This is a genomic window from Paenibacillus sp. MAEPY2 (assembly GCF_000499205.1).
GTDB lineage: Bacteria > Bacillota > Bacilli > Paenibacillales > Paenibacillaceae > Paenibacillus > Paenibacillus vandeheii.
In genome coordinates this window covers 1-115,343 of sequence record NZ_AWUK01000027.1, presented here as the reverse complement: position 1 = coordinate 115,343, position 115,343 = coordinate 1, and the positions used below count along the sequence as shown (strand labels likewise).

At 47.5% G+C, this 115,343-nt stretch carries 94 protein-coding genes (1 of these 94 running past the window's edge); 31 read left to right on the top strand and 63 right to left on the bottom strand.

Annotated elements, in window-relative coordinates; translation table 11 throughout:
• The 3 genes from P364_RS0120210 to P364_RS0120200 form a co-directional block, all read left to right on the top strand.
• Positions 1-284, top strand: partial view of a fatty acid desaturase gene (locus tag P364_RS0120210; RefSeq protein ID WP_024631893.1) — the end only. 775 nt of this gene lie to the left of the window's left edge; 284 of the gene's 1,059 nt are visible here — the last part of the coding sequence; the start codon falls outside the window, past its left edge; it ends in the stop codon at positions 282-284.
• A 93-nt stretch (positions 285-377) separates the two neighbouring features.
• Complete coding sequence (locus tag P364_RS0120205) at positions 378-1,526, top strand: sensor histidine kinase (RefSeq protein ID WP_024631892.1); 1,149 nt, start codon at positions 378-380, stop codon at positions 1,524-1,526.
• Entirely contained in the window at positions 1,523-2,122 is a 600-nt protein-coding gene (locus tag P364_RS0120200; protein WP_024631891.1) for a response regulator transcription factor, read from the top strand. The genes P364_RS0120205 and P364_RS0120200 overlap by 4 nt, the downstream gene beginning before the upstream one ends.
• A gap of 145 nt (positions 2,123-2,267) precedes the next feature.
• Here the strand turns inward: P364_RS0120200 and P364_RS36290 are convergent, their stop codons facing one another.
• From P364_RS36290 to P364_RS0120185, 3 genes are all read right to left on the bottom strand, one after another.
• Positions 2,268-3,182, bottom strand: a complete 915-nt coding sequence (locus P364_RS36290) for a hypothetical protein (protein WP_024631890.1) — start codon at positions 3,180-3,182, stop codon at positions 2,268-2,270.
• 60 nt (positions 3,183-3,242) lie between these two features.
• The gene (locus tag P364_RS0120190) at positions 3,243-3,983 is read right to left on the bottom strand and encodes a polysaccharide deacetylase family protein (RefSeq protein WP_024631889.1); all 741 of its coding nucleotides are present in this window, start codon (positions 3,981-3,983) and stop codon (positions 3,243-3,245) included.
• A 399-nt stretch (positions 3,984-4,382) separates the two neighbouring features.
• Positions 4,383-4,886, bottom strand: a complete 504-nt coding sequence (locus tag P364_RS0120185) for a ferritin (protein WP_024631888.1) — start codon at positions 4,884-4,886, stop codon at positions 4,383-4,385.
• 174 nt (positions 4,887-5,060) lie between these two features.
• Between P364_RS0120185 and P364_RS0120180 the strand changes: the two genes are divergently transcribed.
• The gene (locus P364_RS0120180) at positions 5,061-6,320 is read left to right on the top strand and encodes an amino acid permease (protein WP_029881143.1); all 1,260 of its coding nucleotides are present in this window, start codon (positions 5,061-5,063) and stop codon (positions 6,318-6,320) included.
• A gap of 53 nt (positions 6,321-6,373) precedes the next feature.
• Here P364_RS0120180 and P364_RS0120175 read toward each other — a convergent pair whose 3' ends face one another.
• The 4 genes from P364_RS0120175 to P364_RS35505 form a co-directional block, all read right to left on the bottom strand.
• Positions 6,374-6,493: a hypothetical protein gene (locus tag P364_RS0120175; protein WP_024631887.1), complete on the bottom strand. Its 120-nt coding sequence runs from the start codon at positions 6,491-6,493 to the stop codon at positions 6,374-6,376.
• A 99-nt stretch (positions 6,494-6,592) separates the two neighbouring features.
• Positions 6,593-6,850 (bottom strand): YolD-like family protein, encoded by a 258-nt coding sequence (locus P364_RS0120170; protein ID WP_024631886.1) that lies wholly within the window; start codon positions 6,848-6,850, stop codon positions 6,593-6,595.
• Positions 6,851-7,024: 174 nt separating this feature from the next.
• Entirely contained in the window at positions 7,025-8,719 is a 1,695-nt protein-coding gene (locus tag P364_RS36285) for a DUF11 domain-containing protein (RefSeq protein WP_024631885.1), read from the bottom strand.
• The gene (locus tag P364_RS35505) at positions 8,716-15,426 is read right to left on the bottom strand and encodes a DUF7507 domain-containing protein (protein WP_152532728.1); all 6,711 of its coding nucleotides are present in this window, start codon (positions 15,424-15,426) and stop codon (positions 8,716-8,718) included. Before P364_RS35505 ends, P364_RS36285 begins: the two co-directional genes overlap by 4 nt.
• A gap of 230 nt (positions 15,427-15,656) precedes the next feature.
• Here P364_RS35505 and P364_RS0120155 point away from each other — a divergent pair, with 230 nt between their 5' ends.
• Positions 15,657-16,784 carry a GGDEF domain-containing protein gene (locus P364_RS0120155; protein WP_024631883.1) on the top strand — a complete coding sequence of 376 codons (1,128 nt, stop codon included), beginning with the start codon at positions 15,657-15,659 and terminating at the stop codon, positions 16,782-16,784.
• Between the two features lie 87 nt (positions 16,785-16,871).
• Here P364_RS0120155 and P364_RS0120150 read toward each other — a convergent pair whose 3' ends face one another.
• Both P364_RS0120150 and P364_RS0120145 read right to left on the bottom strand, forming a co-directional pair.
• Positions 16,872-17,393: a hypothetical protein gene (locus P364_RS0120150; protein ID WP_024631882.1), complete on the bottom strand. Its 522-nt coding sequence runs from the start codon at positions 17,391-17,393 to the stop codon at positions 16,872-16,874.
• Positions 17,394-17,445: 52 nt separating this feature from the next.
• Positions 17,446-19,092, bottom strand: coding sequence for a sensor domain-containing diguanylate cyclase (locus tag P364_RS0120145; protein WP_024631881.1), 1,647 nt, complete (start codon positions 19,090-19,092; stop codon positions 17,446-17,448).
• A 303-nt stretch (positions 19,093-19,395) separates the two neighbouring features.
• Here P364_RS0120145 and P364_RS0120140 point away from each other — a divergent pair, with 303 nt between their 5' ends.
• The 6 genes from P364_RS0120140 to mnhG are packed head-to-tail and all read left to right on the top strand — an operon-like array spanning position 19,396 to position 25,304.
• Positions 19,396-22,350 (top strand): Na+/H+ antiporter subunit A, encoded by a 2,955-nt coding sequence (locus P364_RS0120140; protein WP_024631880.1) that lies wholly within the window; start codon positions 19,396-19,398, stop codon positions 22,348-22,350.
• Between the two features lies 1 nt (position 22,351).
• Positions 22,352-22,690: a Na(+)/H(+) antiporter subunit C gene (locus P364_RS0120135; protein WP_024631879.1), complete on the top strand. Its 339-nt coding sequence runs from the start codon at positions 22,352-22,354 to the stop codon at positions 22,688-22,690.
• Positions 22,683-24,161 (top strand): Na+/H+ antiporter subunit D, encoded by a 1,479-nt coding sequence (locus tag P364_RS0120130; protein ID WP_024631878.1) that lies wholly within the window; start codon positions 22,683-22,685, stop codon positions 24,159-24,161. Before P364_RS0120135 ends, P364_RS0120130 begins: the two co-directional genes overlap by 8 nt.
• 6 nt (positions 24,162-24,167) lie before the next feature.
• Positions 24,168-24,644, top strand: coding sequence for a Na+/H+ antiporter subunit E (locus tag P364_RS0120125; RefSeq protein ID WP_024631877.1), 477 nt, complete (start codon positions 24,168-24,170; stop codon positions 24,642-24,644).
• A complete protein-coding gene (locus tag P364_RS0120120; RefSeq protein ID WP_024631876.1) occupies positions 24,644-24,928 on the top strand; it encodes a Na(+)/H(+) antiporter subunit F1 in 285 nt (94 codons plus the stop codon). The genes P364_RS0120125 and P364_RS0120120 overlap by 1 nt, the downstream gene beginning before the upstream one ends.
• The gene (mnhG, locus tag P364_RS0120115; RefSeq protein ID WP_024631875.1) at positions 24,912-25,304 is read left to right on the top strand and encodes a monovalent cation/H(+) antiporter subunit G; all 393 of its coding nucleotides are present in this window, start codon (positions 24,912-24,914) and stop codon (positions 25,302-25,304) included. The genes P364_RS0120120 and mnhG overlap by 17 nt, the downstream gene beginning before the upstream one ends.
• A gap of 141 nt (positions 25,305-25,445) precedes the next feature.
• On the opposite strand, the gene P364_RS0120110 is transcribed toward mnhG, so the two are convergent.
• From P364_RS0120110 to P364_RS0120085, 6 genes are all read right to left on the bottom strand, one after another.
• Positions 25,446-26,618 (bottom strand): rhamnogalacturonan acetylesterase, encoded by a 1,173-nt coding sequence (locus tag P364_RS0120110; RefSeq protein ID WP_024631874.1) that lies wholly within the window; start codon positions 26,616-26,618, stop codon positions 25,446-25,448.
• A gap of 42 nt (positions 26,619-26,660) precedes the next feature.
• Positions 26,661-27,680: an alpha/beta hydrolase family protein gene (locus P364_RS0120105; protein ID WP_024631873.1), complete on the bottom strand. Its 1,020-nt coding sequence runs from the start codon at positions 27,678-27,680 to the stop codon at positions 26,661-26,663.
• 285 nt (positions 27,681-27,965) lie between these two features.
• Positions 27,966-30,215, bottom strand: coding sequence for an MMPL family transporter (locus P364_RS0120100; protein ID WP_024631872.1), 2,250 nt, complete (start codon positions 30,213-30,215; stop codon positions 27,966-27,968).
• Between the two features lie 42 nt (positions 30,216-30,257).
• Positions 30,258-31,412 carry a type III polyketide synthase gene (locus tag P364_RS0120095; RefSeq protein WP_024631871.1) on the bottom strand — a complete coding sequence of 385 codons (1,155 nt, stop codon included), beginning with the start codon at positions 31,410-31,412 and terminating at the stop codon, positions 30,258-30,260.
• 205 nt (positions 31,413-31,617) lie between these two features.
• The gene (locus P364_RS0120090; protein ID WP_024631870.1) at positions 31,618-32,238 is read right to left on the bottom strand and encodes a flavin reductase family protein; all 621 of its coding nucleotides are present in this window, start codon (positions 32,236-32,238) and stop codon (positions 31,618-31,620) included.
• A 156-nt stretch (positions 32,239-32,394) separates the two neighbouring features.
• Positions 32,395-33,369 (bottom strand): iron-hydroxamate ABC transporter substrate-binding protein, encoded by a 975-nt coding sequence (locus P364_RS0120085; RefSeq protein WP_024631869.1) that lies wholly within the window; start codon positions 33,367-33,369, stop codon positions 32,395-32,397.
• 260 nt (positions 33,370-33,629) lie between these two features.
• Between P364_RS0120085 and P364_RS36280 the strand changes: the two genes are divergently transcribed.
• Positions 33,630-34,223, top strand: coding sequence for a hypothetical protein (locus P364_RS36280; RefSeq protein ID WP_024631868.1), 594 nt, complete (start codon positions 33,630-33,632; stop codon positions 34,221-34,223).
• 90 nt (positions 34,224-34,313) lie between these two features.
• Here the strand turns inward: P364_RS36280 and P364_RS0120075 are convergent, their stop codons facing one another.
• Positions 34,314-35,549, bottom strand: a complete 1,236-nt coding sequence (locus P364_RS0120075; RefSeq protein ID WP_024631867.1) for a multidrug effflux MFS transporter — start codon at positions 35,547-35,549, stop codon at positions 34,314-34,316.
• 41 nt (positions 35,550-35,590) lie between these two features.
• Positions 35,591-36,337, bottom strand: coding sequence for a GTP pyrophosphokinase (locus tag P364_RS0120070; RefSeq protein ID WP_024631866.1), 747 nt, complete (start codon positions 36,335-36,337; stop codon positions 35,591-35,593).
• Between the two features lie 381 nt (positions 36,338-36,718).
• Between P364_RS0120070 and P364_RS0120065 the strand changes: the two genes are divergently transcribed.
• Both P364_RS0120065 and P364_RS0120055 read left to right on the top strand, forming a co-directional pair.
• Positions 36,719-37,450, top strand: a complete 732-nt coding sequence (locus P364_RS0120065) for an alpha/beta hydrolase family protein (protein WP_236642184.1) — start codon at positions 36,719-36,721, stop codon at positions 37,448-37,450.
• 134 nt (positions 37,451-37,584) lie between these two features.
• Positions 37,585-38,313, top strand: coding sequence for a YoaK family protein (locus P364_RS0120055; protein WP_024631864.1), 729 nt, complete (start codon positions 37,585-37,587; stop codon positions 38,311-38,313).
• Positions 38,314-38,340: 27 nt separating this feature from the next.
• Here the strand turns inward: P364_RS0120055 and P364_RS0120050 are convergent, their stop codons facing one another.
• Positions 38,341-39,234 (bottom strand): LysR family transcriptional regulator, encoded by an 894-nt coding sequence (locus P364_RS0120050; protein WP_024631863.1) that lies wholly within the window; start codon positions 39,232-39,234, stop codon positions 38,341-38,343.
• Positions 39,235-39,372: 138 nt separating this feature from the next.
• Between P364_RS0120050 and P364_RS0120045 the strand changes: the two genes are divergently transcribed.
• The 3 genes from P364_RS0120045 (at position 39,373) to P364_RS0120035 (ending at position 42,764) form a co-directional block, all read left to right on the top strand.
• Entirely contained in the window at positions 39,373-40,077 is a 705-nt protein-coding gene (locus tag P364_RS0120045; RefSeq protein WP_029881137.1) for a class I SAM-dependent methyltransferase, read from the top strand.
• A 77-nt stretch (positions 40,078-40,154) separates the two neighbouring features.
• On the top strand, positions 40,155-41,486 hold the full coding sequence (locus P364_RS0120040; RefSeq protein ID WP_024631861.1) for an MFS transporter: 1,332 nt from the start codon (positions 40,155-40,157) through the stop codon (positions 41,484-41,486).
• Positions 41,487-41,636: 150 nt separating this feature from the next.
• Positions 41,637-42,764 (top strand): AbrB family transcriptional regulator, encoded by a 1,128-nt coding sequence (locus tag P364_RS0120035; protein ID WP_236642183.1) that lies wholly within the window; start codon positions 41,637-41,639, stop codon positions 42,762-42,764.
• Between the two features lie 75 nt (positions 42,765-42,839).
• On the opposite strand, the gene P364_RS0120030 is transcribed toward P364_RS0120035, so the two are convergent.
• The 9 genes from P364_RS0120030 to P364_RS0119985 all read right to left on the bottom strand — a co-directional run bounded on the left by P364_RS0120030 (position 42,840) and on the right by P364_RS0119985 (position 53,264).
• Positions 42,840-43,043 (bottom strand): hypothetical protein, encoded by a 204-nt coding sequence (locus P364_RS0120030; RefSeq protein WP_024631859.1) that lies wholly within the window; start codon positions 43,041-43,043, stop codon positions 42,840-42,842.
• 74 nt (positions 43,044-43,117) lie between these two features.
• The gene (locus P364_RS0120025) at positions 43,118-43,381 is read right to left on the bottom strand and encodes a YkgJ family cysteine cluster protein (RefSeq protein ID WP_024631858.1); all 264 of its coding nucleotides are present in this window, start codon (positions 43,379-43,381) and stop codon (positions 43,118-43,120) included.
• Positions 43,382-43,410: 29 nt separating this feature from the next.
• Complete coding sequence (locus tag P364_RS0120020; protein WP_024631857.1) at positions 43,411-44,265, bottom strand: hypothetical protein; 855 nt, start codon at positions 44,263-44,265, stop codon at positions 43,411-43,413.
• A 253-nt stretch (positions 44,266-44,518) separates the two neighbouring features.
• Positions 44,519-46,531, bottom strand: a complete 2,013-nt coding sequence (gene treP / locus P364_RS0120015) for a PTS system trehalose-specific EIIBC component (protein WP_024631856.1) — start codon at positions 46,529-46,531, stop codon at positions 44,519-44,521.
• A gap of 29 nt (positions 46,532-46,560) precedes the next feature.
• Positions 46,561-48,282: an alpha,alpha-phosphotrehalase gene (gene treC, locus P364_RS0120010; protein ID WP_024631855.1), complete on the bottom strand. Its 1,722-nt coding sequence runs from the start codon at positions 48,280-48,282 to the stop codon at positions 46,561-46,563.
• A 314-nt stretch (positions 48,283-48,596) separates the two neighbouring features.
• Entirely contained in the window at positions 48,597-49,949 is a 1,353-nt protein-coding gene (dctA, locus tag P364_RS0120000; protein WP_024631854.1) for a C4-dicarboxylate transporter DctA, read from the bottom strand.
• A gap of 242 nt (positions 49,950-50,191) precedes the next feature.
• Positions 50,192-50,884, bottom strand: coding sequence for a metal-dependent hydrolase (locus P364_RS0119995; protein WP_024631853.1), 693 nt, complete (start codon positions 50,882-50,884; stop codon positions 50,192-50,194).
• Between the two features lie 88 nt (positions 50,885-50,972).
• A complete protein-coding gene (locus tag P364_RS0119990) occupies positions 50,973-52,664 on the bottom strand; it encodes a glycoside hydrolase family 13 protein (RefSeq protein WP_024631852.1) in 1,692 nt (563 codons plus the stop codon).
• A 141-nt stretch (positions 52,665-52,805) separates the two neighbouring features.
• Positions 52,806-53,264, bottom strand: a complete 459-nt coding sequence (locus tag P364_RS0119985; protein ID WP_024631851.1) for a VanZ family protein — start codon at positions 53,262-53,264, stop codon at positions 52,806-52,808.
• A 426-nt stretch (positions 53,265-53,690) separates the two neighbouring features.
• Here P364_RS0119985 and P364_RS0119980 point away from each other — a divergent pair, with 426 nt between their 5' ends.
• Positions 53,691-54,500, top strand: a complete 810-nt coding sequence (locus P364_RS0119980) for a CPBP family intramembrane glutamic endopeptidase (RefSeq protein WP_024631850.1) — start codon at positions 53,691-53,693, stop codon at positions 54,498-54,500.
• 112 nt (positions 54,501-54,612) lie between these two features.
• On the opposite strand, the gene P364_RS0119975 is transcribed toward P364_RS0119980, so the two are convergent.
• The 8 genes from P364_RS0119975 to P364_RS0119940 form a co-directional block, all read right to left on the bottom strand.
• Complete coding sequence (locus tag P364_RS0119975) at positions 54,613-57,045, bottom strand: glycogen/starch/alpha-glucan phosphorylase (RefSeq protein ID WP_024631849.1); 2,433 nt, start codon at positions 57,043-57,045, stop codon at positions 54,613-54,615.
• 95 nt (positions 57,046-57,140) lie between these two features.
• A complete protein-coding gene (locus P364_RS38500; protein WP_256984621.1) occupies positions 57,141-57,272 on the bottom strand; it encodes a hypothetical protein in 132 nt (43 codons plus the stop codon).
• A gap of 71 nt (positions 57,273-57,343) precedes the next feature.
• On the bottom strand, positions 57,344-58,447 hold the full coding sequence (gene glgD, locus P364_RS0119965; protein ID WP_024631848.1) for a glucose-1-phosphate adenylyltransferase subunit GlgD: 1,104 nt from the start codon (positions 58,445-58,447) through the stop codon (positions 57,344-57,346).
• Between the two features lie 27 nt (positions 58,448-58,474).
• On the bottom strand, positions 58,475-59,644 hold the full coding sequence (locus P364_RS0119960; RefSeq protein WP_024631847.1) for a glucose-1-phosphate adenylyltransferase: 1,170 nt from the start codon (positions 59,642-59,644) through the stop codon (positions 58,475-58,477).
• A gap of 565 nt (positions 59,645-60,209) precedes the next feature.
• Positions 60,210-61,361, bottom strand: a complete 1,152-nt coding sequence (locus P364_RS0119955) for an iron-containing alcohol dehydrogenase (RefSeq protein ID WP_024631846.1) — start codon at positions 61,359-61,361, stop codon at positions 60,210-60,212.
• 318 nt (positions 61,362-61,679) lie between these two features.
• Complete coding sequence (locus tag P364_RS0119950) at positions 61,680-62,540, bottom strand: GNAT family N-acetyltransferase (RefSeq protein ID WP_024631845.1); 861 nt, start codon at positions 62,538-62,540, stop codon at positions 61,680-61,682.
• Positions 62,541-62,706: 166 nt separating this feature from the next.
• Positions 62,707-64,401 carry a M3 family oligoendopeptidase gene (locus P364_RS0119945; protein ID WP_024631844.1) on the bottom strand — a complete coding sequence of 565 codons (1,695 nt, stop codon included), beginning with the start codon at positions 64,399-64,401 and terminating at the stop codon, positions 62,707-62,709.
• A 263-nt stretch (positions 64,402-64,664) separates the two neighbouring features.
• Positions 64,665-65,471, bottom strand: a complete 807-nt coding sequence (locus P364_RS0119940) for a glycoside hydrolase (RefSeq protein ID WP_024631843.1) — start codon at positions 65,469-65,471, stop codon at positions 64,665-64,667.
• A gap of 580 nt (positions 65,472-66,051) precedes the next feature.
• Here P364_RS0119940 and P364_RS0119930 point away from each other — a divergent pair.
• A complete protein-coding gene (locus P364_RS0119930) occupies positions 66,052-66,792 on the top strand; it encodes a hypothetical protein (protein ID WP_024631842.1) in 741 nt (246 codons plus the stop codon).
• A gap of 138 nt (positions 66,793-66,930) precedes the next feature.
• Positions 66,931-67,143 (top strand): hypothetical protein, encoded by a 213-nt coding sequence (locus P364_RS0119925; protein WP_029881135.1) that lies wholly within the window; start codon positions 66,931-66,933, stop codon positions 67,141-67,143.
• 107 nt (positions 67,144-67,250) lie between these two features.
• On the opposite strand, the gene P364_RS0119920 is transcribed toward P364_RS0119925, so the two are convergent.
• Positions 67,251-69,998, bottom strand: a complete 2,748-nt coding sequence (locus P364_RS0119920) for a PAS domain S-box protein (RefSeq protein ID WP_024631841.1) — start codon at positions 69,996-69,998, stop codon at positions 67,251-67,253.
• Positions 69,999-70,273: 275 nt separating this feature from the next.
• Here P364_RS0119920 and P364_RS0119915 point away from each other — a divergent pair, with 275 nt between their 5' ends.
• Positions 70,274-71,104, top strand: coding sequence for a protein-glutamine gamma-glutamyltransferase (locus tag P364_RS0119915; RefSeq protein WP_079344188.1), 831 nt, complete (start codon positions 70,274-70,276; stop codon positions 71,102-71,104).
• Between the two features lie 188 nt (positions 71,105-71,292).
• On the opposite strand, the gene infC is transcribed toward P364_RS0119915, so the two are convergent.
• The 6 genes from infC to P364_RS0119885 all read right to left on the bottom strand — a co-directional run bounded on the left by infC (position 71,293) and on the right by P364_RS0119885 (position 79,583).
• Positions 71,293-71,784, bottom strand: a complete 492-nt coding sequence (infC, locus tag P364_RS0119910) for a translation initiation factor IF-3 (RefSeq protein ID WP_024631839.1) — start codon at positions 71,782-71,784, stop codon at positions 71,293-71,295.
• A 135-nt stretch (positions 71,785-71,919) separates the two neighbouring features.
• Positions 71,920-72,852, bottom strand: a complete 933-nt coding sequence (locus tag P364_RS0119905) for a manganese-dependent inorganic pyrophosphatase (protein WP_024631838.1) — start codon at positions 72,850-72,852, stop codon at positions 71,920-71,922.
• A 382-nt stretch (positions 72,853-73,234) separates the two neighbouring features.
• Positions 73,235-73,966: a metallophosphoesterase family protein gene (locus P364_RS0119900; RefSeq protein WP_328285966.1), complete on the bottom strand. Its 732-nt coding sequence runs from the start codon at positions 73,964-73,966 to the stop codon at positions 73,235-73,237.
• 113 nt (positions 73,967-74,079) lie between these two features.
• On the bottom strand, positions 74,080-75,087 hold the full coding sequence (locus tag P364_RS0119895; RefSeq protein ID WP_024631836.1) for an LLM class flavin-dependent oxidoreductase: 1,008 nt from the start codon (positions 75,085-75,087) through the stop codon (positions 74,080-74,082).
• Positions 75,088-75,270: 183 nt separating this feature from the next.
• Positions 75,271-77,208, bottom strand: a complete 1,938-nt coding sequence (locus P364_RS0119890) for an LTA synthase family protein (RefSeq protein ID WP_024631835.1) — start codon at positions 77,206-77,208, stop codon at positions 75,271-75,273.
• Positions 77,209-77,312: 104 nt separating this feature from the next.
• The gene (locus P364_RS0119885; protein WP_024631834.1) at positions 77,313-79,583 is read right to left on the bottom strand and encodes a putative PEP-binding protein; all 2,271 of its coding nucleotides are present in this window, start codon (positions 79,581-79,583) and stop codon (positions 77,313-77,315) included.
• Positions 79,584-79,814: 231 nt separating this feature from the next.
• On the opposite strand from P364_RS0119885, the gene P364_RS0119880 reads away from it, so the two are divergent.
• Both P364_RS0119880 and P364_RS0119875 read left to right on the top strand, forming a co-directional pair.
• On the top strand, positions 79,815-80,192 hold the full coding sequence (locus tag P364_RS0119880) for a VOC family protein (RefSeq protein WP_024631833.1): 378 nt from the start codon (positions 79,815-79,817) through the stop codon (positions 80,190-80,192).
• A 240-nt stretch (positions 80,193-80,432) separates the two neighbouring features.
• Positions 80,433-81,101: an SOS response-associated peptidase gene (locus tag P364_RS0119875; protein WP_024631832.1), complete on the top strand. Its 669-nt coding sequence runs from the start codon at positions 80,433-80,435 to the stop codon at positions 81,099-81,101.
• A gap of 30 nt (positions 81,102-81,131) precedes the next feature.
• Here P364_RS0119875 and P364_RS35495 read toward each other — a convergent pair whose 3' ends face one another.
• The 11 genes from P364_RS35495 to P364_RS0119820 form a co-directional block, all read right to left on the bottom strand.
• Positions 81,132-82,610, bottom strand: a complete 1,479-nt coding sequence (locus P364_RS35495) for an AraC family transcriptional regulator (protein WP_236642182.1) — start codon at positions 82,608-82,610, stop codon at positions 81,132-81,134.
• Positions 82,611-82,896: 286 nt separating this feature from the next.
• A complete protein-coding gene (locus P364_RS0119865; RefSeq protein ID WP_024631830.1) occupies positions 82,897-83,898 on the bottom strand; it encodes an ABC transporter substrate-binding protein in 1,002 nt (333 codons plus the stop codon).
• 182 nt (positions 83,899-84,080) lie between these two features.
• Positions 84,081-84,455, bottom strand: coding sequence for a hypothetical protein (locus tag P364_RS35490; RefSeq protein WP_024631829.1), 375 nt, complete (start codon positions 84,453-84,455; stop codon positions 84,081-84,083).
• On the bottom strand, positions 84,452-84,760 hold the full coding sequence (locus P364_RS0119855) for an exonuclease domain-containing protein (RefSeq protein ID WP_024631828.1): 309 nt from the start codon (positions 84,758-84,760) through the stop codon (positions 84,452-84,454). The genes P364_RS35490 and P364_RS0119855 overlap by 4 nt, the downstream gene beginning before the upstream one ends.
• Before the next feature lie 24 nt (positions 84,761-84,784).
• On the bottom strand, positions 84,785-85,591 hold the full coding sequence (locus P364_RS0119850; RefSeq protein WP_052016691.1) for a class I SAM-dependent methyltransferase: 807 nt from the start codon (positions 85,589-85,591) through the stop codon (positions 84,785-84,787).
• Between the two features lie 184 nt (positions 85,592-85,775).
• Positions 85,776-86,363 (bottom strand): histidine phosphatase family protein, encoded by a 588-nt coding sequence (locus tag P364_RS0119845; protein WP_024631826.1) that lies wholly within the window; start codon positions 86,361-86,363, stop codon positions 85,776-85,778.
• Positions 86,360-88,657, bottom strand: a complete 2,298-nt coding sequence (locus P364_RS0119840; RefSeq protein ID WP_024631825.1) for a class I SAM-dependent methyltransferase — start codon at positions 88,655-88,657, stop codon at positions 86,360-86,362. The genes P364_RS0119845 and P364_RS0119840 overlap by 4 nt, the downstream gene beginning before the upstream one ends.
• Positions 88,658-88,700: 43 nt before the next feature.
• The gene (locus P364_RS0119835) at positions 88,701-89,513 is read right to left on the bottom strand and encodes a phosphotransferase family protein (RefSeq protein ID WP_024631824.1); all 813 of its coding nucleotides are present in this window, start codon (positions 89,511-89,513) and stop codon (positions 88,701-88,703) included.
• Between the two features lie 196 nt (positions 89,514-89,709).
• Positions 89,710-90,300, bottom strand: coding sequence for a GNAT family N-acetyltransferase (locus tag P364_RS0119830; protein WP_024631823.1), 591 nt, complete (start codon positions 90,298-90,300; stop codon positions 89,710-89,712).
• A 5-nt stretch (positions 90,301-90,305) separates the two neighbouring features.
• The gene (locus P364_RS0119825; RefSeq protein WP_029881131.1) at positions 90,306-90,752 is read right to left on the bottom strand and encodes a RidA family protein; all 447 of its coding nucleotides are present in this window, start codon (positions 90,750-90,752) and stop codon (positions 90,306-90,308) included.
• A gap of 133 nt (positions 90,753-90,885) precedes the next feature.
• Positions 90,886-91,770, bottom strand: coding sequence for an AraC family transcriptional regulator (locus P364_RS0119820; RefSeq protein WP_024631821.1), 885 nt, complete (start codon positions 91,768-91,770; stop codon positions 90,886-90,888).
• Between the two features lie 125 nt (positions 91,771-91,895).
• Here P364_RS0119820 and P364_RS0119815 point away from each other — a divergent pair, with 125 nt between their 5' ends.
• The 7 genes from P364_RS0119815 (at position 91,896) to P364_RS0119785 (ending at position 101,626) form a co-directional block, all read left to right on the top strand.
• A complete protein-coding gene (locus tag P364_RS0119815) occupies positions 91,896-93,185 on the top strand; it encodes a Gfo/Idh/MocA family oxidoreductase (RefSeq protein ID WP_024631820.1) in 1,290 nt (429 codons plus the stop codon).
• Positions 93,186-93,293: 108 nt separating this feature from the next.
• Complete coding sequence (locus P364_RS0119810; protein ID WP_024631819.1) at positions 93,294-95,111, top strand: cache domain-containing sensor histidine kinase; 1,818 nt, start codon at positions 93,294-93,296, stop codon at positions 95,109-95,111.
• The gene (locus P364_RS0119805; RefSeq protein WP_236642181.1) at positions 95,083-96,684 is read left to right on the top strand and encodes a response regulator; all 1,602 of its coding nucleotides are present in this window, start codon (positions 95,083-95,085) and stop codon (positions 96,682-96,684) included. Before P364_RS0119810 ends, P364_RS0119805 begins: the two co-directional genes overlap by 29 nt.
• A gap of 121 nt (positions 96,685-96,805) precedes the next feature.
• The gene (locus tag P364_RS0119800) at positions 96,806-97,720 is read left to right on the top strand and encodes a carbohydrate ABC transporter permease (protein WP_024631817.1); all 915 of its coding nucleotides are present in this window, start codon (positions 96,806-96,808) and stop codon (positions 97,718-97,720) included.
• Between the two features lie 5 nt (positions 97,721-97,725).
• Entirely contained in the window at positions 97,726-98,565 is an 840-nt protein-coding gene (locus P364_RS0119795; protein WP_024631816.1) for a carbohydrate ABC transporter permease, read from the top strand.
• An 80-nt stretch (positions 98,566-98,645) separates the two neighbouring features.
• On the top strand, positions 98,646-99,956 hold the full coding sequence (locus P364_RS0119790) for an ABC transporter substrate-binding protein (RefSeq protein ID WP_024631815.1): 1,311 nt from the start codon (positions 98,646-98,648) through the stop codon (positions 99,954-99,956).
• 23 nt (positions 99,957-99,979) lie between these two features.
• A complete protein-coding gene (locus tag P364_RS0119785; RefSeq protein ID WP_024631814.1) occupies positions 99,980-101,626 on the top strand; it encodes an MGH1-like glycoside hydrolase domain-containing protein in 1,647 nt (548 codons plus the stop codon).
• 208 nt (positions 101,627-101,834) lie between these two features.
• Here P364_RS0119785 and P364_RS0119780 read toward each other — a convergent pair whose 3' ends face one another.
• The gene (locus tag P364_RS0119780) at positions 101,835-102,179 is read right to left on the bottom strand and encodes a hypothetical protein (protein ID WP_024631813.1); all 345 of its coding nucleotides are present in this window, start codon (positions 102,177-102,179) and stop codon (positions 101,835-101,837) included.
• A 125-nt stretch (positions 102,180-102,304) separates the two neighbouring features.
• Between P364_RS0119780 and P364_RS0119775 the strand changes: the two genes are divergently transcribed.
• Positions 102,305-102,703 carry a hypothetical protein gene (locus P364_RS0119775; RefSeq protein ID WP_024631812.1) on the top strand — a complete coding sequence of 133 codons (399 nt, stop codon included), beginning with the start codon at positions 102,305-102,307 and terminating at the stop codon, positions 102,701-102,703.
• 233 nt (positions 102,704-102,936) lie between these two features.
• Here the strand turns inward: P364_RS0119775 and P364_RS0119770 are convergent, their stop codons facing one another.
• The 9 genes from P364_RS0119770 to pepF all read right to left on the bottom strand — a co-directional run bounded on the left by P364_RS0119770 (position 102,937) and on the right by pepF (position 115,196).
• Positions 102,937-106,110 (bottom strand): bifunctional cytochrome P450/NADPH--P450 reductase, encoded by a 3,174-nt coding sequence (locus tag P364_RS0119770; protein WP_024631811.1) that lies wholly within the window; start codon positions 106,108-106,110, stop codon positions 102,937-102,939.
• A gap of 370 nt (positions 106,111-106,480) precedes the next feature.
• A complete protein-coding gene (locus tag P364_RS0119765) occupies positions 106,481-107,035 on the bottom strand; it encodes a glutathione peroxidase (RefSeq protein ID WP_024631810.1) in 555 nt (184 codons plus the stop codon).
• A 219-nt stretch (positions 107,036-107,254) separates the two neighbouring features.
• Positions 107,255-107,980, bottom strand: a complete 726-nt coding sequence (locus P364_RS0119760; RefSeq protein WP_024631809.1) for a LutC/YkgG family protein — start codon at positions 107,978-107,980, stop codon at positions 107,255-107,257.
• On the bottom strand, positions 107,970-109,484 hold the full coding sequence (locus tag P364_RS0119755) for a LutB/LldF family L-lactate oxidation iron-sulfur protein (RefSeq protein WP_024631808.1): 1,515 nt from the start codon (positions 109,482-109,484) through the stop codon (positions 107,970-107,972). Before P364_RS0119755 ends, P364_RS0119760 begins: the two co-directional genes overlap by 11 nt.
• Positions 109,481-110,209 carry a (Fe-S)-binding protein gene (locus P364_RS0119750; RefSeq protein WP_024631807.1) on the bottom strand — a complete coding sequence of 243 codons (729 nt, stop codon included), beginning with the start codon at positions 110,207-110,209 and terminating at the stop codon, positions 109,481-109,483. Before P364_RS0119750 ends, P364_RS0119755 begins: the two co-directional genes overlap by 4 nt.
• 67 nt (positions 110,210-110,276) lie before the next feature.
• Complete coding sequence (locus P364_RS0119745) at positions 110,277-111,035, bottom strand: DeoR/GlpR family DNA-binding transcription regulator (protein ID WP_024631806.1); 759 nt, start codon at positions 111,033-111,035, stop codon at positions 110,277-110,279.
• A gap of 1 nt (position 111,036) precedes the next feature.
• A complete protein-coding gene (locus P364_RS0119740) occupies positions 111,037-112,530 on the bottom strand; it encodes a rhamnulokinase (protein WP_024631805.1) in 1,494 nt (497 codons plus the stop codon).
• Positions 112,531-112,769: 239 nt separating this feature from the next.
• Complete coding sequence (locus tag P364_RS0119735) at positions 112,770-113,285, bottom strand: DUF2500 domain-containing protein (protein WP_024631804.1); 516 nt, start codon at positions 113,283-113,285, stop codon at positions 112,770-112,772.
• Positions 113,286-113,393: 108 nt separating this feature from the next.
• Positions 113,394-115,196 carry an oligoendopeptidase F gene (gene pepF, locus P364_RS0119730; RefSeq protein ID WP_024631803.1) on the bottom strand — a complete coding sequence of 601 codons (1,803 nt, stop codon included), beginning with the start codon at positions 115,194-115,196 and terminating at the stop codon, positions 113,394-113,396.
• Positions 115,197-115,343 lie beyond the last annotated feature (147 nt).

Here is a 115,343-nt window from a genome sequence, read left to right as displayed (position 1 = left end):
TGTTGCAGTGGATTAGCGGCAATATCGGGTTCCACCATGTGCATCACTTGAGCCCACGTGTACCCAACTATTATTTGGAAGAAGCACATAACGCAACACCGCCATTGCAGAATGCTACAACGATTACGCTTCGTTCCAGTCTGGCTGCCCTTCGCTTCCGTCTGTGGGACGAAGAATCCAAGCAATTTATCAGCTTTGGTGAGATCAAAACCTTATCCCGCAAGCCTTATGTTCAACCGCCTATCCGAGTAAACAACCAAGCGGGTCTGACAGAGAAGCCTTAACTCTGTCGGATTCGTTTTCTTGTATTCAGGCTAAAGTCATGCTACAGTCAGGCTAAGTTTGAGTACACTGCAAGTCCGAGGAGGAGAATTTTCATTCAAAAGTGGATGCAGCTCTTTTATAAAAATACAGGTTTAAATCCATATGTATGGCTAGTCTTTTTCATCCTGCCCTTCTATTATATTTCGCAATATTCCAAATTGTGGCCCATGGTGGCGGGAATTTTCATCATCCTGTTCTTCTTCGTCTGTTATCTGCTTGCCTTCATCACGAAGGGCTGGCAGGTGTATATGTGGATTGGACTGCTGATCGCCATATCGATTACGATGACCATCGCATATGATTATGCTTACTTCTCGTTGTTTCTTGCTTTTTTTATTGGGAATATTAAAAATAAAGCCGGTTTCTTCACCCTCTATTCAGTGAATTTGGCGGCCAGTTTTCTAACCATTAACTATAGTTTCATCAAGCAGAGCACCCTGTTGCTCAGTCAGTTTCCGTTTGTATTCATCAGTCTTATGGCATCCATTCTGCTCCCGATCAGCACGTATAACAAAAACAAACGGGAACAGCTGGAAGGCCAACTGGAGAATGCCAACAAACGGCTGGATGATCTGGTGAAAATGGAAGAACGGCAACGCATCGCACGAGATCTGCACGATACACTTGGACAGAAGCTCTCCCTTATCGGTCTAAAAACCGATTTGGCGAGGCGTCTGCTTCGCAACAATCCCGATCAGGCCGAGATCGAATTGAATGACCTGAGACAAACAGCGAGCACGGCCCTGAAGGAAGTTCGAGAGATGGTAACCACCATGCGTGGTACACAATTAGTAGATGAGCTATTCCGTGCCGAACAGATTTTGAAGGCGGCCTCGATTGAATATGTACTGGAAGGCAATCCGAAATTGCAGGATACGTCCCAGCTGAATGAAAATGTGCTCGGCATGTGTCTGAAAGAAGCTGTCACGAATGTTGTCAAACACAGTCAGGCAGCTGTATGCACCATCCGTATTGAGGAAACACCGTCCGATAATGTGCTGACGGTTCAGGATAATGGCGTCGGAATCGAACGTACCCGCAAACAAGAACGGCGTGGTACTGGAATCTTGGGTATGAAAGAACGACTTGAATTTGTTAATGGATGTCTGGATATTCGCTCCGGAGCAGGCTTGGAAGGTACAAGCATTGTCATCCATGTTCCCAAGCTAGTCCGCAAACCAATTAAGGAGGTTGAAGAATGATCAGGATCGTAATCGCCGAAGACCAGCGTATGATGCTGGGGGCCTTGTCTTCCCTGCTCAACCTGGAAGAGGATATGGAGGTGGTTGGGCGTGCAAGCAACGGACAGGAAGCCCTTGCTCTTGTCCGTGAGCATATGCCCGACATCTGTCTGATGGACATTGAAATGCCCGTCAAAAGTGGCCTGGAGGCCGCTGAGGAACTTAAGGGTATGAACTGTAAAGTCATTATTTTGACAACCTTTGCCCGGACTGGCTATTTCGAACGCGCTTTGAAAGGCGGTGTACGCGGTTATCTGTTAAAGGATAGCCCCATCGAAGAACTTGCTGAAGCGATCCGTCAGGTCATGAATGGAAGACGTATTTTCGCTCCCGACCTGGTGGATGAGGCTTATGTACAAGAAAATCCGCTGACCGAACGTGAAAATGCCGTTCTCGGCCTGATGGCCGACGGCAAAAATACAAAGGAAATTGCCGGACATCTATTTATTACAACCGGCACGGTGCGGAATTACATCTCTATTATCCTCAATAAGTTAAATGCGAGTAACCGTATTGAAGCCATTACCCGCTCAAAAGAAAAAGGGTGGTTTAAATGAAAGTACCGCTTTAACCCACTGAAACATAAATAAATAAGGTACGACGATGGTACGATGTACCTTGCTAATACAAATAGGCTGGTCTGGAGCACTCACTCCGGGCCAGCCTATTTCCTTTTGAAGCTTCATTTTAAAGCCATACGATTTATTTTACAGAAACCACCATGCCCAAAGCTTCCAGAGGCACCTGCTCGGTCTGGAGCTGATGAATCTGCTTGCCCTCTTGCCAGGAGATCGTTACATTGACGCTTTTACCACCGCTTGGGTACTCCCCATTGACGAATCCTTTTTCCTTTGGTACAGGCAGTGTATGGGACTCCAAATATTCCACCATTCTCTTCGCAATCCCCGGATTGTTCATGTTATCCTGGGAAACAGATCGAATCTGAAGCGTCCATCTTCCCTCTGTCCAAGTGAGATACTGACTGCCCGCCGCGCCTTCAGTCATGCCCTTGATGCCATGTCCCAGATCCACTGTCATATCCTTCGGCACGTCATTCAAGTCTGTATCAGGGAAAATATCCGTACTGTTCGGATCCTTATACGTCTTCACTTCATAGGATGCCAGAACAGGCACCTTGCTGCCAGAGGCCGTCAACGAAGCATCATTCACCGCAACAGGCTGGTCAGTAGAATAAAAATTAATATGGAACGCATCTGAGGTGTTCGATGTAATCGATGCAGTCAGATGTTTTCCTTTTTCCAAGGAAAATGAAGTAGGGAACGAAGCGTTTTTCATCTTCAGCTGACTGCGGATGTCCTGAATGATGTCTTTTGAGCTTTGCTGGGCTTGACCGTTACTGGCCGTTTCCGGATTCGATGTTGATGTCCCGCTGCCTACCGAACCTTCCGTGCCCGTTGTTCCTGTTGTATCTGTTCCGCTATCTTTCGTTCCACCGGAGAAATCCGCTCCTCCACTTCCTGACTGAGTCTGTTCGCCAACCGCAGGGGATGTGTTATCCGCTGTTGATGTTTTGGTATCCTGACCACCACACCCTGCAAGAGCAAGCAGCACTGCTGTTGTCACAGGAATCGTCATCCATAATTTAGGTTTACTCATGTTGTTGTCCTCCTTGAAGCCGTTATTGAGATTAACTTACATTGTTGTCCAGCCAGTATATTAACGTTTGTCATTCCAGAAATTCACGGGCTGTACTTTCTTCGTCAGCACTTCAAAATGGTATCCTTCTGCTTTCAGTGTTTTTAACACTTGCGGAAGTACTTTTAATGTCGCTTCCTGATCGTGCATCAATACCACAGGGGTGGTTCCGCTTTTTTGCACATTATGGATCTGCTTCATCACGCTGTTGTACACTTTCTGATGATCCTTCTTGTATTTCCAATCTTCGGAATCCACATTCCAATCCCACAGATGGAATCCACCCTGACCTAATAGAACATTGCGGTATGCGGGTTTGAGATACGGTTTGCTACCGTACGGAGTGCGAACGAGACTCGTTTTGACGCCTGCCACTTTGTTCAGACTTTCATTTGCCTGCTGCATTTCTTTCAAACCACTGTATGCGGATTTATAAAATTTGCTTGGAACATGCGTTACACCGTGCAAGCCCAGTCCATGTCCGTCTGCAACGATACGCTTGGTGGCCTTCTGAAATTTCTCCATCTGAGGTCCGAGCATGAAGAAGGTCGCTTTGGCATTGTACTGATCCAGAATATCCAGCAATTGTCCCGTGTGGGCGGTCGGCCCATCATCGAAAGTTAGATATATGATCTTGGAGCTCGCTTTATTTCCAGCATTCTTGGATGTGGATGATGTAGCTGAAGCCGATTGCGGCAGTAACAATGGAATGATGAATAGAATAGCAAGTGCAGTGATGAACGTTTTACGAATATGTAGCATAATAAAAGTCTCCCTTATGTCTTGTATTTCCCCGGGTGTCGATGTTTCTCTCAATGCAGCCCTTGGCGATAATCCTAATACTATCAAAAAGAGTGCGTCCCATTCTCGTTTCAAATGCTACGTTCGAGTTACACTTTTGTCAGATTAACCAAAAAAATAAAACGAATTTGATAGATTTGCTCGAAAAAGAACATCCGACGGGATAGATCAATGTTGACATATAATCTATTAACCCAGATTGTGGCTTCTGATAGATTTATCACTGGAATTTATATGAAACAAGCGAGGCAATCTTAAAATGATATAACAAAAAAGCCTGCCCGAGAGCAGACCTTTCATATGTAGATCGATTTTCTTTTCGTTCAGATTAATCCTGATTACAATTGCTAACGTCCATCATTACTCTGCTGGAGCAGTAAACGAACGTTTGCCAAATTCGGCGTCCAGCATGTAGAAAGCATTGCTGTCTTTTTCGATGCGGCGTAACTTCTGAATGATATTGTCAAACAGAGCTTCCTCTTCGACTTGCTCATCAATGAACCATTTCAGGAAATACATTGTGGCATGTTCACGCTCATTCAGGGCAATATCAGCCAGATTGTAGAATTTCTTCGTATTTTGCTGCTCATGTGCATATCCGTGTTCAAACACATCCAGCATCGAGGAATACTCATTTTTTGGTTCAGGCAATGCAGCGAGGGTTGCACGCTGGCCGCGATCATTCAGAAATTTGTATATTTTCATCCCGTGGAACCGCTCTTCCTCCGCCTGCACGATGAAGAAATTCGCAAATCCATCCAGGCTTTTGCTCGAACAGTAGGCAGCCATCGCAAGATATACATGCGCTGAATAAAACTCGAAGTTCATCTGTTCATTTAGAGATTCTGTCAACTCTTTACTCATCAGGAATACACCTCATTCTTTCTCTAGGGATGGTCCTATTCTACCATAACGACAACTGGACTTACATTGATTTTTCTACAAAATTCGCCAATGACTGATTACCTCTCTTCCTATATAATTACATAGTTCTCGCTCTAAAATCATTTTATTCTGGAAGGCAGGCCTTTTTATTTCATGAACACATCTACGCAGCTCAAAAAAAACATAGGCATGCCGCAAGCTGTTGCGCTTTATATAAGTGCAGTTCTTGGTTCAGGTGTCCTCATTGTACCCGGACTTGCTGCCGAACTGGCAGGCCCGGCTTCACTCCTCGCCTGGGGAGGCATGGTTCTGCTGATTCTCCCGCTTGCCCTATCCATGGGACTACTCTCGGCACGCTACCCCAACGCAGGAGGCGTGTCCCATTTCGTTACTCTCGCTTTCGGACAACGGGCAGGAGCCTTAGTTGGCTGGTTCTTTCTGATGTCCGTTCCCATCGGTGCTCCCGTGGCTGCCCTTACAGGTGCAGGTTATATGACAGCAGCACTTGGACTTGGGGACGGATATCGAACAGCGATCGCAGCAACCATGCTCGCGGCTGGACTGATCATTAACATCGTGGGCATGCAGGTCGCCGGAAAGGTACAGATCGGCGTCGTGCTGGCGATTATTATCGTGCTCGTCATGGCGTTTGTGTTCGCTATTCCAAATATGGAATCCATACATTACACACCATTCATGCCGAACGGTTGGGTAAGTGTCGGTCAGGCTGGCGCCATTCTGTTCTGGTGTTTTATTGGTTGGGAGGCTGTATCTCACCTGTCTGAAGAATTCACTGATCCACGCAAGGCAGCTATTAAAGGCGTAACGATTGCAGCTATCATTGTAGGCGTGCTCTATTTTCTGACTGCTCTGGCGACAGTCGGAACGCAAAGCTATCTTCATGGCGGAGCAGATGTCTCCCTTGTATGGATTATTAGTCAGGCTCTCGGTTCCTGGGGCGGATTAATTGCCGGGCTGACTGGCATATTTATTTGCACCGCTACGGTCATTGCATACGCTGGTGCCGCTTCACGTGTCGCTTATGCCCTGGCAAGACAAGGGTCTGCCCCGCAATGGATGTCCCGTTTATCCAGTCGGTACCATACTCCAATTGCTGGAATCGGCTTCCTCGCCATCTGCTTCACTCTCGTATTGGGTATCTATGGATCTGGTCTGGTGTCGCTAACCACGCTCATTCAGTTGCCCAATGCAACGTTTATTCTCACCTATCTTGGCGGATGCGCAGCAGGAATCCGATTACTCAAGGGCAGTCGTACTGGGGTAACAATCAGCTGGATTTCCTTTGTGGCCACAGCTATCGTGTTCCCTTTTGCCGGGTGGGCCGTTCTCTACCCTGTGGTGATCGTCGTTCTCTTCGGACTATTCAACCGAAAACGACATAACGGCATATAAAAAAAAGCTCTGCCGCTATGGCAGAGCTTCCTTTATTCATCTGGAATAATTAATTATACCAAGAACGCTTTGGAGATGATAACCAACAGGATGAACAGAACCAGAATGGCACCTACAGAAGTAAAACCTCCGTATCCGTAGCCTCTTGCTTCTCCACCTAATACTTCGCTCATTGACGTACCTCCTCTGCAACAGGTATGCGTTATCTTATGCAGGGAGAACGGATTTGACAGGGCGGAAGCCCTGTTTCAGATATTGTTTATAATCTCCGCTCAGTACCGTGGAGAATCAATCCGCATAATGTCCAGGAACGGCACTTTGGCTGTCAATTCTTCCTCTGTATACTCTACATGCACAAGCCGGGTTCGTGAATCCAGCTTCACAATGACCCCATGAACCTGATCTTCCTTGCCCCAAACAGTCAGCAACACTTCCGAACGTTCATGAAACGCTTCAACCAGTTGGTTCCCCAGCTCTTCCAGTTCAAACTCATCCCGGGTAGGTCTTTTTGCAACTTTTGCTTTTGCCAATGTAGCGGCCTCCTCTATAGCTAATCCGACGACCCGAATCCACGGGTTATTTGCCGAGGTCATATTTAATTAGTATACCATTCATTCACCTTCGTGTAATGTCAGGACTCCTTAACCACGCAAAAACCCCTTACATTTACAGTCAGAATACAAGTCAGAAGCTGTTGTCTCCCATTATTCGTCACTATCTTCAACAATAATAGTATATACATTCGAAGTGGATTGTCCTGAATGCCTTTGACCGTTCCACTCGTAAGTATACATTGCAGTTAAGGACCCCTGCTGGATTCCCAATTGTTCGGCTGAGGATATCTGTGCAACGTAAGTGACCCTTTTCTCTGCTCCAGGTTCCATCTCACCCAAATGTAAATATTTTGGTGAAGAATACTCTGATATGGTCGCTCGATCCCGTACTTCTGCTTCCCCAATCCACTTGGCTCCTGAAGGAAGGACATCAGTGAGCTGCACCCGCGCAGTCCAGGACCCTGTATTGGTCACATGTACATGAAAGGTTACATTTCCTCCCCTTTCAATCAGATCAGGCTTCACTTCCACATGGACCGAGATGATAGGATACTTTAACTGAATAAATGTCGAATTAGAGGAAATGATTCGTTGCACAGAACGGGAATCGGGCAAGCGAAATGTATAGATCAGGCGAGCCTGATTCATTAGCTCGAAGATTGCAGGTGCATCCTGCTCCTGCTCTGTAAGGATCACTTCAAATTGGATATTAACCGCAGATCGTGCAGTCAGCGTTCCCAGATTGATACCTTTGACTAGACTTGTTCCAGGCCGTTTTACACCATTCCACCCGAGACTTCCTTCGACATAACGCATGCCTGGCGGAAGAAAATCCGTCACGACAGCATCCACTGCAAATGAACCTTCATTGTGTACTGTTATCTGATACTGAACGGTATCCCCAGGAATAGCAAGGGGAGGATTTACACTTTTTGCAATCGAAATTCGGGGCTGAACGACTTGTAAAGTTGCTACGTTTGAGTATACAGTCTCCAAATTTTCACCTGAAACATACTCTAACACTGCCTGGATTGTTAAGGCCTCGGCTACGCTGCCTCCTGTTATCTGTACTCGAAATTGAATTGGCACCGTTCTTCCCGGCAATACCTCACCAATCCAAATTCCGGAATCAGGCGTCGTCTCTGGAACAAAAATCTCATTCACTATGACACTTCCCGGTAGAAATTCAATGCCTTTGGGCAATGGGATCATTACACTTGCATCGTTTCCTATGATAAAACCCGGATTGCTCACCAAAAGCTTATAAGTGACGATATCCCCGACAAAGGTCTGAACACGATCTGCATTCAAAACCAACGACAGACTTGACGAGACCAGGTTTACTTCTACCACGTTAGATTTCTCTTCTCCCTTAACTGTTCGCCCTTCCGGCGTCAAAAACTCATAATGTACCTTCGCTTGATTCACCAGCTTCAGGGCCGGCGGGAGACCGACGATGATCACCTGAAAATGAATTCGCAACGTCATTCCGGGTGCGACTTCCTGTGCCGGAACTCCTATCTCAGGTGATACTCCCGGTAGCGGAGTCCCATCCCGAAGCACACTATTGGGAAGAAGTGAAGTTTCCGATGAAAGCGAATCCAGCAAATGGACCATGGCAGGACAATTACCGGAATTCATAATTTCGATCAGGTAGGTTAGCGTCTGCCCCAGAGCAGCTTCAGCAACGTTGCAAAACTTGTGAACTTGCAGCCTGGGGCCGATCCATGGTGTAACTACCGTATTGGAATAAGCCACCTGTTCCAGTTCAGTCGCACCCGAGCTGAATCGAACCAGTGACTGATTCTTTAGCGTGTGGGACAACGGACCGGAAGATTGGCTCATATCACCACAACCTCTACTCGGAATGTAATGGTAATTGAAGCACCGGCAGCAATCGATCCGAGCGTTATTCCTGTATTCGGATTTCCGGTAGGCCTTGCCACGCCATCCACCGTAACACTTCCAGATACAAATACGGTGCCTGTTGGTACAGGGTCTACCATGACCACGTTATTGACCGCTTCGATGCCAGTATTGGTTACCACAACCGTATAGGTGATCACATCGCCGACAACAGCATCAACTGCACTTGTGCTTTTGACAACGACAACATTTGGTGCAGAGACAGGAATCACCAGAACGTTGGAGGATACCGTACCGGTCAACTGACGGCCATCCGGCGGACTAAATGTATAATTGGCCACAGCCTGATTGACCAGCTGCTGATTCTGCGGCAAAGAATCCACAGTAACTTCAAGGGTGACTGTCACATTAACGGAACCTCCTGGAGATATCGTTCCAACCACAATTCCTGATTCCGGATTCGCACCTGGCTGTGGAACACCATCAATCAGGACGCTATTGGGAAGGAGTACTGCTCCATCCGGAATGTTGTCCGTCAGTGTCAAATTCGCTGCCAGATTGCCACTGTTCGAGATGGAAAAAGAGTAGACGATGGTGTCACCGATTGTCGCATTGGACGTACTTGCTGTTTTGGTTACGGCAATAATCGGTTGATAAATTGGCGTAACCACCGTATTCGAATAGGCTGCTCCCGAGAAGATACCTGATGTGAAACTTACCGATGACTGACTGCTCACTTGCGGCGGTGAAGGCAGCGCATTGACCCGAACCGCATACGATACCGCTACAGATGCCCCAAGTGCCAAGGAACCCAGCGCTATGCCGAGTGCAGGGTTTGCCGAGAGACGCGGAACACCGTCTACCAGGACACTTCCAGTAACAAAGGTAACAGCCGAACTGATTGGATCAGTTAACACAATGTTATTAACAGGATCAATTCCGTTATTGGTCACAACCATCTCATATACAATCGTATCTCCTACCACTGCATCCACTGCAGCTGTCGTCTTCACTACACGTACATCCGGCGCAGATACCTGAATATTGAGTGTATTGGACGATATACTGCCCCCCAGAGTTCTTCCGTCAGGCAATGTATAAGAATATGTCGCAGATGCCTGATTCGAAATGGACTGGCTCAACGGAAGGGTAACAATAACGACCGAGAACATGACCAAGGTCGTTGTAGAAACGACGCCAAGCGGAATGCCTGAAGCAGGATCGGCACCCGGTGCAGATGCCCCGTTAATAATGACGCTATTCGGCACGAGCTCTGTTCCTGCAGGGATCGTATCGGTTAACGTGACTGATGCCCCATAGTTTCCTGCATTGGAGATCGCGATGCTGTAAACGACGGTATCCCCTACCGTAGCTATAGCCTGGTCGCCCGTTTTGACTGCGGACAGAATCGGCTGATAGACCGGTGTTGTAACCGTATTGGAAAATGTAGTTGCCGAAAACGCACCTGATGTAAAACTTACCGTGGACTGGTTATTCAGAACTGCACTTGCCGGGAGCGCTGTAATCTGCACACTGAAAACAACGGTCACGGTAACACCAGGTGCGATGGAACCAAGCGTTATTCCGGTAGATGGGTTAGCACCTGGTCGAAGAACACCATCAATAAACACGCTGTTTGCTGTAAGAACAGTACTTGTCGGCACTGCATCCGTGAAGACCACATTGCTGACCGTCGCAATTCCGTTATTGGTTACTGCAATGCTGTACGTTACGACATCCCCAACAGATACAGCCGTAGATGTCGTCGATTTCACCACATCAACATCTGGAGCCGACACTGAAATGGTAAGTACATTAGACAAAACTGAACCCGTGATGCTGCGTCCATCAGGCAGCGTAAAGGAAAGAGCGACCGAAGCCTGATTCACCAGTTGTTGCGGGGTCGGCAATGTATCAATAACTACGGAAAAGGTAATCGTTGTTGTAGCCCCGGCAGCGACTGTGCCTGCCGGAATGCCTGCTGCGGGATTGGCTGCAGGTAATGGCTGACCATTCACAATGACACTGTTCGGAACAAGAATGGTTCCCGCAGGGATATTGTCCGTCAGGTTAATCTGGGCTCCATAGTTCCCCTGATTGGTCACGGTAACCGTATAACTAACGGTGTCCCCAACGGTAGCGTTTTGTGTACTGGCCGTTTTTTGTGCTGTGAGTATAGGCTGGAAGACGGGTGTAACCACAGTATTGGAGAACGTTGTGTTGGAGAAAGCCCCCGAGGTAAAACTGACTGTGGATCGATTGCTTAATTGGCCGCTTGTTGGGATTGCGTTGACATTGATACTAAAAGTGACGGTAGCGGACGCTCCCGGAGCTAACGTACCGAGCGATATCCCCCCTGCCGGATTGGAGCCGGGCTGCACCACCCCATTCACCGTGACACTGCCTGCAACAAAGGAGGCTCCAGGAGGGATCGGATCTGAGAACTGAATATTGTTGACCGGCTCTATTCCGCTGTTCGTTACCAGAATGGAGTAAGTGACTGTATCACCTACGGCAGCCGCAGTCGAAACTGTACTTTTAACTACGGCTACGTTTGGTGATGAGACTGGAAATGTCAGCGTATTTGAAGTAGCTGTTCCTGTTAACGTGCGCCCGTCAGGAGGTGTAAATGTAAAAGAAGATGTAGCAAAATTGCTAAGTTGCTGCGGAGATGGAAGGGAATCCACTATAACCGCGAACGTGACGACAGCTGTCGCTCCTGCAGCTACATTTCCTACTGGTATGCCCGCTCCAGGTGTCGCTCCCGGCTGTGGTATTCCTGAAACCACAACGCTGTTGGATACAAATGTAGTCGCAGCAGGGATGGTATCCGTCACTGTGACATTTGCCGCCAGGTTGCCTGTATTGCTGACAGACACTGTGTATACAACCGTATCACCTACGGTCGCATTCACTGTATTCGCTGTTTTGACGAGTGAAATTTGCGGTTGAATGACCGGAGTCTGTGTTGTATTGGAAGATGATGACCCCGAAAATGAACCGGATGTGAAGCTGACCGTCGACTGATTGTTAATCTGTGAAGGAATCGGCATAGTAATCGTCACCTCAAAAGTTACGGTTACTTCGGCTCCTGGAGCCAAAGTACCGATTGGAATGCCGGCGGTCGGATTGGAGAGCGGGAAAGAACTCCCGTTCACAATGACACTTCCGGGTACAAAGGGGGTATTCGAAGAAAGAGGGTTGATGTAAACCACATTATTCACTGCTACTGTTCCATTGTTGCGAATAACAGATCTGTATCGAATGACATCCCCGACTACGCCATAATCCACATTGTCACTGTTTACAATCGTTACATTGGGCAGGGATACGGGAATGGTAATCGTGTTCGATGATGAGAACCCGGAGACCGTTCTCCCACTTGGAAGAGTGTAGGCGAATGATGCAACTGCCTGGTTAGTCAACTGCCTTGGATCCGGCAAACTTGTGACCGTTGCAACAAACGTGACTGTTGCGCTTGATCCTGCAGCAATCGATCCCAAATTAATTCCTGTTGCCGGGCTAACGCCTGGTGTAGGTATCCCATTTATAATGACGCTGTTCGTACTGAATACAGCTCCCGCAGGAATCGGATCGGTTATGGTAACCGTTGCGGCAATATTGCCTGAATTGTTGACTTGGATGGAGTAATTAAAGGAATCCCCAACCGTCAAATTTGATGTGCTAGCTGTTTTCACTACTTGGATTACCGGTTGGAATATGGGTGTATTCACCGTGACGGACGAAGAAACGCCATTAAAACTGCCTGACGTAAATGCTGCACTTGCCCGGTTGCTGACTGAACCTGTGGACGGGACGGATGTTACTCTTGTTTGATAGGTCACTGTTACGCTGCTCGAGCTATTCAATGTACCGACAGCAATGCCCGAAATTGGACTTGCGTTTCTTGCAGCAGTTCCATTAATCGTGACACTGCCTGACACAAATTCCGAACCGGTTGGTATATCCGAGATCACCAGATTCTGTACCGCACTGCTCCCTGCATTTGTTGCAATGACCGTGTAGGTAAGTACATCTCCTACAGTGGCGTCTGGCGTATTTACTGTTTTGCTAATGGATAGATTGGGGCTTGATGCAGGTATGCGAACAACATTGGATACACTGCTTCCCGAGAGATTACGTCCACTCGGAAGCTGGTACGTATAATTAGCAGTCCCCTGATTCTCCAACGCTGGCGGAGAAGGGAGTGTAGTGAGTGTAGTTCGGAACACAACCGTTGCTGTTCCTCCTGACTGGAGACTGCCCAGCGTAATTCCGGTTAATGGGCTGCTCCCAGGACGCGCAGTACCATTCACTGATACTGAATCCGGGACAAACGTCAGACCTGCCGGAATCGTATCGGTTACATTCACTTGAGTTGCTATGTTCCCGCTGTTCGTTACCACAAGTGTGTATGCCAGTTGATCTCCCAGTGTCGCATTCGTCTCACTCGCCGACTTGATGATGCCTATAATCGCCTGATATACAGGGGTTGTGAGGGTATTGGAGCTCGATATCCCCGTGAACGAACCAGAGCTATACGACACTGCGGCTCGGTTGACTAACGAACCTGAAGCAGGCATGGACTGCACATTAACCTGAAATGTCACCGACGCAGAACTCCCGGCTGCCAGCGTTCCCAGTGAAACTCCACTGTTCGGATTGGCCGATGGTACCACAGTTCCTCTGACGGTCACACTGCCGGGTACGAATGTAGTACCAACTGGGAGAGAATCCGTGAGTATCACATTGTTAATCACCTGGATGCCGCTGTTGGTCGTATCGATGGTATACGTAAATGTCTCCCCAACTGCCACATCAGTGACTGATGCCGATTTTACGGTTGTTACATTAGGCAAGGTAACGGGAATCGTCAGACTGTTCGAGGCTACTGTGCCATTAATAGTCCGACCGTCAGGCGAGCTGAAGGAATAGGAGGCCATGGCCTGATCCACTAGGGTCGGAGGCGTGGGCAGACTTGTTACAAGTACCTGGAAGGTTACGGTATTGGTACTTCCTGCCGCGAGGCTGCCCAAATTGACACCAGTTGCAGGGTTGGCGCCTGCAGCCACATTCCCATTCAGTCGGAAGCTGCCTGCCACATACGAGCTTCCATTAGGGATGTTATCCGTAAATGTAACGTTGGCAGCAACATTTCCCCCGTTGTTCACCTGAAGCGTATACGTAACCTGGTCACCTACTGTGGCGTTGGTTGTACTCGCCGACTTCAAAATGGACAGATTGGGTGAATAAACAGTAAGTGTAGAGTTATTGGATGGAATAACTCCCGTAATCACTGCCCCTCCTGCCACACTTTGAAAGGTAAACGCGGCATTCGCTGAATTCACCAGCTGCAATATGTTTGCATCCTGGCCAATGAGCCCACGATAGGTTACAACAATACTGTTGGATAGGTTTAATGAACCAAGCGGAACGCCGGTGGTCACATCGAGTGTTGGCCGAGATACACCAGCGACCGTTACACTCCCGGGAATAAAGGTAAGCCCTGCAGGCATCGAATCGGATAACACAACGCTCGCCGCACTGGCTGTACCTGCATTGCTGACGGTAACGGTATAGAGAATGCTATCTCCCGCTACCGCACCTGAGGCAACGGATGCCTTCGCCACTGTAATTTTGGGGGCATTGATATCAACCTGAATCGCATTGGCGTTGACAATATAGGCGTCCCCGGAAGTCGTTAACGTTAATACAGCAGAAGACTGATTGTTGATCAGTCTGGCTGACACATCAACGTTGGTAATATCCCAGCCTTGACGTCCACCGATAATATTGGTGCCTGGGGCGCCATTCGTCTGGTTTCGTGTACCAAAAGTCCCTGTTGTATTAAGTGCTCCGGTATCTCCGTTGATTTGAGAAGCAAAAAAGTTCGCAGCCAGATTGTTTGGTCCGGACAAGGCAACTGAAGCTGCCGAGGTCGGCCCGAATAGCGCCTGATCACCGGTCCGGTTTGCGTCCCCCTCCTGCGCACTGAACAATGCCCTCCCACCTAATGCACCCGAAAGCGGAGTGGCAAATCCAGTGAGTGTGGTAACAACTGGCGCCGAGGTGGATTGGACGAGTACACCGCCTGCACGCAAGGACATATTGCGAAAAGGCAGGCTGGGGTTCTGGTAAATGACGCCGAGCGTCCAGCCCGCATGATTGGCAGTGGAATCATTAGTAATGACAATAGTCCCTACCACTGCTCCGGTTATGTACGAACCTGCCCCACCATTCTGAACCAATGTCGTTACATTGGCCGAACGAACATATCCAGCTGCATTATTCCCCAGATCGAATTGATTGGAGGTAAGTGGATCAGGGGTAACACTGAAAGTTCCTGCGGGTGTAATGAACGTAACCGGATTGTTGATTGCAGTACTTAAATTGACTGTTCCATTGATGTAACTTCCACCCCAGATCAACTCTGCATACAAGACGGTGCTGCCAACAGGAAGAACGAGTATAGCCGCTGAACTGTTGCTCTGATAAAGGCTCGTGGTTCCCAGAGGATAGGTACCGTACTGGACGGTGGCGTTGGTTGTCGTAAAAGCTCCTATACTGTCCTGTGTTCCAGGAGCCCCCGCTACTTCCGATCGACTTAGTCCAAGCGTATTGCCTGTAAATGTAATTGCTCCCGTAGCATTAACGGTTGAACGAACGACAAGAGGAATGAATCTCACCTCCCCTTCATCAAAATTGCAATCATAAATTGGAGCTTTCATACACAGTCTATGAGCCTAATGTGGACTTTTGTTTGTCCCATAAAAGAACTTTATGTACTTTGCACTTATGTAAGCTTTGTTTTCATATAACAAATTAAATAATTTGCGTTTCGTGCAATGTGTTTTATAATTAAAAAATACGAGAGCAGCGTCTGTCGTATCATTATGATGCAGTCAGCGGTGATATATTGAAGAGTTTCCATACGCATAACAGCCATATCCCAACAGAGTACGAATTCAAGCATTCCAAATGGATTAAAAAAATGCTTCGTGCTTACTGGATCGTCGTTCTAACGCATGTTGTCATTCAAATCGGCTGCTTTCTGTTTCTGGATTATGATCGAACTCCGGAAGATTTCATAATCCATGTTTTAGTTTGGCCTACATCAGCCAGCGCTTTAGCCATTCTGGTCGCCAGTTGGGTGGAACGCCGGTTCAGTTCGTTTTCCTTCTACTCCATGTCCATGGCGAGCACAGTGATTGCCTGGACCACCATTCATGTCAATTACGATATTCGCATTATACTGGCCATATGTCTTTTGCCAATCTTTGCTTCGGTTCTGTTCTTCAACAAAAAAAGGGTATGGGCGGTATGCCTCATGCAGATGATTGGCTATGTCATCGTACTCTTCGACCCGGCCTATCGGCTGTACTTGTCTTCGTTTGATATGGTTTCCATTCCGGCTTTCCTCATTGTAGGTACATATGTTGCGCAACTCATTGTTATTAGCGGGGTCGAGGTACTGGATGATCTTCAGGCCAGTATGCTTGCCAAGCAGGATCTGATTGTACGAAACGCAATTATGAGCAAGCAGTCCAAGACAGACGGGTTAACCAATCTGTATAATCAAAGCTCCTTTAAGGACTACTATGAAAAAGCGTTTGAGTATGCCAAGAATGGCATGAGTCTTCATTTGGCATTGATTGATATTGACAATTTCAAGTCCATTAATGATACATATGGTCATCGGGTTGGAGACGTCATTCTGGAGAGAGTATCTCTGGTCATTCAGGAGAACGTCACATCAAGCGATATTGCTGCGCGTTATGGCGGCGAGGAATTCGCACTGCTGATGTTCGAACAGTCTTTTGAGCAGGCATATGCATTGGTGGAGCAGATCCGTAAGAAAATCGCCCGTCTTGTTCATCCGGAGCTGGAAGGAGCTTATATTACGGTAAGTGTCGGACTCCAAAGCTATAGCCCTAATCTGTCCAAGGACAAATTGTTTGAAGAAGTGGACGCGTGCCTGTACACCGCCAAACGGACAGGGAAAAATAAAACGATAACATCCCTCGAATCGTCTATAATCGTTTAAGAAAAAAATTAAAAAAGTTGTGCTGCTCACCGAACGCCGGTGTAACAGCACAACTTTTCTTTATTAGTCTTTATAAAGCCTTTAGGTTTACTCTACCCATTCCCAGCGATGTGTATTTTGCTCCAGCTTCGGGTGGAGCTTAGCGGGCTCTCCATCAATAATCAGACGTACTTCCTTAATCCAATCTTTGAACGAGTCAAAGGATGCGAACTGATTTGCCATCTCCACCGTGAGATACAGGAAATGAGGAGCGGGGTATTCTTCTGCCATATGGCGCAGAGCTGCTTCGATCGGCGTATACTTCTTACGCTTGCCTTCCCAGCCCTCGACCCGTACGCGGGAGGATGCATGCTCCCTTCTCCAGTCATGAAGGCGGTCTTCCCTTTTGTAAAAGGGCTGCACTCCCTCCTTGCTCATTCGCTTCATCGTATTCTCATGCAGGGGATAAAGCACAAGTTGCACAAAAGCACGTGTGTCCGCAATAGCAGCGGCCCGTTCAAGCTGTTCATCCGTTACGTGCTCAAATGAATCATAAAAAATCAGGGTGCCTTTCCGGGCAGCTGGGGGCGGTTCATAGCCATAGGGTACATTGGTATATTTTCCGGACATCTCATCGCTCCTTGCCTGTCTACTGATCAGTTACCTTATACTCTATAGTATATTATCCGTTAGGTGTGTTCTTCAATTCAGGATAGAATGTCATTCTATTTTTGCCCGCACGCTTGGATTCATACAGCGCCTCATCTGCCATGCGAATAATTTCACTCGGATTGCCACTGTTTGCAGGATATTCGGCGCCTCCAATGCTGCATCCAATATGAATCCGCTCATATTCGATAATAAAAGGCTTATTCAGGTTCTGTATGATATCTTCAGCATAGATGCGTGCTTCTTCTCTTGGATTAACTCCCACAGTGCGGAGAACAATAAGGAACTCATCTCCGCCGAGCCTTACCGTGATCCCCTTGTCCTGGCTAAGACTGGCTAAACGCTGAGCCACTTTTTGCAGCAGAATGTCCCCGGTCTGATGTCCAAGGGTATCATTCACGCTCTTGAATCCATCCAGATCCAGATAAAGGAACGTTAACGTGTGATGTTCACTTTCCATCTCCAATGATTTTTCCAAATAGAGTTCGAGTGCTGTCCGGTTCGGCAGTCCGGTCAATTGGTCATAATGCGCCAGATTCTGCATGATAACCAGTTCCGAATCTTTATTCGTTAGCGAAGTCAGCATATCTCCCAACGAACGCGTCAACACTTCGATCTCCCTAAAGCCTCGATTTTCCGGAATCTGTACTTGCTCTCCAGCACCCAGTCGATTCGCTACTTGAGTCAGCCGTGCAATGGGAGCCGAGATCTGGCGGGAGATCAGCCAGCCAATCAGTGCAAACAGCACCGTAACCAAGAGTCCTGCCCACACATTAAACCAGAGCATGTCGGTCACGGAAGAAAACGCCGTTGACTTGAGCTGACGAATAACCACCGTCCATCCAAGGCCGGGATAGTCCAGATGCCCCTGACTGGTCGCAAACCCTGTAACATATTCTTTCCCATCCGGCCACTGTTCTATGGACCAGATGCTTTTATTCAGTCTCGCCCCTTCAATACCCGATAGCTTCAAAGGACGACCAATCCATTCTTTTGGACCCAGCAGCACCGTATTTTCCTTTTGACTCACGATAAACATCTCGATGTCCTTTTCCTCATGTTTCAGCGGTTCCAGGACACTAACCTCCATCTCCTTCGCCCAGGCCCAGCTCAAATGTGCGGCAAGTACGCCAGCAATCTCTCCGTTCTTATATTTCACCGGAAAGCTGATATCGACAAATTGCAACGGTTCACCGGTTGGGTTGGGAAGCAGCTTCGCCAGAAGGACGGCATCATGGACATCTCCAATAAACTTACCCTTGATTCCCTCCTGATACACGGGCCGTTCCGATAAATTGTCCCCGCGCAATATGCCGTCTGTGGATGCCAGCACATTTCCTTTCGGATTCATGAATCCAACCCATGAGAATGTGGGAAAGCTATCTTGAAGCTGATTGAGCAGCAGCTGCACTTCGGCAGGCTGGAAACGGTCTTCGAGGGCAATCATTCGGCCCAGAAGATCCAGCTCGCCTGAACGCGACCACATGAAGCGATCCAGCTTGTCTGAAGTCTGAGAAGCCGTGCTGGTTAGGGAATGACCAATTTCCGTCTCAATAGCAATGGATGATTTTTGACTGAGAATATAACCGATCGTGAGTGTAACCAGCAAGGATAACACAGCGAAGGTCATCGTGAGAACCGTTTTAAGCTTGAATGACATAACTTCCTCCAATAAACGGTGAATACATCTTGCTTTTTCAACATTAGCCATGCTGTAAAGAACAACCGGATGTCACCTATACGTTTTCATCTTTATCGGAAATCACGTCTTTTTTTATTATACATGTCCATACAATGTTGGATGGATATTCGCACCGTGATTCTTCCATTCAAAGAATAGTCACGATTCTGTATATACATACTTGGGTTATGAATATAGAGAGCAAGCATGCTCGTATGAGCCAAGCGAGCACTGTTTGTCACAACGAAGAGCATTCGAAATTCAGTCATTGGGGGTGTAATGTTGAGCCTGCTTCATGTTGCTGTAATTCTGCCTTTTGCCGCTGGTGTTGTACTTGCCATGCTGCATCGTTTCTTCCGTAAAATACATATGGGATGGCTGGTTTTACTTGTCCCGGCCCTATTATTTGTTTATTTTGCGAGTCTCTTACCCGCCGTGTCCCAGCGAAATATGGTATCCGGGTATATACCCTGGATTCCGTCACTGGACATTGGATTCAATCTATATCTGGATGGTCTAAGTTTGCTGCTGACACTGTTAATCACCGGAATAGGAACTCTGGTGGTCCTGTATTCTATCTTCTACATGGACACTAAAGAAGCCTTGAACCGCTTCTATCTGTACCTGCTGATGTTTATGGGAGCCATGCTTGGTGTGGTGCTGTCAGATAATATGATTGTGTTGTACGGATTCTGGGAGTTGACCAGTATTACGTCCTTTCTCCTGATCGCATTTCATTACAAACGCGAAGCATCCACCTCAGGTGCACAAAAATCGTTCCTTATTACCGTATTTGGCGGATTCGCCATGCTCGCCGGTTTCATGTTGATGTATCTCATGACTGGCACGTTCAGCATCCGGGCAACCATTACAGAGTGGGGGCAGATACAGGATAGTTCACTATTCTTGCCAGCTCTTGTGCTGATTCTGGTCGGGGCGTTTACGAAATCCGCACAATTCCCGTTCCACATCTGGCTGCCAGACGCCATGGAAGCTCCAACTCCCGTCAGCGCCTATCTGCATTCGGCTACGATGGTTAAGGCGGGACTGTATGTTGTCGCCCGGTTTACACCGATTTTCGGTGGACAGGGGTTGTGGTTCTGGCTTGTCACCGGCGTTGGACTGCTCACCCTGTGTTATGGATCTTTCCTCGCCGTGAAAAAAAATGATCTCAAAGCGATTCTGGCCTATTCTACAATTTCACAGCTTGGTCTGATCATGTCCCTGCTCGGCGTTGGCTCAGCGGCCATCTATTTCGGATATGGCGAATCCTCCGCGATGTACACGGTTGCCATTACGGCAGCCTTGCTTCATCTGTTCAACCACGCTACCTTCAAGGCGGCACTGTTCATGGTCGTTGGGATTGTGGATCATGAAACAGGTACCCGGGATATAAGGAAACTCGGCGGTCTTGCTTCGTTTATGCCAGTGACCTTTACGGTAGCGCTCGTCGGAGCACTCGCCATGGCCGGAATTCCGCCGTTCAACGGATTTCTGAGCAAGGAGCTGTTCTTCCAGGCCATGGTGGAAGTGACACACCTCCGCATCTTTGGACTCGGTTCATGGAGCGTACTCTTGCCTGTGTTCGCCTGGCTCGCAAGTGTGTTCACTTTGATCTATGCGCTTATTATTGTATTCAAAACGTTCCTTGGACGAACTCGCAGCGAGATTCCTGCTGAGAAGCAGCATGAAGCTCCTGTCGGCATGCTGATTCCTCCAGTTATTCTTGGAATACTCGTTATCACCTTTGGTCTATTCCCGAATCTGCTGGCTGAATCATTGATTGAACCGGCGATGGCCGCAGTACTTCCATCTCTGCTGAACGGAAAAGAGCACTTTGATGTTCATTTCTCCCTATGGCATGGCATTACTCCTGAATTGATTATGACTATCGGTGTAATTGCCCTCGGCATAACCATGTACAAACTGCTGCCCCGCTGGAGAACGATTTATGAGCACTATCCGCAAGGCTTAACGATAAACAATATGTACCATGTCGTGCTCGATAATCTTCAGCATTATGCACGCAAATGGACGGAAGCCTATATGAACGGCTCGGTTCGTAATTATTTGGTATACATTTTCTCGTTCACCGTTGCATTGCTGGTTTATGCCTTTTTCCGCTCAGGGGAAAATATCAGCTGGAACTTCAAGGGCAATGCCCCCTTCTCTTTCTATGAGGCAGTACTGCTGCTGGCATTAATTGCTGCTGCGGTTTCAATCCCGTTTGCCAAGAACAGACTATCCGCAGTCATTATGACAGGCGCGGTTGGTTACCTCGTCACTTTGCTGTTCGTGCTGTTCCGAGCACCGGATCTCGCATTGACCCAGATGATTGTAGAGACGGTATCCGTTGCACTATTTCTGCTTTGTTTCTACCATCTGCCTGAGCTACAACGGGGCAAATCAAGCCGACGTTATCTTAGTGTGAATATGATCGTTGCGATTGCTGTTGGGATCGTCATGACCTTTGTTGCCTTGGCAGCGAGCGGAACTGCGTCACTGGAAAGCATTTCAGACTTTTTCATTCAGGAGAGCTACAATCTGGCTGGCGGCAAAAATGTCGTCAATGTGCTGCTGGTGGACTTCCGAGGATTCGATACCTTACTGGAGATTATGGTGCTTGGGGTAGCTTCATTGTCCATCTATTCCATGATTAATCTCAATCTCGAAGCGAGGGACCTTGGCGCAAGACTGAAATTCCGCAAGAAAGAACAAACTGAAGAAACCGATAATGAGACGGGTGACGAAGCAGACAATACGAAAAAGTATGGCAATCGTGAACGCAGCTCATCAACATGGGATACCGTACCCCTTCAAAGCAACGATGTATTGCTGCAAACGACGACCAAGGTAGTTGTCTTTATCATTCTGACCTTCGCGCTCCATCTGTTCTTCGCCGGACATCATAACCCGGGTGGTGGCTTCATTGGCGGCCTGGTGACGGCTGCTGCGCTGGTATTACTAGCGCTGGCATTTAGTACGGATACCGTACGCAAAGCTTTACCTATCGATTTCCGCACCTTGACGGCCATTGGCTTGGGCATTGCGTTATTGACTGGAGCTGGCTCGTTTTTGTTCGGCGTACCCTTCCTGAGTCAGACCTTTGGTTATTTCGATCTTCCAATACTGGGAGAAACGGAACTTGCAACCGCCATGCTGTTTGACCTCGGCGTGTATCTCGCCGTCCTGGGAGTCACCATGAATATCATTCTACAGATCGGGGAGGATCGCTGATATGGAAATATTGATGTGTGTGGCCGTTGGCATTCTGTTCGCAGTCGCCGTCTTTTTAATCTTATCGCGGAGCCTGCTCCGTATCGTGCTCGGCATGTCCATACTAACCCATGGGGTGCATCTGCTGCTGATTACGATGTCACGTCTCAAAACAGGTGCACCACCGCTGCTCGGGGAGCAGGCTGAACGATACGTCGATCCACTCCCCCAGGCTCTGATTTTAACATCCATCGTCATTAATTTCGGACTAACCGCCTTTTTCTTTGTACTCTCCTATCGCTCCTATTTGAAGCTAAAGACAGACGATATGGAAGAAGTAAGGGGGCGTCCTTATGAATAATCTCGTGGTTCTGCCCATTCTGCTGCCACTGATTACCGGGGTTATTGCCCTTCTGTTCTTCCGACGGACAAATATCCAGCGGGTTGTAAGTGTTATTGGCCTTTTGATGACGGCAGCCGCTTCAACCGTGCTCATTACCCAAGTGGCACAGTCCGGGATACAAACCCTGAATATGGGAGGCTGGGAACCACCCTACGGTATCGTACTTGTTGCCGATATGGTATCAGCCTTGCTCGTCGTTGCCGCTTCAATCATTGGGTTCGCATGTCTGCTCTATGCCTTCCGCAGCGTGAATAAGGAACGGGAAGAACATCATTTTTACCCGTTCTTTCATTTTCTGATAGCAGGCGTGAACGGTTCATTCCTAACGGGAGACCTGTTTAACCTGTTTGTATGCTTTGAACTAATGCTCATCTCTTCATATGCACTGATTGTATTGGGAGGTACGGAGAGACAATTACGGGAAACAATCAAGTATGTATTGATTAATATTGTCTCTTCTGCGTTATTTGTAGCTTCTATTGGCTTTCTCTACTCTGTTACCGGCACACTAAACATGGCCGACTTGTCCAATCGGATCGCCGGGGTCGGACAGAGTGGAGTCATCACGCTGATTGCCGTCCTCTTCCTGATCGTATTCAGTATTAAGGCTGGATTGTTCCTTTTCTTCTGGTTATCCGGCTCTTATGCAGCCCCTCCGGCAGTCGTCACCGCCCTATTCGCCGGATTGCTGACCAAAGTTGGCCTGTACGCTATTGTGCGAACATTCACACTCATTTTCTATCATGATCCGGATTTCTTCCATGCACTTATCGGCTGGATGGCGGGAGCGACCATGGTACTTGGGGTAATCGGGGCTATGTCCTATCGTGACGTCAATAAGATTCTGATCTACAATGTTATCGCAGGTGTGGGATTTGTGGCCTTCGGCATGGCGGCAGCGAGTCGTCCGTCACTGGAAGGTCTTCTCTTCTACATGCTGCATGACATGCTGATCAAAACACTGCTCTTCCTGCTCGGGGGTGCTCTGATCGCGGTCGCAGGAACTTCCAAGCTCGACAATATGGGCGGTCTGATCCATCGCTATCCACTGCTTGGCTGGATGTTCTTCATCAGTGCACTTGCCTTGGCTGGCATTCCGCCTTTCAGTGGATTTCCTGGGAAATTGCTACTGTTCGAAGGCGGGTTACAGGCGGGCTTGTACGGTCTGACAGGCATTGCCGTCCTTTCCAGCCTGCTGATGTTATACTCGGTACTGCGTATCTTCATCCAGGCGTTCTGGGGTGAACCGCCAGCAGGTGCAGTGAGAAGACCTTATGCCGTGAACGGCCTGCTCATCCCTGCCGGAATTCTGTTTGTGTTCATCATCGCGATGGGTGTGGGGGCTGAGGGCATGTTCCAGCTGACCTCCCGCGCAGGCGACATTCTGCTGCATCCCAATATTTATATTGATGCAGTATTGAAGGAGTAGATGCGTATGGCCTTTCAGATTGTGCTGAATCTGATCATTGCTTTTGTATGGATGTTTCTGAATAATGCGTGGAATGGCGTTGGCTTTCTCACGGGTTATCTGCTGGGTCTGCTGTTGATTGGGGGTATGCGGCGGTTCTTTCCGCAACGCTTCTACATCGTTCATGTCTGGGCAATCATCAAGCTGATTGCCTTGCTGCTCAAGGAGCTGGTACGGGCCAGTATTGAAGTTATTCGCCAGATTGTGAAGCCGAAGCTTGATATTCGTCCAGGCATATTTACCTATCAGACACAGCTATCCTCCGATTGGGAAGTTACACTCCTGTGCCTGCTCATTTCACTAACGCCAGGTTCCCTTCCACTTGAAATTTCGGGCAATCAACGTAAATTATATATTCACGCGCTGGATATTAAAGATCAACAGAAAATGAGTGATGATATCAAAAATACGTTTGAAAAAGCCATTATGGAGGTGACACGTTAATGTTATCCTCAATTTTGTTCATATCCTTGCTTATTCTATCCCTGGCAATCCTGGGTTGTCTGTACCGGGTGCTGCGAGGACCCTCCATGGCCGACCGGATTACGGCACTGGATACCATCGGTATTAATGTCATTGCCATTGTTGCGGTATTATCCATGATGCTTCATACCCAAGCTTATCTGGATATTATTCTGTTAATTGGCATTCTCGCTTTTCTAAGCACAGTTGCATTTGCACGATACATTGAACGGGGGGCGGTGTTCAAAAATGAAGGCGATCGTTGATGGAACCGCCGGAATTGTCATTGGGCTCATTGTCCTGCTGGGCGCCCTACTAAGCGCATTTAGCGCGTTCGGACTGATCCGACTGCCAGATGTATATCTACGGGCGCATGCCGCCACCAAAAGCACTACACTTGGCGTACTTTGTGTACTGAGCGGAACGTTTCTTTTCTTCTGGTATTTTGACAACTATATTAGTGCCCGGGTATTGCTTGGCATTGTGTTTGTCTTTATCACAGCACCGGTAGCCGGACATCTGAACGCACGGGCTGCCTATCGAACGGATGTCCCCCTATGGGAACAGAGTGTGCAGGATGAACTTGAACCGCTCTTGAAGGGTAAAAAGGTCAACCATGAAGCCAAGGACATGATGGAATAGTCGCTTGGTCTATAATCAAATACCCCCGGGACATGCCACACATGATGTGGCCGTCCCGGGGGTATTTGGGGTCTATGAGACTAGCTTAGTCCAGTCCAACCTATTTTCGTGGCAGCGGAAGTAAACTATATTTTAACCGAATCAAAATCCATCAAGTCCCTGTTTTCTCAGATCAGCAGCAACGATTCGTGCAAGCTGGGCAGCACCATCCCGATTCGGATGCAGCGTGTCTCCTGGCATGTACAAGGCCAGTGTTGCAGCCGGTCCAATGGAAGTGAAATAGGCCGAACTAAGTTTGTTCAGATCTACAAGTGCCACACCCTCTTCCTGAGCCAGTGTACGTGTAGATGCATTGTACCAGCGATTCTCCGCAGTATGCACATTGGCTGAATTGAAATCAGTTGCCCGACCCTGAGGCGTTGATAGAATTACGGTGGCTCCTTTATTTTTGGCCTGACGAACCATATCACGCATGATCTCCTTGAACTCCGCTTCCGTTGTATTATTCTTTGCATTCGTATCATTAATCCCTAATTGCAAAATAAAGTAATCTCCTGGCTTAATATACTTCAGAATCGCTTCCATCTGTCCATCATCGCGGAAGCCTCTTGCAAATTGACCGCTTGAGGCCATATTCCGAACCTGAAATGTACTGGTATTCACGTAGGAAGGAAACAGCTGTCCCCAGCCACCCTGCACACTGCTGTTAAGCGGATAGTAATTGCAGACCGTCGAATCGCCTCCAATATAGATCGTACGGTTCGTCACCGTCTGACTCGATATTTTCCGGATTTCAAGTGCGCTGAGTGTAAATGCCGTGCCTTCCTTACCTTCTGTTACCAACAGATTTAACTGTCCGTCCGTCACCGGAATTTGAAATTGATCGGTCGCCCCGTTACCCGTCATATTGATGATCTGATATACACCTTCTGCCGCCACACTCGATCTGGCTGTATTGCCCAGAACCACTTTGACCTCGTAAAGGCCATTGGACAGATCCACATTAAACGTATTCGTACTCTTCGTGCCAAAGGTAACAAACTGTACGGCATCGCTTGCAGCGCCCGTTCCGGAGGCAGTTACATTTCGCATACTGGCAGGTGTATTGAATCCATAGCCTTTCGCTGAAGTGTAGGCATCCGTTGCCAATACACCTGTATAACCGTTCTCAACTGCACCGGCACCAAAATCAAATTTGTACTCATTCGCTGCAGCTTCGGCGATCTGTCCGCCATTAGCTGCCAGAGCACCCCCAATCAGACTAGCAAACAGGGTAAGACAGAGCAAATACCGCACGGATTTTGACCATTTCATGACTAACAACACTCCTCTCAGGGTACTATTTGTATAATTTCCTTATAGAACGTAATCAAGCCAATCATAGGCTTTCGCTCCGCTAATTTCATGTCCACCTGTAAAAAAGTCTGCATCCAGCCATTTCTGTGCGCCCGCCTGCTCATAGATTTTGGTCAATCGGGCATAAGCTTCTTTTGCTGTTGGCAGCGGAAATACCTGATCTTCACTTCCGGCTTCAATAAACAGCGGCCTAGGTGCAATCAGACCGATGATATCCGGCAGCTCTGCTTCCCTCAAAATTCCTGGGATATAATTATCGAGGCAATGATTTCTGTCCAGTATGCTGCCCTGAAATGTATTGGCGTAACCGCTCACAACAGCCGCACGACACCGTTCATCCAACGCAGCAGTGAATGCCGTAACGAGTCCACCACCCGAGATGCCCATACTGCCGATACGCCCTGAGGAAGCTTCAGGACGGGTGGTTATGTAATCAAGCACACGCATCGTCTCATAGATTCGATGTCCGGCCAGGGTCTGCCCTGTCATGAGCAGATGGGCCGCAATTTTGGTACAGGAGCTTGCCCCTGGTGGTGCATCCCGATCCTCCTCCAGCCTTCGGTCACCAAATCCAAGCAATTCAGGAGCGGCAACCACATATCCACGCTGTACAAGAGCGACGGCGAAGTCTTTATGCAGGCCGGGCTCTCCTCTACGCGGTGAACCGTCGGGTTCCATGCCGGAGATCTCCCGGCTGCCATATCCGTGTCCATGACAAGCTATAAGAGCTGGACGCGGCTCTTTGGTAGCGCTTACCACATTCGGTATCAACATGTAGATGGGCATGCGTAACCCCGCATAGGTTGTAATCTCAACCCGCTCCCGGATATAGCCGTCACATGCCGTGCGTTCCAGGAGTACGGGATTCAGCTCCGCAGCCACGGTTGGGAAACCGCCCAGCCGCTCTTTAATCCGTGTGCGCAACTGACTGCGCCATGGGTCAAGGGCCTGACCTGCCTGATAAGCGGACCGTCCGCGCGGGCTTGTTTGTTTTTGCAAATAGGATTCAATATCCGACATACCGTTCATCCCTCCTGTCCATTCAAATAGTATATAAATTATTTAGCTCAACTTCTTCAGGTTATTTCTGTCCTCTCCGTTCTCGAGTAAATGTTTTGTTCAATTTAAATAGATGTATTTAAAAATTTATGGTGGACTTGTCCAGTCTATTATAAATCACCGTACAGCCCGCGAATTGAACATTATTGCCTGTTTTGGGCTTGATTCACACTATTTTGATGAAAAAAAGATATCCTCGCATACCTGAACTTCAGGCTCCGAGAACATCCTTCTTGATCTGGCCTTTTATTCCCTGAACCCAGGTAGCCACCAGTTCCATCTGCCCATCAGTTTCATGAGCGCAGGTACCAGTACCAAACGGATAAGGGTAACATCAATGAATACCGCTGCCGTAATTCCGATCCCGAGCTGTTTTACACCCGCCACGTCAGCAAAGGCAAACGGCACGGTCACTGCTAGCAGAATCGCCGCCGCCGATGTAATCAGACGTCCGGTTGAAGCGAGTCCTTGCTGTACAGCCAGATCACTATCCCCTGTTCGTCTGTATACCTCCTGGATGCGGGACAGCATGAATACGCCATAGTCCATTGAGATACCAAATACGAGCCCAGCAATGAAAACGGGAATCATGATCGCAATGGCAGACGGCTCCATGCCCAAATGTCCCTGATTGAAGACCAGTACAAGGACTCCGAATGAAGCAGCCAGGCTGAGCAGGTTCATCAGAATGGCTTTGATGGGAATGAGTAATGACCGGAATGCTGCGAGCAATACGAGATAATTCGTTACTATAACAAACACCAGCACTTTGGGCAGTTGGCCTGAAACTTCTTGCATGATTTCACGCTGCTTGACTGCCTCTCCGCCATAACGCAGCGGTATTGAGGAAATGGAGTTAGCGGCGTCCTTGTCCCTCATCTGATCGAGCCAGGAAGCAGCCTCATCTGAGCCGGATGCTCCGTGTATGGTAGCTACCATACGAATGGAATGGTCAGACACATATAAACGCAGCCATGAAGGCTGCTGAGATCGGGTTTCGTTCAGCGCTTCAGGCAGAGATGACGATAAAATGTTCATTGTTAATTGGGTTTGGGAGGTGAACTTGTCCGGCAGCATGATTCCCCATGCGGATTCAACACTCATCACATTCGAATCCTGCTGAAGCTCTTGCATTTTATTCAACGCAACCCGCCAGTGGGAAGCACTCAACGGCTCTGCCGTTCCACCAATCACAATTTCTACAGCAGAGACGTTCTTTTGTTCAAAAATGCGCTGTAACTGCTCCGTCGTCTGACGAGACTCCATCCTGGCAGGCAGGGATGAAGCATCTGGAATAGCCAGCTCTAGCCGGGTAACCGGTAAAACAAAAAGAAGCAGTGCACCCGTTCCAAGCAGTGCCATGCGAACTGGGCGTTTCATAATCATGCCTGACCAGACTGCCCAGATTGAAAGTGACTCCATCGTTTTTTGGTGCTTAACCTGCTTTGAAAAAATGGAATACCCGAACCTTTGTCTAAAGATGTGCACTGAATTAAGGGATAGAATCGCTGGCAGTAGTGTTATATTCAGCAGGACCGATATAACGAGCACAATTATGGCTCCCAGGGATACACTCAGGAACATCGGCAGCCTAATCCATAAGAGACCGAGCAGTCCCAACAGCACACATGCCGCAGAAAAGAATACCGCTCTTCCCGCTGTACGCAGCGTTCTCTGCAGTACTTTCTCTTCCCCTGCACCCGCTTCTCCACTATTCTGACCTTGCTGAAGTTCCTCCCTATATCTGCTGAGAATAATCAGGGCAAAGTCGATGCTGAGGGCCATTCCCACCATTGGAATCACGTTGATCACAAAATTGGAGAGCGCCAGATGGTAGCCCATGAGGGAAGTGACCCCCATTGCCGTTATGACACCGGATACCCCCATAATGACAGCAAGGAGAGCCGCATAAAGCCCTCTGAACGCAAAACACAAAATGACGAGAGCAAGCGGCAGACCCACAACCTCTGCCCGTTCCAAATCGCGGAAACTGAGACGGTTTACATCCTGCTGTACAACGGATTTCCCTGTTATTCGGATCATTCCCAAATCGTCTGTTGTAAGTATGGATTGCAGCTGTTCCAGGGGTTGACCCATCTTGTGAGAGGGTACATCAAACCCTAGCAAGGCGTAGGCTACATCCCCCCGCAGCATCTGGCTTCCAGGTGCTTCAAGCGGAGAAATTATGGACGTTACACCTGAAAGTGTGCGAACCTGTTGCAGTCGATCTTGAATCCAGCCTCGGAATTCGGCAAGGGTAGTGCCTGTCTTTTTTTCAAAAAGAAGAATAACCGGATCAGCAGGAACATGGAACTCTTTCTCAAGAACAAGCTCTACAGCATGAGCATCTCCCTGGTTGAAGTTCAATCCATGATCCTGAACATTACCGGGCAATCTCCACGCCCAGACGGCTGACATCCCGATGACAAACACCCAGCAGAGAATGATGAATCGCGGATATCGGCTAATGAGGACAGCAAGGCTGCGATAACCCATACCCAAGCTCCTCTGATATCAGATTGGTAATTCAGTTTCTTTTCAGATCACGCTTTGATTCACGGGCTCTCTTACTTCAACGGATGCAGGAACATAAGTAAAAGGAAGCAATTCCGCTGTGAGTCCCGGTCCAAAAGCAAGCGCAATTCCGCTGGAAGCCTCTTCCCTTATGCTATAATCCTCTCGGATAGCTTGTAATACAAATAGAATCGTCACGGAGGATAGATTTCCATAATCCCGTAGAATGCTTCGGCTGTATTCGACCTGTTCATCCGAGAGCTGGTAAAGCTTCTGCACCGCATCCACGATGCCTCTGCCTCCGGGGTGAATCGCCCAGATTTCAGGTAGATCACTGCCGTTCAGCAAATGTTCAACTTCTGGACCAAGATGCAAGCCGAGCAGCTTCGGAATCTGTGGCGAGAGATACAGATCGAAGCCGGTATTGCCCACTTCCCAGATCATCTCTTCCGAACAGTCTGGCAGCAAAACGGATTGTCCGTCCCCCAGTCGGAACAGTTCCTTGCGCCCTGTTCCGGACAGGCCGACAACACAGGCCGAAGCCCCATCCCCAAAGAAGGACGCTGCGAACAGGTCATCCCGCTTGGCAGAGGGCTGAAAATGAAGGGTGCACAGCTCCACACATACAATAAGAACCGTTGCGTCTTTTTCACTCGTCACAATCGAATTCGCCAATTGTATAGCTTTCAGACCGGCGGCACATCCCTGAAATACAAGCGGAATCCGGTTTACACGCGGCGATAGTTCAAGCTGCTGAATCAGCCGAACATCAAGACCGGGCAGAAACTGTCCGGTACAACTGACGGTAATGAGATGTGTAATCTCCGAAGTTAAAACGACGGCATCCTCAAGTGCCTGACGTGCTGCCTTGAAACCAAGAGGAACGGCAGCCGTCTTATATTTAGTCATACGTTCGGCTGTAGTCGGAACGTTCTCCGCCTGGGTAAAGGGCAGATAACGACAAGACTCTACAGGCTCCAGCAGGTTCGGTTCACATGTATAACGCGTCTCGACACCGCACTGGTTGAATATTCGCTTAGCCCATCGTCTGGAATCCGGCTCATGCTCCAGCGCTTGTGCGAGCCGGGCAGACACATCCTTTTGCTCAATGCGGTGACTAGGCAATGCCGTTCCTATTCCCATGATACTTGCTGCTACTGTTCCATCAAGTTGGTTCATCGGCTCCAACCCCCTTATATATAAAATAGGTTCATGTCACATGTGCAGGATATAGTACAAGTCTATTCAGAGCTTGCCCCCTTTATGTTCATGAAACAAGCAAAGACGGACAACATATGCGAATTACACATAAGTTGTCCGCCTTATTAGACGAAGATTATTATATAGACCTATCCATCTACAGGCTGTTCAGCCTGAACCGATGCTACTCCGGGCGGACCACTGTAAATCTCTCGCCAAGTTTGGCATAGTCATTTCCTGCCAGTCTGCTGATTGGTTTCAGCTGGTCCATTAATATATATTTGGTGGCAGGATCATACACGTTCTCACTGAAATGATACTGTACAATGCGAACCAGAAGCAGATCACTCACGGGTTTCCCCTCATCGTTCGATATCGGAATATGCTGATAGAGTGTGCACTCCATCCGAACAAGCGCTTCCTGTATCCCCGGTACGGACACTACGTTACTTGGCACAGTCGTCAGATTGGTCCGTTCCAGCTCACTTTCGTGGGGCTCCAGCATGGCTGCTGTCTCGTTCATATCCAGAGCGATTGCTTCATCGCAAATATGTACAACCAGTTCTTGCATGGCAAGCACATTGCGTGCCGTATCTTTCATAACCCCTTCCTTGCGAGCAATGGAAATGGATAATAGCGGCGGGTCAGAGCTGACTACATTAAAGAAACTGAAGGGCGCTGCATTAATGACGCTGCCATCTTGAGAAAGTGTTGTCACAAATGCGATTGGGCGTGGTACCACCGAACCGCTCATCAATTTATAGTTTTCTCTTCCGGTTAATTCGCGTGGATCTAGTGTAAACATTCAGAATGTCCCCTTCCTTGTCATGAAGCGATACTCATCTCTCAAGAGCTTCTCTTCATTAATATTATATATCTTAAAATGTTGAAATCACAAAAAAACTCCCTGGTGCTCATCGCACCAAGGAGTATAAACATTCGACTTCGTATTTGATATCTGTTATTTTACGATACTGTTTTGGATGTCTTCCATAATTTGAAGGTTTGCTTGAACTCCGCTATACAACCAGCTACTCGAACGGGTAAATTCGAACAAGTTACCATTTTTCACCGCAGGGATGCTCTGCCAAACCGGATCTTTGAGTGCTTCTGCGCCAGTACCTTCATCACTGTTCACAAAGAAGAGGTAGTCAACATCCATTTCCGCCAATTTTTCAAGCGAGATGGAAGACCAGTTACCCGTCGCATTGGCAGAGATTTCTTTCACCACTTCAGGCTCTGCAAGCCCAAGGTCCTTGTACATTACTTCTCCACTCGATACGTTGTCACTTACGATGAAGAACTTGCCACTCACCAGCCAAATGGCTGCAGCAGATTTCGTTCCACCTGTAACTGTGTTCAGTTTTTCTTTGATTTCTTTGGCTTTGACTTCGTAATCATCCAGCGCTTTTTGTGCTTCATCACCTTTATTCAAAATCTCACCGATTTTCAGCAACGCTTTACGCCAGTCGTTATTGATCTCATCACCAAGTACATACGTAGGTGCAATTTTGCTGTATTGCGCGTATTTTTCACCTTCAACCACACTTTCCGAACCGATAATAATCAGATCCGGGTTGAAACTTACTACCGCTTCAAAAGGAAGATCGAAGGCAATGGTAGGAATACCGTCCAGATCCTTTTGCAAATACTCCTGAATTCCGTTGGCTACAGACCATTGGGCAACTGGCTTAACGCCAAGTGTAACCAAGTTGTCTTCCAGATAGGAAGCGATAATACGCTCGGGATTCGCCGGAATTTTCACTTCGTGGCCCATTGCATCTGTCAGAGTACGTTCTGCTGGAGCTTCTGTCTGTGTCTCTGTCTCCGCTGCAGTATTGTTCTCTGCTGGCTTCGATCCGCATGCTGCCAGCCAAATAGACATGACCATTACCGTGATCAGAAGCATGATCATTTTTTTATTTTGTTTAAACACGTGACTATCCCCTTTCGAAATGAACACCTCAATGGATTGAGTTGTTACGACAGACTTAGACGTTTATACATTATTCATGCATATTATACTTGTATGTACTATTGTCCAATTCCATTGACAATGATAATTGTTATCAACGTAGTTGTCAATGCAGTTTTTGTCCGATAAGGCCGAATGCGCATTCATTTGAACGATTCACATTTGGGCGAATGCCGCCATATGCTAATTCCAGAATACGACGACAGGAAGGATGTTCGTACATGGATTACGTATATAACACATATTCAGGTTATGGAGAAGATCGCTCTTATCAGCTCCCACCTTTGTTTCCAGGTGGCGTTCCAGGTGGTCAGCCCGTGCCAGGTATTCCGGGAGGACCGGGTTCTTACCCCCCTTACACTCCAGGCGGAGGCACAGGCGGTCAACCTCCCTACTTTCCTGGAGGCGTACCTGGGACGACGCCGGGTGTTCCTGCTCAGCTGTCACAGGGCAATCTGCCCACCTTGCTTAGCGCCTATCCTCGCCCTGTAGGTCAGCCCCCTTCAGAGATGGTCTTTCTATATAACCTGATCAAAAGCAGTCCCGGCCTTCTACCGCTATTCATCCAGCAACAACCACAGAATCTGACCCAGGCCGTGCAGTTTGCCCAAACCGGAGTAGCAACGCCTCGTGATCCCGAGCATCGTGTACTGCAAAATTTCTGTTACAACCGCTGGTCTCTTGTATTTACGTACAATGATGTTTACTTAATGTGGCCTTCCACTAATCTGTTCGGTTTTGTCATCGGTTACTTCTATCCGTTTCTGACTCCAGGTATCCTGCTCAATACACAAATTTTGTTTGCTCTTTGCTAAACCCGTTCAGACATAGAAGAAGCGCCCCAGCTGAAGGACAAAACCTTCCACTTGGAGCGCTTTTTTGCCAAAGCAACAACGCAATACTTTTTACACCAGTCGCTGTTTATCCTGACGTCTGCCGCTCTTGCCTACCATTACAACGTAAATTAGCAACGCGCCAAGATCCGCACAAGCGATAACAATGCCCATCGGCACAGCTGTGCCTTCTCCTCCCAGACCTACGAGCGGAGCGACAATGCCGCCGAAGAGAAACGTCATTACCCCAATAAGAGCAGAGGCACTGCCTGCCGATTTCTCCTGATTAGCCATCGCCAGGGCGAAGGAAGCTGTATTAACCAACCCCACACTGGATACCACGAGGAATAAAGGAATCAGGACTGCAATCAGATTGCCTCCAGACAGAATGGCAATGAGCAAAGATGTTCCTCCCAGCGCAGCAGTGAGCAGCCCTGCGATCAACAGACGGGTTTCGGATACTTTACCTGCAAGTCTTCCGGCGATCTGACTTGCCAATATAATGCCCAGACCGTTAATGGCGAAGCAGACACTGAACATCTGCGGGGAGATGCCATATATTTTCTGAAGTACGAATGGCGAACCGGATATGTAGGCAAACATGCCAGCAGCTACGAACCCTTGGGTTAAAGCATATCCCATGAACTGGCGATCTCCCGCAATTTTGCGGAATGTAACCAGGGTCTGCTTCAGCCCTCCGCTGGATCTGCGTTCTGGAGGAAGGGTCTCTCCAAGACCAACCACCACAGCAATTAAAGTCAAAATACCGATGATACTCAGCAAAATAAATACGCCGCGCCACGATGTATACGCGAGCAATTGTCCACCGATAATCGGTGCAGCTATCGGTGCGACACCATTAATCAGCATTAAGAGCGAGAAGAAACGTGTCAGCTCCGGTCCGGAATACACGTCCCTTACCACCGCACGCGAGATGACAATTCCCGCCGCTCCCGCTGCCCCCTGAATGAACCGAAGCACAACAAAAGAACCCATGGTCGGGCTGACCAGGCAGAGTATGGAAGCGATTGTATAGAGAATAAGACCCGCAATAAGCGGCATACGACGACCACGCACATCACTTAGAGGCCCAGCCAACAGCTGTCCTGCCGCCAGCCCGACCATACATGCCGTAAGACTGAGCTGGGCATAAGAAGTGGAGGACTGAAATTCATCGGCCAGTGTGGGCAGTGCCGGCAAATACATATCCAGGGACAGCGGGCCAAAGGCCGACAGTGTCCCCAGAATCAGTGCCATACGTACCCTGGATGTAGAATGGGTGCTTAATGAGGCTGGTGTACTTTTCATATGAATAACATATTCCTTTCCCTGCGGTAGTTCTCTTTTCCTTAGTGTTCTCCGTCTCCCAGCAGCTTGAGCAGGTTGGAAGGCAGTGTGAACTGTTGATTGTTAATGATAATACGACGCAGCTCTTCTTCATCCCGATCGTTCTCGGCATCCTTGATTTCCTGAATCTCCCGGTGCAGCCTCTCCATTTGCTGGTCCAGTGCGTTCGCAGAGTCCGCTGCACTTTTCAGTTCTTTGGTCAAACGCTCGGGAACATCCTTATTGTATTTATAAAAGATTTTATGCTCCAGGCTCGCCCAGAAATCCATCGCAATCGTCCGAATCTGAATTTCCACACACGCCCGTTCTTCTCCATTAGACATGTAAACAGGCACCTCCACCAGAAGATGAAGGCTTTGGTAGCCGTTTGGCTTCGGATTCTGGATATAATCTTTTACCTCCAGCACACGCAGATCACTTTGGTTGCACAACATATCCTTAATGCGATAAATGTCTGAAATAAAGGAACAGGTAATGCGTACGCCAGCGATATCCTTAATATTATTCTTGATACTTTCAAAGGTTAACTCATGATTTTTGCGGAACATCTTGTTCATAATGCTCTCAGGTGACTTCAATCTGGATTTCGTATGTTCTATCGGGCTGTAATCATGCAGGGACTGGAATTCTTCCTTCAGCACCTCAATTTTGGTCTCCATTTGATCCAAAGCAAATTTATAGATCATCATAAATCTCGTAATTTCGTATTTGAATTTCTTGAATTGATCAATCGGATGTGGAGCGTTCATCATGGTTTTCTTCCTTTCTTCGTGCACACTAAAGTTAGTTTTATGAATAAGAGGACATCGGTCAATCCACATGTCTCCTGAACCATTATAAATCATATGGAGCCAATAAACGAATTTCTCGCAACGAACCCTCGTTGCTGACTGGAAGGTATGGGAACCTCGTTTAGGCGCATCCTAAAGAAGGAACATTTTCCATTGGCATCCCATTTCAGATGAAAGAGGTTGATCTCCCTGCTCTATCATGTGACATATTCGTCCGATGCGCTCCGGGTAAAAGGCTATTTAGGCCTGCCGGACGGTTGCCCCCTCCCCGCCTTTTCAGCATATGAAAAAGCATATACCAGCTCTGCCCTTTCAGGCTTCGCCTTATCACAACAATCCATGCAAGTACAACAGCTCACAAGCCGCTATCCTCCTGCAAAACAACACACTTTGGACGGGAATGGTGCACGTTGGCCGGTTCTGATCTATTGCCGCGGCGGGCTGGGCAACTATGGTGGGGTAAATACTGCTTGGCTGGAGCAATTTGTACATAAAGGTTATATCGTCTTTGCTCCATCCTATCGTGGCAACGAGGGTGGCGAAGGGCATGACGAGTATGGCGGTCGAGATACCGAAGACGTGCATGCCGCTTACCGGCTCGTTCAGGAGTGGCCCTTTGCCAATACAGAACGAATTTCAATGATGGGATTTTCTCGTGGAGCCATTAATGCCGTACATACTGCAACGACCTACAATGAAGGGCCTGGGCAGATACATAAACTGGTGCTTTGGAGCGGTGTCGCCGATGTGGAACGCACCTATCATGAACGAACCGACTTGAGACGTACATTGAAAAGAGTGCTTGGCGGTTCGCCACGTTCCGTTCCGGAAGCTTACCTCGCCCGTTCTCCCTTGTCGAAGGCACACAAACTTCACTGTCCTGTGCTGATTATGCATGGCACGTCGGATACACAGGTGAATTACAGTCATGGAACCCGGATGTATCATTGGCTGAAACGCAGAGGCGTGAGCGTTACGTTTCACGCTTATGGGGGACAGGATCATCGTTTTCAGGAGAAGGTGCATGAGGCGGCGGTGAACAATATGTTTGACTGGCTTGCCGCACCTTAGCTTTAAGCTAGAGACGATTTAAACATGTTTGCTGATATGAGAAGTTTGAATTGCATCATGAACTTCATTTTGAAGGATCATGCGTTGTGGATGTATACTGGAGGGGTTACGTTTTTTGGAAAGGACGGATAATTATGAATCAAAATACCCTCCAAAAGTACGCGATGCTGCTGCTATGCCTGTCTGCCGGAATGGTCGATGTGATCGGATACTTGGGACTGGGGCATGTGCTTACAGCCAATATGACGGGCAATATTGTGCTGCTGGGGATTGCGATTGCCCGTGCTCAGGAATTTGTTGTGCTGCGCGCACTGCTTGCCCTCATTGGTTTTATTGCCGGAAATGCCATAGCGGCACATATGATCGGACGTGTGCAGACGAAAAATGGCTGGTCTTCCCGGGTTACAACGGTGTTCACTGTAGAAAGTATATTGCTTCTGCTCTTTGCCATCGCGATGATCAGTCCTTATTCGGAACAATTGTCCTATATGCTCATTGCCATCCTCGCCGCGGCTATGGGGATGCAAACGACTGCTGCGCGCCGCATTGGGATTGCCGGTATCTCAACGACCGTGCTCACTAATAATCTGGCCGCCGTGGTTGAGGATGCAGTAAGCATTCTTCAGCGGCTGAGACATGCCAATATTCGCTCACTGGTCAGAGCACTGTCAGCAGATGCGTACCTTCGCGCAGGCGCCGTGGTGATCTATTTGGGCGGCGTTATTCTAGCTGCGATTCTATTCCACCACGTACCTATGACGGCAGTCTGGATCCCTGTTCTCATCGTTGGTGGTGTCACCCTATACGCCCGTTTATACTCCAGGAGAACAGCCAAAACAGCGACGGATGACATGCAAAGCTAGCTCTTATAAGATTATTCTACTATTTTATTACATTAATGATGCTTCCTGTCTGATAAGTTCAACCAGATGCTGTGCGGCAGGAGATAACACTTCCCCAGCTCGTGTACATACGGCTACCGTGTTTTTCAACTGCACACCTCGAACGAATACACGTGCCAGCTTGCCTTCTTGGACATCTTCCTTTACAACAAGAGAAGAAATAAAGTTGGCTCCATACCCTGCTTTTACCGCACTGATCGTTTCGTTCAATCCATTAAACTGAAGCGCAATGCGGGGAGCAGCCAGGTTGTTTGTTGTGCAAAGAGAAACCAGACGCTCCCGTGTAGCACTGCCCTCTTCGCGCATGATGAAGGGCTCCGCTACCATCTCCTGAAGCTCAATTTCTTTCCCCGCGTAAGGATGATCAGGATGGACGACAAACCACATTTCATCTTCAAACAATTCGTCCCAATGGATACCTGAATGTGTAATGCCACTTCCACCATACACCGCAATCTCGGCCTCATAACGCAGCAGTTGGTCAAAAGCCATCCGGGTATTGGTTGTGCTCACTACCAGCTCCACATCCTCGTGCATCTGCTTAAAACGGGCAATCCAGCCCGGCAGCAGAAAATTCGATGGCAAATAGGTTGCGGTAAGACGAATCAGCCCTTTTTTGCCCGCCCGAAAATCCTCTACAAAGTTCTCGACATCCTGTTCCAGCATGAACAGACGTTCCGCATAGCCTGTTAATTGTGTTCCTGCATCGGTAAGGACCAGTCTTCTCCCCTCCGAAGCGAATAATTGAATGCCCAGTTCCCGCTCAAATTTCTTCACCTGGGAGGATACCGCTGGCTGGCTAATGTTGAGTTCTTCCGCCGCACGCGTAACTCCGCCAAATCTCACGATGGCATGAAACAATCGTAATCCGTGCAAATTCAAGCCTTACACCTCCTTCACTTGAAATATATAATCTAAAGTTATATTAACATACATAATATATATTTTATTTATATATCTGTTCACTTTATAGTTGAAGTATGAAATCCAATACATGCAATCGGAAAGGAACAGATGACGATGAACAATCTGAATGTTTCTGCTCAACAGCAAACCTGGGGTCAAGTCGACGACTATTTGAACGCCTTATTAATTCCCTCAGATTCCCTTCTGGAGCAGGCTCTAAGTACAAATACAGAAGCCGGCTTGCCCGCCCATGATGTAACGCCCAATCAAGGGAAACTCCTTCAGCTCCTGCTTCAAATACAAGGCGCAGCACGTGTGCTCGAAATCGGGACACTTGGCGGATACAGTACGATCTGGATGGCAAGGGCCCTTCCCGAACACGGAAGCATCGTTACACTGGAGGCTGAGCCACACCATGCAGATATGGCACGAACCAATCTTACGCGTGCAGGACTTATGCACAAGGTTGATCTTCGAGTAGGTCCGGCTCTGACTACTCTTCCCGACGTTCAGGAAGAATACAGGGAGCCCTTTGATTTTATCTTCATTGATGCTGACAAACCAAGTAATCCTGATTATCTGAGATGGGCACTGCGTCTGGCTCGCCCGGGAAGTCTGATCATTGGTGACAACATCGTCAGGGACGGTGAAGTTATCAATGCAGACAGTACGGACCGCAGAGTTTTGGGCGTTCAATCTTTCCTGAAATTAATTGCGGATAACCCGCGTCTTGAAGCGACAGCACTTCAGACTGTAGGCAGTAAAGGTTATGATGGATTCGTAATTGCCCGTGTGCTGGAGTCTCCTATGACAAAATAAACAATGGTCAATTCTTCCGCAAATCCCCTATTCCTGTTAAACTGAAATTACTGCACAGGCAGACTGGGGGAAACCACTTGAGACTTTTACAACAGATTCATGCTGAAATTCGGGGCTGGTCCCGCAATATTCAATTGTTTTTTCTGGCAAGTATCTTGTATCAGATCGGAAATGGCATGTTCTCTGTCTTGTACAATCTGTACATTCAGGGTCTCGGCTATAATGATACAATGAACGGCCAGATTGTAAGTATTCAATCACTTGCAACAGCGATTATGTTTGTTCCCATTGGACTCTGCGGCGATTTTTTCAGCCGCAAACGGCTCCTGATTACCGGCGCTTTGTTCAGCGGAATCTTCCTGATTGGCCGCTCCTTCGATTATTCTGCCAGCGGACTGATCTGGTTTGCTGTATTTTCGGGACTTTTTGCTGGCGTATTTCAGGTACTGGCCATTCCTTTCCTCGCTGAGAATGTGAAGAAGAGTCAACGACTGAAGATGTTCAGCTATTATTCCTCCCTCGTGCTTGCTTCTCAGGTCCTTGGCAGCTTGGGTGGCGGCGTGTTTGCAGACCTGCTTCATACGGCAGGACTTGCCAAAGTCACGGGTCTGCAAACGGTATTGTTTGTGGGTGGGGCAGCCACGCTGGTTGCGTTTATCCCGATGTTATTTGTATCCGAGGATAAGAAGGCACCGCAAGCGGATACTCCGGTACAACCTGTCACTGAATCTGCAACATCTGCAAGTGATGGTAAACAGGGTGTCGTTCATTCTGCAGAACAAGACAGCAAGAACGATACCCTTAGCCAAAAGAAAGATTCCCGTTTGATTGGACAATTTGTCATCACCCAATTATTGATCGGATTTGGTTCCGGACTGGTTGTGCCTTATCTCAATCTGTATTTTACCAACCGTTTTTCGGTGTCTTTAAGTGCCATGAGTCTGCTAATTTCATTGGGTCAGATCATGACCATTGTATCGATGCTGATTGGACCCACACTTGCGGCTAAGGTGGGAAGTGTTCGGGCTGTCGTCATCTTCCAGGTCATGTCGCTGCCCTTCCTGCTGTTAACCGGCTTCACGAATCTGCTGCTCATCGCTTCGGTGAGTTTCTTGTTCAGACAAGCACTGATGAATGCGGCCAATCCGATTCAATCCGCCATTCTGGTGGACAGAGTATCGGATAAACGCCGTGGAATCGCCAATTCTCTGATGCAGACTGCCTTTATGATTGGATGGGCGACCATGGGACCTGTTCAATCCTATCTTGTGACCACTTATGGCACATATTGGGGTTATGCAATCACGTTCAGCATTACAGGCAGTTTATACGTGATTTCATCGCTAATGTACTATATGATGTTCAAAGAACCGAAGCCTTCTGCCCGTGTAATTACGGCGAACAGATAAATGACAGCAATTCAGCAGGATAGCGGGATCGACCTGCTCTCCTGTTCTGCTTCGTAATAAGCCAATCACCGTTCAAGGATCAATCATTGTATCTTATCATCAGGAGTGATCTTACATGTACTTCAATCTACCCCATGCAGCCGAAAGACGATGCAGATGGAACTGATGCACAAGCTCGGTTCCCACGTTGTCTTTCGGTTTTTTTTGAGTTTGGGTGTCTCTGTCCTTGGTGGGTTCATATTTACAGCGATCCATACCCCCATCCCTTGGCTTCTTGGACCAATGATTTTTATGCTGGTTGGTTCACAGATTGCCAAGCTGCCGCTCTTGTGGCCCACTTCCATTCGGGACTATGGCATTCTAATCGTCGGTTACTCCATCGGATTAACACTGACGGGAGAAGCGCTTCAAGGCATTTTGCACCAGCTTCCCATGATGCTGCTCATGACCTTACTCTTAATCGGATTATGTACCTTGACCGCCTATGTTGCTTCTAAACTGACAGACTTTGACTTTTCCTCCCTGCTGGTTGGCAGCATTCCCGGCGGACTGTCCCAGATGATCTCCCTTGCGGAAGAGATGAAATCCATCAATCTGACGCTCGTTACTTTTTTGCAGGTAACCCGGCTCATCATGATTGTATTCTGTGTTCCGTTCCTGCTGTTCAGTCCATGGATCGGGGGAACGGCAGGTGGGGGAACGAATCAGCCTATTATTGAGACAGCAACATGGGCAGCGCTCTTTCCCGAAATCTTGCTCTATGCCCCGCTCTGTATTGCAGGTGCATGGATTGCACGCAAGCTTCGGTTCCCTACCGCATTTATGCTTGGACCCATGATCGTGATGTGTGTTATTCAATTAAGCACAACGATGCACACACCCAATCTGCCGTCGTCCCTGCTTAACATTTCGCAATTAATGATTGGCAGCCATGTGGGTCTGATGCTTCGTCCTCAGCAGCTGCAACGCAAGATGCAGACCGTAACACTCGCAATCACGAGCAGTGTTCTCCTCATTGCAGGTTCGCTTGGCTTGAGCTATATATTAATGAAGATATTCTCCCTCTCGGCCGCTACATCGTTGCTGAGCATGGCACCTGGCGGAATGGATCAGATGAGCATCATGGCTCATGAAGTCAATGCTAACCTCTCGGTTGTGTCTGGATATCAGTTGTATCGCATCTTATTTATATTCTTTATCGTTTCTTCGGTCCTAAAGATGATTCTCATGCGTATGTTGAGGAAAAAAGAAGCGATTACCCGCTCTTCGGTCACGTAAAGCGAAAGTGAACATAAAAGAGAGTATCCGCCTGATTTTTGCCTGCGGATACTCTCTTTTATATGTCTGCTCAAGTTATGAATAAACCCGACTATACATCCAGCTTACAATGCCCACGGTTACAGCGGCCGCTACAATAATAAATGCATAATAGCCAAGTTTGCTTTTTGCCCCTGATGTCTGCTTGTCATAGAAGTCTGAGTTTCGCCTGTAGAATCCCATCCACAGTTCTCCAATCATATTCATAACGATCATTATAAACCCTTTGGCAAGTTCCATTTATCCAATACCCCTCTTATCTCAAATCTTTTCCATATTAAGTATAATTATCCTTTTCTCTCAAAACAACTCGGTCACGCTGAACTCGGGGCAGTTTCCTGTTCGAGCCAGCTCAATCGTTCAAACGCCTCCTGATCTGTGCTGCCACACATCTCTTCCGAAGCCTGTAATCCGCTGCATACAGCGGGGCGCTCTTTCTGACCGAAGATCCCACAGCGATTGTCCTCCGTCAGCTGTACACAACGCACACCTGCCGGCTTGCCGTCAGCCATCCCGGGTATCGGCGATGAGATCGAAATCGCGATACAGCATGCGGCACAGCCTGTCCTGCATTCCATAATTATTGTCCTCCCTCCATATCTGACATTCAACCTGATCCACGATTCACCCATGTCCACGTCCGGGCCAACCCCTGTGCAATTCTACGATTCATGGTTCCATTCGAGAAATATCCGCCATGACTCAACGGATTCCAGCTCCCGATTATACCGCCAGAGTTGATTTCCATGTCTTCTTTGACCGCCGCCTCATATGCCGGATCAATAGGGCGCAGCGGGTAACCCAGAATATCATCCCGATCATAAAAGTTAATCCACTCGCCTTCCAGCCCAGGGAAATACTGCTCCGCCAGCGGCGAAGGCACCTGAATTGGCCGGCTAAAATCATGATATCGTAAGCTCCATAACGGCAACGTCGTTCCAAAGGAATAAAAGTTCGTTAAGGTATCTCCCCGTTCCAATGCGGAAGTCACATCCACGATGGAAGGTGTGCGACTAGACGGATATTGCAGATCATAGAAGAAATTGCTTGCAATCACTGCCCCTAGACTATGAGCAATAATACAGAGGGGAGCATCTGGCCCATTCCGCTGTGCAAGTGCATGCATCGCCCGATTCAGCGTACGATGTACCGCATCATAGTTATGACCTTGATTTTCCACGGGTTGATACGCGACAGCATCAGCCAGATAATGGATAACAAATCGACGCAGCACTTGATAGTTCAATCTCTGAGAGCTGACAAGCTGCTGAAACAGCGCCTCTTCCCGTTCCTCAAATACATCAGCCCAAAATACCGGCTCAATATCCAGAACCTGCTTGGCTGCTCCCGGCAACACCATAACCTGATCCAATTCCTTATGCAAACGCGAAATCAGTGTATCCGCATAATCTTCCTTTTGCATACCCAGACCATGAATGACCATTACCGCAACACGAGTCATGGCTCTCCTCCTCCGTCCATTGACTAGCCACTCTCTTTGAACCATATGAACTTCTTCACCTGAACATGCTTTCCGATCGCTGTGAACATGAGATTTTGCACATACATTCTAGTTACAGTTTACCACGATACAAATAAAAAAAAGAACTGCATAAAAAGTCATACCACACAAGTGGTATGCGTTCAGCTTTTATTCTGAATCTCAAGATGAAAAAAGAAGCTGCGATATTCGCAGCTCCCCCATTGTTCGTAACTTAGCCTTTCAAATGAACCTTAAGCACACCGTTCTGATTGGATGTAACATCACCTGTAGTGACCTCCACCCGATCAACCATATCCTGACCGTCCGGAATAATGATTGGTGTAATAAGCGGATATCCCGCAGCTTCAATCACTTTACGGTCGAATTCAAGCAGCGTTTGCCCAGCTCTTACCTTCTCTCCAGCTTCAACATGCATGTTAAACCCTTCGCCTTTGAGAGATACGGTGTTGATCCCGACATGAATCAGAATCTGCAAGCCACTCGCGTGTTCAAGAATGACAGCATGTTTGCTTTTGATCACATGGGCAACCTGGGCATCAAACGGAGCAACCACCTGATTGCCGGAAGGTTCAATCGCGACGCCTTCACCCATTTGTTTCTCTGCAAACGCCGGATCAGGTACTTGTTCAAGCGGAACGGCTGTACCTGTTAAGGGTGCCATGATTTCCAGCGTATTCACTGGCTCATCCGCCACCTGAGCAGCACTGCGTGTACGTTGCTCTGTATTTGTATTAGTTGTAGTTGTGCTTGAAACTGATTTAGCTGTAGGTGTTTGACTGCCTGCTACAGTAGCTTGATCTGCATTGCGGTCTTCTTTTCTCAACTTCGCTCTTCCGAAAAGAACCGTCAGTACAAACGGAACAACCAGTACAATCGCCATACCGATGAAGAATACTCCCCATTTGTTCGGGAAAATCGACAGGAATCCAGGTACGCCACCTACACCAATAGAAGTGGCCTGAACATTATTCATCGTGAGCAGTACGCCGCCAATCGCAGAACCGACCATACCGAAGATAAACGGATAACGATAACGGATATTCACCCCGAAGATCGCCGGCTCGGTTACCCCGAGGAAAGCTGACACGGATGAAGTCGCCGCAAGTCCTCTCATCTTCTTCTCACGAAGCACGAGCATCATGGCAAGTGCGGCTGAACCTTGCGCGATATTGGACAGCGCCAGCATCGGCCACAGGAACGTTCCGCCCTGGCTACCAATCAGTTGTACGTCTACCGCCAGGAACGTATGGTGCATGCCTGTGATAACGAGCAATGCGTACAGTCCACCGTAGATCAGACCGCCCAGGGCCGCGTATGAATCGTAAATATAGATCAAGCCGGATGTAATTCCATTCGCAATCGCAAATGTAACCGGACCAATGATTGTAAATGCCAGGAACCCGGTAATCAATAAGGTGACAGGAGCTACGACCAGCAGTTTGATCGAATCATGCACCCTTTTGTTCAGGAAAATCTCCAGCTTGGCAAGCAGATAGGCTGATACCAATACCGGCAGAACCTGCCCTTGATAACCGATCTTCTCAATATGCCAGCCGAACAGATTCCACGTAGGCACAGTGCCTTCGTTCACTGCATTGGCGTAACCATAAGCACTCAGCAGATCCGGATGAACCAGAATAAGACCAAGCACAATTCCGAGCAACGGACTGCCGCCGAACCTTGTTACAGCGGACCAACCAATTAATGCTGGCAGGAAGGTGAAGGCTGTGCTCGCGATGGTATTGATAATTGATGCGAGATCCTTCCATGCTGGATATACATCCACCAGTGATTTTCCATCAAAGAAAATGCCCGGCCCTGTCAAAATATTATTAATACCGAGCAAGAGACCGGCCGTGATGATGGCTGGCAGGATCGGAATGAAGATGTCCGATAACGTTTTGATCGCACGCTGGATTGGGTTTTGCTTTTTACCCGCAACAGCCTTCACGTCATCCTTGGAAGCGCGTTCGCCTCCGGTAATCTGAATCATTTCATCATACACTTTATCTACAAGCCCAGGTCCGATGACCACCTGGAATTGTCCTTGAGAGGAGAACTGGCCTTTGACGAGATCGTTCTGCTCCAGACTTTCCGTATCTACTTTACTTTCGTCGTATAGGGCGAACCGGAGGCGTGTGACACAATGTGTTGCAGCTTCAATATTTTCTTTGCCGCCGACCGCGCGTACGATCTCCTCAACCTGTTTTTTATCCATTGCCATATTGTCACTTCCCATTTATATAATGTGAATTAGTCCTGTTGCGGTACAAGCCACATATAGGATGAATACGGGCTAAGAGAGATTTCTTGCTCCAGTGCAGGCGAGGCTTCTGTATTGCCAATCAGCAACTCTGCTGATTTACCCGCAATGTGATCATTCCAGACAGCATCCGAGAAAGCAAAAGTTACGTCCCGCTTGCTGAAGTTGGATACTACAATGAGCGTCTCGCTTCCAATGGTCCGCGCATATGCAAATACATCCGGATGTGCATCGTCCAAACGTTCATACAGACCATCAGTCAGCACACGAACCTGTTTGCGCAGAGCAATCAGCTTGCGATAGTGATAGTAGATCGAATTCGGGTCAGCCATCTGCTGTGCCACATGAATCGACGGATATCGTTCATCCACTTTGATCCACGGTGTACCCGTAGTAAATCCGGCATTTTCGCTTCCATCCCATTGCATTGGTGTCCGGGAATTGTCACGGGAACGCTCTCTCACAATCTGGAATGCTTCCTCAGCAGATTTGCCCCGTTCTTCCTGAAGCAGTCGATACATATTTGTCGATTCAATATCACGGAACTCGCTAACGTCGTTCCAGACCGGATTCGGCATCCCGATCTCTTCGCCCTGATATACGTATGGTGTTCCCTGCATGCCATGAATGGTCGTAGCAAGCATTTTGGCACTCTCAGCACGATAATCGCCATCATCAGCGAAACGAGACAACGCACGGGGTTGATCATGGTTGTTCAGGAACAACGCGTTCCATCCACCACCGGCCTGCATTCCTGTCTGCCACTCACTGAACAGCTGCTTCATCGCTTCGAAATCGTAAGGCATAAGCTCCCACTTCTGTCCGTTCGGATAATCCACTTTCAGATGGTGGAAGTTGAACGTCATCGAGAATTCCCGGGAAGCAGGGTTCGAATATTTAATACAGTGCTCCAGCGTAGTCGAGGACATCTCCCCAACCGTTACCATATTGTGTGGTCCAAACACGTCTTCATACATCTCCGTAATGTACTCATGCACACGTGGGCCATCGGTATAGAACTTGCGTCCGTCGCCTGGGGAAACGCTACCATCATCATCAGGGAAACGCTGGTCCTTGGAGATCAGGTTGATAACGTCCATGCGGAAACCATCTACACCCTTCTCCGCCCAGAACTTGATCATGTCCCGTACTGCCTTGCGTACCTGCTCGTTCTCCCAATTCAGGTCAGCCTGTGTTTTGTCAAACAACGTCAGGAAATATTGTCCTGTCTGCTCATCATACTGCCACGCAGGTCCGCCAAACTTGGATTGCCAGTTATTCGGTACACCACCGTCCGGCGCAGGGTCCTTCCAAATATAATAATCACGATAAGGGTTATCCTTGGAAGAGCGTGATTGCTGGAACCACTCATGATCCGTAGAAGAGTGATTCACCACGATATCAATCATCAGCTTCATGTCACGTGCCTTCAGACCTTTAAGCAGTTCGTCAAAATCCTCCATCGTACCAAAATCAGGATTAATCCGATAATAGTCCGCTACATCATACCCGTTATCATGCTGTGGAGATACATATACCGGCTGCAGCCACACGATATCAATTCCGAGATGCTGCAAATAATCCAGCTTTTCGGTTAATCCCCGAATGTCTCCGGTACCTGATCCGGTTGTATCGTTGAAGCTCTTGGGATATACCTGATACACCGTGGAGGTTTTCCACCACGATGATGAAGTTGTGTTCGTTGAACTCATGTTAACGCCTCCAATAAATTGTATTGCTTATATGGTTCTCTTGGCCTAACTTCATTTATATATTACATAACTAAACATGTATATACAAGTTGAAACTTAAATATGCTATCTTTTGCCTCTTTTACACATTCCCCATTATTGATTCCTCTGTAACAATTATTTTGCTGCATACGTTCGTGAACTCCATGATATCTGTATCCAAAACAAAAAAAAGACGTCTGTCTCCCCACCATTTCATGGGGTTAAACAGACGATTCAGATTTAAAAATTCGATAAGTTTAAATATCACGCAAAGCCCGATCACTTCCTGTTTTTTACAGCATTTCTGTCGAAATGATTCCTTTACCCTGTTCTCTTTTGTTCAAATTCGCCGAGGATAAGGAAGCTTGATCTTCTCTTTCCAGCTCTTGGGCACTGATCTCTCCTGAGAGCACAGCCCGCATACGTTTTTGGTCCAACAACCCTTCCCATTTTGCAACCACAAATGCCGCTACACAGTTGCCCATCAAATTCGTGAATACTCGCATGGTATCCATGAAGCGGTCTGCACCGAGCAGTAAGGCAACTGCAGCTACCGGGAAAGCATTCAGGGCCGCCGCAGTAGCAGATAAAGCAAGGAATGCTGAACCAGGCACACCTGCCATGCCCTTGGAGCTAAGCATTAATACCAGTAAAATCGTAATCTCCTGTCCCAGTGTCAGATCAATACCAACCGCCTGAGCCAGAAACACGGTTGCCAGCGATAGGTAGATCGAGGCTCCGTCCAGATTGAACGAATAGCCTGTTGGAACTACGAGCCCGACGACCGCACGATCACAGCCTGCTTTGGTCAGCTTGTCCATCATTCGGGGCATAACGACCTCCGAGGAACCTGTGCCAATCGCCAGCATGACTTCGGAGCGGGTATATTTTACAAATTGCAGAAAGTTCAGTCCTGTAATCCACCAGGCAGCCAGGGCAAGCATCACCAGGAATAACAACGCCGCTCCATAACATGCAATAATCAGCAACCCGAAGGATGACAGTGTGGAAGCACCATAGGCTCCTACTGTATAAGCCATAGCTCCGAATGCACCGATTGGCGCCAGCTTCATGATGTATCCGATTATGCGGAACAGAATACCCAGTACATTTTCAATCAGCGTCAGCACATTCTCTTTTGCCTTACTCTCCGTCGCCGCCAAAGCTACCCCAAATAAACAGGCAACGAGCAGTACTTGCAGCAATGCGTTTTGTGCAAAAGCATCGACAACACTTGTCGGGATAATATTCATAATAAAGTCCACCACATGCGGCAGCTCGGAACCATTGGTTTTGGCTTTGATGCCGCTGGTATCCAGAGTCGAAGGGTCCACGTTCATGCTTGCACCAGGACGAAGCAGATTGGCAGTGCCAAGTCCAAGGACAAGCGCAACCGTCGTTGCAATCTCAAACCACAGAATCGCTTTGAGTCCAATGCGGCCAACCGACTTCAGATCACCGATTTTGGCAATGCCTGTCACGATCACCATAAAGATCAATGGTGCAATGATCATTTTGATCAACTTGATAAAGCCTGTTCCGAGCGGTTGCAGCAGACTGCCCAGATCAGGCCACAGAATGCCTACACCAATTCCGATGATAACCACTACAATAATTTGAAAAAATAATGATTTCACAAATGACATGAACGCTCCCCCTGTTTTCGATCAATTCGGATCTCCGGTTGGTTTCCGTGTAATTTTTTATAACATTCGGGGAAGGTTTTCAACAATGCCAATTGCATTTTTTTGTGATCCGTACCAACTATTCAGGTCAAAATTGAACTTGAAACCGAAAAAAAGACGAATACCACGTCAGTTATCTTGACGTCATATTCGTCTTTAGCTGTTATTTCTTTTAGTATTGAACAGTGCTCAATAAAAGATCATTAGAGAGTAAGGGACTGTCCTGGTGCCAGTACACGACCTTCGAGACCTTTCTCAGCCAGTTGCTGAACAAAACGTTCCGCATCCTGACGGATGACCGGAAATGTATCATAATGCACCGGAATCGTCAGCTTGGCATTGAACCACTCAGCGGCTTGAAGTGCATCCTCCGGCCCCATGGTGAAATGTCCGCCTATAGGCAGGAACGCTACGTCGATGTCATGACGATCACCAATCATTTTCATATCACCGAACAAGCTGGTATCCCCGGCATGCAAAATGGTTTTGCCACCTATGTTAATAATATATCCTGCAGGCAATCCTGCGTACATGATCCGTTGTTCCTCTTCCAGCACGATGCCGGATGTATGGAAAGCCTGAATCATTTTGGCTTGGGCAAAACCAAGATCCACCGTTCCACCCATGTTCATGCCTATGGTGTCCAGACCTTTCCATGACATATATGTAGCCAGCTCGACAATGGCAACCACCTTGGCATGATTGGCCTTGGCAATCGGTTCAGCATCCAGAATGTGATCCATATGGGCATGTGTCAGCAAAACAGCATCGGTCTTGATATCTTCCGGTTTGGTGACAGCAAGTTCATTGCCACGCAGGAAAGGATCAATAATCAACGACTTCTCTTCTGTTCCCAGTTGTACACTGGAGTGTCCGTGGAAGGTAATATTCAGCAACTTGTTGTCCTCCTGACATATGTGTTCTTTTCGATTGATTTCAACATTTATTATAAATCAAACCTCTTCGCCAAAGCAAAATTGTGCCTTATCGCTGCATTTGATAAACTCTTGCTTCATACGGCTGGAGGAGAATTACACCTTCATCAGTGGAATAACGTTTGCTTACATTGCTGATGAGTAGTTTGGCACGCTCAGCTTGCCAGCCTTCCGGCCAGTGCATCTCAGGCTCATGCTCACGGAAGTTCAGGATGACCAATATCTGCTCATCATCCAGTGTTCGGGTATAGGCATAGATATCGGGGTCATCTGGCAGCAACAGCTCATATGCCCCGTAGATGAGCACTTTATATTGTTTGCGAAGTGCAATCAGCCTGCGGTAATAATGTAAAATGGACTGTGGATCACGTTCGGCATCGGCCACATTAATCTCGGTATAATTCTCATTCACCTGAATCCATGGCTGGCCATCGGTGAATCCGGCATGCTCCGTATCATCCCACTGCATCGGCGTACGAGCATTATCCCGACTCTTGCGCCAGATCGCCTGCATGACTTCATGCTTCGCTTTACCTTGACCAATATAATGATTGTAATAATTTTTCGTCTCGATATCCCGGTATTGCTCAATATCCGAGAAGGCAACATTGGTCATGCCGATCTCTTCGCCTTGGTAAATGTACGGCGTACCTTCCAATGTAAGCATCCATGTAGCCAGCATCTGGGCAGATCGCACCCTGTACCTTCCATCATCACCAAAGCGGGATACCGGACGCGGCTGATCATGATTGCCCATATAATTGGCATTCCAGCCTCTGTCATGCAGCACGGTTTGCCAGCGGCTCATAATTTCTTTCAGCTCGGGCAGCTTCCACTCCCGATAGTTCCATTTGCCGATTCCGGACGATTGGGCGTCCACAAACATATGCTCAAACTGGAACACCATATTGAGTTCATTCCGATCTGTCCCAACATAGGCCAGCGCCTGTTCCGGTCCAAGCCCCGAAGTCTCTCCAACGGTCATTGGACCGTATGGCTTCAGGATCATGTCGTTGAGTTTGTTCAGAATCGAATGCACCTGTTCGAGATTGGAAAACAGCTGGTACGCTGGAACGACTGGCAGATTATCCGGATTATGCGCGCTGGGTAACCCCTCTGCCTTGGCGATATGCGCCACCGCATCGAACCGGAAACCATCCACACCTTTTTGCAACCACCAGTGCACCATCTCATACATCTCTTCTGCCATCTTTGCATTGTTCCAATTCAGGTCGGGCTGGTGTTCAGAATAGAGGTGCAAATAATATTCATTTGTTTCAGGATCATGCTTCCACACTGAACCCCCAAAATAGGACTCCCAGTTGTTTGGAACCTGGCCATTTTTGCCTGAGCGCCAAATATAATAATCCCGTTTCGGATTCACTTTCGATGAACGTGACTCGACAAACCATGCGTGTTCATCCGACGTGTGATTCAGCACCAGATCCATCATGATCTTGAGACCACGCTTGTGAGCCTCGGCCAGCAAACGATCAAAATCCTCCATCGTGCCATATTTGCGTAATATAGAGTAATAATCCCGGATATCATATCCGTTATCATGACCAGGTGAATCGTAGATTGGACAGATCCAAATCACATCCACGCCCAGTCCAGTCAAATAATCGAGCTTGTCATATATCCCCTGCAAGTCACCCAAACCGTCCCCATCCGAATCTTTGAAGCTGTTGGGATAGATCTGGTACACCACACTCTCTTTCCACCAAACGATATTGCCCACCTCGCCTTCATTACTTCATTCTTCATTACTATATAACCCGTTAGTATGTTTTATCCGAAATGGCCCTATTATAAACACTTTGAAAGACTCAAGAAGGTGCAGGAACACAAAAAGACCCGATCATTGACCGCTAGTTGCAGTTCAATCTCGAGTCTTTCCCTGTGAGTATAGGAATAAGGCAAACCCTATGTATCCAATCCAGGCACCCACTGTATTCAACATAATGTCATCGACATCAAACGAACCCAGGCGGGTAATCCATTGTGTAACCTCAACAGCGAACAAAAGTAAGACGACAACCCCTGTAAATGGCCAGAACTTTCGGCACCTGCGGAATAACCAGGGTATCCATATGCCAAGCGGGATGAACAAGACAATGTTGCCAAACAGGTTCTTCACCCAGGCTTCCGTGTGGTATCTGTCTCTTTCAAAAAGTAGAGGCTTGATTGTCTCTAAAGGTACAAAATTATATTGATAATTCACGCCAGGCGTTCTCCCGTTGACAAAGAGCAAGTTCCCCATAATCAACATGTACAGTACTGCCATGCAGGCAACGATAGCGAGCATCCGTCTGGAGTGGAGCCACGAGCCTTCGTTCATTATCTGATTTCCTCCGTCCTTTTTTCCGCGGAGCGGTAAGGTCTATTTTACCGGGATATAGATCTTCATGTCCAGTTGCTCAGGGGTAGACTTCCATACACTTCCTTACATCTTGCACCTCAAAATCCGCCCCTTCCCTTCCTATCACCTTCTTCAAATTTCACCGAAACCAGTTGATCATAGTCATTTCCTGATTATTGTTCACCAAGTACAAAGTAGGAAAGACCATTATCACCCTGATCACCGTAAAACATAGTTACCTAAACAGAACCTAAATGACAGCAGCCTAAATTTAGCTGGTTTTCATCCATTTGTTTAGCTTCTATTCAACTTGGTCTACTAGAATTGTAAATGAGGGAGCAATTCAAATATGTTCCTCGTCACTTAGCAAATGAAAAAAAATAATTTATTGTAGGAGTGTTTATAATGTCAATCAATAGGGACAAGCTGCAAGAATCTTTGAATCCTGCCCTTCGGGTTCGTCCCCGCGTAGGATGGGGTATTCTCACCTATTTCCTCTACAGCGCAGTCTTCTACGCGATCTTCTTGCTCAACGGCATCGACTACACACGAGTGGGTGAAAGTGAGCGGACCCTTCTTCTCTGGTACATAGCACCGCTGTCCGGCGGTGCCGTGCTGACCATCACAATGGTCACGATCTACGGATGGTGGCGCCCTAGCCTGGTTGAAAGACGGCGTCTTTCTCGATGGACAATGACTCTCCCGATCATCATGATGGTCATCGCGATCGTGAACATGCTGACTGGCGATTTCACCCGTGTCACGCCCCTCATGTGGCTGTATCTCATCTTTGGCAGTATCATGGTCGGCTTCAATGAAGAGATGATCAACCGAGGTCAGTTGATCGTTGCTCTGCGCAGCCGATTCGGCGAAACCGGGGTCTGGCTGCTCTCAACAGCGATGTTCGCAGTCTTCCACCTGCCAAACATGTTCTGGGGCATTGGAGCAGGAGCCCTGTTCCAGGTAATTATCGCTTTCGGCCTCGGTTCGATCTTCTACCTCGCCCGGCGGTCTACCGGTTCGCTCGTGGCCTCCATATTCCTGCACGGGTTCTGGGACTTGAGCGTTTTCTCAGCAAATGGCGCGTCGGCATTACCCATCGCTGGTTTACTAGCTCCGTTGTTGGTGATCGCTGCAGTAATCACGGTCCCGATCATCCTCCGTCGTGAAAAGCGGCGCGATAAGGCCCAAAGCGTGTCCCGACCAGTCGGCTGACTCATACAAAAAATCCCCTTGTGCAACAAGGAGCGATCTCTGATGAATGTATATCAACCCAACAGAGATCAACCTAGTGTACAAGGGGTTTTCTTTGTTAAACAATAAATCTTTATCCTTTCCAGTGTCCGGACACCGGATGAATACCCCAGATATCCGTCGCATATTCACTAATGGTGCGATCACTGGAGAAAATGCCGGATTGAGCCGTATTCAGCACCGCCTTGCGTGTCCAGCCCGCTACATCGCGGTATGCTGAATCAATGGCAGCATGGGCATCGGCATAGGCGGCAAAGTCGCGTAATACAAAGTACTCGTCGCCATGCGCCAGCAAGGAATCATAGATATCCCAGAATTCACCGTCACGTTCACAGAATGCACCTGGATGTACCAACTGCTCCACCACCTCGCGAATCCGTTCATCCTGCTGAACAATCTCACCCGGTCGATAGCTGCCGGAACGATAATACTCAAGGACTTCATCTGCCCGCAGACCAAAGATAAACATATTATCTTCCCCGACCTGCTCTGCCATCTCGACATTCGCCCCATCCATCGTACCGATGGTTAATGCACCGTTCATCATGAACTTCATGTTACCGGTACCGGAAGCTTCCTTACCTGCAGTCGAGATTTGTTCACTGACGTCCGCTGCCGGAATGATTTTTTCCGCAAGAGAGACTGAGTAGTTTTCCAGGAAAAACACTTGCAAACGATCGTTCACGGCCGTATCCCGATTTACAGTATCCGCCACCGTGTTAATCAGCTTGATAATTTTCTTGGCAAAATAATAACTTGGCGCTGCTTTTGCTCCAAAGATGAATGTACGTGGCACGATATCAAATGAAGCATCGCTCTTGAGCCGGTTGTACAAATGCATGACATGCAGAATGTTCAGCAACTGCCGTTTGTAGCCATGAAGCCTTTTCACCTGTACATCAAAAATGGATTCCGGATTGACAGCTGTTCCTGTATGATCCAGGATATATGCAGCGAGCCGCTCCTTATTATGGCGTTTGATGGATTGGAATTGCTGCTGGAATGAAGCATCATCCGCAGCTCCTACCAACTCATTCAGCCTTCCCGGCTCTGTAATCCACTTCCCGCCAATCGTATTGGTGATCAGATTCGACAGCTTCGGGTTGGCATGCATCAACCAGCGGCGATGAGTGATGCCATTGGTTTTGTTGTTGAATCGCTCTGGGTAGAGTGCATAGAACGGCGCCATCTCCCGTTCCTTCAAAATCTCGGTATGCAGAGCCGCCACACCGTTGACGCTATGACTGCCCACAATCGCCAGATGAGCCATCCGCACCTGATCATTAGCAACAATCGCCAGATGCTGAATACGATCCGGGTCTCCTGGATAACGTTCAAGCAGCATGCCGCAGAAACGTTTGTTGATCTCTTCAATGATCATATAAATGCGTGGCAGCAGCTTACTGATCATGGCTACAGGCCATTTTTCAAGCGCCTCACTTAATGTTGTATGGTTCGTATAGGATACCGTACGAGTCGTGATATCCCAAGCCTCATCCCATCCATAGCCTTTGACATCAATTAGAATCCGCATTAGCTCCGGAATGACCAGTGTAGGGTGGGTGTCATTGATATGGAACGCCACTTTATCCGGCAACCGATCATAGGAAAGCTCCAATTTGTTAAACGTACGCAAGGCACTCTGTACACCTGCTGAACACATAAAGTACTGCTGTTTCAATCGGAGCAGCTTACCCTCGTATTGGGAATCATCGGGGTACAAAAACTCTGAAATGGATTCAACCGAACGACTGTAATCCAGATATCCGTAATAGTTCGAAGGGGTATCCTGCGATGTTTCCCGCTTCGGCTCCGCACTCCACAGCCGTAATGTGTTTACATGGGGCTGACCATAACCAATGACGGGTACATCATACGGCACAGCTACAACAGATTCCGCATCCTTGGTAACAAATTGGTAATGTCCATCCTGTTCATGGGCTTCCACCCGGCCCCAGAATTGTACCTCCACCTTTTTGTCCGGACGGCGGACTTCCCATTCATTTCCCTTATCGAGCCAATTATCAGGTAATTCCACCTGATTGCCGTTGATGATTTTTTGCTCAAACAAGCCATATTTATATCGAATTCCACACCCATGTCCTGCATAACCGAGCGATGCCAATGAATCCAGGAAACAGGCCGCGAGCCGTCCCAGACCTCCGTTACCCAGACCTGCATCCGCCTCCTGTTCTTCCACATCTTCCAAAGAGAAGCCCAGTTCAGCCAGACTGTCACGAACCAGTTCCAGTTCATTCACATTTAGCAGGTTGTTGCCGAGCAGACGTCCAATCAGGAATTCCAGCGAGAAGTAATAGACCTGTTTATCCTGGCGCTGCTTAAACCCCTGATTCGACGCCGCCCAATCCTGACCCGCATATTCACGGATCATGCTTCCAAGTACGTGATAAACATCCTCCTGCGTCGCTTCTGCTAACGGTTTGCCCAATTTGCTGACCAGATTCCGCCTAAAAATACTCTTGAACGTTTCCTTGTTGTCAAACAAAAGAAGGTTCCTCCCGGTGAAATCCTGTAGGATAGTGGCGGTTCATACTTGTTTCTTACACATGAGTGCTACACCTTTCAAAGCTGCACTTCCGGCTAAGAGCCCGTTCCGGTTACGAATCGTTCTTCCGAACGCTGACGCTTCTTCAGAATCGATCTCGTCACCTCCACTGCGTTAGCACGTATAACCGTAGCTTTAGCTGTGGCACCCATGCTTCGAAGCAGCATGAACCTTAAATCCATCCTACAGGATTTTTATTTTATATATATTTATAGATGATATCGGTTAAGTGTCGGTATTAGATAATAGTACTCTTTGCCAAAATATACGGGTTGGACGGGTCGCCGATCAGCGTCTGGCCGCCGCTTAGCTTCACATCTTTGTCGAGAATAACGTTCTCCAGAACGGCGCCTTCTCCGATGTAGCATTTTTGCATAATAATAGAACCTTTAATTTTGGCACCCTTCGCCACATGCACCCCACGGAACAGAATGCTGTCTTCCACTTCCCCGCCTACAATACAGCCGTTTGCAAGTAAGGAGTGCTTCACCTCAGCGGTGTCCAAATATTTGGCCGGAGCCTCATACTTAATCTTGGTCTGAACAGGCTGTTCCTTGAACAGTTGTTCATACAGTCCGCTATTTAACAGTTCCAGACTGTTGCGGTAATAGCTGTCGATTGAATTAATCACGGCATGATAGCCATCATAGGCATATGCAGCAATGTTCAAGCCATCCGGGTTTTTCTGGATTACATCACGGAAGAAATGGCTTTCCCCATGAGCAATGCAGCGCTGCACCTGGCGCAGGAACAATTCTTTTTCCATAATGAAAATTTCTGTATATATATTCGGATGATCGGCGCTTTGGTGAATGTCCACCACATTGCCGTTCCCGTCATCTTCAACTTTGACACAGGCGTCATGCTCAGGCAGAAGTTGATCCACTTTTTTGCAAACCAATGTCACATCCGCGCCCTTGCTTATATGGTACCTGTACACATCCTGCAGATCTGCTTTGGTCACGTGCCGACTGCCTGCATGAACGACATATTGCCCGGAACCCCGACGAAAGAAATCGAGATTATTGTGAAAATGCTGCAAATCCCCTTGTGACGTATCGGTCGGATCGTTCCAGTCCGGGGGCAAAATAAACATGCCTCCATGTTTGCGATCCAGATCCCACGGCTTACCGTCTCCCAGATGATCCATGAGTGAACGATACTTCCGACGGACAAATACGCCGATACTCTCAATGCCAGCATTCATCATATTGGACAATACAAAATCAATCAGACGGTAGCGCCCGGCATAGGGTACCGCGGCTCCGCAGCGAAAGTACGTCAATTCCTTCAATTCCTCAAGCTCATGGTCAAGGTTAATAACTCCGATCAATGGTTTCATCGCATGCACCGTCCTTTGGGGTTTAGATTAGGCTTTGCTTGTCATTCCCTCGAGAAGCTGACGTTCCAGTTCTTCCTGATCGACCAGTAATATATCACTTTCATCCTCAGGAGCGGGTGACAGATGTACTCCATCCGGGATCACCAATCCTTCGGCAATAATAGCTTTGTGAATGCGTACATGTTGACCGATCTTCACTTTTGGCATGATCACTGAATCCGTTACTGAGCTATTCTCGCCCACCTCAATCCCGTAGAACAACACCGAGTGATTAACCTCACCATGTACAACACTGCCTTCACTGATGATGCAGTTCCGCACCTTCGCAGAAGGTGAAATATATTGCGCAGGCTGATTAGGGTTACGGGTAAAGATACGCCAGTCGGGGTCGTTCAGATTAAACGGTGTCTCCTCATCCAGCAGGTCCATATTGGATTCCCACAGACTGCGGATCGTACCTACGTCCTTCCAATACCCCTCAAACGGATAGGCGTATAGTAATTTTTCATTTTCAAGCAACAAGGGAATGATATCTTTGCCAAAATCATAGGAGGTGGATGCCTGTTGTTCGTCCTGGATCAGGAAGCGTTTCAGCACATCCCACTTGAAGAGATAAATACCCATGGAAGCAAGCGTACTCTTGGGTTCAGGAGGTTTTTCTTCGAATTCATAGATGCGATAATCATCGTGGGTGTTGAGCAGCCCGAACCGGCTGGCTTCTTCCAACGGAACGTCAACGACTGATATGGTGCAATCTGCATCCTTTTCCTTATGGTATTGAAGCATTTTCTCGTAATCCATTTTATAGATATGATCCCCTGACAAGATGAGCACATGCTCAGGATCGAATTGTTCGATAAAATTCAGGTTCCGGTATATCGCATCCGCCGTACCACGGTACCAGTTACTGCCGTCTTCACGTTCATGAGGAGGAAGCACATATACCCCGCCATTTTTGCGGTCCAGATCCCAATCACTGCCAATGCCGATATATGAGTGCAGCACCAGAGGTTCATATTGGGTTAACACACCGACCGTGTCGATGCCTGAATTGGAGCAGTTACTAAGTGGAAAATCAATGATACGATAAGTTCCGCCAAAATAAACAGCGGGCTTGGCCAGTGATTTGGTCAATCCCTTTAACCTTTTGCCTTGCCCTCCAGCGAGCAGCATCGCTACAACTTCTTTTTTTGCCATCATTACAGCCTCCTCCATGTGCATTCGTTCTGATTCATTTCAGAGCCCATAATCCGATATTCTGTTGTGTGGACACTTTTGTCATGATTAGGAGCATGCTGTACAGACTGTGTTTCATCGAAATTGCAGCCGAACGTCATTCTTGTAGTGTCTGAAAGTAGATGATACATGCAGAATTGCCTGGACTTGTTGTGTAGAGGTGATAGGTGGATGTACAAATTAAGGTGTACCCCGTGAAAAATGCAATACACGACTCCTATATAACATTAAACACGAAACGGGTTGAGGAATCTTGCTGGAAAACTTCGACAAAAGTATAAGTGGATATCACTCCCTCCCTTATGCCGCTGTTATTAAATATTGTATTCGATAATAGGTCTTCAAAATCCTTTTGTTTTGCCCTTAACATTAACTGGAAAAATAAGTAATTAAATTTTAAAACTATATGATAAAAAAACCGAGATCTCTCCCGGCCTATTTCTCCTTTTATCCACTGGATACACTCATACCCATCACTTTTTCCCAGCGGGACTTTCCATTCTATTATACGAATTGCTATGATACTCTATATAATTTTACGGAACAGCTCCATCACTTCTTCCTTGGAGGGTTCATATGGATTGCTTGGTGCACAGGCATCTTTCATGGCGTTATCCGCCAGCCATTCAACATCAGGGTCTTTCACACCCAATTCAGACAGCTTCTCAGGAATGCCAACCTCTTTGGAAAGTTGACGAATAGCTTCAATCACGTAATCGGAGCATTCCTCATCACTTCTGCCCTTCACGTCCATACCGATCGCTTTGGCAATATGCCGGAATTTACCGGGTACATGCTTGGCATTCATCTCTTCTACATAAGGAAGCAACATCGCGTTACATACCCCATGTGGCAGATCGTAGACTCCCCCAAGCTGGTGAGCCATCGCATGAACATAGCCCAAGCCCGCATTGTTAAAAGCAATCCCGCCAAGGAAACACGCATAAGTCATATGCTCTCTTGCCTCCAGATCACTACCATCCTTAACGGCTCTGGGTAAATATTCAAAGATCAGCTCAACGGCTGCTGCCGCTGTGGCGCTCGTTACAGTAAAACCACCAGGCGTCACCATGGCCTCAACCGCATGGGTCAACGCATCCATGCCTGTAGCCGCAGTAAGACTGGCAGGCTTGCTCAGCATCAGTTCCGGGTCATTCACCGACAGGTCGACGAGACTGTTTCGATCCACCATCACCATTTTCACCTTGCGTTCCTCATCTGTAATCACGTAATTCATAGTCACCTCACTCGACGTGCCCGCTGTTGTGTTAATCGCAACTAGCGGCACGGACTTGTGTTTCGATTGATGTAATCCTTCATATTCACGGATATGTCCACCGTTGGTTGCTACAATGCCGATACCTTTGGCAGCATCCTGCGGTGAACCTCCGCCTATCGATATAATGGCGTCACAGCCATGATCCTGAAATAGTTGAAGTCCGTCATGTACATTCTGACAGGTCGGATTGGGCTGAACCTCATCATATATCACATAGTCTAACCCTGATTTTCTTAGTATAGACAGCACTTGTTCAGCAACGCCGGAAGAGATCAATCGACGATCACTTACGACAAGCGCTTTGTGAATCCCCATCTTCTTTATCATCTTGCCTGCTTCCTTTAAACACCCTCTGCCCATCAAGTTCACGGGCGGAACATAATAAGCGTGTGTTGCCATCAGAACCAGCCTCCTGTTACCCCTGATTTACTGTCTTTATTGTAACTGAATCCGTTTTCAAATATAGTGAAATAAATCACAACCACGTTGATAAATGTTTCATCTGGACGAATTCATCCAATGATTGTGACTGCTCTTCAACAACTGGCTCATCAGTACTTGAAAAGAAAAATAAGTTGATCTTGGATTCACAAATCAAATTGAAAAACAGGGGCTATCCCAGGTCATTTTTCATGACTTCTGGGATAGCCCCTGCAAATCTTCAACATGCAAAAAAACGTTTAACGAACCCGGCACACTTTATTCGTTCAATCTTCATCATTCACAATCCAGAAGCTCCTGAATCGGCATGTAATAGACGGGATAGGGTCTGCCTTGTTCAAAACCAAGCTTACCAGCTATTGCAATGGAATCATGACGAAAATCCTCTGTCGTCCAATGTGGAACACAATTCCTTTCCAGAACGAATTGCACATAAGCGCTTGCCATGGCCGTAGCCAGACCCTTGCCCCGGTGTATCGGATCGTAGGTATTGATACCTGTTTCGTGGTAAATGCCACTGACAAACACCGAGATACACGTACCTACAACCTGCCCTTTATAAACCGTACATGTGCCTGCTCCGTATCGTAAGAAGTCCTCCACTGAATGCCAGAATTTCAAAATTTCATGCTCAATGATACCACTTTTGTCCTCTACCATTACAGCTTGGTCGATAACTTGAAGCTTATATCCCGGAGGTACGAACAAGGAGCTGGAGTTGTGTTCCCGCCACTGTTCATACTTCGCAAGATTGAATTGAAAAGGAACCCGCACCCCTTCTCGCAAACGCCCATTAAACATGTGATGCAGAACTGGAGCCCAGTCTGAACCTGGGTCGGGATACACTTCAAGATTCAGCATGTCTTCGCCAGCGCCTAACGCCTCAGGGAAAAGCTCCTGAACGAGTACCTCTCTGACAAGACTGTTGAACTGTTCATTATCCGATCTTCCGATCAGATAGAACATTTCGTTTTTTGCCCAGATCAGTGCACTTTTCGGAGCATGAAGCTGGTCTGCATAGACGCGTCCACATTGAAGTCCATCAAGCACTCCACCCATGACCACATGCCCGTTCGTACCCGAGATGAAGGGTGTCAATTGATTCCTTTGGGACGGTTGATTCAGTAAAACCAACATGGTATAACCTCGCATTCTTTGTATAGGGTAGGTAAATGAATACATTCAAATCCGCCCTGCCTCAGAATGCGATAACGTCAGGTTTATTCCTCGTTCCCTTTCACCTCTTCGACCATTATTTTTATTGAACTAAATCGTGTAAAGTTTAGTTCAATATATATATAGCTTACAACGCCTTATCGTCTACTCCATCCAACCAGGCTTCAATATCACCGATGACGGAAGATACGCAGCCGTCTTCAAACGGAGAATTCAACCCAGCCAGTTCGACTAATCCTGTGAAGGACAGGCTACCTCCGGCTTTACACAATGTCAGGTAGTCAGCCCATGCGGACTTCATATCCTGGTTGCTACGTTTCCAGAACTGGAATGCACAGATTTGTGCCAGTGTGTAGTCAATGTAATAGAAAGGCGACGAGAAGATGTGACCCTGCTTATGCCAGAATCCGCCTTGTTCCAGATAGGCGTTATCCTTGTAATTGATATGCGGCAGATAAGTCTTCTCAATGTTGCGCCAAGCCTGCTTGCGCTCCGCTGGTGTTGCATCCGGATTTGCATAGACAAAATGCTGGAATTCATCGACGGCTACACCGTAAGGAATGAAGAGCAGTCCGGAAGACAGGTGATCAAACTTGTATTTGTCTGTATCTTCCTTGAAGAACAATTCCATCCAAGGCCAAGTGAAGAATTCCATGCTCATGGAATGAATCTCTGCGGATTCATACGTCGGCCAATTGTATTCAGGCACTTCGAAGTGACGGCTCTCATATACCTGGAACGCGTGACCCGCTTCATGCGTCAATACGTCGATATCGCCTGATGTACCGTTAAAGTTGGAGAAAATAAACGGTACTTTGTAATCGTTCAGGAAGGTACAATATCCCCCGCCCTGCTTGTCTTTTTTGCTCACCAAGTCCATCAATTCATTGTCGGTCATCATTTGGAAAAACGTATCCGTTTCCGGTGACAATTCAGCGTACATTTTCTTACCATTGTCAATGATCCAGTCGGCATCGCCTTTAGGTGTCGGGTTCCCCGTCTTAAAGCTGAAGCCCTGATCGTAGTAATAGAGGTTATCCACATCAATCCGGCTGCGCTGACGTTCTCTGAGCTTCGTAGCTACAGGCACGATATAATCACGGACTTGCGCTCTGAAATTGGACACCATCTCCGCGTTGTAATCCGTACGGTTCATACGGTCATAGCCGAGTTCCACATACGATGGATATCCCAGCTTCTTCGCGATTTGCGTACGTACTTTCACCAATTCGTCGTAAATGCGATCGAATTCAGCTTCATGTTCAGCCATAAACGTATATCTTGCTTCCGATGCGCGTTCCCGCATAGAACGATCCGTGGACAACTCAAAAGGATGCAGCTGCGGCAATGTGCGTTCTTCCCCTTCAAACGGAATTTTGGCCGAAGCAATCAGTTGGTTGTATTCCGTAGAAAGTTTGTTCTCTTTCTGAAGGTCCTCGATAATTTCCGGGCTGAATGTCTTCAGAGACAAATCTGCCAGCTGGAATAGCTGCGAACCCCATTTTTGTTCCAGTTCAGCACGGAATTTGGAGTTCACTAATGCCCGATAATAATCGGTAATGTATTCTTGAATGATCGGAGAGCTTTCATCCAGAAATTCGTTTTCTGCTTTATAGAACGTATCATTGGTATCAATGGAATGACGGATGTAGACCAATTGTGCCTGAGTCTCAAAATCACTGCGCAGCGCGTTAATCTTGTCCATATATCCACTCTGTTCTTCAACCGTATTCGCAGCTTCAAAACCACTCAGAAGCTCACGGAATGACGTTTTGATTTGTTCCAGATCGGGACGTGTATACGTATACTCACTAAATTTCATTTATGTACACCCTTTCCTATTAGGCATATTTCGGGATTCCCCGAGTTGAACTAAACCCTATTATACAAAAGAGCAGCCTAAAAATCCCATCTTTATGAAAAATATTTGTCCATCGGTCAAATGGAACAACATCAATCGTTACATATATTACGCTTGAATGTCAGGTATAACATACATGTAAAAGATGCTGCATCAGCCGGGAATGGATCTCCCTCCGAGCAGCATCTCATTGAATCAGGAATAATGCGTGATAAATGGAGCAGTTATTGAACGTTTACATACCAATTGGAGTAATTGATCTGGCCGCTGCCTTTCGTAATTTCGGTTCCATATTCAACACTGCTGACATACTTGCTGTTGGTGAAGTAACTTTTGGAGATCAGATAATCGGTGAAATTTTTGACGTTGATGCTAAAGTTGTTGGGGGATTGAGACTTTTTGAGGAACGAGTATACCCACCATTGATGCACCCCATTGTCGGTAATTTCGCCACGATATAGATCATAGGTCTGTCCACCAATGGATACATTCGAAAATACTTTGGAACCAATGGGTCCTACACCGGAAGTCCATTCGTTCCAGATCATAATTTCTTCGGTCGGTGTACTTGACCAAGTCGCATTCCCGATGTCATGCAGCCAGATATCATACGCATTATTATATTCTCCATTGGTGTTGGACGCCTTAGAATATCCTACTCCGGTATTGATACTTTTGTTTGCAGACAAACGTGTTGGCAGCCCACTGCCTGGTGTATAGCCCTCTGTCCAGTGCCAGCCACTGACAAGAGAAGGATAGGCTTTGACACCACCAGACGTGGTTGGCCAGTTCCAAACGTAACCTAGGTCTGTATTACTGTTCACATACACGGACTGGGACCACCCTCTGACACTCGAACTTCCCCAGCTATTGTTGAATATATAATACTTGTTGTTGCTGAAATTAAGTTTGGCATAAGCTGTAGAATCCGATGCTGCGCTGGCTGTAATTGGAACGGCCGCAATCAGTAATAACATAACCAGCAGCATCCATGCTTTCTTGCCTGATCTTTTTTTCAACTTCAAACCCATAATGTTAGCCTCCCGTAAATTTAATTGTAAACGCTTACATATATAAGTGTAAAACATTTCCATGTACAAGCATACCACTTAAATCCGACATTATTTCATGCTATTTTTAGACTTTTTGGGATTATATACAAATAAGCCCACCTCGCAATACTTTACGAAGTCAGCTTATAGGCTTGTCTTTTCATGTTTCTTTTAATAACCCTAGTGTTGATCGTTGTCCATAATCTTGTAGAACCAGCCCATTCCGACCATTCCCACAACCATAATAATCCCCATAATAATGATGTATGTCATGAATGTAACCCCCCTGCTCCGTTTTTCTTCACACTACTACCAGTTTACACGGTGAAACCCCTTTTGAATTGACTGAACATTGACAAAAATACGAAATCTTCATTTTCACTCAATATATTGTGTCCTTTTTCATTGTAATTTCAATCGTCAATTTTTCAGATTTGGATTGATATTTGATTTTTCCACCTTGCCCTTGTAGGGTACAAAGTTTCATCCGTCATACTTACGGTGTATACTATACTTCTATGAAATGGAATTGGATTATACGCAGAAAGGTTTGAACTGAATGTCGACTCGCATACCCTATTATCGTCAGCTATTATTCGCTTTTTTACTTACTCTTATGCTGTCTATCCTATCCGCCTGTGCTGATGGTGAAGCTCATGTCACGGTCAATATGGACGGTTCATCGGATCTGGATCTGAATCTCAGCGTAACCGACTCTGCTCTGGGAATGATGGGACAAGACAATCTCATGACATTGCTCGCAGATTCGTTGAAAAAGAATAATTTCCAGGCTGAAGTCTCGGACCAGGGAGATCGCACAGAACTCAAAGCGACGACCCATTATGAGAAAAGTAATACCGTCTCTACCTTCAGCACGTCGGATCTGCCTGATGGAATCCAGGTGGAGCAATCCACTACACCTGGTTTTTTCACTTCCAAATTGCATATAGCTGCGGAAGTAGACCTGCTGCAGACCGTTCCCGACGGTGAGGTCAAAGACCAAATTAACAAGGTGCCTGGATTTCTCAAAAACTTGCTGCTGAAAGATGTCAATTTTGATTTCAAGCTGACTCTTCCAATCAAGGCACAGGAATCCAATGCAGATCTGGTCGAAGATCATGGAAAAACTCTAATTTGGCACGTCTCCCCACTGGATACGAATAAGCTGGATTTAACCGTACAGGTCCCGAATATTCGGAATATCATTATTACGGGGGGCATTGCCTTGGTGCTATTCATTGCATTACTTATTTGGTTTATAGTCCATCGCAGACGAACCAGAAAGGCGCGGAAAATATAACCACAGCTCAAGAAGCTCGGATGATATGACTACTATTTCACTTCCGACTTGCCAAACGGTGTTATGGATAGTAGAATACATCCGTACTGTGTGAACGGTTAAATTAACTATGGAATTGCTAAAGAGGTGACAGATTTCATGAATATCCGGGAATGCCCACTGCCTGGTATCGGAGTTAAGTACCAGTTTGATACAAAAAGCGGTAATAAGTTGGTCATTGTTGTCCACGAAGACGGACGCCGTGAATTGTTCTCGGTGGACCCAAGTGACAACGAAGAACTCACCCTAATTGCAGAACTGGAAGATGACGAGTGCGTAACCCTTTCGGGGTTAATTGGAGGATGGTCCTGACATCTGTGTCAGGCGATTAGATTAACAACACCCATGAAAGACGCAAATAACCTGCCCTGAAATTTCAGGGCAGGTTATTTTTTTCGATAAGTTGCACTTGGAGCTCATCAGCGCTCGTGCTTTGCTCGAATGAACGGAACCCATGTGTTTAATACACGACTAACTTCCGCAGAGCTGAACGGTTTACTGATAAAATCCTGCATGCCGCATCTCAGACAGGCTTCACGGTCGTTCGCCCCTGCAAAAGCGGTGATGGCAGCAATGACCGGGATTTCAGGATGGGTTTGCCTAATTCTGCTTGTTGCTTCAATCCCATCCATAACGGGCATCTGGATGTCCATAAACAGAAGGTCGTATGATTCCCTTTCCAATGCTTCCACCGCTTCTGCACCGTTCTCCACGATATCACATACACCGCCGAGCTTCCGAAGCATTTCCTCCAGCAAATGACTGTTTAATGACTGATCCTCAACTATAAGTATTTTAATGCCCGCTGCCAGACTTGTTCGATCCAGCTTCAGGTCGTGATCAGCCACCTTTTCAATCCGATCCGTGGACTCATCTTGCCATCGTTCAAGTAACAAAGTGAAATGGAAATCTGCTCCCTCACCTGTCTCACTCTGTACACCAATGGCACCGCCCATCAGTTCCACCAGCTTCTTACTGATGGCCAGCCCGAGGCCCGTGCCTCCATATTTGCGATTGATAGCCGGATCAAGCTGAGAGAAGGACTGGAACAGTTGATGCTGCTTGTTGAACGGAATGCCAATCCCGGTATCTTTGACTGAAACTGACAAGAGAAGGTGATTCTCATCGTATAATCCCGCTGGCTTAACGTTCGCGTGAACCTGAATGCTTCCCTTCTCCGTGAATTTGACGGCATTGCCTACCAGATTAATTAAAATCTGACGAATCCGTGTTTCATCGCCTCTTACGCGTTCGGGAATCTGTTCGGACATTTCACAGTATAGTTCAATATTTTTTTCGGAAGCTCTAAGCGCGAATAGTTCCATGACCCCGCCAAGAAGGGCTTTGATATCAACTGGCTGGCGTTCGAGATCCATTTTACCTGCTTCAATCTTGCTGAAATCCAAAATTTCATTCAGAATATGCAGCAGTGATTCACCACTGTCGATGATAATATCGGCAAATCCGTTCTGCTCCTCATCCAGCTCTGTTTCTTTTAACAGATGAGCCATTCCCATGATTCCATTCAATGGTGTACGAAGCTCATGACTCATAATCGCCAGGAACTCTGACTTGGCCCGGTCCGCATGCTCTGCCACTTCCTTGGCACGAATGATGTCCTTCACCGATGTCATATCGCGAAAAACGAGTACAGCTCCACGATTGTCTCCCTGATCCATAATCGGTTTCAGTTGGAACTCCGCCAGAAAGCTGGAGCCATCCTGCTTCCAAAAGACTGACTCTGATCGCGGCAGGCTTCGCCCTTCACGTACCGCTTGGAGAATCGGATTACCATTGGACGGATAAGGAATACCCTCACTTTGCATTTGTAACATAATCTCTTCAAGTGGTTTTCCATTCATTTCAGACGGACAGAAATCCATCATCTCCGTTGCAATCGGATTGGCAAATATCAGGTTTCCGTTCTGATCCAGGCCAATAACTCCCTCAGACATGGCATTGAGAATCAATGCCCGTTCATTACTGAGATTTTCAATCTCCTCTACATACCTTTTGGACTCCGTAATATCACTGGTTATCCCATAGACGCCAACAACACGATTCTCGAGCAAAATCGGAACATTAATTACACTCGTTTCAATGCGCTGCCCGTCTTTGTGAATCAGCCCTACTTCATAGCGCTGTGCGTTTCCTTTTACAGTCTCTTCAAAGTGATACCTCGTCTTCTCCAGGTCCACCGGGTCAATGAGATGATCAAAGGGTCTGCTAAGAAGCTCCTCCCTGGTATGGCCTGTCAATTGCTCCTGTCCTGTGTTGGCCTTCAGCAAGTTTCCGTCCAAATCTAATGAAGCAACCCCTAGAGGGTTGCAGTCAAACAATGACTGGTATTCCTGAAGACTTAATTGCTGCTGCTTGCTCGCTGTAATATCACGGGTCACCGCGATTATTTCCTGCAGATTTCCCTGCTTGTCATATAGATACTGAGAGATGGTATCCGCCCATACAACCGAACCATCCTTATGCAGGAGCCGATAGCTGATTCGATCAGGGGCAAGGCCCTGAATTTGAGCAGCCACGTAAGCCTCGACCAGAGCCACATCGTTGGGGTGAATGCAGAACAGGCCAGATTGACCAATAACTTCTTCCGGATCATATCCCAACATGCTTGTGCTGGCTGGAGATACGTACTTGAACGTTCGTTCCGGATCGGCATGGTGTATGGCAATCAGGTCAAGCGAGGATTCAGCCAGTAATCTTGAGATTCGGCTGCTCTCCTCCAACTGCTCACGCTGTATAATCAGTCGATTCTCCGCGTCCTTCTGCTTCGAAATATCCGCTGCCTGAACAAGCAAATAAAGCGGCTCACCGCTCGGTTCATCCCTGACGATACAGGCTCTTACCGTCACCCACAGAAGAGAATCATCCTTGCGCTTAAGCCGCAGCTCGGTTTCATACATCAGACTTAATCCGTTGGTCATATCCCAGAAGTGGGATCTAAATTGCCCCATTTCCACGTCTTCCTCATAAATCATATGTACGAGAGGGGCGTTAATCAATTCATCTTCACTGAATCCCAACATCTCGCAAAATGCCGGATTAAGCTGGAGCCAACGTCCGTTCACATGCGAGGCAACAGCAATGCCGATCGGTGCATGTGTGTATAACTGTTCGAACAGAGAGCGATTCTCTGCAATTAGATTCGACACCGCATATCCTCCTTTATTAGGAATCTGAATATATTCCGTATGAACAGATCGACCTGAACATAACTTCATCTATAAGAGTAGTACCCCAAATGTAATGATTTATAAACGAGTTGAACAAAAAATCCAGGCCATAATCGACATTCTTATCGTGTGTTCATGCTGTCTGCACCTGCAGACATACAAAACCGCACAACTGGCGTCATATACTACAGAATAACGCGTGCATCCCCGTTTGTACAAGGCTGAACATCCCAATGATACTGGAGGTTATGAATATGATTATTGTTGCGAATCAACCGATTGAGCTGGTGCGTTCGGATTGGTCTGCTTTTGCATGGCACTGGTTACAGCAACTACAGAACAGTCCCACAGTATACACCTATCAATCCATGGATCATCTTCACTTTGAATGGACACTGCGGGAGTCTCTGGTTGATGCAGCGGAAGCACTGGATCGTAGTGGTGTCAGCTTCGCCTCATTCGAGAAATCCAGGTGTAACCCGGCCTATTGGAATCGAAATGCTCAAGGAGGCTTTGAGCTAAGGGGTGAGGTGACGCCTGCGCAGGGAATCCGGGACATTTGGAAGAATGGTCATTTGTATGCCTTTGAATGCGCAACAGCGACTGTAATTGTTCTGTATGGCGGTGTATTGAACAGCATTCGGGAAGATGATTTCAATTCCCTGTTTCGCAACCTGCTGCTCTATGACTGGCACTATGACAGCGATCTGCGATTAACGGAAAAGAACGGAAGTAACTCTGCGCTTCCTGGAGATGTATTGTACTTCAAAAATCCGGACGTTTCCCCTGAAACACCAGAGTGGCAGGGAGAGAATACCATTATGCTGCGTGAAAATTCATATTATGGACATGGAATCGGGATTGCAAGCGGGGAAGAAATCATTCGTTCATTGAACCAAAATCGTATTCCTGGAAGTACAGTTTCAGCCTATTTAATGGATACGGTCATTTATCCAGACTTTTTATATCTGTCCCGATATGCCAAGAACGGTAACAACGGAAATTCACAGACAGCCTCTTCTACCCCGGTCTTGCCGGGACAATTGTATGTGCGTATTGGCGGCAGCCGCTACTTGCGAACCTGACATAGCTTGAAGTGTATTGGTCATTAGAAGTTCGTTCAGCAGGGTTTAATGATATTCCATGCTTAAACCCCCGAGAAGCAGCAGGTCCACTGTTGCTTCTCGGGGGTTTTGGAGCAATTGGGACAGCCAGTTCATTAACGACTGGATAGCCCCACCGTTCCATTGTTAGTTAATTTCATTCATCGTTATTATTCAATGGGGTCCAATTGCACAACGACCTGTTTGCCGCTTACCTGAACCCCCGTCGTTTTACTGCCATACTCAGCCAGAGATTTGCATAGCTGTTCTGCCCATTCCTTGCCTGCTGTTCCTTCCTTGGCTCCATGCACCTGGATGACGAGCTTGACCGAGTCACCCTTCGTCAGGATGCGCTCTGCCTGAGATTGCTTGGTTTCCCGGTCGTGGTCTTCCATCTGCAGGTTCAGCCGAATCTCCTTCACTTTGCGTTTGTCGGGTGATTTCGCAGCTTTCTTCTTCTCTTGCTGCTTTTCCTGTCTCGCTGCACCAGCACCAATCAGTTTGCATGGCGGCGGGCTTATCATTAGAGACGTACAGATCAGATCCACTTTGTACTGCTTCGCAAGTGCGAGCGCATCACGGGTAGACATGATGCCCAGATCCTCACCGTTCAGGCCGGTCAGTTGGACCTCAGTCGCTTTAATCTTTTCATTTTTGATCATGGTACATCCTCCTCTACAACAAAAGCCTGTCCTGACCTATGACAGATCAAGAGCAGGCTTGGATGTTGTGAACTGAATATTCATCGTATATCTGGACGTAATGGTTATACGTCGGTTTTGTGCGTCTTGTTCGTCTTACAACGAGTTGAAAGCTTCGGTCAGAACCGGTACAATTTGCGACTTGCGGGATACTACGCCTTTGAGCACCGCTCTGCTATCCGACAATGTTACATTGTATGCTTTCTCTACAGCTTGAGTGGAAGCACCATATGCCAATGCAACAGAATCGTTGTTCAGGATGTCCGTTACGACAAATACGAACAGGTCGAGACCTTTGCTGGAAATAATCGCTTCAATCGCTGCTTCAAGCTCAGGTTGCTTCACAAGCACATCATTCACGTCAACCGCGTTCACTTGTGCAATTTCCACTTTAGCTTGACCCATTACGAATTCTTTGGCATCCAGGGAAATCAGTTCAGCAATCGTTTTCTGGCTCAGATCCGCGCCCGCTTTCAGCATATCCAGACCATAGCTGTCTGCATCCACACCAGCAATGGCAGCCAGTTCACTTGCAGCTGCTACATCCTGCTCTGTGCATGTTGGGGATTTGAACAACAGGGAATCCGAAATAATCGCGGACAGCATCAGACCAGAAATCGGTGCGCTGATTTCCACGCCGTTTTCTTTGTACAATTTATTCAAAATGGTTGCTGTACAACCTACAGGTTCTGCACGGAAATACAAAGGCTGGCTTGTCTCAAAGTTAGCGATCCGGTGGTGGTCGATAACTTCAACAACCGTCACTTCCTCAATATCGCTGACACTTTGTTGACGTTCGTTGTGGTCAACCAGGATGACCTTGTTTACTTCATTGGCTGCTGTTTTAATCAGACGTGGCGCTGCCACTTTGAATTGGTCCAATGCAAATTGAGTTTCGCCGTTAACTTCGCCGAGTCGAACAGCCTCAACGTCTTGACCCAATTTTGTTTTCAAGTCTGCATAGGCAATGGCCGAGCAGATCGTATCCGTATCGGGATTTTTGTGACCGAAGATTAATGCTTTTTCCATATTAATAGCCCTCCGTCAATTCTGATTTAGATGAATAAAATGTAATGTTTCAATCATACCCTTACTGATTATAGCGTTAATAAGGCTTAATTCCAATCCCTTTACAGCGAATTAATTACAAATTCATGTCAGCGTGTCAGGGTCTTGCCTTTATACTCACAGTGAGCACAAATTCTGTTCCGCCCTTTCGATAGCTTCAGTTAGGCTTACATAATGATTATCATTCCGTAAACGAATACACAACTCTGCCGTCCCCCCAGCTTCGATCCATTGCCGGTATGTATACCAATCCACATTCTCCAAAAAGTAAAAGGTCAGAGCTTCAACAGGATTTGATTTATATTTTTGTTTAAAATGCTTTATTTGAAATTCGCAACGTGGATTAAGCCTCGGGACCCTGACGGGTCTCTCCTCTTTTCACAAAAAAGACCTGTACACTTCCGTCTTCACTGATCTCAAGCAAGTTCAATCTAGCACCATAAGCACATCCACCATCAATGCCAATCTTGTCCCCGCTGGGGTCAAACCAGACACCTGGCTCAGTATGCAAATTTTTGACTGGCGTATGACCGAATACCACCGTCTCCTTGAGCGAGGTTGGTCTTGAATAGAACGGCTCCCGAATCCAAATGAAGTCACGCTCTGACTGGGTCCGCCAATCTTCCACCTCCGGATTAATTCCGGCATGTACAAAGATATAACCAGGAATTTCGTATACAAGGGGAAGCTGCTCCAAAAAACGAAGATGATGCTCATAGTGTGTACGCAGCCTATGCTTGGCTTCAGTATAAGCATCCCAGTCCAACTGCTCATGATCCAAAGAAACCTCGACATAGCTAGCCAGCGTCTGTAAACCGCCATTACGAATCCAGTGTTTGTCATACTCCTCGACATCATGGTTCAGCGCCTTGACCATCATCGCATCATGATTTCCTTTGATCGTAATAATGTTGTACTTCTCATGCATCTGCATGATCTGTTCCACGACCTCTTTGCTCTTCGGCCCGCGGTCCACATAATCACCCAACAAAATCAGCTCGTCCTGCTCAGGATCGTATTCTGCAAGCTCAAGCAGCGTATTGAATTCGTCGTAACAGCCATGAATATCACTAATGACACATCTGCGAATATGAATCTCTCCTCTCCCTGATCACGCAAGAGTATAACCGGAACCTTGTAAGACAAGGCTCCAGCTAGTTCAGAATACTAATTCCCGTTCAGTACCAATTAATCCTGCTTTAAACCAAAGGCTTCCGCTATCAGACTGAATGAACGCAAACGATCCTCGAAGGAATGAATCGCTGACGCAATAATAACCTCATCCGCTTCATAGCGATCAGCCATTGCCGTAATTTTGTCCTTCACCTGATCCGGTGTACCCACGATGGAAAAAGAACGACGTTGACGGATCTGTTCCATCTCCATGGCCGTAAATGGATAGTTATTCACCGTTTCCAGAGATGGGAAGGAGTTCTGCTCCAGACCCCGCCCAAGCCGCAAGAAGAAGAGCTCATTGCTGCGAGCCAGTTCAGCGGCCGCTTCCTCAGTCTCCGCGCAGAATGCCGACACCGCAATCATGGAATGGGGTTGGTCATTCAGGATGGAAGGCTTGAAATGTCGGCGATAATGCTTCATCGCTTCCTCTCCACCCGGCGTTCCGAAAAATTGGGCAAATGCATAAGCGGTCCCTTGTGCCGCAGCAATTCGCGCACCTTCGGAACTGGAGCCGAGCAGCCATACTTCCGGAACGGTGGGTACGGATGGTCCGGCAACCAAGGAAGCAAACCGATGATCCTCCGGCAGCTGTTCATGAAAATACCCACCCAGATCGGCAATTTGCTGCGGGAAGAATTGTACATTCGATGACTTTCCTTCATTCAGGGCTCTGCTTGCAATAGGCATTCCCCCTGGTGCTCTGCCAATTCCAAGGTCGATTCGGCCGGGGTGCAGCGCTTCCAGCAAACGAAAATTCTCGGCGACTTTATATGCACTGTAATGAGGCAGCATCACGCCACCTGAACCTACCCGAATTCGATCTGTATGTGCTGCAACGTGCGCAATCATAACTTCCGGACTGGAAAATGACAGTGCCCCACTGCCGTGATGCTCCGACATCCAGAAGCGGGAGAAGCCCAGCTCATCTGCATGCTTGGCAAGAGTTACGGTTTCCTGAAGGGTATCCTGTACCGTCCGTCCTTCATTAATATGTCCATGTTCTAGTACACTAAGTTTCATCTATATTCATTCCTTTCGTGATCTGAGTTAATGGCTGCAGCTTCCATTGTAACATTATTAATTACAGTTTCAAAGAACATCTCCTTTTCATTACACGTTTAGGATGTACGATAAATAAACAAATAACGCCACCAGCTCCTGAGCCAGTGACGTTATGATGCTTCATACATGAAAAAAATTTAATTACGGTGCACGTTTGGGCAATAGCTTTACATACTCGTCAGACAGCTTCATCAAGCTGAGCACGTGCTCATAATCCGAACGGTACGGCTCCAGATCCGTGACGGGTTCATACGTTTTTAACGAGTAGGCTGTTCCATCATCAAAGCCCGCACCCGGAATAAACATTATGTCATTATTCACAAACGAACCTGTCGGCAAGTAATACCGGATACCGAACGCATTGTGATCCATGTTAAGCAGATCGTGGCCAAAGGCTGTAAATTTCTCTTCCTTCAAGGAAACTCCCATCAGGTTCAACACCGTTGGCATGATATCCAACTGACCGCCAGGCTGTTCAATGACTTGCCCTTTTGCCTGTTTTGGCGTGTGGATCAGGAGCGGGATGTTGAAACGACTTACTTTACCGTCATATGGCACGCCCAGATTGGTCTGGATCTGCTGTGTAATCTCATCGTTTGCTGGCAAACCGAAATGGTCCCCGTATATCACAAGTGTTGTGTTATCCCATAATCCGTTCGCCTTGAGTTCATTGATCAACTGACCTACCGCATAGTCCGTATAATTGATCGCTTGCAGGTAATCGTGCAGCAACGTATTGGTGATTGTGGCCGGGATGGTAATTCTAGCTCGGTCCGCTGGAACCGTAAACGGCGAGTGGCTGGATGCTGTAATGAACTGAGCATAGAATGGCTGATTAGCAGCCTGATGTGCAGTCATTTTTTCCATACCTACACGATATAGCTCCTCATCCGATGGTCCAAAATCATTAAACTTATCATTCTCGAAGCTGGGCTTGTCGAAGTACCGATTGAATCCAAGCGCCGGATACATTTTGTTTCGGTTCCAGAAGGTGACGTCATTGACGTGGAACGTCTCCGACTCATATCCTTCTTTACCAAGCAGTTTTGGCAGACTTGGCAGATCACGGTCACTATACCCTGCTGACATGGGTACAACCCCGGTTGGATAGATGGAAGTGTTCGACATGAACTCGGCATCCGATGTATTTCCCTGTCCGATCTGCTGGAAAAAATGAGAAAAATAATAGCTTTCTTTAGCCAGATCATTCAGAACCGGAGTTAATACCTGACCGTCCAGGGAAGCATTAATCGGGAAATTTTGAAATGACTCCAGTTGGAGGACAATCAGATTGCTTCCCTTGGCCTGACCAAAATATTTGGCTTTAATCGCCGTGCCCTGACTGGACTTCTCCTGGTACGGATACTTGCTAACCAGTTGATTAATCTTGTCGATCGTTTCATTAATGTTGCCATTCGCAATGGCTTCATTCTCTTTGCTCGTCAGTATCGCTGATGACACCTGATAATTCAGGAAACCGAGGTTTTCGGCACGAACCAGCTCATTATCAATCGTTTCACCTTTAACAATGAAACTGCCCGACAGCGTGATGCAGAACGCAGCGGTCAGGGCTACTCCCAACTTGCCCCAGTACCGTCTCCGGCTTCTGCCGAAATGGAGTCCACTGTCGCGATAGCTGCTGTTGCGGCCTGAGGTACGACGACTGCGGAGGATAAACCATACCGGTACAGCCAGTACGATGTCCACAAAAAACAGGAAGTGCTCAGGTCGTACCAAAGGTCCGATACTTCCTCTCACCTGAGCAACCTGGCCGATCTCGCTCAGCGCCGTATATGTGGGAACCGAACTGAAATGTACGTTATAGAGTGTCGCCGCGAATAATACCAGCGAGAACAACACATTGAAGCCTCCGTACACTGCACGCTTCCAGCCTTTTGGCACGATCAGATCGAGGATACATACCACGGTCAGGGCCCCCAATGCGTCAGTAACGAAACCGATGCCGGACAGACCCTGGAAAAAGAAATACCGCAAAAGTGACAACTTCAGCAGCATAAGAATAAATAACACGATAAATAAGATCCGTGATGAGGTCCGCTCATTTTTGGAATTAAACATGGTCGCTTTCAACCCTTATCTGAAATTTTTACGTTCATTTTACAAAACGCATATTTCAGTATAACAGTTTTATGCTTTGTATTCCATGAGGGGATATAGAAAGCTTAAGCTATCGTCGATATATCTACGTCCTGCCTGTTTTCGTTGTGATTCTGCTTCTCGGCAAGGAGTGCCGCCTGTGCGGCAGCGATACGGGCAAGCGGCACCTGTTCTGGCAGACAGCTCACATAATCCAGACCAATACGGTGGCAAAAAGCAATGGAAGCCGGATCGGCTGCATTCTCACCACAGATGCCTGCTTTTAGATGCGGTTTCCGAATTCGGCCCTGAACGAGAGCCATCTCCACTAGTTGCCCCACCCCGTCGATGTCCAGTACCTGAAATGGATTGCTGGGCAGTGAACGTTGCTGCTCGGCAAAATGAAGGAATGACTTCTCCGTATTGTGACGGCTGTAACCGAACGTCATCTGTGTCAGGTCATCGGTGCCAAACGAGAAGAAGTCCGCATGTCGGGCAATATGTGCTGCGGTCAGTGCCGCTCGTGGAACTTCTATTCGCGCGCCTACTCTGTAGAGACAGTGACGCTTCTCCTCTCCAAGCACCTGGTCCGCTACATGATCCACCAGCTCTCTCATATCCTGAAGTTCATTGGCATGCCCCACCAAAGGAATCATAATTTCGGGCCGCACCCACAGCCCTTGGCGGATACCCTTCACCGCTGCACGAAAGATTGCTTCAAGCTGCATATCGTAGATTTCCGGGAACACGGTTCCCAGTCGACAGTCCTGCTGTCCTAGCAACGGATATTGTTCATGCAATTCCAGCACTCTGCGGATTACACGATCAAGCTCCTGCACTTCGGTGTTATTTTCCTCTAATTTGCTGAGAGCCAAATGCTCACGTCGTTCGTTTAACCTTTCAATATCAGGCAGCAGCTCATGCAGCGGTGGATCGAGCAATCGAATGGTTACCGGATAACCATCCATCACTTCGAAGAGTTGTTCAAAATCAGCCTGCTGCATCGGCAGCAGACGTTCCAGTCCGCGTTTGCGCTCAGCTTCACTGTCTGCCAGAATCATTCTCTGTACAAAAGGAAATCTCGAAGCAGACAATAACAATTGTTCTGTCCGACACAAGCCAATGCCCTCAGCCCCTAACGCGCGGGCCTTCATGGCGTCCTTGGGATGATCCACATTCGATAGTATTGTAAGTGCCTTCATTTCATCAGCCCATTCGAGCAGAAGCTGCAGCTCTGGTAATAAAGTTGAAGATGTTTTCAGCATTTCCGTCACATGCCATGGCTGGATACGTAATATTGCATCCTCCTTGGTAATAATCCCTTCATCCACGAGATCTACAGTACTCCTCAGCGCAGCCTTCGAGGTTAGCCTCGCTTCACTGATTTCCACCAGATACAGCGCCCCTGAATCCACAGCAAACTGGATCTCCTGTACCTCATTCGTGCGGGACTCCAGATAACGGCAAGCATCCTGCAGCAGAGCATACAGTTCGGGCTCATCTCTCTGCAGCTCATCCAGTCCTTTATTCAAGCCTTCGGATGCAGCAGATGAAACGTAATCACCTGTCATGCCTCGTTTCCCTGTACCCGGATGACGGGAATATACCGTGCCGATCCCGCTGTGGTCACCACGCTCGCCATTGACCATCATCTGTATAAGAACAGCTGCTCCTTGAGTTTCATCCGAGAAATGAGAGGATTTCCGAAGAAGCTCTTGTTGGGAATTGGGCCGTAGAACACGATGTGCATCAGAGATTACCCGCATCGCTTCTTTTAACTGTAACTGTACATCCTGAGGGAAAGGATGATATCCTTTCTCTTCTATTAAACGTTTATATTCCGCGATGGCGAATTCCAGGTTCGCTTCATCGAGTATCGAGATGTCTTCCAATTTTTCTTCAAAAAGGGCATACGGAATGTCGTGTACCAGCTGACCATAATCCTGCAAAAAAATCCGATAACAATTCAGGGCATACGGACGATCATTGGTTTGCCTTGCGAGCCCCTCCACCGTCACATCATTCAGTCCTACATGAAGCAAAGCCTGAGAAGCTGTATTACGGGAACACGTTTCACTTGACCGGACGGCAAGCAGCAGCGGTGCTAAGGAATCGCCGTAGAATTTGCCGGATTGCTGCTCAAGATGCTGAATTGCGCTGCCAATCTCTTGGGCTCCTTCAGCTGAAAGAGGTGCACGACGGGTACAGAACGCGCGACAGCCTTCCTCTGTTACAATGAACCCGGCCGGAATGGGCCAACCTGCCTGGAGCATCGCTGCAAGTCCAGCCCCTTTACTGCCCATCAGCCCTTTCATCTCTGCCGTACCTTCTTCCAATAGAACTACCCGTTTCGTCATTACAGCGCTCCCATCTGCCAATACATGGCTGTGCTTAAAAGGCAATTCGGTTGCTCGAATTATCCTTTATCTAATGGTATGTCGCAATGCGGCAGTCAAGGACATTTGCTTCCTCTTTTTGTGCCTGAATTGAAGTTGTATGGCGTGTGCTCATATATGGTAATATAAAGCTTGACTCAATCTAAAAAGCTTCACCCATGATTCAACTACGTATATAAGGAGTGTAAATCAATGTTTACTCAAGTCGGGCAAATTATGTTGTATGTAAACGATCAGGACAAGGCTCTTCAATTTTGGACGGAAAAAGCAGGTTTCCATGTTGTTAATGAAGTCAATGGGAATGGCATGCGCTGGATCGAGATTGCTCCTGTGAAGGATGCCCAAACCACCATCATCCTGCACGACAAAGAATTCGTTGCCAAAATGTCCCCTGAATTAAACCTTGGCACACCATCTCTTATGCTTTTCACAGATAACCTGGATCAACTTTACACTCACTTATCCAATAAACAAGTTACGGTTGGCGAGATTGTAACGATGCCTGGCGGAAGAGTATTCAACTTTGCAGATGACGAAAACAATTACTTTGCGGTTATGGAGAAAAACTGAATCTTCTGGCTCAAAAGGAATATCACACCAAAAAGCCCGTTCAGTAGTGAACAGGCTTTTTTCTATATATTTTACTCAAATGCAAACCTACCTGCATCCAGTTTTATGCTGATTTATAAAAATCATCTAATTTATTGCATATTCACTTTTATTGGCTATGCAGCACCACATATTACCCGTTTCTAACGTTAAAGATTTGAGTTAAATTACGTACTATAGCGTTTTAAAGGAGGCTTCGATATGTGCGGAAGATTCACGATTACAGATCCAATCGAAGAAATTATGGACAGGTACTATGCTTCTATTGCTGAAGGATTTGAGTACAAACCTAATTACAACGCTGCGCCAATGCAATTCATCCCGACAATTATCGGTAGCAAAGACGGTAATCGATTGGGGTCGCTCCGATGGGGTCTAGTTCCTAATTGGGCCAAGGATGAAAAAATAGGCAATAAGATGATTAACGCCCGTGCAGAAACACTCACAGAGAAACCAGCCTTTAAACGCCTGCTCAGTTCCAAGCGTTGTATTATCCCATGCTCGGGATTTTATGAATGGAAAAAGGATGGATCCGTAAAGCAACCAATGCGGATTTTAATGAAAGATGACTCCATCTTCTCGCTTGCTGGCCTATATGATACTTGGATTGATCCAGAAGGTAAAAAGCTTTCAACTTGCACTATCATTACTACTGAACCTAACCGTCTTATGGCGGACATCCACGATCGTATGCCAGTCATTCTCCGGCCGCAAGATGAAGCGGATTGGCTAAACAAGGAATCGGACAAGGAAAGCGTTCTGAGGCTTCTCAGCCCGTATGAGGCCGATGAAATGATAGCATACAAGGTGGATTCTGCAGTAGGTAATGTGCGAAATAATAACGAGGAATTGATCAAAGAGGTCAGTTAAGAATAATTTAGTCCTCCCGTGTTATCTAATTCAGCCCAAATACCGCAATATATCATCAATCTTCTTCCCATGGGAAATCACACCATAGTTCATCCAGGTCATAAAATCCACCTCATATACATGACCGCTTTTTACTGCAGGCAGCCTCTTCCACTCATCACTTTCCAAGAGCTTCCGCTCCTCTCGGGGATAGGCAGAATCCATATTGTCAAATGTGATAAAGAGATGATCTGCCTCAAGCTGACTCAGCTGCTCCAGCTCAATGCTGATTCTTCTACTTTGATGTGCCCATTGTTGTACACAGAAATGCGGAGTTAATCCTAGATCTTGATACAATACAGGACCTACGTAACCGAACTGGTTCCCATAGAGTGTAATTTCCGATGCAGAAATACGCAAAAAAGCGACGGTTTTTCCACGCATATGTCGTGTCAAAAGTTTCTTGGCTTCCTGCGCCTTTTCCTCATAATCACCTATTACATCCTGCACCCGGCTTACCTTTCCCAGCACATCCGCGGTGGATTTCAAAATGGAACGCCAGTCCTCACCCCAATGTTCCAGGTAAAACGTCGGTGCTACCTGCTCGAAGCGCCCCAGATTCCATCTTTCAAAGCCCTTGTTCAGCATAATAAATTCGGGGGTATTTGCCACATTAAACTGGGCATCGTGCTGGCTCACATCGAATTCCGGTACATCATCCAATCCTAAATAGTGTTGTCTGCCCCAGGAACGATGGGAATATTGCAACATCGGCCTTACTCCAAGGGCCAGTACGAAGTCTTCCAGATAAGGTGCAAATACACGCGCGTCTTGACGATGATGACGACGATACAATCCTGGTGAAATGCCAGCATACTGCTTAAAGCGACGGCCGAAATAATACTCGTTATTAAATCCGACATTCTGAGCAATATCATGCATACGATCATCCGTCAGTTGCAGTAGCTGTTTGGAGCGTTCCAACCGAACAGCATTCACATAGTCAAGCGGAAGTTTACCCGTAATTTCTTTGAATTGTCGAGTATAACTGGCCCTGGTGAGCCGGATATCAGCCGCTAAATCGTCAACCGTTATGGCCTGATTATAGTGTTCGCGAATATAACGAATGGAACGTTGAAGCCGTACGCGATCATTCGGTTCCTCGTTCTCGGGATCACTTTGCCGAAGCAAGGTCCTGAACCATTCCTGGAAGCGTAGTTGTACCTCCCACTGTTCCAGCCAATCACAAGTTGTCTGTTGGCGTAATAATTGTGCCAAGGGTTCCAAACAGGAACTCCATGGACTGTAATTCAGCTCGATAAGAGATAACGATCCTTGGATATCTATCCCTTTAACAAATCCATGCTGCTCAGTAGTATCTCCAATTTTCATACGGTTCGAAGTACCCTCTTTCACCTCAGCCACCGTCAGATCCAGTTTATAAAATTGCAATTCATTTTCAGTCCCAGTAGAATCTTCGATTACAATGGATTTTCCAACGGGAACAAATATAATCATTCCTTTTTCCATACGGATTTCCCTGTCCGAGCAGGCCATTGAACCATTTCCACACGTCACAACGAATAAGGAATATGAGTCAGACATCGGGTATGCGAGCCGTTTCAGTATATTGGGCTTATAGCGATCTACGTATTCTATATGTCGAAGTAAGCATAACCAGGGCTTGGGAATTAGTTGTACAATCGTGGGACACATATTCATCTTCCTCAATTGAGAATTGTTATCATTTGAATTAGTGTAAACGAAAAAAGAAAGCTCTTCAACCCTGAGGGAAGAACTTTCTTATGGAGAAGGCTTATAGCGTCATTTTTTGCAAGAGATCATCAATCTTCATTGTGTTTGCCGTAATCGCACCTGATTGCCAATATGACCTTTCCATCATGTACACCTGGTTGTTTTTAACTGCCGGAAGAGATTTCCACAACTTGCTATCTAGCACCTTCAAAGCTTCCTTGTTCTCGGGGGATGACCATTCTCCATTGGACGGAAATACAATAATATGATCCGCATCAAGCTCTGGAAAAGCCTCTTCAGAAAGGACTTCCTGATATTCTTCCATGTTGCCGACCAGTGGATGAGGCGTTAGACCAAGCTCTGAATAAATAAATCCGGTAAATCGATTTTTCACGCCGAACAATGCCAATGTATTATTGCTGATATTCAGTCGGACAACCGCTACGGTCTCATCCCCGACTGCTTCCTGAAGCTTCGCCTTAGCGTCTGCAATCTTGGCCTCAAATGTCGCAACAACTTCTTTACCCTTGTCTGGTTTACCAACAACATCGGCAATGGTCGTCAAGATTTGATTGGAATCCTGCAAAATGTCTTCTGGCAGGCGGTACGTCGGTGCCACCTTTGAATACATTTCATATTTCTCCATGTCCACTCCACCATCCACAATGATGAGATCCGGATCATACTGCAACAAAGCCTCAATGCTACCTGTAGTATCAAATTGTGGCACATCCAGGTCCAGATATTCCTGCACACCCCACATCGGATTATACCACTGTACTACAGGTGTGATATCAAGAGCCTTGAGATAATCCTCCACATAGATACCAGCAATCCGCTGCGGATGCACCGGAATCGTCACATCACCGAATTCATCCTGAACGACACGCGTCTCTGCTTCTTTTTCTGTTGTTTCAGATGTACTTCCATCCGATACTGCGGTCCCAGATGCAGGAGCCTGTTCTGCCTTTGACTCGGAGTTTGCCCCACATCCTGTTATAACTACAACCATGAGTAGCAGGATGATCGTCCACCCTTTGAACCCTCTACTGGATCTTACCATGATACTCTTCACCCCTATGTAATCTGTTGTTGTATCGGTGAGAACACATTTTTATAAATAATGATTATCATTCTCACTCGATGCTTAGATGAATTGTACCTTATGCTGTGTAAGACCCACAATACACATTTGAAGCTATTTTTTTATACAAACGTGAAGAATACACTGACCCTCCCCCCCGCTTAACGCAGGGGCAATGTACCTTGTTGATAACGTTCAAGCAATTGCATAACAAATGAATCCTCCATTTCGTCCTGTAACAGGGCAGCACCAATCAAACCAATATCATCACTGACATATCCCGCAAGTTCAGGATCGCCCGCAAGAGCAATCGTTCGTTTGAAAGCCAGTTCCCTGCATGCACGAAGCACTTCTTCCTCCACGACGTCAGACTTCTGAGCAAATCGTTTAAATGCCTGCATCCACTCATCGGCAAATTCGGAAGCATCCCGTTGATCCAGATAGGCTTCCACATCCAGCCCTTCGAATGTCTGCTGATCAACAATCCGCCCCTCCTTCATATCAGCCAGCAATTTATCCGCGTCCACTCTACTCATCTGGCCTCTCTCCTCCAATCGGTGCTGTTAAATACATCTCGGGAATCACAAGACGCTTCATTTGAAATCCCCGTAAACTCCGCCACCGCTTCTGGAATCGGTTTAGAGGCACGTACAAGTGAAGTGAATGATGAATCTAATGATTCCCCTTTTTTGTAATACATCGTACCAAATTGAGTCACACTATCCTCTGCCGGATTAATCCCCGTGCCTTCAAGATCAAATATGCAGTACGTCCTATCGTGCAATTCAGGGACTTTCAACTCTTCAATAGTATACGTATCCGGCATAAACGTAATCTTCATTTGGCGCTTTATCCCCTTTTTCATCTAGTCCAGCCGCGTAATTCTCGTCATTTGCTGTGTTGGTGTTATCCAGGTTCGACATACAAAATACTCGGGTAGTTGATCTACGAATGACTCTATGAAAGGAACACTCGGCGCATAGAAGAAGGAACCTCCTGGTTTTAGCGCTCTTAATAGCTCCATATATTTCTGAGCATATGCTTCTGGTTCGCCGTCTGCCTTGAGATGATGATGTGTAAAATGGTTGGAGAATGCCAAATGGGATATTATTGTCCCCCACTGTTCCTCTTCAAAAGAAGATTCCATCCAGCCCATACGTCGCAAAAACGGCCGATCCTCCGATTCCTCCACCTGTCTGTCCATCCCATAGGCTTCTATCTTTTTACCACGTAAAAATTGGACCAAATTGGCCTGCGGACCGCAACCAAGATCAAGCACAGGCGGATGCAGGTCCTCTACATCCAAACCGAGCCAGGATACCTGCAGATCCGCCGAGTACTCCTCACAAGGCACCCAGAACAGATGTGGATCCATCGCATATTTTTTAAACAATTCCTCGCCGTTGGTCTGTATTAGAAATGTTCTTAGGTGTTGATAATGCTTCTGGAAAAACTGCTGCACTACCCCTTCCTCAGCCTCTTCGTCCTTTAAAAGAGACCAGATCCGCATAAATTGATCTTTATATAATTCTGCCAGCTGCAACTTGTCTTTGCTCGTAAACTGCATAAACTGGTTCACCTGGATAAATTGGCGGATTCCTTGCTCAGCTAGTTTAATTGTAAAATGATTGAGTAATCCATCTGCAAAAATACGTTCTAATGCTTTTGCCACTTGAGCGCGATACTCCAATAGCCAGCACAACGTTCGCGGAGATGGCCCTAATGCAGACTTGCCCCGATTATAAAATAAACTTTTATTGTCATTAAAACGGATTTGTTGCTCCAAAACGGACCCTATCAACTTGAGGTTCAGTATAGTCGCCTCCTATCGTCGTTAGAACGTGTTACCTAGAGAACTAAACCTGTTCTTCCCACAATCGTGTTATCTGAACCAACCTGCTTTCACGATCAAACTCAAGCTTGTAGATGTCCGGCATCGTTGTATTTACCCAGAAGTCATAACCATAGGACGGATCATAATAATTGAAAATCAACGTCATGATATCCCCATGGGTGCCAATCACTATTTTTTGCCCCGGATGCCTATCGAGAATTCGCTGTATTACAGTGATTGCCCGTGACACGGCGACTTCCCCGGATTCTCCACCTGCATAAGCAAACGCGGGATCATCGTAGAGTCTTTGTTTGGCTTCCCGAAAATGTTCATGCTTCACTTCAGGACCTGACAGCTCACGCTCACGTAAATTCTCTTCGGTGACCACAATGCCGCCTGACACTTCGGCCAATCCTTGAATCGTATCCACGGCCCGTCTATACGGGCTGGAATAAAACAACTGGATCTGCTCCCGATGGAGCAAACCCGCGACGGTGGCTGCGTCCCTTTTACCTTGTTCCGTCAGACCACGCTCGCGTTCCTGCCCTTCCATATATTCAGACTCCGCGTGCCTTACAAAATATAAAGCCGTATTGGCTTCATTCTTCATCTGTCCGCCATTCCTTTCTTCTTTTCAATGACGATCAGGCAGGTGCTGTCTGGCAAAGGTGCAGGTTGACCGTTTTCCTCCATAAAGATAATTCGTTCTCCAAGCGCCTCCGTATATCCTTCCTGAAGAAAGTGCCGGAACGTAATGATCTCTGCTTGATCACCCAGCGCTTTGCGAATGCAGTCCTTATATGCCGACGGGGTAAATATGCCGAATTGCTCCTGAATCTCATGGACATATGCTTCTTCACCCCAAGTATACGTGTACAAAAATTCCATCGCATCGTTGATATCCAATACCGCCTCATTCCCGGAGATCCGCTCGAATTCAATGCTGCGTCCCTGGAAATCCTGTGCGTACCGCTCCAGCCACCGCATCCCATCCGGTTCAAGGAAACGAATCCGGCGCTTCTGTGCTTCGGGTTCGGTCATAATGCCATCCCGGATCAGAATTCGGCCCCCTGGGGACAACACGTCAAACGAACTTCTCAGTGCAGCAACGACGGTATCGCTGTTAAACCTCCGGCCATCACGTTCAATATACGAATACAGTTCATGCAGAATGGATGAAAAAATAACCGTATCCACCGTGCCTGGCTGCACGTATTGATCCAGTTGAAGAGCATCCCCCTTCAATACTTGCCAGCGATGTGCCTCAAGCTGCTTTTTACGCTCCAGTGCCTCTATGACATTCGCTGAAATATCAATGCCAATTGGCTCCATCTCAGGTCGTTCCTGCTCAATCAGATCGAGCAAGATTCCACCGCCGGGACCGATATCGAGCACACGTTTGCCAACCATATAATCCAGCAGCACTTTCTTGTAATCACCTGAGCTGTTCATGTCCGCCAGATACGTCTCTTCATTATGGAACCGATCATACGCATCCCGTCGCAATCCGAACAGATCAAATAACAGCAGAACAGCCTTCTCATATAATGGAGACTTTTCTGCTTCAATACAGAACGCAATCAGCTTCTCCGCCGCCGGGGAAAATTCAAATGTTACAAATACCGTATCCCCCAAATTCAGATGCCGTTTAATTCGATGTGTCAAGTGAGGGTAAGTGATCGTCTCACCTGCTTCAATCTGCGCCCACGAATACTGCTCCAAATACTTTTCGATCATTCGTTTCTTGTAAATATTCAGTTTCTTGACACCCTTGTAGTCGTAATACATCGTGTTCATTAATGGTTCAAAGCTGATATGCCTTACCACATCCAATGGTTGCTCCCGCGAAGTCGAATTTCTGTCTGATTCTTCCGTAGTTCTGCCTGTGCTGTTCGTCATCGAATTATCTACAGATAGCACCATAGCTTCACTGCTCAGCGTCAAAAGGAAGATCTTAACCATCTCCTGCAACGAAAAATCATGCATCGCTGACTCCACATACCATAAGGTCCGATGAGCCAGAGGAGCGAGAAGTCTCTCTATCTCAAGCTGGGCTTGAAGTTTGGCATATGCTTCATCCATCGCTTCTCCTTGACGTATAGACGAGCTCCGCAAGCGTGACAGCCGCTCCTTCACATTCCAGTCAATATGATCCGGAGCTGTCATGATCCAGCCCACGATACGCTGCACTTCAGGCTGAACCTGATTCCACAGTGCCAGGTCAACGCCTGCAATAACGCATTCATTCAGCGCCATCAGGATGGCCTGCAACTCATCAGAGGTAAGCCACCCTTGCGTTATGAACGAATGCAGCGGAGCATTTTCAGCAAACGGGATTTCTCCTCTTATGTACTGTCCAATATGCCCGTGTGTGGCAATAAGGGTGCGAATGATCTCATCCCGTGGTGTGGATGAACTATGTGCTGATGGTGCAATTTGTGTACTATCACTTGGAAGATCATTTAAAAAATCACTCGGGGATTCCGATCGTGATGCATCTTTCTCCTCACAATTACCTTGCTTGCCTTGCAAATCTTCAACACTTCCATACATGTTGTACAGCTGGGCTGAACCCACATTGTGCACGAACAGGTTAACCCCCTGTTTCTGCCAACTTCTGCGCTGTTTCAGTGATCCCGCCTTTGCCGTTTCCGACCAGACCAGCACATCCTCCAAAATTTCTCGAATCCAAAAAGAAACCTCAAGCTGATCCAGCACCTGAAGTGTGCGTTCTACATAATCCAGTACCGGGTTCGTACCTTCCAGCTCTGCTATGGAATGAATACGTTCCAGGTTAATATTCGGCTGTTCCGCCGCTGCCAGCAGTTGCAGCCACTGTGGTTGCTTCGCCTCCGGTAGCTGGCCTGACTTGTAAGATTGTATGGACTTTAATGAGTGCAGCATGGATCTCTTCACCTCGTTATCCTTGTTAGTTAAACTAAATATGTCATTTCAGCAGACGAATACGATCCTGCACAAGCTTGATTAACTGATCCGCTTCCACTGCAGGTAACCTCTCGTCCAGACGTGCAGCCGCGACAGGCAGAATCCAAGCATCCAACTCCTGGCGGGATATCCCGGAAATCTGGATATAATGTTGAATATAATGATCCAGCATTACATTGCGAGCCAATTCAAATTTCCTATGAACAGCCGGGTCCATATCCTCCGGCAGCGTGCCGCTCATTAATATTACCCAGCTGCGTGCCACATCACCCGCCGGATCACCCGACATGCCTGTCATCCAGTCTATAACCCAATATTGATCTCTCATTTCATTCAACATAACATTGTCGGGATGAAAGTCGCCATGACAAATTTGCTTTCGCTCTGGAAGAGACGACAGATAAGCAATTACCTGCGTCTTATCCTCTTCCGATAATAGAGAGGTATTTCGAATGGCTCCAGTAAGAATCTGCTTTTGTGTGGGGAGTGCTCCTGCATCATCCTGCTCGACGTGTAGGCTATGATGACAGATTGCCATTTGACGAGATAGTTCTTCGATCAACACGGGCTCCTGAAACATGAGGGATAACATCGTGTTGCCTTCAATCCGTTCAAATATAATCCCTTTGCGCGATCCATCATCCATAAACAACCTTGCCTGTGGCACAGGTAAGCCCTTTTGGAATACTGCCTCGGTAATTCGAAACTCATTCTGGACAGCTTCAGCTGGAAAATCGGCATGGTATAACTTCATAATCTGATTTGATGCGTACTCATAGATCTCAGCCGTTCTTCCTTGCCCAATCCGTCTCACTTTTCATTCCCCCTAAAATGATACACTTCCTGCTTCCATTTTATATCTTTCTGTACCCATGTGCTTCTGGACAGTAACCAGAAAATGTACACACAAAAAATGGCCCGGAAGAACAGCCAAATCGCTTATTCCTCAACAAGCCATCCTTTCTTTATAAACCATTTTCCAATTCATTTTGATCTCATTTCAAACTATTCTATTCAAACTCATGGCCTCTTACCTTCGCAAACACCATCATATCCACCAGCTCACCAGTACTGTCACGTCGCATCTTGCGCAATATACCTTCAAGGGTATAGCCTGCACGCTCAGCCACTTTGGCACTTTGGACATTCCGTGCATCACAGCGGATTTCCAGTCGGTTGGCCTCCAGATAGTTTATTGCGAACTGCTCGATGCCTCTGACTGCTTCCGTCATCAGACCCTCACCGGCACGCGATGTTCTGATCCAATAACCGATCTCGAAACAGCGTGCATTCCAGTCTATCCGATGCAGTCCGCTGCTGCCCACGAATTCATCTGTAAATTTGTCACGTAAATGAAGCATCATGTCGGTACGCTCCAGAAATTGCAGCCTGGCTTTGCGGGCATTCGCTTCCGATTCCTCCACTGAAGGTATGTTCTCGGCAAAAGGCAGCCACAAACGCAATTGTTCCGCACTTTCACGAATTGCTTCATTCACTGCCGCTCCATCTCCCCACCTCGGGGCACGGATGGTCAGACGTGGTGTATCAAAACTTTCGGGAAAGGACAGCAATAACGGATTAAATGAATCCGAATTGGTCATGAACCCTACTCCTCTACCTGGAATATCGAATCTATGATCAGCGGCAAGTTATCCCTCACGGATACAGCACCAAATACGGAACGGGCGTGTACGCCCTGTTCTCCGAATACATCCAGCATCAGATCCGAGCAACCGTTTAACACCTTATGGTGCTCCTGAAACGAGGCGGTCGCATTGATGAATCCTTGCACTTTGACCACCCGCTTCACCCGATCCAGCGAACCGAGCACTTCCTGGACAACAGCCAGTACCTCAATGGCAGCATTTCGGGCAAAATCATATCCTTGCTCCGTTGTAAAATCCTCCCCGAGTTTACCACGTTCTTGCGTATCCGGCCCTTTACCGGCAACATACATGATTCCGTTTACTATTACGGCATTGGCATACTTCGCTGATGGCGCGCTTGCCTGAGGTAGTACAATGCCCAATTCTTCCAACCTGGTCTGTATCATCGGCATCTCCTTTATGTATAAAAATGTCCTTGCAGTCTATCCATTTATTTCTAATTTAGATAAACCTCAATATACGCCGGTTCCTCTTGAACTGCAATATAAAAAAGGGCTGTACGGAGATTTTCTTTATACCCTATTTCACTGCTCCCATCGAACCTGCTTCTCTGTACTCCTGCCGATATGTTCTGGGTGATACCTGAACCGTCCGCTTGAACATCTTTCCAAAATGTGAAAAATTGCTGAATCCCGCTTGCAGGGCGATCTCCGTTATGGAATCCTCGCTTTCACGCAGCAAACGCTGCGCTTCCTTCACCCGAAGCAGATTAAGATAATCACTGAACGTGAAACCAGTGGTCTGTTTGAACAGACGGCTGAGATAATGCGGGCTGATTCGGAACAATGCAGCAACCTCAGGCAGCGCTAAAGACTGATGATAGTTTTCGTTAAGATGGCGTACCACAGCCTGAGCCTTGGGATGCAGAACTGGCTCACTGTCGGCCGAATGCACGGTGCCCAGATGTTTGTTGCGATAAGCGAACAACAGCAGTTCAACGGATCGGTGACGCAGCAGCAGGCTGCTTCCAGCTCTGGTATGAACCATCTCATCAATCATTTCACTGACCATTCGATCTGCTGCCTCACTTACCTGTGAAGGAAGTCTGAGAATGGGAGTATCCCAGCCGAATGGCTCCTTTAGCCCCTCAGCCAACTCAGGTAAAATAGCCAATTCCGTGAACAGCTCCGGCTTGATATACAGAACAATTCGATCATGGTCTGGCCTTCCACTCTCCATCGTTTTATGAACAGTATTTCGGTTGATAAATACGAAGTCACCAGCCTTGACCTGGTAGGTACAGTCCTTGATGAAGTATATACGTTCACCGGATAACAGATAGTACAACTCATAATGGTCATGTAGGTGGTCATCCGTCATGGAGAAATATCCAATGCGACGATCATATTCGATATTCAAATAACCGGTGGGATCATTGTAATCCGCTCGAAATGTCTGTGCCATGCAGCTGCCCCCTTTGCTTGAATTATAGCAAAATAAGCGGCATTTGAAAGCGATTACGCACAAAAAGCGGCGAAAGAAGTGCTCCCTTGTTATAGTCTAGAGCTATATTCAAGGAGGCGATAGACATGAGTAACAAAAAACGCTACGTATTGGTCGGAACAGGCGGCCGTGCTGAATTTTTCTATGGAGCATTAGCCCAAAATTTCAGGGAAACATCCGAGCTGGCAGCTTTTTGCGATATTAACCAGACCCGCATGAATTATGCCAATCAGCTGCTGAGGGAAAAATATAAATACAATGAGGTGCCTACTTATCCTGCGAATCAGTTCGATCAGATGATTGAGAACGAGAAGCCAGACTTCGTAATTGTTACCAGCATCGACCGCACCCATCACAAATATATCATTCGCGCAATGGAGCTTGGCTGTGATGTCGTAACCGAGAAGCCGATGACCATCGATGAGCACAAATGTCAGGATATTCTTGATGCCGCCAAGCGGACCGGACAAAATATACGCGTCACCTTTAACTACCGTTACGCACCACACCACACCAAAATACGGGAACTAATTCAGAATGACACGATCGGGAAAGTGACTTCAGTCCATTTCGAATGGCTGCTGAATACACGCCATGGTGCCGATTACTTCCGCCGCTGGCACCGGGACAAGCGTAATAGTGGCGGACTGCTCGTACACAAATCCACCCATCACTTCGACTTGGTCAATTTCTGGATCGGTTCCCAGCCTGAGACCGTTTTCGCTTTTGGGGATCTCATGTACTATGGTAGAGAGAACGCCGAGGAACGAGGCGTGACCCAGTTTTACACTCGCGCAACAGGCAACCCGCTTGCACAAGAGGACCCTTTTGCCCTGCACCTGGATTCGGATGCACATCTCAAAGCCATGTATCTGGATGCCGAGCCGGAAGACGGCTATCAGCGGGATCAAAGCGTATTCGGAGATGGCATCAACATCGAGGATACGATGGGTGTGCTCGTTCAGTATCAGAACAGAGCCATTTTGACTTATTCACTTGTTGCATACCAGCCGTGGGAAGGTTATCGCATCGCCATTAACGGTACCAAAGGTCGGATTGAGATGAACATTGTGGAACAATCCTATGTTAATTCGCTCGGTGATAAAAATCTCGAAGGTGCGTTGATTGGGAAAACACTGCGAGTACTTCCCATGTTCGATGCTCCGTATGAGGTTCAGGTTGAGGAAAAAGAAGGCGGCCATGGCGGAGGCGATCCGGTTCTCCTGAATGATCTGTTCGGAGAGCCTACGGAAGATCCATACCACCGTGCTGCCAACCAATTGGATGGAGCGAGATCCATCCTCACCGGAATTGCAGCCAATCGCGCCATCGCAACTGGCTTGCCTGTTCGCATCAACAATCTGGTTCGTTTCTAGGAACACAAGGCCGCTCCAACCACATTCCCATCCAAGGCTGCGTATATTACGCAGTCTTTTTTCACATTTGACGTCGGCCCTGAAGTCTATTTACGTAAGGAGGACTCTATGTTTTTCTCATTAAAAAGTCGCCTGATCGCCTTTATCGTTGTGCTCTTCGTCCTCTGTTTTGGCACGCTCTCCTTCCTGCTCTTCAAGGAGTCGCGTACCGTGATCCGCTCCTATATTGAATCCTCTGCTCTGGAGAAGATGGAGGAATACGGTTCTTATGTCGATATGGTTCAAATGCAGATCTATGATGTGGCCTCTCTTGTCTTCAACAGCGATACCGCCAAGAACTGGGATAACGCAATGAGTGACCCCGACCTACCTGAAGGGGAAAAGATGCTTGTCAATCTGGCGATGAGCCGTTTTCTGACCCAGGCTACGAACAGTTACACCAGTATCTCCGATGTATCCATCTATCGACGGAATGGGCTGCGGATTGGCAGTGAGAATCAAGTAGCGACCGACCCTCTCTTTTTGCAAGAATCATGGTACAAAAATTTCTTCATCTCAGGGAATCACTGGCTGCCTGCACATACCGATCAACATGAAAACATTAGGGATCATGGCAACCCGGTGGTTAGTCTGCTGATGCCCATTGGGACCTTTCACCATGCTACAGCCCAGAATGTGATGAAAATTAATGTCAGCGAATCTTACTTTCTGGAACCTCTTAACCGAATCCATCTGGCCGAGAGCAGCACTATCTTTCTGCTGGGTGAACAAGGAAACCCTATTCTCTCACAGCAGACAAATCAGCTTGGCGTCGGAGCTTTAGCGGAAATCGATCAAATTCGGAACAACTCGCTCAAATCGGGTGTGGTATATCTGAACAACGAGGAAGGACAGCGTGACATTCTGGTATACAAAAAGCTGGGGCGTACCGGCTGGATGCTGGCTGGTCTGGCACCGGAAAAAGAGCTGTATTCCTCTCTTCACAAGCTTCAGAGTACCATTCTGGTGGTCACCATTGTTCTAATTATCGTCTCTTTGTTTGCTGCTGCATGGCTCTCTTATGGCGTGACCAAACCTTTAACTCGACTGGTACTGGCCATGAGACAGGTACAGCGCGGTGCATTCGATCAGGCAGAGTCCCTTCTGCCCCCGGACAAAAACGTAAAAAGCGAAGTCAGTTATGTCATCTCCACTTTCCGCTATATGATCAGCCGATTGCGTCAGCATATCCAGAACGAGTTCGAGTTGAAGCTGCTCCGTCAACAAGCGGAGTATAAAGCGCTGCTCATGCAGATTAATCCCCATTTTATGTTTAACACGTTGGAACTGGTAAGCAGTCTTGCCATGCAGCGCCGAACAGATGATACGGTTCAGGTTATTGAGGATCTGGGCAAAATGATGCGCTTCTCCATGAATACAAGTGACGACAGGGTACAGCTTGCAGAGGAGCTGGCTTATATCCGCCACTATATCTCCATTCTGCAAACCCGTTTCGGTCATAAGCTGGACATTACTTTGACACAGGAAGTTAAGCTGGATTCCCTGGTCATCATCAAATTTATCCTTCAGCCACTTGTTGAGAATGCCGTCAAATACAGCTTTCAGCACCAGACAACCGCCGAGATACACATCCGGATCTCCAGACGGAATAACCGCCTGCATTTCCACATTTCAGACAATGGACCCGGTATTCCGGTCGAGATTATCCAAAAACTCCATGATCCTGTTGAAGCTTCTCAACTGGAACCCCTATTGCGAAGCCAAAGCTGGCACATCGGACTCGGAAATGTGGTTGCACGCTGCCGCTTGCATTACGGCACCCTGTTTGCAATTCAGATCAAAAACGGAGAACATTACGGCACATGTATTGAACTGATTCTACCCGTACAGGAGGAATATGATGTACAACGTATTGATCGCAGATGACGAGCTTGAGGTCCGCGAAGGGTTAATATTGAAAGTGGATTGGCAAGGCATGGGTTTTTCCATCTCAGGTGAAGCGGCAAACGGCATCGAAGCAGAAGAGCTTCTGAAAGCTGAACATTTTGACTTGTTAATTACAGATATGAACATGCCTGTGATGGACGGCGTGCAATTGTTGGACATTTGCCGAAGTCATAATCCTTCCATTCAGATTATGATCATCACAGGATATGAGGATTTCCACTATGCCAGAGCAGGTGTGCGCAGCCAGGCCATGGATTATTTGCTGAAGCCTGTAACCCGGGATGAACTGAAAACCACATTATACAAAATCAAAGAGACGTTGGATAACAAGAAAAAGGTACACGGCGATTCGGAAATGATGCAATGGCGTCTCTCCCAGTATTACAAAGAAATGAAGCAACGTTTCCTGCTAGATCTCGTTCGGGGTCATCGCCTCCCTCCATCTTCATTGCCAGAGCGGATGCGGCTGTTTCATCTGGAATCCTGGCAGGATCACAGCGTCTGTTTCATCACCGCCGGCATGCGAGACTCCGATATAAAGACTGCCTCGGTGGAGCGTGTTCCCGAAAAGCTCCATCTTGCCTTTGAGCTGCTTTGTCACGAACTGGCCCAGTCCTATCCAGATAACGTTCAAGTGTTCCATGACGGAGCACACCCCGGGATTATGCATTTCATTACATTGGACGGTATTCAGCACGAATTTGCTCAGCAAATCACAGCGCAGACACGCTCCGTCATTACGATGGACGTACAGGTTGGATTAGGATTGCCCGTATCAGGGCTTGAGCGCTGGAAAGATGGCTATATTCATTCCCTCTTGGCATGGAACTCTGCTGGACGCAAAGGTGCACAGGATCGTGTGCCCGTAGTAGATCATAGTCCATTGCTGCCTGAGGAAACCAACCGAATGCTGCATCGATGTCTTATACGTGGAGAACTAGATTCCTTCCGCAGCGTGATTCAAAAGGAACTTACTGACTCCTTTCGGCTATCCACCTCCCGTATGATCCGAAGCCTTTTTCAAATTTCATTATTGATGGAGTCCATCGCTATCGAATTTAATCAGCCTCCTTTCGAACAGGAATCCACGTGGATTTCCCCGGAATGGGTGCTTTGGCTAAAGACTCCAGACCAGGCAGAACTGCTGCTGATGCATTGGGCAGAGGATTTCGTGAATCAACAGCAGCCATCCGAGGTTGGAGAAGCTACGGTCATTGAATCGGCCAAGCGATATATCGAGGAAAATTACATGCTGGAACTGACATTAACTTCGTTAGCGGAGCAATATAACTACTACCCAACCTATTTTTCGGAGATGTTCAAAGAAGCTGCCGGTATCTCTTTTATTCAATATGTGACCGAAGTTCGAATGAAACATGCTCTTCGTCTACTGAAGGAAACCCAATTAAATGTCTGGGATGTTACAGAACTGACAGGCTTCCGTTCGCCAAGCTATTTCAGTTCAAAGTTCAAAAAAATGTTCCATATGAGTCCCTCGGACTATCGATTACTGCATTCCGAAAAAAATGATAATGATGATCCGAAGAAATGAGATTCCAGCTTTCCGCCCTCCCCGGTATGATGAATTTACCAAGAGAATCGCCGCCAGCATTGTAAGCGGATTCAATTCTGAGGTGATCATGAATCACATCCATGCTGAAGGGAGGCCTATGATGAAAAAGCTGTCCAAGCCGTTATACGGCCAGCAGAATATGACAGCCTATTTGTTTCTGCTGCCCTGGCTCATCGGACTCTTCTGTCTGACACTGGGACCTATGGTTGCGTCACTCTACCTGTCCTTGACGAAATTTAATTTGCTGTCATCCCCCACGTGGACGGGGCTCAGCAACTATGTCCAGATCTTTACCGAAGACGATACCTTTCGCAGATCTTTGGGGCTAACGTTCTATTATGTATTTCTATCCGTTCCGCTAAGACTTGCCTTTGCCCTGCTGGTAGCGATGGCGCTGAACAAAGGAATTCGGGGGCTCGGCTTATACCGGACCGTGTATTACATTCCTTCCCTATTGGGCGGCAGTGTGGCCATTGCGATCGTCTGGCGCCAGATTTTCGAGGGAAGTGGCTTGGTCAATCAGTTCCTAAGCTGGTTCGGGATCACCGGCCCCGCCTGGATTGCCCATCCCGATTACGTGGTCTATACGATCGTCACGCTCTCTGTATGGCAGTTCGGTTCGGCCATGGTTATTTTCCTTGCCGGCCTGAAGCAAATTCCAGCCGATTTATATGAAGCTTCGGACGTAGACGGGGCCGGAAAGATACGCCAGTTCTTCGGCATCACACTCCCGATGCTCTCCCCTGTTATTTTTTTCAACCTGATCATGAGCATGATCAATTCGTTTCAAGCCTTTACACCCGCTTATGTTATCGGGGATGGACGGGGAGGCCCGCTCGACGCAACGATGTTCTATACCTTGTATTTGTATCTGAAAGGCTTTTCGTTCTTTGATATGGGTTACGCTTCTGCCCTGGCGTGGATCATGCTGGTCATTATCGGGGTATTCACTGCAATCGTCTTTCTCACCTCAAAATTCTGGGTATTCTACAGCGACAATCAGGAAGGGAGATAATGCACATGCCATTAAAGCGACGATTGGTTCAAGCCGGGAGGCATACCGCCATTATCCTCTTCGGTCTGCTGATGTTGTATCCGGTGTTATGGTTAATTCTCAGTTCGTTTAAACCGAATCATCTCATCTTCACCAATAGCAGCCTCATTCCAACCAGCTTCACCTTTGAGCATTTTGTGAATGGATGGAAAGGACTACAGGGTGTGTCGTTTGGTCGCTTCTTCGGCAACTCGGCGCTGATCTCGGTCATGAGTGTGTTAGGAAATGTGATCTCCTGCTCCCTTGCAGCCTATGCCTTTTCCAGATTGAAATTCAAGTTCAAAGGACTGTGGTTCAGCATTATGCTGGTCACCATCATGCTCCCTTACCACGTAACCCTGGTACCTCAGTACATTCTGTATAACGAGCTGCATTGGATTAATACGTATTTTCCGCTCATTCTGCCCAAGTGGCTGGCGCAGGATTCCTTCTTTATTCTGCTCATGGTTCAATTCATCCGTGGTATCCCACGGGAGCTGGATGAGAGTGCAACCATTGACGGCTGCGGGCAATCGCAGATTTTTTTCCGAATCGTAGTGCCTCTTCTCGTTCCTGCACTGATTACAACAGCGATCTTCACCTTCATCTGGAGCTGGGATGACTTCTTCAGCCAGATGATCTATTTGAGCAAAATTGATCTGTTTACCGTACAGCTGGGCATACGGTCCCTGTTCGATCCATCAGGACAATCGGATTGGGGAGCGCTGCTCGCTATGTCGACGCTGTCTCTGCTGCCTGTGACCCTCATCTTTCTGGTATTTCAGCGTTATTTTCTTGAGGGGATTGCAACGACTGGACTGAAATGATTACGAAAATACCTATCCAGACGCAACAAGTGTACAACAGATATTATGCTTTTCATTATCTATCGTCAGGGGGATTTATCATGTTCAAACGATTCATGATTAGTAGTATAGCTTCACTTCTGTTATTGGTTACTGCCTGCTCTGGAACGGATCATACCGGTGCTGATGAGCAAACAGGAACCGCTGAAGGCGGGCAAGTTGAACTGCGCATGATGTGGTGGGGCGATCAAAAACGAGCAGATATTACGAATGAAGCCCTGAAGGTTTTTCAGGAGAAACATCCGAATATTAAAATTGTAGGTGAATTTGCACCTTCCTCTGGATATTTCGACAAGTTAAATACACAGCTGGCGTCAGGCACCGCTCCGGATATTTTTTTCCTCGGTGGTAATGTAGTTGATTACGCGAAGAAGGATGTCCTTCTGAATCTGGACCCATATGTTGGTTCGGAACTGAATCTGGACGGCATGGATACCACCATGGTTGAGTATGGCCGTCTTGATGGAAAGCTGCAGCATATTTCCGCTGGTGCGAATGCACGGGGTATTGTCGTCAATCAGGCGCTGTTCGATCAAGCGGGAATTCCGCTGCCAGCCTCAGATTGGACTTGGGATGATTATGCTGCGATCAGCAAAGAGCTTTCCGACAAACTCGGCAAGGGCTATTACGGAACTTATAATTTCACCGTTGACGGAATGGACATCTTTTTAAAACAGCACGGCAAACAGCTATATGATATGAAGAACGGCACGCTCGGATTTGAAAAAGAAGACATTCTGGAGTGGTTCACCTACTGGGAGCAGGCTTCCAAGTCCGGAGGTGTGGTTACGCCTGAATTGCAAGTTTCCAATCCACCGGATGACACCAGTAAATCCTTGCTTATTACAGGCAAAGCGGCGATGAGCCTGCTTCCTTCGAATCAACTGGCTGCTTTCCAGAGTCTGACCGAAGACAAGTTAATTCTTTTACCTGTACCAAGAGGTCCCAAGGGAACTGGAGTTGTATTCGAGTCTAGTCAGGGATTGTCTGGTTATGCGAATACCAAACATGCAAAAGAAGTCGCGATCCTGATGGATTTCTGGATTAATGATCCGGATGCAGCCAAAATTCTCGGTAACGACCGCGGCGTACCTGTGACGGAAGCCAACCGAAATCTGCTTCAGCAAGAAGCGGGACCTGTTGAAGAGATTGTATATAATTACACCAGCTTTGTATCTGAAGCTACGAAAACGGAGCCTTTCGACGTAAGCTATAATCCTCCGGGATTTGCTGAGTTCTCCAAGCTGGCCCAAACAACCAACCAGGAAATCGGCTTTGGCCGAAAAAGTGTGGAGCAAGCTGTAACTGACTTCTATAATGGCACCGTGCGAATCTTTGAATCCAATCAATAAATAACCGCTATAAGGAGGTCGACATGACAGAAGCACTGCTGAACAAGCTGCGCCAGATCTCGATCCACGATAATGTGAAGCCAGATAAACCGGAAGAACGAAAGTTAATACAGGAATGGCAGGCGTCGGGAGTTCGATTCGCGGCATCAAGCGGACGACTGGAAACGACTTATTATTCCGCCCTGGAGAAGTTACTCACTTGTATTGTGCCCCTGAATGGCAGTGAGCCCATTCTTCAGGAAGGTGGCATCTATCTGGGCTGCTGGCTGGAGAGTACCGGCACCATTAATGCGGAGCTGCTTTCACGTCTGATTCCTTCTGTATCGGAAACGACCTATCTCGCTTTTGCCCAACACCAGAGAGAAGATGGATTGCTGCCTTATAAGCTAACGGAGAACGGTCCTTCCTTTCGCCAGATTCAGCTCGTTACACCATTGGCACGAAGTGTATGGAACCACTACCAGCTTCATGGAAAGGATCGCTCGTTTCTGAAGACCATGTACAAAGCCATGGTACGTTACGACGAATGGATTGCAACGTATCGCAATACCCGAGGGACCGGCTGTGTGGAGGCATTTAGCACCTTTGATACCGGGCATGATCTGTCCCCCCGTTTCTGGCATGTTCCGGATACGCCTTATAAGAATGATGCCGCGTCTTACCATCCGGATTCTCCGGTTCTGCCTTTTTTGGCACCAGACTTAACCGCCAATATTTATTGCCAGCGCATGTACTTATCCCGTATGGCCGTGGAGTTCGGGAAATCTGGTGCAGAGTGGAAAGCAAAAGCTGAAGCCAGTCTGGACAGTCTCTTCCGTTACTGTTATGACGAAGAAGACATGTTCTTCTACGACCGGGATCGCAATGACGAATTCGTCAGAGTACAGTCTGATGTGCTGCTGCGTGTGATGGCCTGCGAGGTGGGCGACCGGGAAATGTTTGATCACATGCTGCGCCAGTATTTGCTGAATACAAGCAAGTTTTTTGCCAAGTACCCGTTTACATCCATGTCGATGGATGATCCAAGGTTTGATCCGTTCTCTTCTTATAATAGTTGGGGTGGAGCGTCCAACTTCCTGAGTCTGATTCGTGCACCGCATGCATTTGAATATCATCATCGGTATGTGGAATTGACCTGGGTGATGCAACCTATCCTGTCGTCCCTTTCCAAAGCAAAGCGTTTTGCGCAGGCATTAAGCCCTTGGACCGGGGAGGAAGGTTTTACCGAAACCTACTCCCCCTCCATCCTTTGCCTACTTGATTATGTAGAACGTTTATGCGGCATCCTGCCGGTTGAATCGGACCAACTGTGGTTTACCGGTCTTCTACCCATCGACATGGATCATGGCGAAGAAGTTGCTGGCCACACGGCGTATAGCCGCACGGTGAATGGGCTGCATTTTGAATTGGTGAACACACCAGAACGGGTAACGGTATATCAGGGTGGTAACGTTCTTATAGAGGGTCCAGCGGGAATCCGGCTGGTTACGGACCACAGTGGACATTTGGTAGGTATCATCGGAATGAGCGTGCGCACCATTGAGGGTGAACTGGTTTATCGAGGTACGTCCATTCCAATTCGAATCAAAGGAAATGAGCTGCAGCGGTATACAGACGGAAGCTTGATAACAGAGCGAGATATCGGAATCATCTATCCTTCCTATCGATAGAGAGTTAAAAAAGTGTCTTCTCTAAGGAACATTAAAAAGCCATTCCCGATGAATAAGTACAACACCAAAAGCGCAAGTGACAGGGAACATCCCCCTGTACTTGCGCTTTTGGTGATTTGTTATCGAGATGAGTCTCTCCACAACGGATGAATAACCGATGCCGGTTCCGTAGACTCCCTTTATTTATATGAGAAAACGAACCTTTCGTTTACGCTTTCCGTTCCCACGCAGGGTGTCGATAGAATTCAATCGTATCAATATAGTTCACCGTGTACTTCTGTTCGACTTCCGACAGCTCCAGCAGCTTTCGGTCGATTTGTTTCAAACCCATGACCACGTCATGCCGAAGAAGGTCCATTGCAATTTTGCCCACAAAGCTGCCATCCATCTCCTTGTGTTTATTCCGAAATTCTTCATTATAGATCAGTTCCGGCGTAAACGATGCTTCAACGAAGGCGTTGACAAGCGTAAGCTCATCCCCCTCCATCTGTACCGCGATATAATAGTTGCCACGTTCATCCCGAATGAGGTCTTTATACATTTCCACGATCATCTGAATCACTCCCTATATCTTAAGTTGTACTATTGTAATGAGTAAAGAACATGGGCGCCATATTGCTCACCTCTTGCCCTCGTCCATTCATATAGTAGGTATAAATGGCGAACGGAGGATTGCTTATGAATTGGCACCAACTTCATACAGGAAAAACACTACAGCAGCGTCTGGCCGAGTTACAGGGACATCTGGCAGAATTGAATGCTCCATTGTCCGGTCTGGAACCTGGAATAATCAGCAAAGTTTTTCCGCGCAGTTTTATCAAAGTCAATCGGCAGTTATTTGTTCCACTTAGTTTGTTTTCCATTCGTGTATTTGATATTCCACGAGCACGACGTGGCGTACGGGTAGGCATTCGCACGGTATTCCCATCGAGAAATGCATTTAACAATATCCGACTTGTTGGTGTTGGATTGGATTACATTGAGCTCCAGGGAAAAGGTAAATTCTCCTCACGTATTCTCTTTCCTTTAACCCAGGTTGAATCGATCTATCGTCCAACGAATAAAAAGAAGAAATAAGGGGTCCAGAAATAGCTAAATCCTGTCTCTGCCTGGAACAGCCCGATTAGAGAAACAATCCATACCGGGGTTAACCTCATGTCATAATATGCATGTTTCTCTTCCTTAGTATAACTCATACATGCATGGGTCTGCTCGGATATTGAGCCATAGCAAAAAGCGGTGAGCACAGAACCCTTCTGTGTCTCACCGCGCAGATGCCTACTTATTAAAGGGATCAAGATGTATGCACATCAGATGCCTGTCCACACATCCTTGGCATATCGTCCTTCCTGCTGCAAACGTTCTAACCAAGCATCGGCTTGCTCCGTGGAGTTGCCGCTGACATCAGCGTACGCTTTCTTGAGGGTTGCTTCAACATCAGGTGCCATCTTGCTGCCATCGCCGCAAACATACAGATGTCCCCCCTGTTCGAGCAGAGGAATCAGCTTGTGGGCATCATCTCTCATCAGATGCTGCACGTAACACTTCTCTTCCCCGTCCACGCGGGAAAACGCCGTATGAAGCTGAACAAGACCCTCTTGCTCGGCTGTTTCGAGTTCATTTTTATACAGATAATCATGTTCCGGGTTGCGACATCCAAAATACAGATGGGCTTCGCCAACCTGCTGACCTTGTTCCTTCATTACACGTCTTGCCTGCAGGAAACCACGGAATGGAGCCACACCTGTTCCCGGACCGACCATAATAATCGGAGCCTCTGCCTTCTCTGGCAGTTCGAACCCGGACTCAGGCTTCCGTATGAACATAACGACCTCTTCACCCGGCTTCAGGTTCGCCAGATAGTTGGATGCTATACCTTTATACTCGCCCTGACCACTCCAAGCTGGTGCACGCACTACACTGACGGTAATGCTGGCCTGCTCAGGCTGCACTTTCGGTGAACTGGAGATTGAGTAATATCGTGCTTTCAAGGAAGGCAGCAGCTCCAAGAACCGCTCGAAAGGCAGCTCACATGCCTCGTATTTGACCAAATAATTCAGCATGGATATGCGTTTCTTACGCACTTCTTCCATGTATACAGATTCATCAAGAAGTTCTTCGAGCTCCTTCTTATGCGGAGGGCACACCGTGTACGCCGCCAGTTCTCTCAGTTGGGCCCGAGTTGCCGCTTCCTGAAGCTCCACACTGTGACTCAGCAGATCAACCAAATTAACCGGTTGGTGCAATGGCAGATGAGCAGCGCTGCGACCGGAAGCATCCAAAACGAGATGTTCCGTACCCGTGAATCCATATCGTTTCAGTACACGTTCTACGAGCTCAGGCGGGTTTTGTGGCAAAATGCCCAAGTGATCGCCTTCCTTATATGTGGCGCCTTCAGGCAGTTTAATCTCCAGATGTCGTGTGCTTCGTTCGCTGCCTGCATCGTGAAGTTCCCGATTCTCAAGCACTTCGGCAACGTGTGCATCATACGTATCTGCGAGCGGTGTTACCGCCAGTCCGCTGACAAACTGTACAGACAAGGAGCTGCGTTCGCTACCTGAACTTGTATTTAACTTGAGTCCCAGCGTTCGTGCCAGATCCGGCCATAATTGCTCGGTCCAGTCTCCAACCTGTTTCTCAAAGTCCCCGCTGGCATCACTTTCTCCGATGGGTGATAACCGTTCTGCCCCTTTGGAAGACAACTGCTCATCAATCAACCGCGGAATGCGCTGGTACGTACTGGCCCAGTTGTGGTCCCCACATCCAAGAACAGAGAACCGCACGCCTTTGAATTCCCCTGCATCCGCATGTTCAATCCATTCGACGAAATCCTTGGCATTGCTTGGCGGTTGACCATTGTAGGATGCACTCACAATGATGACGGCGCCTTCCTTGGGCAATTTACCTACTCGATCATCCAGGGTAGCCACCTCACTGCGGAAGCCCTGATATCTGGCGGTATCTGCGATTTCACGCGCAATGCCTTCCGCCGTCCCTAGATTGGATCCATACAGGACTAGCATTGGGGTGTGATGGGCATTGGCTGTATCCGGTTCTTGTCTTTTGGCAACCGGAGTCGGCTCCTCCATGGCAACACCCGGAACAGCCATGACCGGCTGACCCCCACGAGCACGAACACGTATTGTGAAGTTGTCGGGTTTGAGTGTCAACGTTTCTTTCACTTTCAACTGATAGTCCGCATGATCGATGAGTTCAAAATGCTTCAGGACCATGCCCAGCACAAGTGTGGCTTCCTGAAGGGCGAACTGCTGACCAATGCAGGCACGCTGACCATTCCCAAACGGTTTGTAGGCATCATGTGGCACCTTGCTCGGATCTTCGAACCGTTCCGGCCGGAATGCTTCCACATCGTCACCCCACGCATCGCGGTCCCGGTGCAGCTTGGGAATGAGCACACTGACACTGTCCCCTTTTTGCAAAGGATATTTCCCGTCCAGAACAAGGTCTTTCTTGGCATATAAGGAGAATGCAGGAGCTGTAGGCCACAACCGCAAAGCTTCATTCAAAACCATGCGAACATATTTCAGATTGCGAACCTGATTGTATGTCGGAACCGGATCTTTCAGAATCTGATCTGCTTCAGCCTGAGCCTTGGCGAGTGTATCCGGATTTTTCATTAAATAATAGATGGCAAAGGACAACAAGCCACTCGTCGTCTCGTGTCCGGCAATCAGGAAGGTGATGATCTGGTATCGAATATTTTCATCGTCCAGCGTTTCCCCGGTTTCCGGGTCCTTGCCACTGAGCATATGGGACAACAGATCGTCTGCCCCTTCCTGAGGCTGCTGCTTGCGCTCCGCAATAATATGATCCACCAGAGAGAACATCGAACGGATATCCTGCTCAAACTGTTTCTTTTTGGTGATCATCAGCTTGTCCTGCAGACGCAAACGCTGCAACGAACTCATCGATTCGTCCAGTGCTCGAACCATGCTCGTAATGAACGGATGCGGTTCTTCCCGGTAAAAGCTGTTAAACCGATAATTGAATCCACACAGTCCAATCGTATCCAAGGTGAGACGAGTCATATCATCCGGTACGTTAACCGTCTCATCCGGGTTCAATCTGGACCACTTCTGCACGAGCTGTACAGCGAGATCAATCATTTTGTTATGATATCCCTGCATCGCACGTTGGCTAAAGCTTGGCAGCAGCACATTATGAGCTTTTTTCCAATTCGGTTCTTGAGTCCAACTCGTAAACAGGCCATCTCCGGCAAATGCACGAACCTTCTCCAGCGGTGCCCATACACGTTTATCGAATTTGGACTCGTCGCTTACCTCGGCTACCAGGTTGTGACCTGAGATATACAGTTCGCTTCGTGTCGGATACTCCATTCGAAAAATGGGTCCGTACTCTTCAGCGAGTTTCACCAGGGATTGTACAGGCTCATCGGTATTTATCTGCGGTAAGTTTCCTAAAGGCCCAAACGTTTTGGGTTGGGGAACTGAAATTTGCGCCATGATACTCACTCCTCTTCCAAGTAATACGTTCTACAAAAAAATAATACCTTCGTTCAACTACGACTTCAGAACAATAGACATGACTTCATTTTCTGCACATTTTCATATTTCATCCAGATAACTTAAAAATGACAGTTGGAACCAACTGACCGAAATGGTTTATTGGTCATTTTAGAATAAAAAAAATGGGTTCCTTCGTTATCTTTCTTTTACCCTAACATTTCCAGTCTCAATCTTCAACAGTCTCAAAGTCGTAGGACCAATGGGTAGCCATTAGATTGATCCGGAAAATTTTGGCCCCTCTTGGCCCAACCATATTGAGTTTTTAGAACTTAATGAGCTGCTTCATTCTCGAAATAAATCGTAAAATCTAGGACCTCATCAGCAGATCCTTAATCGCAGACTCCATCTCTAACGGCGCAACCGTAGTCTCATAGCGGCCACTCACTTCCCCGGTTCGATCAATTAAAAATTTGGTGAAATTCCATTTGATCCCGTTTCCCCGGTATAAGTCGGGATGTCTCTCCTTGACAAATTGATCCATCCATCGACCTTCTTCCGATGCCATATCATAACCCTTAAATGGGGCAATCTCGACCAGATAGCGAAACAAAGGGTGCATCGATTGCCCGCTGACCTCAATCTTCTCAAACATCGGAAAGGATATATGAAAATGATTTCTGCAATACTGAGCTACTTCATCATTGCTCCCCGGCTCCTTGTGATTAAACTGATTACAGGGAAATGCCAGAATCTCCAGCCCTTGAACACAGTACTGTTCGTACAGTTGCTGAAGCTCGGTGAATTGTCGAGAGTAACTGCACTTGCTCGCTGTATTCACAATAAGTAGTACTTTGCTCTCATAAGCAGATAAGTCGCCCGTGTGTCCATCCATGAATGGAACCTGATAAGAAAATATACTCATTCATAACGCCTCCTTGGTCGGTTCTCACATAAACCTTCTCTTGAAATGGATTATACACTTATCCTCTTAATAGGTTAAATATATAATTAATATTATATTTATAGGATATGTCTATATAATAAAAATACAGGAATGCAACAAAAAACTGCCCTCAGCAGACAGAAGCTGCTTCATGGACAGTTAGTAAGAGCGATATTAATGCTAATTTCCAGAAAGTGGTTACCCCATAATAAGGCCATATACAATGCCCGGTCCATGTACCCCAATGGTCAGATCATTTTCAATGTCGGAAGAACGACTGGGACCGGAAATAAAATGAATGCCTGCCGGAAGATTCTCTCTTCCCGCTTCATCGAAGCGATTAAGCGTTTCACCAAGTCTGGTGTACAGCCGTTCGATTGGAATAATAATGATGAGTACAGTGGGCAATAAACTAACGGAACGCCCCTTCTCCGGCGAAGAAAGCACTGTGACAGAACCCGTATATGCTGTAGCATAATCCGCCATCACTACACCGATGTCTGCCTCAGCTGCCCTCGCCTTCCAGTTTTCGTCTGCCTGACTGTTCCACACTGAAATCTGCACATCCGGGAGCTGCTTTTCCAATCCAAGCTCCATCAGCGCCTGTTCATTCTGACGTATGATATATTTCGCACTTAATTCATGAGATTTAGTAGCGATGAAGTCCGCGGCTTCGCCAATATCTCTTACCCGCGCAATATGAGCCCCTACACTCACAAAATTATCGGTGAATGCCTGTATGCGCTTATCTATATCCCACTCCAGGTCCGTCCAGAACCCGGGTGCACCGCGAAAAGGTTGGGTCGGAGCATGCCTCTGGCGTGGTCTTCTCAATTTGGATGCAATATCATTCATAAAGTGTTCCTGCTTCGCACGAGACTTCTTCTCCAATTGCTCCAGCCATTCCTGATGTTCAGTGTTCATGTTGACCACCTCCCTCGCGTTCACGAAGAATCTGTTCCATTCGGTTCCGCACGGAGGAATCCATCTCTATCTTCTCCCGATTCAGCTCCTGATCCAGCTTGTTCCATTGCTGCCGGAAGGAGCGCTTCGCCAGGCTTGGCGCAACCCGATAGCTGTTCCAGCCCTTAAGAGGCCCAAGTTTGAGTGAAATTCCGTTATTGCGTACAACGGCTTTCTGGCCAATCTGTCCGAGACGAATAGCCGCGCCGAAGCGTTTAGAATTGCTTACAACCGCTGCAAAACCTTTCATGCCAGCACTTTCAAGCTTATTGCCATGGCCCTCTTCCACCTTGCGTCTGCGTAAATATACGAGCATATCATGCAGCGGAATTTTGACCGGACAGGCTTCGTAACAGGCTCCGCACAGACTGGAAGCACCCGCGATGTCGTTCCATTCATCGATATTGCCATTCAGTGCAGGTGTAAGTACTGCTCCGATCGGTCCACTGTACGTTCCACCGTAAGCATGCCCGCCGATATGACGATACACCGGACAAGCGTTCAGGCAGGCCCCGCAGCGAATACAGTTCAACAGCTCCTGGAATTCGGGATCACCCAACTGAAGTGAGCGTCCATTATCGACGATAATAATGTGCATTTCATCTGGTCCGTCCCCATCTTCTGTTCGTCGAGGGCCGGTTATGCCTGACATATACATCGTCAATTTTTGACCTGTCGCAGAGCGTGGCAACAGGGTTGCCATTACCTCGAGATCCGTCCAGGATGGAATGATGCGTTCCATGCCCATTAAGGTAATCTGTGTTTTTGGCACGGTGGATACCATGCGGGCATTGCCTTCATTTTCAAATAGGACCATCGAACCCGTCTCCGCAATCGCAAAATTGCAGCCTGTCATCCCAATATCGGCTTCAAGAAACTTCTCGCGCAGCTTTTTGCGTACAAATCCGGCAAGTACGGTGGTGTCCGGTTCCAGAATTTCACCCGCTTCCTTGGACAACAGGTCCGCAATCTGGTAACGGTTTTTGTGAATAGCCGGAATGACGATATGAGATGGAGCTTCACCTGCCAATTGAATGATGTATTCACCCAGATCGGTCTCTATCGCTTCAATGCCTGCGGACTCTAATACATGGTTGAGATGCACTTCCTCGGACACCATGGACTTGGATTTGACCACGGTGGAAGCCTGCTTGTGAGTCGCAATATCCAGTGCAATCGCCGCTGCCTCCACCGAAGTATCGGCAAAATGAATATGAACCCCATTGGCACGTGCATTATTGACGAATTCATTCAGGTAATAATCCAGATATGCGATCGTATGCAGACGAATCTGACGTCCACGTTCACGCCATTCTTCCCAGTTGCCATGTTCTTCGGATGCGGACTTCTTGCCATTACGCAATCGCTCTGTCGTAAATTTGACGGCTTTGCGCAGGAAATCATCATTCAACGCCAGTTCTGCACGTTCTTTGACGGTAACATCCATTGTACCGGGCTGACTCATCCTGTTTGCACCCCCTCATACAGCAGTTCGGCCAAATGCATTACACGCACCGGTTCATTCCGATACCGCAGATTGCCCGAAATATTCATTAGACAGGCCATATCCAGGCCCACCAACACTTCGGCTTCCGTTTCTTTGATATGATCCACTTTCTCCGTGACCATGGCACCGGAAATATCCGCCATTTTGATAGCAAATGTTCCGCCAAAGCCGCAGCAGTCCTCTCCGAAAGGAAGGGGAACAAATTCCAAACCTTTTACAGCAGACAGTAATGCCATAGGCTCATCCTTTACGCCTAACAAACGGCTGCCATGACAGGAGGGGTGATATGTAACCTTATGCGGAAAATGGGCACCCAAATCTGTGATCCCAAGCACCTGAACGAGAAACTGAGTAAATTCGTAGGCTTTGGCTTCCAAGCGTTTAGCCTTCTCCAGCCATACAGGTTCATTGGCAAACAGTTCGGGATAATGATGAATCATGTACGTACAGGAGCCCGAGGGACAGACGACAAAATCACTGTCATCAAAGGCTTCCAGAATCGTTTTGGCAGCTACCCGTGTCTCATCCCAATACCCGCTGTTGTAGGAAGGCTGACCGCAGCAGGTCTGCACGGACGGGAAATCCAACCGAACGCCATGCGCGGCGAGCAATCTCACCATCGCCTCCCCCACACGGGGATACATGGCATCACTGAGGCAGGTAATGAATAAGGAGACCTTCATGATTACACGCTCCTATAACTGATGAATTGTGGTTATAACGCATATAAGTATCGAATAACGGGTTATTTTAGACCCTTGTGATCTTGATATCATAGCCGTTCAAACGTTCTATCAAATCATCGTCAAGCGACTGATCCGTAATCACCTCATGGACCGCATCTAACCCGGTTACCCGGGCAAATGCACGAACCCCAAACTTGCTCGTATCGGCAAGCAAAATAACCTGGTCGGATATGCCGACCATTTTCTGCTTCAACCGGGCTTGAAGCTCATTGGATTCACTGATGCCGCCTTCCAGGTGCACACCTTTACAAGACAGGAACAATTTATCGACATGGTATGTTTCCAGAGAACGTTCAGCGAGCGGTCCAACAAAAGACAGAGACCGTTGGGCCAGCTGGCCTCCAGTCGAGATGACTTCAATCTTGTCCCTGCTGCTCAATTCGGTGGCTACCTGTATGGAGTTGGTTAATACGGTTAGTGGCATATCCGGCATATTGGCCGCCATGTATCCTGCTGTCGTGCTGGCATCCAGTAAAATTCGATCACCCGGGCGAATTATGGAGAGGGCCGAGTGAGCGATTCTTTTCTTTTCCTCTGCATGTGTTGTTTCCCTTACCCGGTAAGGGATCTCCGGCTGCTCTTCCTTTACGCTGACAGCGCCTCCATGGGAACGACGCAGTCGTCCTGCTTGCTCCAGACGGTCCAGATCACGCCGAATGGTCTCTTCTGTTACCCGGCAGTGCTCACTAAGCTCGGATACACGTATACTCCCTTTCACATTAACCATCTCGACAATCCGGTCATAGCGTTCTGCTGCCAGCATGTTACACCTCGCTTCTTGCTTGCGATTCCGATGATGCGCTCAATCTTAGAAATCTGCCGTATGCTTCTTCCCAGATCGTTCTGTCCTTTGGCTCATAATCGGTAACCGGGAATGAATCGCGGATGACCCTGCGGGCTTCCCATATATCTTTAAAGGCTCCACTTGCCATCCACTGTACAGCCATGTTTCCGATCGCACTGCCTTCTGCCGGACCCGCCCATACGGGTTTGCCAATAGAATTGGCAGTCCACTGACACAACAAGCGATTCTGGATGCCACCACCAACCATATGCAAGCCATTAAAAGATTGTCTGGACAGTTGTTCCGTCCACTCCAGCACTCTTCGATACTTCAGTGCAAGGCTCTCCAGAATGGAACGGGCAATGGCTCCCTGATCTTGCGGTTCATCCTGACCTGTATCACGGCAATACTGTTGTATACGAGAGGTCATATCCCCTGCTGCCATAAACCGTTCATCATCGGGATCAAACAGGCTTGTAAACGGAGGTGCAAGTTCAGCCCTGCTCAGTAACTCCGCATAGCTGATTCCCTGTCCTTTCCGTTCCCATTCGCGCATGCATTCCTGCAAAACCCACAGGCCCATGATGTTCTTGAGCAAACGGAATGTGCCTCCTGCACCGCCCTCATTCGTAAAATTGAGCGCCAAACTCTCGGAACTAATGGCAGGATGGTCAATCTCCGTGCCCATAAGCGACCAGGTTCCACAGCTCAGGTAAGCAAATGAACGCTCGGTTGCCGGAACAGCGACGACCGCTGAACCTGTATCATGTTCGGCAACCGCGATAACCGGGATGGCAGACAGGCCAAGATCACTGCAAATGCTGCTGCGCAGCTGTCCCACACGAGTACCTGGCATGACTGCTTCTCCAAACAACGTCTCCGAAATGCCGATATGTGCGAGCAGTTCAGCGTCCCAATAGCCTATGGTTGGATTATAGAGCTGCGTTGTGGTGGCGTTGGTAAACTCATTCACCGCTTCACCAGTCAGAAAGTAACGAAGCAGATCGGGGATCATGAGGAAACGCTCCGCTTCGTTAATCAGTGGGGAGCCACTTCGCTTAAGTGTTGCCAGCTGGTACAGTGTGTTAAAGCTAAGGAACTGGATGCCCGTGCGTTCGAAAATCCGCTTAGAGGTCAATTCCTTACGCAGCTGATCCATCATGCCGTTAAACTGTGCATCACGGTAATGATACGGATTGCCCAATAATTCACCATGACTCCCAAGCAGTCCAAAATCAACCGCCCAGGAATCAATTCCCAGACTTTCAGGCTGCTCTCCCTTTTGTTTAACAAGGTACAGCCCTTCCAGCAATTCATGGTGCAGCCTCAATATATCCCAGTGCAGCCGCTCCCCCGCTTTTACCGGTTCATTCTTGAACCGATGAATCTCCATCGTTTCCATTCCCCGATCATTCAGATGACCCAGCAGTGCTCTCCCGCTTCCAGCACCCAAATCATACGCCAGCACACTCACCACTCTTCACCAGCCTTTCATCCCATACTTTGTTTCGCGCTCGAACATGACTTGATTTTATTCATCACTACTCTGTACTTTATTCTTCACTTTATTGTTTGTTTATTTTTGTTTAGTACTGTTTAGCTTTATTTAATGAGTATATCACCAATGTAAGCGTTTGAATACCCTGTGATTCGTATCTTTCCCCATACCAAAAACGACTCTCTCCACTCGGGAGGAGCCGCTTTCCTGTTATTTTACGTATAAAAGCTGTTATTGCTCGCACCAGACTGAGGCTGTACATCTCTTTCAAAATGCTTGAACCTTGTCCCTTGATACGTCAGCATGCCTCGGTCATTTTCCACAAACATCCCGTAATTTCTGCCACCAACATTTAACTCCACACGGTCCCCATTATCCAATTCAAACGTGGCATAATACCAGGTTGATGCACTGCTGTCCCCGCTCCCACCTGTGACTTCTGTGCGCTTTGCCACAATCGTTGAATGCAAGGTTAACAGTGCTGAAGCATTGTTCGATGACCATGTGCTCACCCCTGAGATAATGGCATAGACAATAACACCTGCAATAATGAGAAATATGCCGCCAATAAAAATCGAACCAAACGTGCTCATCGTAGTGAACTCATTGATTCCTGAAAAAAAACCTCCCTGATTGCCCTCAAATCCCGGAACATCATTCATGTCATCAAAAATACCGAAGCCGTCCATGCTTAACCAGCCCAGCGATGAAGATATGCTCAATGACGTCATTCATCATCGTTCCCTTCTCCCTGCAAATTAAGATGCACCGCCCCCTGCCAAGGAGACGGTGCACGCAGACAACCCTACAAGCCTTGTCCGTATACTATATGAACCTGATTACGAATACAGACGTTCAAGTTCATCAACAAGAGTGCCAACATAGGCGACAGCAGCACGAATCGGCTCAGGTCCAGACATGTCCACACCCGCAAGCTTCATCAGCTCTTGCGGGTCAAGACTTCCTCCCGCTTTCAATGCGTCAAGCCAGCGATCTACGGCAGGCTGTCCCTCTTCCCGAATTAGCTGTGCAGCGGCGGTAGATGCCGTCAGACCTGCTGCATAGGTATATGGATATAATCCCATATAATAATGAGGCTGTCTCATCCAGGTCAGCTTGGCCCCTTCGTCGATCACCAGATCAGGCCCCCAGAACTCGGAGAGGATATTTCCTTTCAGCTGACTTAACGTCTTCGCCGTAATCGGTTCATCCTTGGTTGCGAGTGCATACACCTGACGCTGCAATTCACCTTCAAGCAGATGTGTAACAAAGTTATGGTAATACGTATTGAGCAATTGCAAAATGACCCAACGACGCATTCTCGGGTTATCAGAACGTTTCAACAAATGATCTGCCAGCAGCATTTCATTCATCGTGGAAGGCGCCTCTATGAAATAGAGGGATGGTCTTGTATTCGTAAGCCGTTGATAATGCCCGGCAAGCATGAAATGTCCGGCATGCCCCACTTCATGGGCAAGTGTGAACGCACCGCGCATATTATTTGCCCAGGAGATCAAGATATAGGAATGGGAACCGTAGATGGACGAGCAGAAAGCTCCTGTCGATTTGCCTGCATTATCAGCATAATCTACCCAGCGCTCACTGAATGCACGTTCCACAATATCGCCATATTCAGGCCCCATCACGGCAAGAGCTTCACGGATGAGCGTGCAGGCCTCCTCGTATGTAATGGCAGGACTGAATTCAGGGTCCAGTGGTGCCTTCAGATCGCAGAACATCAGTTTGTCCAGTCCCAACTCACGTTTCTTGAGCGCGGCCAGTCTGCGCATGTGAGGGGCGAGTTCCTGCTGGATGATATCCAGTACATTGTCGTACATCTCTCTGCTTACCTGCTGTGGACTGAGCAGCATATCCGTAACATCATCGTATCCACGCAGCCTGGACAAGACGACCTGCTTCTTCACTTCGGTGGCGTAACCTTCAGCAAACGTATTTTTGTAATCATTCAGCTTGGAGCTGAATGCGGCATAGGCAGAGCGGCGCAACTTCGTATCCGATGACATTTCATAATTGTTCTCATAGAATGACCAGGACAGCGGGCGGTTATTGTCATCACCATCAAGCGCATCGTCAAACGTCATGTCTGCCAGTTTACCGCGCAGATAGATCCGGTATGGCGAATCCAGTACTTCCCCAAGGGAAGCCAGTACCTTCTCCGTTTCGGGCGAAAGACGATGTGCCTTTTCCTGTATTAGACGATCCAAGCTGCGAGCATACGGCTGCAAACCCGGAAGTTCTTCAATATAACGTTTAATCGTTCCATCGGGAAGATCCAAGATCTCGGAATTCACAAAAGACAAGGACGACGACAAATTCGATAAAATGTCTCCCGCCTTGGCTGAATTCTCAATATTCGCGGGATTGGTACTATCCTCCGACTGTTTCAGCCGGGCATACGAAGCCGTTTTGCTAATGCGTTCCTGCAAAGCTTCTCGGGCATCCAGACAAGCGAGTAAATGCTCGGCGCCTTCGCCCAGATGTCCTTTGAATGTTTCGATATGGGCAGCGGCCTCAGGTAATGATCTAAGCTCCTGCTCCCACTCAGCGTCAGTCCCAAACAAGTCTCGCAAGTCCCAGGTAGTCTCTTGGCTTACTTCATCGCGTGTACGTATTTTTTCCATCGTTAAATGTCCTCCTCCTCGCATTTCCAATATCTCTCATCGTATCATATTCGAAGCATTTATACCTTACATATCCTAAAATGAGCCTTTAGATTCAAGGGATTATAGATTGGACTAAACAATATTCACACTTACCACTCCGATGAC

Excerpts from the sequence above, each read along its gene's own strand:
- P364_RS0119980 (WP_024631850.1), top strand. The coding sequence starts at position 53,691 with ATGTCAATCAATAGGGACAAGCTGCAAGAATCTTTGAATCCTGCCCTT.
- P364_RS0119885 (WP_024631834.1), bottom strand. The coding sequence starts at position 79,583 with ATGACGAAACGGGTAGTTCTATTGGAAGAAGGTACGGCAGAGATGAAA.
- P364_RS0120150 (WP_024631882.1), bottom strand. The coding sequence starts at position 17,393 with ATGTCCGGAAAATATACCAATGTACCCTATGGCTATGAACCGCCCCCA.
- P364_RS0120070 (WP_024631866.1), bottom strand. The coding sequence starts at position 36,337 with ATGAACGCTCCACATCCGATTGATCAATTCAAGAAATTCAAATACGAA.
- P364_RS0119805 (WP_236642181.1), top strand. The coding sequence starts at position 95,083 with ATGATGTACAACGTATTGATCGCAGATGACGAGCTTGAGGTCCGCGAA.
- P364_RS0119755 (WP_024631808.1), bottom strand. The coding sequence starts at position 109,484 with ATGAGTCAGCCCGGTACAATGGATGTTACCGTCAAAGAACGTGCAGAA.
- P364_RS0119840 (WP_024631825.1), bottom strand. The coding sequence starts at position 88,657 with ATGCTGCACTCATTAAAGTCCATACAATCTTACAAGTCAGGCCAGCTA.
- P364_RS0120105 (WP_024631873.1), bottom strand. The coding sequence starts at position 27,680 with ATGTCGGATATTGAATCCTATTTGCAAAAACAAACAAGCCCGCGCGGA.
- P364_RS36285 (WP_024631885.1), bottom strand. The coding sequence starts at position 8,719 with ATGAGCCAATCTTCCGGTCCGTTGTCCCACACGCTAAAGAATCAGTCA.
- P364_RS0119820 (WP_024631821.1), bottom strand. The coding sequence starts at position 91,770 with ATGGCACAGACATTTCGAGCGGATTACAATGATCCCACCGGTTATTTG.
- P364_RS0119765 (WP_024631810.1), bottom strand. The coding sequence starts at position 107,035 with ATGAGTATATTTTCTTATCAGGTTCCATTCATGGATGGACACACGGGC.
- P364_RS0119815 (WP_024631820.1), top strand. The coding sequence starts at position 91,896 with ATGAGTAACAAAAAACGCTACGTATTGGTCGGAACAGGCGGCCGTGCT.
- P364_RS0119795 (WP_024631816.1), top strand. The coding sequence starts at position 97,726 with ATGCCATTAAAGCGACGATTGGTTCAAGCCGGGAGGCATACCGCCATT.
- P364_RS35490 (WP_024631829.1), bottom strand. The coding sequence starts at position 84,455 with ATGAGTAGAGTGGACGCGGATAAATTGCTGGCTGATATGAAGGAGGGG.
- P364_RS0120095 (WP_024631871.1), bottom strand. The coding sequence starts at position 31,412 with ATGAACCAACTTGATGGAACAGTAGCAGCAAGTATCATGGGAATAGGA.
- P364_RS0120075 (WP_024631867.1), bottom strand. The coding sequence starts at position 35,549 with ATGAAAAGTACACCAGCCTCATTAAGCACCCATTCTACATCCAGGGTA.
- P364_RS0119845 (WP_024631826.1), bottom strand. The coding sequence starts at position 86,363 with ATGAAGAATGAAGCCAATACGGCTTTATATTTTGTAAGGCACGCGGAG.
- P364_RS0119930 (WP_024631842.1), top strand. The coding sequence starts at position 66,052 with ATGTCGACTCGCATACCCTATTATCGTCAGCTATTATTCGCTTTTTTA.
- P364_RS0120145 (WP_024631881.1), bottom strand. The coding sequence starts at position 19,092 with ATGTCATTCAAGCTTAAAACGGTTCTCACGATGACCTTCGCTGTGTTA.
- infC (WP_024631839.1), bottom strand. The coding sequence starts at position 71,784 with ATGATCAAAAATGAAAAGATTAAAGCGACTGAGGTCCAACTGACCGGC.
- P364_RS0119905 (WP_024631838.1), bottom strand. The coding sequence starts at position 72,852 with ATGGAAAAAGCATTAATCTTCGGTCACAAAAATCCCGATACGGATACG.
- treP (WP_024631856.1), bottom strand. The coding sequence starts at position 46,531 with ATGGCAATGGATAAAAAACAGGTTGAGGAGATCGTACGCGCGGTCGGC.
- P364_RS0119745 (WP_024631806.1), bottom strand. The coding sequence starts at position 111,035 with ATGCTGGCAGCAGAACGCTATGACCGGATTGTCGAGATGGTTAATGTG.
- P364_RS35495 (WP_236642182.1), bottom strand. The coding sequence starts at position 82,610 with ATGGAAAAAGGAATGATTATATTTGTTCCCGTTGGAAAATCCATTGTA.
- P364_RS0119875 (WP_024631832.1), top strand. The coding sequence starts at position 80,433 with ATGTGCGGAAGATTCACGATTACAGATCCAATCGAAGAAATTATGGAC.
- P364_RS0119810 (WP_024631819.1), top strand. The coding sequence starts at position 93,294 with ATGTTTTTCTCATTAAAAAGTCGCCTGATCGCCTTTATCGTTGTGCTC.
- P364_RS0119855 (WP_024631828.1), bottom strand. The coding sequence starts at position 84,760 with ATGAAGATTACGTTTATGCCGGATACGTATACTATTGAAGAGTTGAAA.
- P364_RS0120025 (WP_024631858.1), bottom strand. The coding sequence starts at position 43,381 with ATGGAATGCAGGACAGGCTGTGCCGCATGCTGTATCGCGATTTCGATC.
- P364_RS0119735 (WP_024631804.1), bottom strand. The coding sequence starts at position 113,285 with ATGACGTCATTGAGCATATCTTCATCGCTGGGCTGGTTAAGCATGGAC.
- pepF (WP_024631803.1), bottom strand. The coding sequence starts at position 115,196 with ATGGAAAAAATACGTACACGCGATGAAGTAAGCCAAGAGACTACCTGG.
- P364_RS0120175 (WP_024631887.1), bottom strand. The coding sequence starts at position 6,493 with ATGAGCGAAGTATTAGGTGGAGAAGCAAGAGGCTACGGATACGGAGGT.
- P364_RS0119790 (WP_024631815.1), top strand. The coding sequence starts at position 98,646 with ATGTTCAAACGATTCATGATTAGTAGTATAGCTTCACTTCTGTTATTG.
- P364_RS0119780 (WP_024631813.1), bottom strand. The coding sequence starts at position 102,179 with ATGATCGTGGAAATGTATAAAGACCTCATTCGGGATGAACGTGGCAAC.
- P364_RS0119985 (WP_024631851.1), bottom strand. The coding sequence starts at position 53,264 with ATGAACGAAGGCTCGTGGCTCCACTCCAGACGGATGCTCGCTATCGTT.
- P364_RS0120090 (WP_024631870.1), bottom strand. The coding sequence starts at position 32,238 with ATGTTTACACTAGATCCACGCGAATTAACCGGAAGAGAAAACTATAAA.
- P364_RS0120200 (WP_024631891.1), top strand. The coding sequence starts at position 1,523 with ATGATCAGGATCGTAATCGCCGAAGACCAGCGTATGATGCTGGGGGCC.
- P364_RS0119785 (WP_024631814.1), top strand. The coding sequence starts at position 99,980 with ATGACAGAAGCACTGCTGAACAAGCTGCGCCAGATCTCGATCCACGAT.
- P364_RS0119775 (WP_024631812.1), top strand. The coding sequence starts at position 102,305 with ATGAATTGGCACCAACTTCATACAGGAAAAACACTACAGCAGCGTCTG.
- P364_RS0119865 (WP_024631830.1), bottom strand. The coding sequence starts at position 83,898 with ATGGTAAGATCCAGTAGAGGGTTCAAAGGGTGGACGATCATCCTGCTA.
- P364_RS0119890 (WP_024631835.1), bottom strand. The coding sequence starts at position 77,208 with ATGTTTAATTCCAAAAATGAGCGGACCTCATCACGGATCTTATTTATC.
- P364_RS0120120 (WP_024631876.1), top strand. The coding sequence starts at position 24,644 with ATGTTATCCTCAATTTTGTTCATATCCTTGCTTATTCTATCCCTGGCA.
- mnhG (WP_024631875.1), top strand. The coding sequence starts at position 24,912 with ATGAAGGCGATCGTTGATGGAACCGCCGGAATTGTCATTGGGCTCATT.
- P364_RS0120065 (WP_236642184.1), top strand. The coding sequence starts at position 36,719 with ATGCAAGTACAACAGCTCACAAGCCGCTATCCTCCTGCAAAACAACAC.
- P364_RS0120030 (WP_024631859.1), bottom strand. The coding sequence starts at position 43,043 with ATGGAACTTGCCAAAGGGTTTATAATGATCGTTATGAATATGATTGGA.
- treC (WP_024631855.1), bottom strand. The coding sequence starts at position 48,282 with ATGAGTTCAACGAACACAACTTCATCATCGTGGTGGAAAACCTCCACG.
- P364_RS0119880 (WP_024631833.1), top strand. The coding sequence starts at position 79,815 with ATGTTTACTCAAGTCGGGCAAATTATGTTGTATGTAAACGATCAGGAC.
- P364_RS0120110 (WP_024631874.1), bottom strand. The coding sequence starts at position 26,618 with ATGAAATGGTCAAAATCCGTGCGGTATTTGCTCTGTCTTACCCTGTTT.
- P364_RS0120190 (WP_024631889.1), bottom strand. The coding sequence starts at position 3,983 with ATGCTACATATTCGTAAAACGTTCATCACTGCACTTGCTATTCTATTC.
- P364_RS0119955 (WP_024631846.1), bottom strand. The coding sequence starts at position 61,361 with ATGGCAACACACGCTTATTATGTTCCGCCCGTGAACTTGATGGGCAGA.
- P364_RS0119940 (WP_024631843.1), bottom strand. The coding sequence starts at position 65,471 with ATGGGTTTGAAGTTGAAAAAAAGATCAGGCAAGAAAGCATGGATGCTG.
- P364_RS0120135 (WP_024631879.1), top strand. The coding sequence starts at position 22,352 with ATGGAAATATTGATGTGTGTGGCCGTTGGCATTCTGTTCGCAGTCGCC.
- dctA (WP_024631854.1), bottom strand. The coding sequence starts at position 49,949 with ATGTCATTTGTGAAATCATTATTTTTTCAAATTATTGTAGTGGTTATC.
- P364_RS0120020 (WP_024631857.1), bottom strand. The coding sequence starts at position 44,265 with ATGACTCGTGTTGCGGTAATGGTCATTCATGGTCTGGGTATGCAAAAG.
- P364_RS0119925 (WP_029881135.1), top strand. The coding sequence starts at position 66,931 with ATGAATATCCGGGAATGCCCACTGCCTGGTATCGGAGTTAAGTACCAG.
- P364_RS0120125 (WP_024631877.1), top strand. The coding sequence starts at position 24,168 with ATGGCCTTTCAGATTGTGCTGAATCTGATCATTGCTTTTGTATGGATG.
- P364_RS0120100 (WP_024631872.1), bottom strand. The coding sequence starts at position 30,215 with ATGGGTTATCGCAGCCTTGCTGTCCTCATTAGCCGATATCCGCGATTC.
- P364_RS0119770 (WP_024631811.1), bottom strand. The coding sequence starts at position 106,110 with ATGGCGCAAATTTCAGTTCCCCAACCCAAAACGTTTGGGCCTTTAGGA.
- P364_RS0119760 (WP_024631809.1), bottom strand. The coding sequence starts at position 107,980 with ATGAACACTGAACATCAGGAATGGCTGGAGCAATTGGAGAAGAAGTCT.
- P364_RS36280 (WP_024631868.1), top strand. The coding sequence starts at position 33,630 with ATGGATTACGTATATAACACATATTCAGGTTATGGAGAAGATCGCTCT.
- P364_RS0119830 (WP_024631823.1), bottom strand. The coding sequence starts at position 90,300 with ATGACCAATTCGGATTCATTTAATCCGTTATTGCTGTCCTTTCCCGAA.
- P364_RS0120180 (WP_029881143.1), top strand. The coding sequence starts at position 5,061 with ATGAACACATCTACGCAGCTCAAAAAAAACATAGGCATGCCGCAAGCT.
- P364_RS0120045 (WP_029881137.1), top strand. The coding sequence starts at position 39,373 with ATGAACAATCTGAATGTTTCTGCTCAACAGCAAACCTGGGGTCAAGTC.
- P364_RS0119750 (WP_024631807.1), bottom strand. The coding sequence starts at position 110,209 with ATGAAGGTCTCCTTATTCATTACCTGCCTCAGTGATGCCATGTATCCC.
- P364_RS38500 (WP_256984621.1), bottom strand. The coding sequence starts at position 57,272 with ATGCTGCTTCGAAGCATGGGTGCCACAGCTAAAGCTACGGTTATACGT.
- P364_RS0120185 (WP_024631888.1), bottom strand. The coding sequence starts at position 4,886 with ATGAGTAAAGAGTTGACAGAATCTCTAAATGAACAGATGAACTTCGAG.
- glgD (WP_024631848.1), bottom strand. The coding sequence starts at position 58,447 with ATGAAACCATTGATCGGAGTTATTAACCTTGACCATGAGCTTGAGGAA.
- P364_RS0119945 (WP_024631844.1), bottom strand. The coding sequence starts at position 64,401 with ATGAAATTTAGTGAGTATACGTATACACGTCCCGATCTGGAACAAATC.
- P364_RS0119915 (WP_079344188.1), top strand. The coding sequence starts at position 70,274 with ATGATTATTGTTGCGAATCAACCGATTGAGCTGGTGCGTTCGGATTGG.
- P364_RS0119960 (WP_024631847.1), bottom strand. The coding sequence starts at position 59,644 with ATGGCAAAAAAAGAAGTTGTAGCGATGCTGCTCGCTGGAGGGCAAGGC.
- P364_RS0120035 (WP_236642183.1), top strand. The coding sequence starts at position 41,637 with ATGCAGATGGAACTGATGCACAAGCTCGGTTCCCACGTTGTCTTTCGG.
- P364_RS0120055 (WP_024631864.1), top strand. The coding sequence starts at position 37,585 with ATGAATCAAAATACCCTCCAAAAGTACGCGATGCTGCTGCTATGCCTG.
- P364_RS0119950 (WP_024631845.1), bottom strand. The coding sequence starts at position 62,540 with ATGTTGGTTTTACTGAATCAACCGTCCCAAAGGAATCAATTGACACCC.
- P364_RS0119800 (WP_024631817.1), top strand. The coding sequence starts at position 96,806 with ATGAAAAAGCTGTCCAAGCCGTTATACGGCCAGCAGAATATGACAGCC.
- P364_RS0119825 (WP_029881131.1), bottom strand. The coding sequence starts at position 90,752 with ATGATACAGACCAGGTTGGAAGAATTGGGCATTGTACTACCTCAGGCA.
- P364_RS36290 (WP_024631890.1), bottom strand. The coding sequence starts at position 3,182 with ATGAGTAAACCTAAATTATGGATGACGATTCCTGTGACAACAGCAGTG.
- P364_RS0120130 (WP_024631878.1), top strand. The coding sequence starts at position 22,683 with ATGAATAATCTCGTGGTTCTGCCCATTCTGCTGCCACTGATTACCGGG.
- P364_RS0119895 (WP_024631836.1), bottom strand. The coding sequence starts at position 75,087 with ATGAAACTTAGTGTACTAGAACATGGACATATTAATGAAGGACGGACG.